Raw genomic sequence first — 114,464 nt, forward strand, 5'->3', positions numbered from 1 at the left:
AGGGCATCGCAAGCGGCGCCGCGGTACCGGGAATCCAAGTGGCTGGAAAGACCGGCACGGCGCAGCTCGGCGATACAGGCCTGAATAACTCATGGTTTACCGGGTTCGCCCCGGCGAACGACCCGCAGGTAGCCGTCACCATTGTTATGGAGAACGTTGACGTGTTAACCGGAGCAAAGCTAACCAGTCCGAACGCGAAGAAGATTTTTGAGGCGGTGTTGAATAAGTGAGACCTTCGTCAGGAATCACCCTCGGCGGCAGGTTCCAGCTGACCAGTCGCATTGCGATTGGCGGCATGGGAGAGGTCTGGAGGGCCAAGGACCAGATCCTTGGTCGGATCGTTGCCATCAAGGTGCTCAAGGAGGAATATACCGGCGACCCCGGGTTCCTCCAGCGCTTCCGAGCCGAGGCCCGCCACACCGCGTTGCTTAACCACGTCGGGATTGCCAACGTCTTCGACTATGGAGAAGAAGACGGCTCCGCCTACCTGGTAATGGAGCTGGTGCCGGGTCAGCCGTTGAGCAGCATCCTCGAGCGTGAGCAGGTCCTTTCGCCGGACCGCACACTGTCCATCATTTCCCAGACTGCCCGGGCGCTTGCGCCCGCGCACGCCCAGGGCCTGGTGCACCGCGATATCAAACCGGGCAACCTGCTGATCACGCCGGACTTCCGTGTCAAGATCACTGATTTCGGCATCGCGCGCCTCGCGGACCAAGTCCCGCTCACACAGACCGGACAGGTCATGGGTACCGCCCAGTATCTGGCGCCGGAACAGGCTACGGGACAGACGGCCACGGGTTCCTCTGACATATATTCACTCGGTGTTATTGGGTACGAGTGCCTCACCGGGCACCGTCCGTTCTCCGGTGAATCGCAGATCGCCATTGCGCTGGCCCAGGTCAACGACGCCCCGCCGCCGCTGCCTGAAAGCCTGCCCACTCCCGTTCGCGCGCTGCTGATGTCCATGCTCGCCAAGGACCCGAAGAACCGTCCTGCAGACGCCATCAAACTGGCCGAGGCGGCGGAAGCGATCCGTCGGGGCGACATCGCCGCGGCCCATGCAGCCGTGCCAGGGATGTTGTTGTTCGAATCCGCCACGGGTCCCATCACGGCACCTACCAGCATCGCTACGGCGCCTACAGGCATCGTCACCTCGCCCTACGGCCAGGAAACGCGTTCGACGTCGACGTCGGCACTTCCGGTGATCGGCGCCGCGGCGGCAGGAGCCGCAGGGGCTGCGGGCGAAGGTGGAAATGCGCTCTCCCGCGCCAATGCCCTGGCCGCCGAGCGTAGCTTGGATGAGGCCGACGAGCACGACCAGTACCTCCATGAGGAAGAGGAGTACCAGACCGAGCCGCAACGGAAAAGGCGCAGTCCGTGGACTTGGCCGCTCATCGCCCTGATTGTGCTCGTGCTCCTTGCCTTGCTCGGCGCGTTCCTGACCCAGTCCGGATTCTTCAACCCAAGTAGTCCGGCACCGGCCAGCACGAACCCTCCGTCCGTGACCTCCAGCGCGCCCCCTACCTCCGCGAGTCCGACCCCCACGGAGACTTCGGCCAGCCCGACACCCACCGCGACCACCCCGGAGGCCATCAACCTGATCCCGGAGGCGTACAAGGGCCAGCCGTATGACAGGGTGCGCTCGGACCTCAACGCGCTCGGCCTCGTCGTCAACGGTATCCAGGTCTTCGATCCATCAACGCCTGGCACTGTCATCGACATCAACCCTTCCGGCCCCGTGCCCAAGGGAGCGACGATTGACGTGAGCTACTCCAAGGGGCCGCAATTGGTTTCGGTACCGACCATCGGCAAGGGAGCGACCGAATCACAAGTGCAGGCTGTCATCGAAGGCGCAGGCCTGCGCTGGGTGACGGGAGCCCCCGTTGATGGAACAACCGGCCAGGCGCCGGGAACATTCGTCAGCTCCGATCCTGCCGCCGGACAGAAAGTGGCTGCTGGATCCGTGGTGACCTACCACTTGTCCACGGCGACGCCTACTCCCTCTGCCACGAGCAGCAAATAGGACACTATGCCGACCGGACGCTCCACACCTGCCCACAGAGAGGACAGCACTCCAATGACAACCCAGCGCGTCCTCAATGGGCGGTACGAACTCGGTGAACTACTCGGCCGTGGCGGCATGGCGGATGTCTACAAGGGCACCGACACGCTGCTCGGCCGAACCGTGGCGGTAAAGCTGCTCCGTGCCGATCTTGCCCGCGATCCACAGTTCCATGCTCGCTTTAAGCGCGAGGCGCAGGCAGTGGCGGCACTGAACCACTCCTCGATCGTGGCCATCTATGACACTGGGGAGTACACAGTGTCCGGTGGTCCGGGCGAGGACGTCCGGGTCCCTTACATCGTCATGGAATACGTGTCCGGCCGGACTCTCCGCGACCTGATCCGCGCCAAGGAACTGGACATCGATCAAGCCATCGAGTTCATCCTCGGCGTGCTTTCTGCGCTGGAGTACAGCCATAAGGCCGGGATCGTCCACCGTGACATCAAACCGGCCAACGTCATGGTGTCTGGTGATTCAAACGCCGTGAAGGTCATGGACTTCGGCATTGCCCGAGCCATGGCGGACTCTGCGGCAACCATGACCCAGACCCAGGCTGTCGTTGGTACCGCCCAATATCTCTCACCGGAGCAGGCCCGTGGCGAGACCGTGGATGCCCGCAGCGATCTGTACTCTGCGGCGTGCCTGCTGTTCGAAATGCTCACGGGCCGGCCTCCGTTCACGGGCGACAGCCCTGTCTCGGTGGCTTACCAGCACGTCCGCGAGATCCCCGAACCGGCCAGCTCGTTCAATCCGGCCGTTTCAGAGGCACTGGACAGCGTTCTTGCCAAGGGCCTGCAGAAGGACCGGGCCGACCGTTTCCAGGATGCGGCAGCCTTCCGCCGTGCCTTGCGCGCGGCCAAGAACGGCGTGGCAGTTCCCGCCGGAACACCCACGGACCCTCAGGAGCTTGTACCGTCGACGCAACTGCTTCCCGAAGGTTCCTTGGCGCGCGGCCTGACGGGAGCAGAATTCCTGGACGCCGCCCAGACGGGAGGGCCGGACGGTGGCCGGGACGCCGGCGACCAGGACACCATGCTCGCCTTCGCAGCCAGCGAATCGGACTCAGACCACGACGGCGCCATGCCGCTTGGGTTCGCCCTTGAACGCGAGCGGACCGCCCGCCAGAAGTCCCGCCGTCGTGCTTGGACGGCCGTAGTGATCATCTTTACGTTGCTGGTCCTGGCTGGTGGCGGATTCTGGCTGTACAACACAGTGAACCAGAAGCCAGCCCCACCGGCGTTGGTGTCAGTGCCGCAGGTGGCTGGCATGAGCGAAGCCATGGCACTTCAGGCGCTGTACGGCGCCAATCTCAGCCCCGAGTCACGCCGGGTTCCGCACGATACCGTCGCCAAGGGTACCGTGATCAGCACTGACCCTGCCGTGGGGTCCGAAGTGGCACCGAACTCGCATATCATCTTGAACGTTTCAGACGGACCGGTCTCCGTGAAAGTACCTGCAGGCCTCAGTGGCCTTACCGAAGCCGCCGCGCGCGACCTCCTCCGTCAAGCCGGCCTCGTGGGCGGATCCAGCACTTTGGCCAATAGTCCTACGGTGCCCGCGGGCTCTGTGATCAGCACCAAACCCGATTCCGGGGCTGTGGTGGGCACGGGCAGCACCGTCGATTTGGTGGTGTCCACAGGCAAGGTGTCCATGCCTCAACTCGTCGGCTTGAGCTCGGCGGATGCCGAGGCCCTGCTCAAAGAGAACGGCCTGGCCATGGCAGTCACCGAGCAGGAAAATTCGCAAGTGACCCCGGGCACCGTGACGAGCCAGGGCGATGCGTTCAAGTCCCTTGTGGAGCAGGGCAAGACCGTCAGCGTGATCGTTGCGAAAGCTCCGGCTCCGTCACCTAGCCCCAGCCCGACGCCTAGCCCGAGCCCAAGCGATACCCGGGGCGGCCATGGGGGAAACTCAGGCGGTTAGCGCTGGTAGCAGCTAGCGCTGGATCAGGGGACTCAGGGTGGCTGCACGGGCGGCTGCTCCGGACATCCCCAGTGATTCAAGCCAATTGCCGAGCATGAGGTAACCACCTTCGGTCAGTACCGATTCAGGGTGGAACTGCACTCCGCACAGCGGCGCCGTGCGGTGCTGCAGGCCCATGACTACCCCGCTGGCGGTTTCAGCGGTGATTTCCAGGACGTCGGGGATACTCTCGCGGACAGCTGCCAAAGAGTGGTAGCGCGTGGCCGTCACCGGCGACGGCAGACCGGCGAAAACGCTCTTGCCGTCGTGTTGCACGGGTGAGGTCTTGCCATGCATCAGCTCGGGCGCATGGGTGACCGTGCCACCATAGGCCTCCGCCAACGCCTGATGGCCAAGGCAGACGCCGAACATCGGTTTGTTGTGGTCTCCGCACCACTTGATCAACTCGATGCACACGCCCGCTTCGGCAGGGGTGCCGGGACCGGGGGAGATCAATACCCCGTCTCGGGCGTCCGCCAGTTCGATCGCCTCGGCGAGGGTGACGTCGTCGTTCCGGACCACTGTGGTTTCCGCACCGAGTTCCTGCAAGTAGCCGACGAGGGTGTAAACGAAGCTGTCGTAGTTGTCCACGACGAGGATTTTCTTGGTGCTCATGGCTGCTGTGCTGAACCAATCGTTGAGTCGGTGAGGGTGGTGAACTGTGAAAACCAGGGGAAGAGGAACTCGACCATCAGGACAAGCGCGCATGCCGCGAGGGCTGCTGATGTCAGGATACGCACCCACAGGGGTCCCGGGAGGTGACGGAAGATCCATCCGTACATGGGTTATCCCTTTCCGCGCGTATCGGCGACTTGTTTGGCAATGTCCTGCGGCGGCCCGGCAGATGCTGGCTGCCAGCTTTCCAGCAAGGAGTAGGCGATGATGCGTTCTTGCGCACCGAATCGCGGATTGCAGCTGGTCATGGTCAAGTAGCCTTCGGTGGGTGTTGCTCCGGGCTGGGTGGGGACCGGAAGAAGGACGTCCGTCCGTGAAGGCAGCACGATCTGGTTGTTGCGGAAAACGTATGTGTAGTAGCCGTCGTTGGTCTGCACGTAGATTTTGTCGCCTGGAACCAAGAGGTGGATGTTATCCAACACCGCGCCATGGGTCTGGCGGTGTCCCGCGACGGCGAAATTGCCCGGGGCCCCAGGCATGCTCGTGGAGCCGTAGTGGCCGAGACCCAGCGTGTCCAGGACGTCGGAGCTGGTTCCCTCGATGATGGGCCGCGAGTAATCCGGTCCGAACCGGGGAATGTACATGATGCCGATCATGCTGCCATGCCCAGGAGCCTGGGCAACCACGGGCTTCCCGTAGTCCGGTGCTCCGGCAGTGGGGGCGGCGGGCGTGAGGGGTCCCGCGAAATCCTTGGCAAAGCCGTGGACGGCTTGGCTTTGTTTCGCATCGGCTTCGATATTGGTCCACCACAGCTCCCACGCTACAAAGAGCAAGAGGACAACACCTGCGGTGACGAGGAGCTCGCCGATGACTTGGACGACCTTGCGCACCATGTCAGCCCTGCTTGGGCGTCCCTTGCGTCGAGCCGAGCGGGACTTGTGTCTCCCGGGGCGGGGACCCTCCGCACCGATTTCCGCGTCGTCGTCGGACATGGCAGCGGCTTGTTCCGTCTGCTCCTGCGGCAATGGGTCTCCTCTTGACAGGCGCGGAGGCTCGGCGACGAACAGTCTCCGAAATCCGGCTAGACTTGATTGCTAGTACGAACCCGGAATTGCCGCGTGCGCGTTGACCGCTGGAATCTTCCTTCCTGCAGGATATCAAGCCGGCGTGGCCTTTCATTCAGCCGGCCAAGGAGGATCCGTGCCCGAGTCCAAGTCCCGCAAGAGGTCCACCCGCCCCACCGAGGCGGCCACCGCACAGCAATACAAGCCGAACCCCGTCTGGTACAAGCCCGTCATGTTCGGACTGATGATCATCGGCTTGCTCTGGATCATCACTTTCTACATCACCAGCGGCCAGCTTCCCGTGCAAGCATGGGCGTCCTGGAATATCGTTGCAGGCTTCGGCATTGCGATCGTGGGCTTCCTCATGACCACGCGTTGGCGCTCCTGAGCGGCCACCTCACATTTCCGCCGCCTGATCCGTCTACTAAGCATGACCACCAGGCACACCACCATTGATTCCCCGTTGGGCCAATTGACGCTGACTGCCCAGGACGGGGTGCTCACGGGCATCTTTTTCGAGGGGCATTGGCATATGCCGTCTTCGGAATTCTTCGGTGCTCCAGCACCTTCGAAGGACCCCTTGTTCCAGCGAGCCGCCGCTGAAATCGGCGAATACCTGGCTGGCGAGCGAACAGTGTTCGAGGTCCCTTTCAAGGCCTCCGGGAATCCGTTCCAGCAGCAGGTCTGGGCAAAGCTCGAACAAATTCCCTACGGGGAAACCGTCAGCTACGGGGAATTGGCTACCGAACTAGGTGATCGCAAGCTGTCCCAGGCCGTTGGTTCGGCGGTTGGCCGCAATCCGCTCAGCATGGTCATCCCGTGCCACCGGGTCGTGGGGCACGACGGGAGGCTCACCGGATACGCTGGCGGCCTTGATAACAAGCGGTTCCTGCTTGAACTCGAAGAACCGGCGGCGGCGAAGGAAAGCAAGCTCTTCTAATGGTGCCCAAGAAGCCGTTCGAGCTGATCGTCCGGGAGCACGGACCCACGGTCTTGCGTGTGTGCCGCGTGGTTCTGGGCGTCGACGACGCGGAAGACGGCTGGTCCGAAACTTTCCTCTCCGCCCTGAAGGCCTACCCGGAACTTCCGGCGGACGCCAACGTCCAGGCCTGGCTCGTGACCATCGCGCACCGCAGATCCATCGACATTGTCCGGGCCAGGAACCGCCGGCCGGTTCCGGTGGATGAGCTGCCTGTGCGGCCGTCCGCGCTCGGCATCCCGGGCGACGGTCACGGAGAGGTGCTCGACGCCGTCGGCCAGCTTCCGCCGAAGCAGCGCCAGGCCGTGGCCTACCACTACCTCGCCGGGCTCCCTTACACGGATGTCGCCGAGCTTCTTGGCGGCACTCCCGACGCCGCCCGTCGGGCGGGTGCCGACGGAGTCAAGGCGCTACGCAGTATTCTCGCCGCCGGCTTCGTGAGCTCCCCAGGCTACGTGAAAGAAGAGACCCCATGACCATCCACCACGAGGAACCGGACGTCTCCGAGTTCTTCGCACGCGTCGATTCCGTCGACCAAGCCGTCCTTCGGCGGCTCCATGACCGCCTCGCAGCCGAAGCCACGGAACGGCACACCCTCGATATTGCCTACCGCACCTTGGATTCCCCGATTGGCAAACTCCTGCTGGCTGCCACCGAACGCGGTCTGGTGCGCGTGGCCTTTGACGTGGAAGACCACGACGCCGTATTGCAGCTGCTCGCAGAAAAGCTCAGTCCACGGATCCTCTTCTCCCCGGCTCGCCTGGATTCCGCAGCCCGCGAGCTGAATGAATACTTCGCCGGGTCTAGGCACAGTTTTGACCTGCCCTTGGATTTCAGTCTTTCGCGCGGATTCCGCCTCAGCGTCCTGGAGCATTTGCCGCGGATCGCCTACGGCCACACGGAAAGTTACGCCCAGGTGGCCTTGGCGGCCGGAAGCCCCCGGGCCGTTCGCGCGGTCGGCAGTGCTTGCGCCACCAACCCGCTTCCGGTAATCGTTCCATGCCACCGCGTGGTGAAATCCGATGGATCTTTTGGCAATTATCTTGGCGGCACGGCGGCCAAGCGCACCTTGCTCGCCCTGGAGGCGGCGTGAGTTCAGGGGGGACGGAGCCGCTGTTTCCGCTCGAGTTGCCGGATGCGTCCGACGCCGGCCCTCGGGAGATCGCGCCCGGTGCCGTACACGTTCCGGGCTGGCTGAGCCTTGAGCAGCAACGGTGGATCGCGGCCCGGTTCGGCGAGTGGACCCATGGCCCCGTCCCCTTGCGTGCCGCGGTTCTTCCCGGCGGTCACCCGATGTCCGTCCGGACGGTTTGCCTGGGCTGGCACTGGCAGCCCTACAGGTATACACGCGAGGCCTTCGACGTCAACGGGCAGCGAGTTCTCGACTTTCCCGACTGGATGGTTCGTTTGGGTCGCAAAGCCCTGTTCGAGGCATACGGTGACGCTGTCGAAGCTGCGGACTTCGCGCCGGACACCGCGCTGGTGAATTTCTACGACGGCGCCGCCAAGATGGGGATGCACCAGGACAAGGACGAAAAGTCCCGGGCTCCTGTGGTCTCACTCAGTATTGGGGACAGTTGCATCTTCCGCTTCGGGAACACGCAGACGCGCACCAAGCCGTATACCGACGTCGAGCTGTCCTCCGGTGACCTCTTCGTGTTCGGCGCGGCGTCCCGTTTTGCTTACCACGGCATCACCAAAGTGCTCCCCGGAACGTCCCCCCAAGGATGCGGACTGCCCAGCGGGCGGATCAATATCACGATGCGCGTCACTGGAATGTCGTAGGCCCGGGGCACAATGTCAAAAGCAGCTTTTGCCCGACTTCCTGTGGAGGAATGATCATGACCCCGCCTGAGAACGGCACCATCATCGGCGATGACGGCCTTGCGCGGCCACCTTGGGCCTCCGTTGACCCGCTCTTGCGCGAGTACTACGACCACGAGTGGGGCATGCCTGTCCGGGACGAGCAAGGCTTGTATGAACGCATCAGCCTCGAAGGATTCCAGGCGGGCCTGTCCTGGGCCACCATCCTGCGTAAGCGCGAGGCTTTCCGCTCCGCCTTCCTGGACTTCCGGCCTGATAGTGTCGCGACCTTCACCGAGGCGGACGTCGAGCGGCTGATGCAGGATCCGGGGATCGTCCGCAACCGTCTTAAGATCCGGGCCGCCGTGACGAATGCCAAGGCCACCATCGCCCTGCGCAGCGAAGGTGGATTGGTGGACTTCGTTTGGTCGTTCCAACCGGAGTCGACGCCGGAACCGCGGACCTTTGCCGACGTCGCCACTCAATCGGTAGAGTCCGTTGCTTTGTCCAAGGCCCTCCGCAAGAAGGGCTTCGCTTTCGTGGGGCCCACCACCATGTATGCGCTGATGGAGGCCATCGGCATGATCGATACCCATCTCGTAGACAGCCACCGTCGCGGGAGCTCCGGGGTGTGGCTTTGATACGCTTTCTCTTTCCATAGAAGTGCACAACTTTATCCACAGCTGTGGACAATTCATGTGGACATCCACGCACCTGTGGAGAAAATCCCTGACATTCAGCTCGCTACGGGGACGCCTGCCTTGGACCTGTTGTTTTACCCAGTGTGAACAAGGTTGTGGATAGTCGTTCCAGGTTCAAGAGTTCACCGAGAAAGCATTGAGAACCAGCTTCCCGGTTGAAAAGTGTGGAATAATCTGCGTATGAATGCAGATAATAGTGCTTGCTCCTTGGGAGTCGACAGCCATTACGTTGAGTTGGCCGTCGAAGTGTTCGCGATGCTGGCCGACGCTACGCGGGTGCGGATCATCTTGGCGCTTCGCGACGGCGAAATGGCCGTCGGCGCGCTGGCGGACCTGGTGGGGAAGTCCCCGGCGGCCGTATCCCAGCACCTTGCCAAAATGCGCTTGGCGAGGATGGTTTCCACGCGCCAAGACGGAACCAAGGTCATGTACCGATTGGAGAATCAGCACGCCCGCCAGTTGGTCGCGGATGCCATTTTCCAAGCAGAACACGCCCTGGGCGGCACCCCTACACACCACCACGCAGAAGAAGCAAGGGCATGAGCAGTCATCAACACCTTGATCATCATGGGGAGCACGTGCACGAGCATGACCATGACCATGACCATGACCATGACCATGACCATGACCATGACCATGACCATGACCATGACCATGACGGACACTCCCACGAACACCACAAGGGTCTCAAGGGGTGGCTGTATGAGCTGTTTGTCCCACACACCCACGACGCCGCCGATTCCATCGACGATGCCCTTGAGTCCTCTACCCAAGGCATTCGGGCACTGAAGATCAGCCTGTTTATCCTCCTCGGCACCACCGTGCTGCAGTTTCTTGTGGTCCTCATCAGCGGCTCCGTCGCGTTGCTTGCCGACACCATCCATAATTTCTCCGACGCTCTCACGGCCGTGCCCTTGTGGATCGCATTCATCCTGGGACGTCGTGCAGCAACCCGCCGGTACAACTATGGGTATGGGCGTGCGGAGGATCTTGCCGGCCTGTTCATCGTCGGCGTGGTTGCGCTTTCCGCCGTAGTCGCGGCGTGGCAATCCATCGATCGATTGTTCCACCCGCAGCCCCTGCACAACCTGTGGTGGGTTCTCGCGGCCGGTCTCATAGGCTTCGCGGGCAATGAAATTGTGGCTGTCTACCGCATCAGGGTCGGGCGGCAGATCGGATCTGCCGCCTTGGTCGCCGACGGCGTGCATGCCCGCATTGACGGATTCACGTCCCTCGCCGTGGTGCTTGGCGCCGGCGGCGTGCTGCTCGGCTTTCCCTTGGCGGACCCGATCGTCGGCCTGTTGATTTCGGGGGCCATCATTGTCCTGCTCTGGGGTACGGTACGCAGCATTGGACGACGCCTGATGGACGGGATAGAACCCGAACTGCTCGACAGCGCCCAGGCCGCCCTGGAAAGGACGCCCGGCGTACTCTCCGTGCCGAAGCTGCAACTTCGCTGGGTTGGCCATCGTCTTCAGGGCGCCACCACCATCGTCCTCACCGACGCAGCCTTGTCAGCGGTGGAAGAAATTGTCGACAACGCCAGACACCAGCTTGAGTATGCACTCCCCAAGCTCGACGACATGGTGATACAGCCCGTGACAAGGCCGGACAACTGATGGACGCGATCCTGCCCCCAAGCAGCGCCCAGCTGCTGGGACTATGATTGCCCACTGAGCAGGGACACACCGAATCCACGAAAGAAGATGCCCATGAGCCAGCAAGCGATTTCGGCGAAACCTCGTCGGAACGTGGAGATGGTGCTGTTGGTGCTGGCGCTTGGCGTCGGAATCGGTGCCCTTGCAATGACCAGCGTGGACAAGAAACAAGCCCTTGACGCTGGATTCTGGCTTCAAGCGGTAACCTTGACGGCACTGGCCGGGATCTTCCACGTTGTCCTGCGGTTCAAGGCCCGCTATGCGGATCCGGTGATCCTGCCGATCGTGGTGGCTTTGAACGGCCTCGGCATCGCCATGATTCGTCGCCTGGATGCGTCAAACGGTACCTCTGCCGGGACAAATCAACTGACATGGACCATCATCTCGGTCCTGGTTGCGGCCGCCGTGCTGTGGCTGTTGAAGGACCATCGGCTATTGCGCCGATACACCTTCATTGCTCTCGCGGTCAGCGCCGCCCTTCTCATCCTTCCCCTGGTCCCGGGAATTTCCGCCGGCGACATCAACGGCGCGAATGTCTGGATACGCCTCGGTTCGCTGCAATTCCAGCCCGGGGAAATCGTAAAGATTACGCTTGCCGTCTTCTTCGCGGGCTACCTGTCGTCCAACCGGGACCTGATCCTGTTGGCCGGCAGGAAATTCGGTCGCTTGCAGTTCCCCAGGATCAAAGACACGGGGCCCATGATCACCGCTTGGGTCGCCAGTGTAGGGGTTCTGGTCTTCCAGCACGATCTCGGCATGTCGATATTGCTCTTCGGCCTGTTCATCGTGATGATCTACGTTGCCACGAGCCGAGCCAGCTGGCTTGTCCTGGGCGTGGTGCTCATGCTTGCTGGCGGATACGCCGCAGCAAATATTTTTTCCCATGTGGGCCTGCGCATCGACGCCTGGCTAAACGCATTCGATCCGCAAGTATTCACCCGCTTCCCGGGAGGTAGCGCCCAGATCGTCCAGGGCCTCTTCGGAATGGCCGACGGCGGCCTGATCGGAAAGGGCCTCGGGCTCGGAAGCCCCGACCTTGTACCGTTCGCCAACAGCGACATGATCATCGCTTCACTGGGTGAAGAACTCGGCCTGATCGGGCTGTTCGCTATTGTCCTTCTCTACTTGCTCCTCTTCACCCGCGGATTCCGTGCCGCTTTGGGCATCAGGGATGCGTTCGGGAAGCTCCTTGCCTGTGGGCTGGCCTTTAGCATGGCCCTTCAGTGCTTCATCATCATCGGCGGCGTCACCCGCCTCATTCCCCTCACCGGGCTGACGACCCCGTTCCTCTCAGCGGGCGGATCCTCCCTCCTTGCCAACTGGATCATCGTCGCACTCCTCTTGCGGATCAGTGACGCGGCCCGCAGGCCCCAAACAATTGCGTCCCAGAACGAACACGTTCCGGTCTGAACTCCCTCTACGCCCGGGCCGCTGAGCCCCGTTCCTGGAGTTCCGCAGCAGCCGGCGGCAGGATTGCCCCTCTGGTCCAAGGCTCAGGCCTGCCGCCGAAGCTGCTTATTTGTTCTTGAGGCTGTCCCTTTTACCTCTGCCTGTGTTGTCGGGGACGGGGAGAAGCTGTGGGGCCGGATTCAGTCCCCACAGCTTCTCTTGGCGACTTAGCGCCCAGTGATGCAAGGATGCCTATTGGCATCTGCGGTCACCCTATTTGGCGTATTCAGACGCGTTTCCATTGTTGGTTCGTTCCGCGATTACACGTCCAGACCTCTACCGACGTGCCGTTGGCCGTGTTCTGGTTTGCGACATCGAGGCAGAGACCGGATGACTTGGACACGATGGTTCCGTCCGAATTCACCGTCCATTGTTGGTTCGTTCCGCCGGTGCAATCCCAAATGCCCACGCTTGATCCGGGACTGGTCGCATTGTTGAGGAGATCAAGGCATTTGGAGTCGCCGAAGATGCGAAGTTCTCCGGCTGCCGTCACGTTCCACTTCTGGTTCGCGCCGCCGTTGCAGTCCCAAATATCTTCCAGAGTTCCGTTGGTTGTGGAACTGTTCGGCACGTCGAGGCAGCGCCCGGAACCGACGCCGACCAGTGCCCCGACAGGGGCTGCTTCCTGGAAGGTCATGGCTTGGTTCTGCGGTGTCGTGGTATCCGCTGAATTTCCGGTGATATTGGCCCAATTGCGGTACGGGCTCGTCTGGGCGGTGGTTGCTGTGAGGCTGATGACCAGCCCGCTGTACCTGTTAATGATCCGGTAGCTGCCGGTTGGTGAAGTCGAACCGCTGGTCGACGGGGTGCTGAGGTCCGCTTGAATGAACCACTGCTGGCCTACGGTCGGCCCGGTGCCGGACAGGGGAGCGAGAGCTGGCTTTGCCGCCCAGGCCCGGCTTGTCGTGACGGAGGAATCAACGCCGAGTGCAAGACCGGAAACATTGTTGGTGATGCGGTACGAACCGTCGTTGTTGCTAGTGAATTTCCACCCTTCAAACCCTGCGCCAGCCGGAGCACTGACCACCGCAGTTGCATTGGCCCCGGATTGGGTGAGGAGCTGCCCCGACCCTGATTTGATGTAATAGGCCTTGCTCGGATCCACGACCGGCGCTGCCGGGTTGTTCGAATCGATCGTCACGTCCACGTGCTCCGAACTCGACACAGCTCCGGAAGTGTTGGAGCAGTAGAAGTAGCAGTAGGACCGGAAGGTCTTTCCGAGGATATTTCCGGTGGTCGCGGTGGCGGAGTCACCCATGAACCGGTACCAGGACTGCTGGGTGTAGTTGGGTGTGGAGCCGATGTCGGTCCACTGCTGGGTCGCTAGATCGTCCGTGGCATAGAAATGCAGGGGCCTCGATACACCATCTCCGAGGTCGGTCTGGGGGGTTCCGATGTACTTGCCCAGATAAGCATTGTAGGAGACGTTCATGACGAACAGGTCCGAACCGTTCTTGGGGAGTTGCCCGGCGGCGGCCTGCTGGCTGATAGTCCCGGTGTTCAGGGGATTGTAGTCCTGGCTCGCCGGAACATAGCCGTTGGGGTAAGCGGTGGAAACCGAGTGAAGATTGCTCTCGCTACCGCCTATGCCGGGGGTCTGCCACTGACCGTTGTAGTACTTCTGCCACGATCCCTTGGCCATTTTCTGGGAGATTGGCGCCCGGGCGACATGTTCCCCGAACCCGTCAGGGCCCCAGCTGCCCCCTTGGTTTATGACTCGTGAGCCATAGTAGACGTAGAAATACCCGGAAGCGTTGTCTACAACCAGGCGCTGGTCGCCATCGCCGTAGTAGTAGTTCTGGTTCGGGAACGCTGTCGTGTCTCCACGCGTCGTACTGTACGGGGAGGTGATCGCATGGTCCTTGATCGACCACGTCTTTCCTTGATCCGTCGACACCGCGTAGTCAATCGCGTCGAAATGAATTCCGTCACCCATGGGTTGGGGCGTGAACTCGTTGTGCACCAAGCCGTACCAGTCCCCGGTGTCCGGGTCGACCCACGTGCTTGAAAGATCGCAATAGTTTCGCTGTGAATAGCTGCTGCCCGCCGGGGCATAGCTTGCTTGGACACCGGTGGGGCTGTTGTTGCATCGCCATGTCGTGTCCTTGTTGCTGTCCAACGAGTTGGCTGGATTCACCGAGTCACTGATCGAAGAACGCGTAGCGTTGTCAAAATTCGTTCCTGTGTAAAAATCCCAGTGCCTCTGGGCAGTGGCAGCGTAATCAGATATCGACTGCTGGAAGTAGAACGTACCGTCCTTGTCGATGAACGGGTTGGCCGGAGTGTCAGTAGGGTGTCCATCCTGGGTGACCGAGCCACTCGACACCGTGTAGGTCGTTGCAGTCGTCGTAGCCGAAGCGCCTGCGGGGGTTGTCGCCAGAGCCAGGCAGGCTGTTGCAATCACCACCGCTGAAGCGTACAAACTTCGTTGTCTTACCATTCCAATTTCCTAACTCGTTTCGGGGAAATATCCCAGTGGTGACCCAGGAATTACCCTTGATTTGCAGCCCGTTTACAGCGCGTCCCGTATACCCCCGGATACAGGCAAACCGGCTGGCAATCCCGCACAGGTTCGAAATGTTATCGATAACCTGAGATTGCTAAACCCAACTTTGAGCCCTGTTGTCCCTTCCGGTCAAGACTTCGACGAGATTCACGTATAGTGCCCGCGAAATCGCCGGGCCGCCACGGGCACGGCGGTGGCGATGAGGGATGGGCCTGTCGTTGGGAACGCCTAGGGATATCAGACTCGATCAAGCTCGAGACCAAACGCTAAGTCAGGCGTTGCCACTCTGCTAAGAAAATTGTCGACCTGGGCGAGAATCTATCCCACGGTAGTTACACACTTAACAACAGGCACGTACCCACAAGTTATCCACAGTTGGGGAAAAGCTGTGGCTACAAAGTGGAAAACTCCCGAAACGGCGGGCTCCGGGACGGTGCAAGGGCGGCCGAACTACAACGGTGTGAGTTATTAACATTGTTGATAACCTTGTTGATATTCTGGTCTCGCCGCACGCGGCTGTGAGGTTGTCCACACATCTCCCAAAATGGCGCTTCTTATCCACATAACCACAGGCGGATCGGCGGCAGTTATCCACAGTTGTGGACACCCATCCACAGGAGAACCAACAATCCCCGCCATCTCGCCATCTGCAACCCATCCACGACGGAACTACATGCTTGTAAGTTACGCACATTGTGGATAAATCCTGTGGAAAACCTTCACCGGGGCCTTCATGGCCCTCGCCGATCCTGGTGATCGCAGATGCTTGCGCGACTGGCGTTGGGCGACGCTACTGTCAACGAAATCGCTCAGGCATTCACGGTGCCCCAAAACCATTCCAAGTACTTCCAGGTCAAATGATTGGGTCCGCGTCCCTTGGAAATGCGTCTAGAGTCCTACGACGCATGAACCGCCGCAGCGCCCGCTACACAGCCTGAGACGCGGCACAAGCCAGCGGCACAAGCCAGCCGCATGGACAAGGGCATCACGGAGTCAATGGATCGTTTGGAGGCACTCCGGGGATAAATGCGCCTGGAGTAAAACGCGGTGGGAAGCGTTTAGCCTGCCGTGACCCGGAAGATGGTAGCCAGTACCAGAATCGCGGCCACAAGAGCCATGCCGCCAGCCTGCAGCAATGCTCGGCGCGGTCCGCGCGGAGCAAAGGCAATCACGACGGCACACAAGCCACCCGTAATCAGGCCACCAAGGTGGGCCTGCCAAGCGATTCCAGGCACAACGAAGCCGATGACGCCGTTGATGGCAATAAGGATCCACAGTTGCCGGGTGTCTCCGCCGCGCCGGCTCTGGACCACCAGCAATGCGCCAAAGAGACCGAAGATCGCACCGGAAGCACCTTCCACACCGGTGGGAGGCAGGATAGGCGTCAGCAGCAGGAAACCAACGGAGCCGCCGATGGCTGACAACAGATAAACAGCCAGGAAGCGGATACGTCCTAGCACGGGCTCAAGCACCTGGCCGAAGATCCAGAGCATGTACATGTTGAGCCCGATGTGCAGGACAAAACCTTGGGAGTGGACAAAAGCGGACGTCAGCATCCGCCAAGGTTCGAATGCCCCAAACTGCGGGGTGGCGTAAACGGATGCGAAGGCGAGTTGATTCTCCACGACATCGCCGGGGATCAGCCACTGCAGGATGTACACCAGGACGCACAATCCGATAAGCACGTACGTCGCCAGCGGACGGCCAGTCGCAATGGCGCCGCCATAAGCGGAACGCATGGCCGGCGTCGAACGCTTCATTTCATTGACGCAATCAATGCACTGGAACCCGACGGCGGCTGCCCGCTGGCATTCGGGGCATGCAGGACGCCCGCAACGCTGGCACCGCACATAGGAGGGCCTGTCCGGGTGCCTGGGGCACACCGGAATGCCTGCGGACGGCTCTGCCGCCGGGATTCCATAACTCATATGCTGCTTAGACTCCGGGGATCAGAGCTGGACAATGTCAATGCTGTTGATGACCACGTCTTCGACAGGGCGGTCGCCCATACCGGTGCGGACAGCCTCGATGGCGTCGACGACCTTCTTGGACTCTTCGTCGGCAACCTCACCGAAGATGGAGTGCTTGCCGTAGAGCCAGTCAGTGTTGACCGTGGTGATGAAGAACTGGGAACCGTTGGTGCCCTTGCCCATCTGGACGCCGGCGTTCGCCATGGCCAGCTTGTAGGGTGCGTTGAAGTTCAGTTCCGGATGGATCTCGTCGTCGAACTTGTAGCCCGGACCGCCGATGCCGCGGCCGAGGGGATCGCCGCCCTGGATCATGAAGTCTTTGATGATGCGGTGGAAAATGGTGCCGTCGTACAACGGGGTACCGGTCTTGTCTTCGCCGGTCTCCGGGTGCGTCCAGGACTTTTCGCCGGTGGCCAGGCCAACGAAGTTGGCGACCGTCTTGGGCGCATGGTTGCCGAAGAGGTCAATCACGATATCGCCGAGGCTCGTGTGGAAAGTTGCTTTTGCGGTTGCGATGGTCATAGCGCCATTCTTTCATGCAGGGTCAACGCCGAGCCCGCCAGGAAGGCTGTTCCGCGCTCGGTGAAATCTTCCATCAATCCGCCGGATGAATAGCCGGTGCCGGTCAAGCGACGTAGGCTAACAACAAACGAGCATGTTATCGGGAGGTAGTTGTGAAGAAATCAGACCGGATTGCCCGCGAACTTGAACACACCGTCGTCAACGGTGTGGAGAATGCCAAGGACTGGGCGACGCCGCGAGTCGAAGCAGCCGTGAACTGGGCGGTTCCCCGTATCCAGCACGGTATCGACACCGCTTCACCGAAGCTCCAGGAAGGCCTGAAGTCGGCTGCGCACAACCTCGCTGACGGCGTTGCCACCGTCACGCCGCGGCTCCAGGAAGGCTTGGCGAACCTCGCGCCAAAGATCCACGACGCCGTTGAGGACGCCTCGCCCAGGATCCAGGATGCCCTTAACAAGGCCACGCCAGCGCTCGGCCACGCCAGGGACAAGGTTGTTGAGGAATATCTTCCCAAGCTCTCCGAGCAACTCGGACAAGCCTCGGGAGTTGTCCATCAGGCGCTTGAGAACGCACCCGCGCAGGTGGATGCCGTCGCCCAGAAGCTGGTGGACTCGGGAGTGGTGCACAACCTGCAGGAGCAGGCACAGGCCACCGCGGCACAGCTGAAGGCCGCGGCCGGGGAAGCAACGAAAACAGTCTCGAAGGAACTCGCCAAGAGTAAAAAGCCCAAGAAGCGCGGGCTTCTGATCTTCACGGTTGTGACAGCAGCCGTCGCAGCCGGAGTCGCTGCGTGGAGGGCCAGCCGCCCGGTGGAGGACCCATGGAAGACCCCGGTCCCGGTGACTCACTCTTCGTCTCCGGCAGCCGCGGCGGCCGACAAAGTCGGCGACGCAGCAGTCAAGGCCAACGAAGCCGCCGCCAAGGTCGCGGACACGGTTGACGGCGTGGCTGTCAAGGTAGCTGACACCGCCGAGGCCGCAGCCGAAAAAGCCGCACACGTCGTCGAGGAAGCCAAGGAGGCCGCCGCTAAGGTCGCGACCGATGCCAAGACCGCGGTAAAGAACATCGCCGCAAGCCTCCACAAGGACGAGACCGGCAAGCACGAGGCCGGCAAGGACGAGGCCGCCACGGACGAGGGCGCCACGGACGATGCCGGCAAGCACGAGGCTTCATAAGTCGCGTTCGCTCCGCATTGAAGGGATTCCGGTTCGCCGGGGTCCCTTCAATTGTTTGGCCATTTGTCACCGGAGCCTTCCTCGAGAAACACCGCCCTGATGTTAGATTGATGGGGATGCAAGCCGATAGATCTTTCGTAGATGCAGTCACTAACGCAGCCGTCGTACCCGTGAAGCCGAGCGTTTCTATCGTCATCCCGGCTTACAACGAGGAAGGCGTCATCCGGCAATGCCTGATCGCTGCCGTTTACCAGTCCGTACCTGCCGACGAGATCATCGTCGTGGACAACATGTCCAAGGACCGCACTGCGGAAATCGTCCGGCAAATGCAGCAGGAATACCCGGAGAGCCCCATCATCCTGCTAAGCCAGGACAAGACCCAGGGACTCATTCCCACCCGCAACTTCGGCCTCAATAGCGCGACATCGGATGTCCTGGGCAGAATCGACGCCGATTCCGTCCTGGAACCCGACTGGGTCGAGCAGGTCCAGAAGTCCTTCGCCGATCCCTCCGTGCAAGCGGCCACGGGTCCTGTGGTCTACTACGACATGCCCATGCGTCGGTTCGGGCTCAAAGCCGACGACAAGATGCGCCAACTCATGCTTCGGCTTGCGAAGCACCAGTACCACTTTCTTTTTGGTTCGAACATGGCGCTTCGCCGTTCAGCGTGGGAAACCATCCGTGACGAGACCTGCCTGGATGAGAAGGACGAAATGCACGAGGACATCGATCTGTCCCTGCACCTGGCAGACCACGATCTCAGGGTGCAGTACTGGCCGCAGATGGTCTCCGGGATGTCGGCCCGCAGGCTCGAGGATTCGCCGCGAGACTATCGCTACTACGTGACCCGCTTCGACCGAACCTACAAAGCCCACAACGTGAAGAAAATGGCACTGAAGGCTCCCATGGTGGTGTTCTTCTCGGTCTATTTCCCGGCCAAGCTGCTCCGCGCCATACACGCAGCCAACGCACCCCAGGGCCGCCGCGGCGGCCTATAGCATCGTCGGCCGCCGTACGACCTCACCCGGCGATAGCCATCAGCTCAGTCTGTCCCGAGTTCGGCGATCTGGCCGTCGCCTCGAACCGCTTCTCCCTTGCCGCGCCGTTGACCGGCAACGACGACGGCCAGCCCGCCCAGGATCAAGGCGAGCCCCGCGTATGTCCCCGCAGGCAGCTTCTCATGCAGGAAAATCGCCGCGAGAAGTGCTGCCCCCGGGATCTCCAGCAGGATGATCATCGAGACCAACAGCGGGCTCATGGTGGCCAGGAGATGGTTGAAGGCCGTGTGGCCCACAAGTTGTGCGCATACGGTGATGGCCACTATCCCCACCCAGCCGCCGGCGTCGAACCCTACAAGGGGCTGACCGCCCGCGAAGGCAAGGATAGCTACAATGGCCGCACAGATCCCGTAGCAAAGCGTTGTGTACGTTCCAGTGCGCATGCTCTGGCGGGCCTTCCCCCCGGCCAAGGTGTACAGGCCGGCCAACGCGCCGCCGGCGAGGGCCAGGACGTCACCGAGGAAAGCTTTTGGAGAAGATCCCATATCGAAGCCCGTGATGGCCGCAACCCCGCCCAACGCGATGCCAAGTCCCACCAGGACCGGCCAACGGTGCCGAGTCCCCCGAAAGAGCTGGAAGACGGCGATCCACGCCGACTGCAGGCAGACCAAGGCTGTAGCGGCAGCAACTGACGTCAACTGAAGCGCCGTGATGAAACACGCGAAGTGGAAGGCCAGCGCCACTGCCGCGACGGAGGACCACATGAATTCGCTGCGGGTGATCTTACGGAACTGGCGGGGTTCGCGGATCAGGACCGGCGAAGCCATGACGACGGCGGCGATGGCGTTGCGCCAGAAGGCGATGGCCAGCGCCGTGACGGAGGTGGCGCCGAGTGTTCCTGCGATGAGAGGTCCGGATGATGCGACGCCGAGCACGCCCAAAGCAGCAACAATGAAGTTCACATTTCAACCTTAGTGCGACGGTTAAAGCGAAGAGTCCCGGTCATTTCTGACCGGGACTCTTTCTTATGGTGGAGGCACGGGGACTCGAACCCCGAACCCCCTGCTTGCAAAGCAGGTGCGCTACCAATTGCGCCATGCCCCCATAAGAAGCAACCCGTCCATACTACCCCAAGTCCTTTGATGGTATTACCATCTCCAGGCTGGGCGCTGGGCTAGTCAACCGTGTCGGTTGCCTTGCTCCACACTGCTTTCCGGGCTTCGGATTCCTGCGCTTTTTTGTAGAGAACGACGCCTGCGATCGCCGCTGCAACTATGAGCAACTTCTTCACATGCACCCCGTTCCGGTCCAGTTTCCTGAACCCTTTGCGAAACCTGCGCAGGTTCCGTGGGCGTACCAGGACTTGAACCTGGGACCTCTTCGTTATCAGCGAAGCGCTCTAACCGCCTGAGCTATACGCCCCGATACCTCTTCGGGCCGAGACATGACTTTACAGCACATCCCGGCCCGATCTCAAATCGAGGTATTTTCACCACTGTTTTCCAGTGGTTTCCCCCTATTTCAGGCCACTTAGGCTAGTCGTCGGTGAGGGTCACGCCAATGCCGCCAACGAGTGTTGCTGAAATGTTATAGAGCACAGCACTCAACATCGAGAGGGCAGTCAGCAAGACAACATTCACCACGGCAATGATGGTGGCAAAGGAAGCGACCTGTCCCAGGGAAGCGACCTTCTTCAGTTCAAAACCACCGCTTTCCGAACCTGCCAGGGTGCCCAAGAGGCTGTCCACTTGGTTGAAAATCCCGGTAAGGTCCAGAACAGTCCAAAGAACGATCGCGGCAATCACCGTGACGATGCCCAATGCGACGGACAGCAGGAACGCCATCTTCAGCACCGACCAGGGATCAACCTTGCTGACCAACAGGCGGGCACGGCGAACCTTTGCCTTCGGCGCCGGCTTCACAAGCCCTGGAGTCCCGGGAGCGGGTCGCTGGCCTTGAACGGGTCGCTGACCAGGCGCGGCGGGGCGCTGCCCTGCCGGTCGCTGCGCCCCCACTGGACGCTGCCCGGGAACGGCTGGACGCTGTCCCGGGACCCTTTCTGCGCCGGTTCCCGCTGCACCCGAGGTGGATGCTGCGGGCCGCTGCTGGGGACGGGCCGGTGCGTCTACCCGCGGAGTAGCCGACGGTTGCCGGAATCCTCCAGGGACACCCGTACTCGGCTTGGGATATGAGTCCGAATTGCTCACTCGTTACCTCCGGTGTTGTCTTCGTTCAGCTCGACGCCGGACCCACTACCGGATCCTGCGGCCGACCCCGATTCGGCCGTCACGGTCACCTCATTGGCGCCGCCGTTTGCAGCCAACGTTACGTCATCGGCTGCCTCGGACGGGCCTCCGACGGGATTTTCGCCACTATTGAAGCTTGCGGGCTCGTCAGTGCCATCGCCCGGTTCGTCGTCGGATTCTTCGCCATCAAGGCCGCGTTCGCTGTTACGGGCCACCTCGATGATGCGGTCATTCTTGTCCGGCTTCGCGAAGATGACACCCATGGTGTCGCGGCCCTTGGCTGGAACGCCAGCGACGGCGGAACGGACAATCTTTCCACCCTCCATGACTACCAGGACTTCGTCTTCTTCATTGACGATGAGCGCACCGACGAGGTGCCCGCGTTCCTCCTGGTACTTACCGACCTTGATCCCAAGGCCACCGCGGCCCTGGAGCCGGTATTCCTCGACGGCGGTGCGCTTGGCGTAGCCGCCTTCGGTCACTACGAACACGAATGAGCCATCTTGCACTACGTCGGCCGCGAGGAGTTCGTCGTCTTCGCGGAACTTCATGCCGGTTACACCCGAAGTGGCGCGCCCCATGGGTCGCAGTGCTTCGTCGGTGGCAGTGAAACGGATCGACTGGCCCTTCCGGGAAACCAAGAGGAGATCGTCCGTTTCGGACACAAGCTGCGCCGAGACAAGCTCATCCTCATCCCGTAGGTTGATGGCAATCACGCCGGCAGTGCGGTTAGTGTCGTAGTCTTCCAGGCGCGTCTTCTTCACGAGCCCGTTCTTGGTGGCGAGCACCAGATACGGCGCCTGTTCGTAGTCGCGCAAGTCCAGGACCTGGGCGATGTGCTCGTCCGGCTGGAAGGCCAACAGGTTTGCCACGTGCTGTCCCTTGGCGTCGCGGCCGGCCTCGGCAAGCTCGTACGCCTTGGCCCGGTACACGCGGCCCAGGTTGGTGAAGAAAAGCAACCAGTGGTGCGTGGTGGTGACGAAGAAGTGCTCCACGACGTCGTCGCCGCGAAGCTGGGCACCCTTGACTCCCTTGCCGCCACGCTGCTGCGAACGATAGTTGTCGCTGCGGGTGCGCTTGACGTATCCGCCGCGAGTGATGGTGACCACCACTTCTTCCTCGGGGATGAGGTCTTCCATCGACATGTCGCCGTCGAAGCCCATGAGGATGTGGGTCCGACGGTCGTCGCCGTGCTTAGCCACGATCTCAGCCAGTTCCTGGCTGATGATGTCGCGCTGGCGCTGCTCGGACGCCAGGATCGAGTTGAACTCCGTGATCATGGCTTCAAGCTCGGAGTGCCTGTCCTGGATCTTCTGCCTTTCCAACGCCGCCAGCCGGCGGAGCTGCATGTCGAGGATGGCGCGCGCCTGGAGCTCGTCGATCTCCAGCAGCCCCATCAGGCCATCGCGGGCAGCCTCGGTGGTGTTGGACGCTCGGATGAGTGCAATAACCTCATCCAGCATGTCCAGCGCCTTGAGAAGTGCGCGCAGGATGTGCGCCTCTTCCTCGGCTTTGCGAAGCCGGTAGCGGGTCCGACGGACAATGACGCTCACCTGGTGGGCCACCCAGTGCCGGATGAAGGCATCCAGGCTCAGCGTACGGGGTACGCCATCGACGATCGCCAGCATGTTGGCACCGAAATTGTCCTGCAGCTGAGTGTGTTTGTAGAGGTTGTTCAGCACCACCTTGGCCACGGCGTCGCGCTTGAGCACGATCACCAACCGCTGTCCGGTGCGGCCGGACGTCTCGTCGCGGAGATCCGCGATCCCCTGGATCTTGCCGTCCTTGACCAGTTCGGCGATCTTGATGGCCAGGTTGTCCGGATTTGCCTGATACGGAAGTTCGGTGACCACCAGGCATGTACGGCCTTGCAGTTCCTCCACGTTCACCACGGCACGCATGGTGATAGAGCCGCGGCCCGTCCGGTATGCGTCCTCGATGCCCTTGTGGCCGAGGATGGTGGCACCGGTCGGGAAGTCCGGACCCTTGATGCGCACGAGCAATGCCTCAAGCAGCTCTTCACGGGTGGCCGTTGGATTGGCCAGATACCACTGCACACCATCGGCGACTTCGCGGAGGTTGTGCGGCGGGATGTTGGTGGCCATGCCGACGGCTATGCCGGAGGAACCGTTGACCAGCAGATTGGGGAAACGCGCCGGCAGGATGGTGGGTTCCTGGTTCTTGCCGTCGTAGTTGTCCTGGAAGTCGACGGTTTCCTCGTCGATGTCGCGGACCATTTCCATGGCCAGCTGGGCCATCTTGGTTTCGGTGTATCGCGGAGCCGCGGCGCCGTCGTTGCCAGGGGAACCGAAGTTACCCTGGCCCAGCGCCAGCGGATAGCGCATGGTCCAGTCCTGGATGAGGCGGACCAGGGCATCGTAGATCGCGGTGTCACCGTGCGGGTGGTACTGACCCATGACTTCGCCCACCACGCGGGCGCATTTGTTGAACGAGCGGTCCGGGCGGTAGCCGCCGTCGAACATCGCGTAGAGCACTCGGCGGTGGACGGGCTTCAGGCCGTCTCGGACGTCCGGAAGCGCACGGCCAACGATAACGGCCATGGCATAGTCCAGGTAGGACCGCTGCATTTCCGTCTGTAGATCCACCTGGTCTACGCGATCGGTCAGCACATCGCCCTCAAGTACGGGTTCCGGAATGCCGGCCGACTCGGCGGGGACCTCGGGTGTTTCTTCACTCATAGTTTATGATTTCCGTTTCAGGTATATGTCAGTACTGGAATATTCCTAGGGGTTTTGAAGTCTCTAGATATCCAGGAACCTGACGTCCTTGGCGTTCTGCTGAATGAAGTTCCGGCGCGATTCCACGTCCTCACCCATCAGCACGGAGAAGGTCTGGTCTGCCGCCAGGGCATCGTCCATGGTGACTTGCAAGAGCGTACGGTGGTCCGGGTCCATGGTGGTGTCCCAGAGTTCGGTGTAGTCCATTTCGCCGAGGCCCTTGTAGCGCTGGATGCCGTTGTCCTTCGGGATTCGGCGGCCGGCGGCTTGGCCGGAGACCAGCTTGGCGTCGCGTTCACGGTCGCTGTAGACGTAGTCGTGAGGGGCGTTTGACCACTTGATGCGGTACAGCGGAGGCTGGGCGAGGTAGACGTAACCGTTCTCGATCAGCGGACGCATGTAGCGGAACAGCAACGTCATCAGCAGCGTGGTGATGTGCTGGCCGTCCACGTCGGCATCGGCCATCAGGACGATCTTGTGATACCGCAGCTTGGAGATGTCGAAGTCCTCGCCGATGCCAGTGCCGAAGGCCGTGATCATGGACTGGACTTCGTTGTTGCCGAGGGCCTTGTCCAGGCGTGCGCGTTCCACGTTGAGGATCTTGCCGCGCAACGGCAGGATGGCCTGTGTTTCGGGGTTGCGTCCGCGCTTGGCCGATCCTCCGGCGGAGTCACCCTCCACGAGGTAGACCTCGCAGCGCGCGGGGTCCTTTGAGGAGCAGTCGGAAAGTTTGCCCGGCATGCCGAAGGATTCCAGGGGGCTCTTGCGACGCGCGTTGTCGCGTGCCTTGCGGGCGGCCATCCGGGCTTGGGCCGCCTGGACAGCCTTGCGGATGACATCGCGGGCGGGGCCGGGGTTTCGTTCCAACCAGTCGCCAAGTTGGTCGGTGACCACGCGCTGAACGAAGCCTTTGACCTCGGAGTTGCCCAGTTTGGTCTTGGTCTGGCCTTCGAACTGGGGCTCGGACAACTTCACAGAGATGACAGCGGTGAGGCCCTCCCGGATGTCATCACCGGTGAGGTTGTCCTCCTTTTCCTTGATGATGGTCTTCTCGCGCGCGTAGCGGTTGATGAGCGACGTCATCGCGGCACGGAAACCTTCTTCGTGGGTGCCGCCCTCGTGCGTGTTGATCGTGTTGGCGTAAGTGTGGACGCTCTCGGAATAGGCCGTGGTCCACTGCATCGCAACCTCGACGGCGATGTGCCGCTCAGTATCTTCGGTTTCGAAGGCGATGACGTCCTCGTGGACGATGTCCACCTTCTTGCTCGAGTTCAGGTGCTTCACGTAATCGAGCAAACCGTCGTTGTATTGGTAAACGACGGTGCGGTGCTCAGCCGCCACTTCGCCTTCGGTGGCAACTGCATCAAGATCCAGGTCATCGTCGCCTGTCCCGGCGACAGGGCGTTCGTCCGTGAGGGTGATGCGCAGGCCTTTGTTGAGGAAGGCCATCTGCTGGAAGCGTGCGCGGAGGGTCTCGAAATCGAAATCGGTGCTCTCGAAGATGGTGCCGTCCGGGTAGAACGTCTGGGACGTTCCGGTCTGGTCCGTTGCTTCGCCCTGGACCAGCCCACCCTGTGGCTTGCCGCCGTCGGCGAAACTCATCCGCCAAACGTAGCCCTGGCGGCGCACCTCGGTGTCCACCCTGCGCGATAGTGCGTTGACAACGGAAATGCCGACGCCGTGGAGGCCACCGGACACGGCATACCCGCTGCCGCCGAACTTGCCGCCCGCGTGCAGGATGGTCATGACAACTTCGACGGTCGGCTTCTTCTCCGTGGGGTGCATATCCACCGGGATGCCACGGCCATCGTCAACGACCTTGACGCCGCCGTCGGCCTGGAGAGTGACCTCAATGTGGGTGCAGTACCCTGCCAGGGCCTCGTCCACCGAGTTGTCCACCACTTCATATACCAAGTGGTGGAGGCCGCGCGGCCCTGTGGATCCGATGTACATACCGGGGCGTTTGCGCACCGCTTCGAGACCCTCAAGGACAGTAATGTCACTCGCGCCGTACTCCCTAGACCCCGAGGGCGTGTCAGGCTTATGGGCGTTCTCCTTCGCGGGATCTACTGCCAAGGTCTCTGCATTGTCGTTAGCCACAGGCGCTTTCGACTCCTCCGTGTTCGATGGTCGCCGGCCGACACCGCACCAAAGAAGCACGTCCGTCAGGACACACCACAGGGATACGGCAGCCGCCAACAGGGACGTCACTGCTAACGCCGGCTACCTCGCGATTGGCGGATCCGCTTTCACATTGCTGTTTAGCGGAGCCAATCACCGTTCGCCGGCGCCCAGTTGTCTATGCCGATTCTATCGTGACTGGGCGCAGTTCCTTGCAAAACCCGGCCCATATGGTCAGGAAAGTAGCTCTGGGAGGCCGCTGGCTGCAGCTTCAAGCCGCCAAAACGGCACCCTCTAGGGAGCTATACGGTCCGGGGAGGTTTCTCGCCCCTGTGCGCCGTTCAAGCAAATGCGCTGCCACGGGTGCAGGGAAGTTACCCGTAGGTATCCCGAGGGCCCCGCCCGTTGACGCTTCGGCCGCCCTTGCGCCAGCTCGGTGCGGTGGGCGCAAGCACTTGAATGGACGTCACCACTCCGTCTCCGAGTTCCCTTCGGAACATGTCCAAGAGGCTGGTGCTCAAGAGCCGGAGCTGTGTTGCCCACGCGGTGGAATCGCAGCGGACATGAAGCGTGGTGTCGGTGAAGCTCTCCGGAGTGCAATGCGCGGAAATTTCAGGTCCCACCAAAGCATCCCATTCCGCCATCACGGAGCCGACAGCCACGGGAGAGGTCCAACCACGTTCGGCCACGAGCCTCCCCACCACTTTTCCCAAGCCAAGGGGATCCCTGCCGCTACCGTGGAATTGGCTGAATCCGCGGGTATCGCGGACGCCCTTGCGTTTAGGAGCGACGCCCGTCCGCGGAGCAGCCCGGCGGATTTCACCCCGCGCAGCGGCCGCTTCCCGCATCCGGTTCAGGGCCGATTGGGCAGCGTCGATCTCGTCAGGGTCCCTGCCCGGCTGGCGTCCGCCGGCGCTATCCTTCTCCATCAATGCCTCCGGGCACAACCTTCACACGCCGCCCGGCCAGTTCTTCGGGAATGTCGGCGTCGACGGCGGCTGTCACCAGCACCTGTTCGGCACCGGCCACTATTGCAGCCAGTTTACGCCTGCGCTGAACGTCCAATTCGGCGAACACATCGTCGAGAATAAGGATCGGGGCAGAACCGCCCGTACGGGTGTCGTCCAACATCACGTAGTACGAGGCGAGCCGCAAGGAAAGGCACATGGACCACGTTTCCCCGTGCGAGGCATAGCCCTTGGCCGGAGCTTGGCCCAAGATCAATTCGAGTTCATCGCGGTGGGGCCCAACCAGCGAAATCCCGCGCTCCAGCTCTTTGCGGCGCGAAGCGGCAAAAGCCTGGACGTAACGCTCAGTGAGCTGTTCCACGGAAAGCAAGCGGAGATCCTCAACCCCGTCCGAAGCTTCGTCAGCGCGTTCGGCGGGACCGCCGTCGTCGTCCAATACCCCCTGGATAGTGGAGCGGTAGATCGCGCCGGCCTCCTTGGTGCCATCCGTCAACTGCGCGTAAGCGCTCTTGAGGTGGGGGCGGAGCCGCTCGACGAGTTCCAGCCGTGCATGGAGAAGTTCCGCACCGGCCCGGGCCATGTGCTGGTCCCACACATCGAGGGTTGCCTCATGGCCTGAGGTGAATTTCCCGGTGCGGGCCGATTTCAGGAGGGCATTGCGCTGCTTGAGGACGCGGTCGTAGTCGCTGCGGGTTGCCGCGTGCACAGGCATGAGGCTGACCAGGAGTTCGTCGAGGAAGCGTCGACGGTTGGACGGATCGCCTTTGACCAGGGCAAGGTCCTCGGGAGCGAAAAGTACCGTCTGGCATATGCCGAGGATGTCGCGGGCGCGCACGGGGTTCCCGCGGTTGATCCGCCCGCGGTTGGCGCGGCCGGCATTGATTTCGAGTTCGACTACCGTTGTTTGTTCCCCGCGGATGAGCTTCGCCCGGATCAAAGCCCGCTCCGTGCCGAAGCGCAGGAGCGGCGCATCCGTACTGACCCGGTGCGAGCTCAGGGTAGCCAGGTATCCGATGGCTTCCATGAGGTTCGTCTTGCCGATGCCGTTGGACCCCACCAAGACCGTGACGCCGGGGCCGAGTTTGAGCTCGACCTGAGCGTAACTGCGGAAGTCAGTGAGGGAAAGGTGTTCGAGGTACACGCGTACTGCTGGTCGGCCAGGCCTATTTGGCCGGACGGGTCGCGTGTCCGCCGAACTGGTTGCGCAGCGCGGACACCATCTTCATGGCAGGCGAGCTGTCCTCGCGGGAGGAGAAGCGGGCGAACAGCGCTGCCGTGATGGCCGGAGCGGGAACCGCGTTGGCGATGGCTTCTTCAACGGTCCAGCGGCCTTCGCCGGAATCCTCGACGTAGTCACCGATCGAGGCCAGGCCCGGGTCTTCGTCCAAGGCTTTGACCATGAGGTCCAGGAGCCAGGAACGCACCACCGTGCCTTTTTGCCAAGCACGGAAGGTACCGGGAAGATCCTTGATGATGTCCTTGGCCGCGAGCAGTTCGTAACCTTCGGCATAGGCCTGCATCAGACCGTATTCGATGCCGTTGTGCACCATTTTGGCGTAGTGGCCTGCGCCCACGCCGCCTACGTGGACGAAGCTGTCTGCACGCTCTCCTTCGGGACGAAGGGCGTCGAATACGGGCAATGCGAGCTCAATGTCCTCGTCCGAGCCACCCGCCATGAGTCCATAGCCGTTCTGCAGGCCCCAGACACCTCCGGAAACACCGCAGTCGGCAAACCGGACGTCCTTGGAGGCCAGGAAAGCACCGTGTTTCTGGTCCTCGGTGAATCGCGAGTTGCCGCCGTCGATCACCATGTCTCCGGCAGAGAGCTTCTCACCGAGTTCGCCGATCACGGCATCCGTGATATCGCCCGCAGGAACCATGACCCAGACTAAGCGCGGAGTCGGAAGCGCAGCAATGAGTTCATCGATGGATCCGACGTCGGCGACCTCCGGATTGCGGTCGAAGCCGGTGACTTCGATTCCGCCGTTCCGCATGCGCTCGCGCATGTTGAAACCCATCTTTCCAAGACCGATCAGTCCGATGTGCACGGGGTGAACTCTTTTCTGCGCTGGTGGTTTGGTATTAACCCAACTGGCTCGCATTTGTTGACGTTCTGGAGGCCCAAAACGACAACTATTGCGGGCTAGTTGGGGAGGCGGACAGGCATCACGAGATAACGATAGTCGCCCTTGTCGTCCCCGTCGGCGTCAGCCTGAGCAGTGATCATGGCTGGCTTGGGGGCTGTGGTGAAGGAGAAGCGCACGAACTTGGTTTCGATGACGCTCAAGCCTTCCACCAGGTAGTGCGGGTTGAAAGCTACTGTGATGTCTTCGCCGCTGAGCTGGGCTTCCAGTTCCTCGGATGCCTGGGCATCCTCGCCGGTGCCGGCGTCAAGGCTCAACTGACCCTGTGTAAAGGCCAAGCGGACAGGGGTGTTTCGTTCGGCGACCAACGACACGCGGCGAACTGCTTCAACAAGCTCTTGTGTCTGGACTGTCGCATGGATCGGCGTCGACTCGGGGAACAAAGACCGAATCTTGGGGTAGTCGCCGTCGACGAGGAGGGAGGTGGTGGTGCGCCCGCCGCTTTCGAAGCCAATCAAGCGGCTCTCGTCATTAGCGAGGGCGAGATGGATGTCGCCGCTGCCGCCGAGGGTCTTGGCAACCTCGTTGAGGGTCTTGGATTTCACCAAGGCACTCGTGGAAATCCCTGGAGTGACCGGCTTCCATGGCACTTCCCGCATGGCGAGGCGGTAACGGTCCGTGGCGAGGAGGGTGATCATGTCATCCTCGATTTCCATGCGGACACCGGTCAGGATCGGAAGGGTGTCATCCTTGCTCGCCGCGATGATGACCTGCGAGACCGCCTGGGCAAAGGCGTCGCCGGGCAAGGTGCCACTGATCGGGGGCAGCGCGGGAAGCGGTGGGTATTCGGATTCCGGCATCGTGGCGAGATGGAAGCTGCTTCGACGGCACGTGAGGGTGACCTTGCTGCCATCGGTTTCGATTTCCACCGGCGCCGAGGGAAGGCTGCGGCAAATATCGGCCAGGAGGCGGCCGGAAACCAGGATGGTTCCCTCGGTGGTGATGTCGGCTGGAATCTCAAGTCGCGCTGAGGTTTCGTAGTCAAAGCTCGAGAGACTCACGGTTCCGGCTTCCGCCTTGAGCAAGAGTCCGGAAAGGATCGGGACGGGCGGCCGCGGAGACAACGACCGGGCTGTCCACGTGACGGCTTCTGCCAGGACGTCCCGCTCGACTCTGAACTTCACGGAAGGGTGCCGCCTTTCATTGCTGCTGCCAGTGTGCCACCCGGAGCCCCTCAGGAGCCCCGAAAACCATCGTCCGGAACCGGATAGCTGCATGGTCCGCGGGGGGCGAACTACAAAGCAGCGCCAAGGATGGACGCGATGGAGACAGCTTAGCCGGAACTTAGGGCATTAACCCATCCCCGGCTTGCTGGCCTGTGGTTCGGAGCAGCCTCGGGCTGCGTCGGTGGGTGGGCGGAAGGAGATTGTTATTTGAGGGAATTCATTTTTTTGGGATTAGTAGTGTTAATAACCCCTGTGGAAACTGTGGATAACCGTCTTTGGACCCGCAGTTCCGCGGTTAAGGCCTGTTCACGATATGTGGGTGGACAGGGTTTTAAACAGGGTGTGGACGTGGATAACCCCCAGGGCCGTTTTTGACGATCCACAGATGCCTTAAGGGTTTTAAGCCCATTAACCGCGCTTGTCCCCTTAAGTATCCACAGGCTTATCCACATGTGCCTGTTAATAAGGTATGTAGTAGCGGCTTAGGAATCGCGTTGCTGCTGCTTGATGCGGTTGGTCAGCTCTGTCACCTGGTTGTAGATCACACGGCGCTCTGCCATTAGCTCGCGGATTTTGCGGTCTGCGTGGATCACCGTGGTGTGGTCGCGGCCGCCAAGTTCCTGACCGATCTTCGGCAAGGACATGTCCGTGAGCTCACGGCACAGGTACATAGCGATCTGGCGCGCGGTCACCAAGGTGCGCGTGCGCGACTTGCTGCAGAGCTCCTCCATGCTGAGCTTGAAGTACTCGGCCGTTTGCTTGAGGATTTGATCGGCCGTGATCTCCTGTGCGCCGTCGTCGGTGATCAAGTCCTTCAGGACCATTTCGGCTAGGGCCACATCGACAGCCTGGCGGTTGAGGCTGGCGAACGCCGTGACGCGGATCAGGGCGCCTTCGAGCTCACGGATGTTGCTGGAGATCTTGGACGCGATGTATTCCAGCGCGTCGTCTGGGGCGGACAAACCCTCGCTCTGGGCCTTCTTGCGGAGGATCGCGATGCGGGTTTCGAGTTCCGGCGGCTGGATATCGGTCAGCAGACCCCACTCGAAACGGGACTTCATGCGGTCCTCGAACCCGGCCAGCTGCTTGGGCGGAAGGTCCGAGGTGATGACCACCTGCTTGTTGTTGTTGTGTAGGGCATTGAACGTGTGGAAGAACTCTTCGAGCGTCCGGTCCTTGCCCGCCAGGAATTGGATGTCGTCAATCAGCAGCACATCGACGTTGCGGTATGTGGTCTTGAAGCTGGCACCTTCGTCATCGCGAATGGAGTTGATGAAGTCGTTGGTGAACTCCTCGGAATTCACGTAGCGCACCCGGATGCCGCTGTAGAGCCGACGGGCATAGTGTCCGATCGCGTGCAAAAGGTGCGTCTTGCCGAGTCCGGAATCACCGTAGATAAACAGCGGGTTGTAGGCCTTGGCCGGTGCTTCCGCGACCGCGACGGCGGCTGCGTGGGCAAAGCGGTTGGAAGAACCGATCACGAAGGTGTCAAAGACATACTTCGGGTTCAGCCGGCCGAATTCGTGTGAAGTACTCGGCGGAGTGGGTTGCGGCTTTAGTTCCACGGCAAGATCGTTTACGGAAGAGAGCTCGACGGCGGGGGCCGGCTCTTCGTGGATGGGCACCAGATCCGTGTCGACGTCGATCGCGCACCGGATGTCGTCGGAAAAGACGCTGCGGAGCGCGTCGTCGAGGGCGTCCTTGACTTGCGTCTGGAGAACCTCTCGGGTCAGTTCGTTGGGTACGGCTACCAAAAGGGTGGAGCCGATCAGGCCTTGAGCCTGCGCCAAAATAACGAACCCACGTTGCCGGGGTGTGACGCGATCGTCTTGTTCCAGCAGGCTCAGCACCCGCCGCCAGGAACTTCCGACCGTGTTGGCGTGGTTGGCTTCGTCTACCGTCATCAATTGGTTCCCTCGGGTGCTTGCTTGCCTGGATTGCGGCAGCCGAAGGTCCGTGGCCGATCATTGGGCGTGGATTCCGAACCGTATCCACAGGGTTATGCACAGTCCGTGGATAATCGGCTACTGAGACACTCTAGGGGATGAAAACTCCAGAAGATAGCTGGGAACATGCTTGTGGATAATTACACGGTTGTGGTTCTGAAAGGGGTCTGTGAGCCACTTCATCCACAGGCAGCCTGGTGTACTTAGCCACAGCTGGGGATAGTGGGCACTAGGGCTCCCGGTTTGACCTGGCAGGTCTTTTTGCCCTAACGTTGTGAAGTCCTATGTGTCCGCTTTTTGACCACCCGCACTTCCGGTAAATCCGGCGTTCGGCGGCGGCGGATACACAAATAAACTTAGCGTCGGCCAGTTCTTCCCCTATTGATCGGGTGGGCGCACCTTTGATCCACTGGAGTAACTAACGTGAGCAAGCGGACTTTTCAGCCGAATAACCGCCGTCGGGCCAAGAAGCATGGCTTCCGCCTTCGTATGCGCACCCGTGCCGGCCGCGCCATCTTGGCCGCCCGTCGTGGGAAGGGTCGCGTCGAACTGTCGGCCTAAATTATTGACTCGTCGGTCAGTCTCTCAAGCGAGCCAATAGGTGCTAGCCACCCGTAACCGTCTACGGACTTCAACCGACTTTTCAACAACTGTACGTTCCGGCGTCCGCAATGGACGCCGGAACTTAGTGTTATATACGGCACCTCTTGGTGTCGGAGAGCCGAGCCGTATCGGCTTCATAGTTTCCAAAGCTGTCGGGAACGCTGTGACCAGGAACCTCGTTAAGAGGAGACTGAGAGAAGCAGGCGCTTTGTCTTTGAAGAAGCACGGCACGGGCCTTGCTGTTGTTGTCCGGGCGCTGCCCGCGGCAGCGACGGCAAGCTGGGACCAGCTGCTGACGGATTACAACGCCGCCTTGGCGGCAACCACGAAACGGCTTGGCGGATCCTCGCCGCGAGTTGTTTCGCCCACCCAGGGCACCACAACGGAAGGGACAACGCGTGCATGAGCTGAGCTCCGCCGTCGTCCGCTTCTTGAGAGTTGCTCCGAGAATCCTTGGAACATTTCTGTGGGAGCTGCCCCGCAACGTCCTCATCATCCTCCTGAAGACGTATCGCACGATCATCTCTCCCTTATACGGCCAGGTGTGCCGGTTCTTCCCATCCTGCTCGGCCTATGCCTTAGAAGCGGTGACGGTACACGGTGCCGTCAAAGGAAGTTGGCTCGCTGGGCGGCGTCTTGTGCGTTGCCACCCCTGGAACGCCGGCGGCGTGGACCACGTCCCCGCCGGACATCGTCACTGGCCCGAAGGCCAGACGCCCACAATTGTTGTACTGAACAACCCGGACCAGTTCCTGGCTGTGCGGTCTGATGAAGACGGTCGCCGCACAGCGGCCTGAGGAAATAGGGAAAACGTATGGACATCTTTGGAACAATTCTGGCTCCGTTCAAGTGGCTAGTGTCCGCGATCATGTTGGGGTTCCACGACGGCCTGAGCTTCATCGGCCTGCCACCTGAGAACGGCTGGACCTGGACGCTGTCCATCATCGGCTTGGTGTTGGTGATCCGAGCCGCACTGATCCCTGTTTTCGTCAAACAGATCAAGGCGCAGCGAGGAATGCAGCTGCTGCAGCCCGATCTGAAGAAGATGCAGGCGAAGTACAAGGGCAAGACTGACCAGCTCTCGCGCCAAGCCATGGCCCAGGAGCAGATGGCGCTGTACAAGAAGCACGGCACTAACCCGTTCTCGGCTTGTTTGCCCATGTTGATCCAGATGCCGTTCTTCTTCGCGCTGTTCCAAGTGCTTTCCGGTATCACCCAAGCCCGCCAGGCCGGCCAGGGTATTGGAGCCCTGAGCCATGAGCAGGTGGTGCAGTTCGACGAATCCAGCATCTTTGGCGCCCCCCTTTCGGCGTCTCTGCTTCACGGCGGACCTGCTGGTACCGACCAGACGGTCGTGTGGATCCTGTCGATCGTGATGATCCTCGCCATGACCGCTTCGCAGTTCATTACGCAAAAGCAGATCATGGCCAAGAACATGTCTGAAGAAGCCATGGCCAGCCCGTTCATGCGCCAGCAGAAAATGATGCTTTACGTCCTGCCGCTCGTCTTCGGCATAGGTGGCATCAATTTCCCCATCGGCGTGCTCATCTACTGGACCACCACCAACCTGTGGACCATGGGGCAGCAGTTCTTTGTCATCCGCCGCATGCCAACGCCGGGATCCCCCGCAGCGAAGGCACTTGCTGAGCGTCGCGCCGCCAAGGGCCTGCCTTCTCTGCCCCTCGTGGGAGCCAAGAAGGACGCAGACGTTGCTGCCGAAGTGGCCGCCGTCGAGCTCAAGGCACAACAGCGCATCCAGCCACAACGTAAGAACAGGAAGAAGAAGTAATGTCTGTTGAAAGCACCGAAGAGGAAACGGCCGCTGGCGTCACCGAGGAACTGGCAGCGACCACGGCAGCAACCCCCGATGATGGCGAGTCTGCCGGGAAGGGCGTTTCCCTGAGCCGCCTTGAGGAAGAGGGCGACGTCGCCGCAGATTACCTTGAGGAGCTCTTGGACATTGCCGACATCGACGGCGATATCGATATCGAGATCCGCAACGGCCGTACCTACATCTCCATCGCGGCCGAAGAGGACTCCGAGGGTCTTGAAAGCCTGGTAGGCCAAGACGGCGAAGTGCTTGAAGCCCTCCAAGAACTCGCTCGCCTGTCCGTGCTGTCCGCCACGGAGAGCCGCTCGCGCCTTGTGCTCGACATCAACGGGTACCGCAAGGAGCGGGCAGGCGATCTGCAGCAGATTGCCGAGGACGCCGTTGCGAAGGTCAAGGAGACTGGCGCCGCAGTGGCTCTGGAGCCGATGAGTGCCTACGAACGCAAGATTGTGCACGACGCCGTTGCGGACCTGGGCTTTGTCTCCGAGTCTGAGGGCGAAGGCGCAGGCCGCCACATTGTGGTTTCGGTCGACTAACGGATCATGGTTGAAATTACGGCCGCCGAACTGCAGGCGGCAGAGAAGATTTTTGGTGACCGCCTTGGGCTCGCCCAGCGGTATGTAGAACATTTGGCGACGTCAGGGACCGAGCGCGGGTTGATTGGCCCGCGTGAGGTTCCCCGCCTCTGGAGCCGGCACGTTCTCAATTGTGCAGTCATCGAATCGGCTATCGCCCACGGAAGCCACGTTGCGGACGTCGGGTCCGGCGCGGGGCTTCCCGGTCTGTGCTTGGCAATTGCACGTCCCGACCTTGAACTCACTCTGATCGAACCCCTCGAACGCCGTGTTATCTGGCTCCAGGAAGTAGTGGATGATCTCGGCCTGGACAACGTCACTGTCATGCGCACCCGTGCGGAACTCGCAGTGGGGATGGTCGACGCCGATGTTGTCACGGCGAGGGCTGTCTCTGCTTTGTCCAAGCTTGCTGGCCTGACCATTCCCTTGCTTAACGGCAAGGGTGAGGTGGTCGCCATCAAGGGCCGCAGTGCTGCCGAGGAGATTGAGCAAGCAGCAAAAGTCGTCCGCAAACTCGGCGGCGTGGAAACGTCCGTTGTGGTTTGTGGGCAGGAGCTTTTGGAGGAACCCACCACAGTGGTGAGGATCGTCGTCAATAAACAGCGTAAGATCGCTTAGCTTCGGCGCTGTGTCCCGCGTGTCCGTAACTGAGCGGTTAAGCTAGAGAACGGCAGCTAGAGCCGAATGAGAGTGAGAGTGTGACTGTGGGCAGTAGCGAAACCTCCACGCAGCGGATCCCGCCATTTATTTCCTTGGGGTCTGCGCGGGCTATGGCTGCGCCCTCGGCGTCATTCGAGTCTGCATTGATGCGCACTAAATCGGTTTCAAACGCGGGTGTTTCACGTGAAACCTTGATTGTCGAAAATGACAACGTCATGGACTCCATCGACGACTCCAGCCCGATTGCACGACAGCTCGCGAACGAGACCCGACGCCGGGAACGCTTGGTGGGACGCGATCTTCCCAAACCTGAGAAGACCCGTATCTTCACGGTGTCCAATCAAAAGGGTGGGGTAGGAAAGACAACCACAACGGTCAACATCGCGGCTGCCTTGGCCTCCGCCGGTCTCAATGTCCTGGTCATCGACATAGATCCCCAGGGCAACGCGTCCACCGCCTTGGGGATTGAGCACCACGCCGACGTCGACAGCATCTACGATGTGTTGATCAACGACCTTCCCCTGCGCGACGTTGTGGCTCCCTGCCCGGACATTCCTAACCTCATATGCGCTCCGGCCACGATTCACTTGGCCGGAGCTGAAATCGAGTTGGTTTCCCTTGTTGCGCGCGAGCAGCGTCTTCGCCGTGCCATTGATGTGTATGCGAAGGAACGGGCGAAGAACGGTGAAGGCCGCTTGGACTTCATCTTCATCGACTGCCCGCCCAGCCTGGGCCTGCTGACCGTCAACGCCTTCTGCGCGGCAAGCGAGGTACTCATCCCGATTCAGTGTGAGTATTACGCCTTGGAAGGTCTCAGCCAGCTCCTCAAGAACATTGAAATGATCCAGAAGCACCTCAACGCCGATTTGGTTGTTTCTACCATCTTGCTGACGATGTACGACGGACGCACCAACTTGGCCGCGCAGGTAGCTTCCGAAGTTCGCCAGCATTTCCCCGATCAGGTTCTCGGCGCAGTGGTCCCACGTTCGGTCCGCATCTCAGAAGCACCGAGCTACCAACAGACTGTGATGACTTACGATCCTTCATCCAGCGGCGCGTTGTCCTACATGGAAGCCGCCGCGGAAATCGCCGAACGCTAGACTTTCTGAATCACTGCAACATCCTTGGCGGGCTCCATTCTTGCCATTCCACCGGAGGGACATACTAATGAGCGAAAAGCGACGAGGCCTGGGTAGGGGTCTTGGGGCTCTCATTCCCAGCTCCGCTTCGGCCGGTGCATCGGGCAATGGCGTTCCGGCATCCCGCCCTGTGGACCTCTTCTTCCCCGAAGCCCGCAAGGCGGCGGACACGGTCGATACCCCGGAAGTTTTTGAAACCGAGGTAGCCAAGAGTTCACCGTCGCGAGGCTCCTCTTCAAAGAGCCCGACGCCGGCAAAGTCTCCCGCGGCGAAGTCGCGTTCCGCTAAGGCCGCCGCCTCGGAGGTTTCACATGAAGTGAAGGCCGCTTCCGCTAAAGATGCTGTCTCTGACACTCCTCGCGTGGAGGCGTCCGAGGTTGAACTAGTCGAAGTTCCAGGCGCGCGTTTCGCGGAGATCCCCGTCGGAGACATCCATCCAAACCGCAAGCAGCCTCGTAGTGTCTTCGATGAGGACGACATGGCGGAGCTCGTTCACTCCGTCAAAGAAATTGGCGTCCTCCAGCCAATTGTTGTACGTACTTCAACCGAAAAGGGTGGAGAACCGTATGAATTGGTCATGGGTGAGCGTCGATGGAGGGCAGTTCAGGCCGCTGGTCTCGAAACCATCCCGGCGATTGTCCGCGATACGAATGATGATGACCTCCTTCGCGACGCTTTGTTGGAGAACCTTCACCGCAGTCAGCTGAACCCCTTGGAAGAGGCAGCCGCCTACCAGCAGTTGTTGGAAGACTTCGGCACAACCCACGAGCAGCTGGCTGACCGGATTGGACGCTCGCGGCCGCAGGTCTCCAACACGCTTCGTCTCCTCAAGCTTCCGCCCTTGGTCCAGCGGCGCGTTGCGGCAAGTGTTCTTTCGGCCGGCCACGCGCGTGCGTTGCTTGCTCTGCCGGACTCGGCCGCAATGGAGCGACTCGCGCAGAAAATCGTCGCCGAGGGTATGTCTGTACGTGCTACCGAGGAAGCAGTTGCGCTGTACCAGGATCCTACGGTGCCGCCGAAAAACAGCATCCCCCGCCCCAATGCGCGCCACGAACGCTTAGACTACCTTGCTTCATCCCTTTCGGATCGTCTTGACACCAACGTGAAGATTACCTTGGGGGCTCGAAAGGGTCGCGTGAGCATTGAGTTTGCAAGTGTTGAGGATCTGAATCGGATCATGGATGTAATATCGCCCGGTGCCGAAGGGTAGCTGCTTGATTTCTAAAAATGGGGTCTGCTTCTAAGGAAGCAGACCCCATTTCTTTTTTAGCGCTGCGAGAAAGCAAGGCGAGGCCTTTTTGGCGCTGCCTTCTGCGACCGTAGCTTTCACGTGTTCTGATTGGAAGACCCATTCGCGGCCTTCAGGAACGCCTCATCAGGTCACCAGAGTTTGCGGGAGTGCTGCCTCCGGGCCTGGTCGAAGGTAGGCGGCCTCACGTGCAGAGAGTTTCCTGTTTCACTCGAAACGGGAATCTATCTGGATGACCCGCAGATTGTTTGTGTGCTCCATTCGTTCCACTTGCCGCCGGCCGAGGGCGTTAGCTCTTCGATGGTCGGTATCGCGTTGCTTTGCTTGGTTTGCCACGCCGTCTCAGCCTCGACGGGCCACGACTGGCATCTTGCTTGTCCCAGAACTAGCTTTGTCATTACCGGAGTTGTCGAAACCTAACACGGCTTTTGCGGCGAGATTCGAGATGAAGGACTATCGGTGCCGCGTTGATACGCATGTGCGGACGCAGTGAGGCCAGTTCCTGGAGACCGGCCAGTGTTCCGCGGTGGCAACTTCCGGTGAAGGTTTGAGGAGGTATCGCCTAGTGCTGTGCCGCGTTTCACGTGAAACACTTCGGTCTTCTCTCTGGATGACGCGGCGCGCGACTGTTCCCCGTCGGACTCGCTTTGGAGACTTCGCCGTTCTGGCTCAGTGGGGACTTTCCGGGCCAATTGTGAAGGCATGCGCGCATCCCGAATTTTCGACGAATCCGACCCAACTGCGCACCTCATCTGCTGGTAGCCAAGTGAGCATCCTTAGCAGTCCACGCCCAATTGAAGCCATTGGCTCCCCGACGTTTCACGTGAAACGAGGCGACTCAAGAAGATTGAAGCAGTGAAAGGACAAGACATCTCCGACCCGCACCCCGGTGCGGACCGAACGGTGCATCATCGCCCTCAGGTTCACCCGGCGCTGCGGTCCTCACCGGATTGCGTTCCATTTACGGATGAACCGGTCTACGGTGGAAAGGGTTCTTCGGCGTTTCAACATGCCGCTGCTGGCACGCCTGGACAAGATCACGGACCTGCCTGTCCGCAAACCGCGTCCTGCACGCTACGAGCACGACCATCCCGGGGACCTCGTTCACGTGGACGTCAAGAAACTGGGCCGGATCCCCGATGGCGGAGGCCACCGCGTGCAGGGCCGCACGGCGGGGAACCGGAACAACAAGAAGCAAGGTCGCGGCTATGCCTACCTCCACCATGCCGTGGATGACCACTCCCGGTACGCGTACTCGGAAATCCCAACCGATGAAAAGCAACACACCGCAGCTGCGTTCTGGGTCCGCGCGAACGCCGCCTTCCAGGCCGAGGGAATCACCGTGCTGCGGGTTCTGACGGATAACGGTTCCTGCTACCGCTCCAAGGTCTTCAACGACGCGCTCGGGCCGGGGATCAAGCACAAATACACCCGCCCCTACCGGCCTCAGACCAACGGCAAAGTCGAACGGTTCAACCGCACCCCCGCCTTCGAATGGGCCGACGCCCGCGCCTACAGTTCGGACGAAGCCCGAGCAGCCGCCCACCAGGAATGGCTCACCACTACAAGCACCATCGACCCCACAACGGCGTTAAAGGCCACTCACCCATCGAGCGCGTTCACAACCTCCGTGAGAGTTACAACTAGCGCGCCCGAAATTGTTGGCGCTGGATATCCTGGCTTGTGGAGCGCAATGGCGCGGTCATAGTTCCCGTGCGCTGGATACCGGTCTCGGCGCTCCGTTGTAGGAGACCATGTCCGCTATCGCTCAGTGTTGAGCTCGGTAGTTGTTTCATGCTTCCGCGTGCTCCTCGTGGAGTGCTGTTGCTGTGCAGTGCTGGCTAGTGGTCCCCGGCTGGAGACTCAGCGGACAAGCTAATGTGGGGGGGTACCTCGGGCACGTGGATCTGACTATTCTCGCCGTTCTCGCCTTTAGGGCGAGGATGTATTATTCAGCGATCACCCGCCAGATCCCTGTACAAGCTGATAGGAGTGCTCCAAGAGGGCCAGTCGATGCTCCGCTGCGATGGTGCGCCGTTCCATTGTGCGCCCTGTTAGGCCGTTCGGTGTGTCCTTGCTGGCGGTACATCATGTGTCAGTGAAGATCGGGAGTAGTGGTGCACATGCCCTGGCTCCGTAGATTCTTGCTCGATCTTCGTCCGGCGAATGCGAGTGTCTAGGCTGCCCCGGCAGGCTAGTGAGAGTCACGCGTGCATGCTCGGGGAGCGCTCTCCGTCGTGGGTATTGCGTGACGCTCGCGATCTGGCGTGTTCAGAAGGTAGTCGGTCGACACAGCGTGCGGATTCCAGCCGTGGTCGCCGATATGGCCCGGCCATCCGGTTGGGCCGTTGCATGTCGTCGACTCGTCTCGTGTCACTTGGCTGCCCGGTCTGGACGTCAGAGCTGCGCAATCCTTGTGTTTTTGATTGCGAAGGCTGGATTCCCTTCGCTCTGGGAAGCAAGCGATTATTCCGTCGCACGCTTGTTTTGAAGCTTGGCGGGAAAGCTCGTGGCTGGTGAAGACCGTGATTGTGTGTGGGAGCCCATAACTGCAGGAACCATAGATCTTCGGTGTCTCCGGCCTTTGTGGTAGTTGGGAGACGCGTACGAATACCCAGCTTTGGGACCCGTAGGCGAACCACAGAGTCTGATCACGTACCTGTCTCCCTAGTCTCCGGGAGCATCATCGCCAACTCCTGGAGCGAGCTGCTCAGCCGAGCTGCGTACAAGGCGACGGATGGCTGCAACAGCTATCGACGACGGCGCTTCACATCGTTGCGGAGCGACTGTTATGAGGCTGTCCTAAAGCTGTTGAAAAGTCCCTGGAGGCCAGTGGATATCGCTGTGGATATCTTTGTTGATAAGTAGTGGGGACTGGCAGTCTGTGGATCCCGAGTTACGACGCTTCCCATCGCCGTGGACCGGTAGGATGGACGCCGCAATTCACTGGCGTGATTGTTTCACGTGAAACGGTCCCTAGTTGTCGAAAGTCTTCTGATTCTCTCGAATTTGTGTCGAATACGGGTAGTCTTTCTCTGTTTCAGGGCAGTTCTGACGTTGCACTAACAACCTTCACTCTCTGAACGAGGGTCACCTCATTTGCCCGTGTACGAACTCCTGCAGCCCGGGCTGAAGGGGTGGCACTGCTTTGAACATGGGTCGGTGGATATCGCTGTGGATAACTCTGTGTATAACTTTCGGGTGAACGGTGGATATCTATTCAGGCCTGGCCTGGAGGAGGCACTCGGTACGCCCTTGCGGTGCATCCATAGGCTCTGATTCTTGCCAATTCCTTAAGGTCGGCTGATGTTACGGGATACGCCAAGGTGAACCTCCGCTCCAGAGGTTCGACATGTTTCACGTGAAACAGTGGCTCCCCGGAGAACGCAGATAGTGAAGTGTCCATGTGCATACGGGATGCATCAAGGCTCACGGTGCTTCATGTCTGGAACACATCCTCACGAGCCGGATGCATAGGAGGCATGATCAACAGGGACTTGGGACCAGTCTGATGATCTTCCGAGCAGCTTGTTTGGCATTGCTTGGTGCTCTCTTCGGCTAGGCAATTTAGCCTAAGGAAGGGTTCTGTCAGATGCGTCTGTCGAGTCCGAATCGCCGAGAGATGAGCCACGCTGAGCAATTTCGGTGTCTGCATTTGGTACAGCTGCCGCCCCCGGATGACAAAGTCCCAAGCAGAGTGAAGGCGTACGGTCGCGCTCCAAGTCCCGAAGGCCCTCCCCCGCCGTCATCCAAGGACGCAGCTGAGCGTTCAAGCATCTGTATCGGCCCTACCTTCTTGAGGCGAGCTGGTCTGTGGTGGTTCGGTCAAGGCCTGTTCAGCACCGGCCGGCACGTTTGGATGCGGTGTAGTGCCCAGCAGAATACCGCATGACCCAGCAGCCCAGGGCACCGCCGAGCCCAGCACTGTCCAAGCCATGACGTGGATCATTGTGCCCATCGCAAGTGGGGAGTTTAGATCGTAAAGAAACTAGGCGCTGTATCGACTTCCCAGTAAACGAGGGATGGGTGGTGGGGTGTCTGCGAATTCCGCCAACACCGACTGTCACCCATATGTGGGACGCAGATCGACGGGAAGCCCTCCGACAAGGGACTTAGTACCGGCCGAGAGTTGCACAGATATTATGAGCTCGCACGACGCCGTCGACTGGGTGAGTCTCTTGGCTCAAGCGCCAGGAACGCTATGCGAAGCAGATGTGGTTCCTACAAAATGGAACGGGTCACGCGCCTTTCCAAGATCGTGAGTACCACTCCCGGGTCCTGGTTCGGGAGTGGTGGCGTGGGGATTCTCCATGACCCCGGGACCGCTTCCACTAGAGCGCGCATGGAAGGTCCGTCCGGCTCAGTACCGGGCGCGGGGAGTCTCAGGTACTGAATCACCATCCTGCCCACTTCCTGGTCTTCCTTGGATGAGGGAGTCATCTTTCGTAATATCAGCCCTACAATCCCAACCAACAACAACAACAAGGAGGTTTCGCCTTCCGAGTTAGAAATGACGGCGATGCCGTCAAGTCTCTCCGATGGTAGGCGGCTTCAAGTCGTTGGCGAATGCCTGAGCAGTTGGGCGGCCTCCGCAGGCAGCGAGCCTTCCCACCCTGGATCTGTTTCGGCAAATTGAAAGAATCCCTAGTTTTGAGAAATGTAACCTTATAGCTTTCCAATTGTTGAATATCCGTCTAGCGTCTTTATGACGCAGCCGGCGTGATCGTTATGTGCACGGTTCGCCTTGTAGAGTCGGCACGCGGTCTCGGATGGAGCTATGGGAGAGACTGGGACGTCCCGCCTTGGTGCATGTTCGCTGGGTTCGAAACGGATGGCTGAGCGATGGTTAGCGCTGCAGGATAGAATCGGCCTGTACCGTTTCACGTGAAACATTGCCGTAGATCCTAAGAAGGCATTTGCCCAAGTTTGTCGACGATAGGGCCTGGCTATTGAATATTCGCGGAGACGTGACGCGCTTGACGCCGTTAAGTGTGGAACGCGTCCAGGCGGTCCGCAAATATAGAGGCCCAAAGATGCGCTCCACCGACCCATCATAAATCGGGGATGTTTCACGTGAAACAGTCCGTTTCCGAAGGGGCAGACACTAGACGACTTAGAACACTGGGATGACTTCTCCCCCGAAATGCCCGCCACCATGTTTCACGTGAAACGGTCCTCTGCCCATTTTGAGCCACCGACGATTGAGCGAACTAAAGCGAGAGAAGCGCCAGACTTTGGGTAACTGGCTTTAGTATGCACGTGTCCGGCTTCGTCCAAGGCCATAACAAAAATGGTGCAGGTCTTCGAACTGAAATCAGGTTCAGAGACAAACTGCGGGCCCTCTTTGTAATCGACAAGAGCCTCTGGGCATGAAAAAGCCGGTGATTGTCGCTCAAAAGCGAAAACCACCGGCTGAGCCACAAGCGAAAGAACGCCTGAGATTCCTAGTGCAATGCCTTAGGACAGGACGGACTCAAATTCCTTTTCGAAGAACTGCTTCGGCTTGGCACCGATAACCGTGCTCTTCACTTCTCCCCCGCTGAAGAGGTAAACGGCCGGGATGGAGGTGATTCCGTATTCCGCGGCGATAGCGGGGTTGTCGTCGACATTCAGTTTGACGACGTCAACCTTGTCACCGTACTCAACCGAGATTTCGTCCAGGATCGGACCCAACTTACGGCACGGACCGCACCATTCTGCCCAGAAATCCACGATGACAGGCTTCTTAGCGGCCAGCACGTCGGTGCTGAAACTAGCGTCGGTAACGTCTTTAGCGTTGCTCATAATTCTTTCCCTTCGAATGGATGGCTGTTGTGCCGATTAGGCGTGCAGGTCTGCAAGATAGTGCTCGACGTCCAAGGCGGCGACACAACCCGAGCCGGCCGCTGTGATGGCCTGGCGGTAGGTCGGGTCAACGACGTCGCCCGCGGCGAAGACGCCCTTGATGCTCGTCTTCGAGCTGCGGCCCTCGACGGCGATGGTGCCTTCAGGCGCCAGCTCCAGTTTGCCCTTCACCAGCTCTGTCCGCGGATCGTTGCCAATGGCCACGAAGACGCCAGTGACAGCGAGCTCGGACTCGGTACCGTCGACAAGGTTCTTCAGCTTCAGGCCAGTGACCTTTTCGCCTCCGATGACGTCCTCGACGGCGGAATTCCACACGAAGTTGATCTTTTCGTGGGCCTGTGCACGGTCACCCATGATTTTGGAAGCCTTGAGAACATCGCGGCGGTGCACCACGGTGACGGACTTGGCGAACTTGGTGAGAAAGATTGCTTCCTCCATGGCCGAGTCGCCGCCACCGATCACGGCGATGTCCTGGTCCTTGAAAAAGAAACCGTCACAGGTTGCACACCAGCTCACTCCGTGACCAGAAAGGCGCTTTTCGTTCGCAAGGCCGAGTTCTCGGTAGGCAGAGCCGGTCGACAGGATGATTGCCCGTGCCTTGAAGGTCTCCCCTGTGCCGATAGTCACCGACTTGATGTCGCCGTCGAGATCCAGTTCGGTGACATCCTCAAACTGGATCTCTGTCCCGAAGCGTGCCGCTTGCTTTTCGAAGCTCTCCATGAGATCGGGTCCCATGACGCCTTCGGGGAAGCCCGGGTAGTTTTCGACGTCCGTTGTGTTCATCAGTTCCCCACCGGCAGTCACGGAACCGGCGATGAGCAGCGGGTTCATGTTGGCGCGCGCGGTGTAGACGGCAGCCGTGTAACCCGCAGGCCCGGAGCCTACGATGATGACATCACGCACTTGTGATGCGGTGTTTTCTGCGTTGCTCACTGTTGGGTGAACCTCTTCCTTAGTCGATGCACCGGATTATCGCGGCCGGCCACATGGCACAACCCCATCGCGGCGTCTAATATTCCGGCGTTTCCGGGGACCCTAATATCCACCAACATCAGGGTACCGTCTGCCGGCATGGAGCCGGGAAGGGCCCGGACACCATCGCCCACCGGACGCTGAGCTACTGGACAGGGCCTACTGGACCTTGATCTCCGCAAGGCGTAGGCCGTAACCGTAGCGTGTCTTGGGCGCCGTGAGCTTCGGCAGCGACTTGATGGAGATGATCACGTACTGGGCGGTCACAGGGGTGCTGAGAGGCATGGCGAGTTCAGGCGAGGTGAAACTGTTGGTGCCTACCAGCTTGGCGCCGTCCATGGCCGGACGATCGTTGGTGTACACGCTGATGTTTCCGCCGGAAGCCCCCAATTGACTCAAGATGACGGACTTGACTTGGGCTGGAGCCTGCAGCTTGACGAGCAAAGAAACTCCGTCCGGCGCAAGGCCACCCCAGTCCGCAGTGGCAAACTCCATATCTGACCAGTAGCTTGCGGCATTGCCGTCATATGCCTTGACCAAGTCTTTGTCGTAGGTCGCGGCGAAGTCGAAATCGCCAATACGGGTGACTCCATCAATGACCGGCGGCGCGGCGACCACAGGGGCTGTGGAACTGCTGCTTGGCTGTCCGTTTCCTGTTTGAGGCGCTGCGGCGGACTGCTTGGCCGCGGGAGCGCCGCCCGGGATGAGGTTGCCGAGGTTAGTGACGGCAAGGATCAATCCGACGATCAGGACCGCTGCTAGAACGCCGCCTACAAGCCATCGGAAGGATCGCGGCTCACGCACGGGCTCATCGTCGTAGTATTCGTCCTCTTCGAGAGGCTCGGCCTGCTCGCGGGCCGTCGCCGGGAAGCTCGACGCGCCTCGCGTGTACCCGCTCGCTGCGGCAGCGGCCGCACCGCGGGAGGCGGCGTCGTCCTTGATGTAACCGTAGTCGTCATCTGCCCAGAGAGAGACTTTGGCGTCCTGGGCGGGGGTCGCGGAGGTCGGCGCTGGAGCATTGGAGGCGGGAACCACCCGCATTGTGGGCTCCTGCTGGATTTGCTGGGGGGCCGTCTGGCTTGGCTCGGCGGACCTGACAGCCTCCGAGGCCGACGATGCAGCCGACGTTCGCTGGCCGTCGTCGGAGCTTGACTTTCCGGCACCCTTCACGGCGGCCGCGGCTGCTGCCGCCCCTGCGCCGGCAGCAGCCGCGGCGATGCGGGAACCGATAATCCCGGGAGCCGACGTCGGCCGGTCGGCTGGCCTCGGGGGAACCACCGGGCGGCGCGGGTCTTGGGCAGGAGCAGCAGTTTCCCGCGGTTCGCCGGCAGGGTTGGGTTCGACCTCGTCGTAGCTGATGTACTCGGCGTCGTGCTCGTCGTCGTCGTAGAGTCCGTCGTAGGTCTCTGGCTCGTGGGACCGCGCCTGGCCGAAAATCTCGCTGCCAAGCGTGTCCGTAAAGAACGGCTCGACGTACGGCGGGTTGGTTGCCACCACAAGGTCCAGCAGATCAGGAGCGCTGCTGTGGTTGGTGATGAGGTACGTGGTGCTGTCGCTGACGCCTAGATCCAGGATCTGGACGTGCCCGGGCCGTTCGCCGGTGGCTACCTCGCGGGCGCTCTTGGCAACTTGCTCAGCGTTCCCCGGGCCGGCTACCAGGATACTGACAGGCCTGTTGAGGACCTGGTCCACGCCGTCGAGCACCAGATCTTGGTCGTGCGAAGTCAACACGGTGGCTGTGACTTTGTAGCGGCCGCCAAGCACTGATCCGACATCGATCGGGTGGGACACGGGTTCCTCCTAGACTGTCCGGAAGCTGCGGGTCCTGAATACGTGATCCGGCCAGCCGGGTGACCCGTGGTCTGCAACTACCTGTATTAGTTTCTGATCCTAGCGGATTGGGCCGTTCGGGCCCCCGGATTGCGCTGAAACGTCACCTTTTACGGCGAGATCCACCGCGGAAATAGGGGTTGTTTCCCAGCGTCCCCTGGTAGGTGCGGCGGCCAGGCAGCGGGATGCCAGGGCGGCCTACGCCTCCCTGGGCGGTGCCGGGGAGGTCCTCATCCGGCAGGTAGGACTTCTCGACGTCGGACCAGGCATCCACCTTGTCCTTTCCTTCTTGACCGCCAGCTGGGTCGTCCCACGTTCGGTCTTTCGGCGGGATGGTTTCCAAGGCGGGACCGGCCCGGAACGACGCGGCGTCGAACTCGCCCGAGATGCGCGGAATGAGACCGGTATCGTCGGATACCGTGGCGCGGACCGCCGTCGGGGGCTGCTTCCCGCGTGTGGACGGGACCGGAGTCGAAGCGGGGCCGCTAACGCCCAGCCGGCCGAGCAGCGGCCGGAGCAAATCGCGCAGCTCGCTGACGTGGAAGACTCGCAGCAGCAGCAAGTACGCGAGCAGCATGACGGGCCCGACGACGACAACCGTCACCAGGGCGGCGGGCCTGCTGCTCCAGGCGAAGCCGTCGGCTTGGTAGCTGCCCAGGAGCCACAAAGCCAAAGCGCCGGCGATTGCTGAGCCGAGCGCCGCGTAGCCCATGCGGATGTAGGAGTTCGCAATGCGGGGCCCGTCCACATGGCCAAGGAGCCGTCGCAGGAACCAGACACTGATGACCACGGAGAGGATGTTGCCGAGCGTGTACAACACGGCAATCGCGAAGATGATCTGGCCCACCGGCAGGAACTGGATGATGAATGCGCCAACGACGTTGAGCACGGCCAGCATGAGCTGGATGTAGAACGGGGTACGGGCGTCCTCATTGGCGTAGAAAACGCGGGACATCATGAAGTTGGCGCTCATGAACGGGGTGCTCAGCGCGAGGATCGTCAGGGTCTGGGCGAGCATGACCCCGTCCTGGGGCTTCCCGCCGGAGAAGAACATGCCCAGCGGACCAGCGAGGGCAAAGAGGGCCAAAGCCCCGAAAACGGTCGCGACGGCCATAGTCCGCAGTCCGTGCGAAAGGGCTTCGCGCAGTTCGGCTTTGTTGCCGGCCTGGGAGGCGTGGGCCATGCGGTTGAACAGCACGGTGGCGAGCGACAACGCAATGATCGAGTGCGGTAGCAGATAGAGCTGGCTGGCGACTTCCAGGACCGCGTTGCCGGGAAGGGTGGCGGCGGCCGGATCTTGCGCGTGCTCAAGTCGAAGGCGCTCAGAGCCGGGAATCGTGGCGATCCTCATGACGTACAGGAAAGCAAGTTGCCCGACGGCGGCGGTCAAGAGCGTCCAGACGCTCAGTTTCGCTGCCTGGCCCAGTCCCACTCCCCGCCAGCCGAAGCGGGGCCGGAGCCCGAGCCGCAGGCGGATCACCGGAACGAGGAGTATGGCGGTTTGCGCGAGCACGCCGACGGTGGAGAAGCCCGCGATCAGGAAGGTCTGGAAAGGCCCCCAATTGTCCAAGGTGTGTGGGTTGGTGTTGTTGGCACCGAGGATCCAGATGAACATGCCCAGTCCGGCGATGGCCACCACGTTGTTCAGGATCGGCGCCCACATCGCGGGACCAAAGGCGCCGTTGGCGTTGAGGACCTGGGTCAGCAATGCATACAAACCGTAGAAGAAGATCTGCGGCAGGCAATAGAACGCGAAGGCTACGGCCAGCGATTTCTGCTGGGGAGAGTAGCCCTGGGTAGTGAGGTCGATAACCATCGGCGCGGCCAGCGTGACCAGCGCCGTCAGGCTCAAGAGAACCAGCACGGCCAGGGTCAGGAGCCGGCTGATGTAATCCGCGCCGCGGTCCGGACCCTTGCTGGCTTTGATGATCTGCGGGACCAGCACGGCGTTGAAAACGCCACCGGCCACCAGAAGGAAAATCAGGTTCGGCAGGTTGTTGGCATTGATGAATGTGTCGTTGACCGTCGATCCCAGGCCCAGTGCGGCACCAAGCATCCAGGTTTTGGCGAAGCCGAGGAACCGCGAAACGAGCGTCCCGGCTGCCATGACGGCGCTGGAACGGGTTTCACCGGACTGGGTTGACTGGGTTGTTTTGGCGGCAGACATTGTCATTATCGTCCCATGAGCCGGGCTGCCTGTTGCGTCAAGACTTTATCAAAGGCCGTATTAAAGGTGTTCGGGCAGTACATCCCGGGCAAGATCGGCGATCCGCCGCTCATTGGGGAAGGACAGTCTGCGGGCCAGTTCCTGCAGGGGAACCCAAGCGGCGTCGATGGCCTCTTGGTCGGGATCGTTCTCGATGGTCAGATCTCCGCCCGTGGCCCGCAGCAGGAAATGGTGCACGGTTTTGTGGACGCGATGCCCGCTCACGGTAAACCAATAGTCGATGCTGCCCAGCGGAGCCAGGACACTGCCTTCGATTCCGGTCTCTTCTGCGATCTCGCGGACGGCAGCTTCCTCGTTGTTTTCCTTGCCCTCGGGATGCCCCTTCGGCAGGCACCACTCAAGGCGGCCACCCCTGTTAAGGCGGGCGATGATCGCAACCCTCAGTTCGCCGTCGGAGGTGTCTACGACGACGCCGCCAGCAGAGACCTCCTCTACCGTGGGAAGGGAGGCCTGGGCCGGGTGCGGAGCGGGCGCGACGTGGGCACCAATTGCCGACGGCAATGGTGCGTTCGTCCTCCTGCCAGGAGCACTCGGGATCGGGTTGGCCATGAAGTCCACTCTAACGACTCTTGCCCGTTGGTGATGACCGGGACATGGACGCCCGGTGACGTGCGGATGGCGTTCGGCCGTGATCCCGGTGTTGTCGCCACGCGATCACGCTGCATCCTCCTGTCATGAGGAGGAGCCGGTGTGATGGGCCGGTGAAATCTGACAAGCTTAAGGAACTATGGCGCAAGTATTGGACAGTTCTTCAGTCAATTTCCAGATGGATCCAGTGGTCCTGGACCTCGGTCGGCGGTTTGTGGACGCTGGATTCGAACTGTCGCTGGTGGGCGGTCCGGTCCGGGACCTCTTCTTGGGCCGGGTTTCGCCGGACCTGGATTTCACCACCAACGCCACCCCCGCGCAAACCCTTTCCATCATCAAGAGGTGGGCAGACAATTTCTGGGAGATTGGCAGGGCCTTTGGAACGATCGGGATGAAGAAGTCCGGCTTCCAGATTGAAATCACCACCTACCGCGCCGAAGCCTACGACGCCGAATCCCGCAAGCCGGTGGTTGCCTTCGGTTCGTCGTTGCTGGATGACCTGCTCCGCCGCGACTTCACCATCAACGCCATGGCACTGCGGCTGCCCTCCCTGGAGCTCGTGGATCCGTTCGGCGGCGTACGGGATCTCCACGCCTCGGTGCTGGCTACCCCGGGGGCTCCCGAAGCGTCATTCTCCGATGACCCCCTGAGGATGATGCGCGCCGCCCGCTTCGCGGCGCAGCTTGGTGTTTCCGTGCACGACGACGTCCGCGTTGCCATGTCCGGGATGGCCGAACGGATCAAGATCATTTCCGCCGAACGCGTGCGCGAAGAGCTCGTCAAGCTCATCAACGGTGCTCATCCGCGGGCGGGTATCGACCTCCTCGTGGACACCGGGTTGGCCGAATTCGTCCTGCCCGAGGTTTCTGCTCTGCGCTTGGAATCCGATGAACACCACCGCCACAAGGACGTCTACCAACACTCCCTTCAGGTCCTGGAGCAGGCTGCCTCGCTCGAGACCGGTCCAGACGGTCCGGTGCCGGGTCCGGACTTTGTGTTGCGTTTCGCCGCCCTGATGCACGACGTCGGGAAGCCGGCGACGCGCCGCTTCGAGCCGGGCGGCGCGGTGAGCTTCCGCCACCACGACATGGTTGGTTCCAAGCTGACGGCAAGACGCATGAAGGCCTTGCGCTTCGACAACGACACCATCAAGGCAGTGGCGCGGCTTGTGGAGCTACACATGCGCTTCTACGGATACGGAGACGCGGGCTGGACCGATTCCGCCGTGCGTCGCTACGTGGCAGACGCCGGTCCCTTGCTGGAACGTCTGCACCGTCTCACGCGGTCCGACGTCACAACCCGCAACCAGCGCAAGGCAGAACGGCTCTCCTTTGCCTACGATGACCTTGAGCAAAGGATTGAGGTCCTGGCCGAGCAAGAATCGCTCAATGCCATCCGGCCTGACTTGGATGGAGCGCAGATCATGGCTTTGCTGGGACTCAAACCCGGACCCGTGGTTGGCCGCGCCTACAAATACTTACTGGAAGAACGCATGGAAAACGGCCCCATGTCTCAAGCGGACGCCGAATCCAGGCTTCTGGCGTGGTGGGCAGCGCAACCCGAGTCCGCCGTCGAACTTTCATCGGAACCAGCCGTCGATGCCCACGCTGGCACCGCCGAACCAGAGGAGTCCTAAGTGAACCTTGTAGCCAGACCCTCCCGGCCACAGCTCTGGATCATGCGTCACGGTGAGACCGAATGGTCTAAGAGCGGCCAATACACCGGTTTGACGGATCTTCCTCTGACGGTCGAGGGCGAACAGCAGTCCGTGGAAGCTCGCAAGATCTTGGAAGGCATCGACTTCGACATGGTGCTGACATCGCCCCTGCGCCGAGCCCGGCGTACCGCGGAGTTGGCGGGTTTCCCCGACGCCATTCATGAGCCGCTGGCTGTGGAATGGAATTATGGAGACTACGAAGGCATCAGCTCGGACCTCATCCGCAAGGACAACCCCGACTACCTCATCTGGACCGACGGCGTCCCCAACGGCGAGACGCTCGACTCCGTGGCAGCACGTGCGGACAAGATCATTGCCCGTGTCCTGGAGTCCGGAATGGACAACGTCCTGATTGTGGCCCACGGCCATTTCTCCCGGATCCTCACCGCCCGCTGGCTTGAATTGGACGCCGTGGAAGGACGCCACTTTCTCCTGGGAACAGCCAAGGTCTGCACCTTGGGATGGGATAAGCGGACACCTGTCATTCTTCGCTGGGGACTGTAAGAAGAATTAGTTTGTAAATTGTTTGTAATTGGCTGGTCAACACTGCGATTCATGGTGTAACTTTATTTTTATCCCATAGCGAATCGCCGGGATTAACCGGGATTAGGGCGTGCGCTACCCAGTCAATCAGCTGTGGTGGCGCCGAAGCGAAAAAGGAGGTTGGGAAAATGATTACTTTGACTAGCGGATGGAAGATGACCGTTGCTGGCACCCCGGCCTTCGCTGCTCGACGCCGTTTTGCGGCCTAAGCTCCCCTGATGCACTTCCGCGCCTGAATGCTGGGGCCGTTCACGGTTTAGTCAAACGCGAACTGGCCTTTCATTGAAAGGTGACACGCCATTGACGTGGTGTGCAGTTTCCTCACAGTTCGGAACCAGCTTCTTGTTGGGGACGCCTGCACCTTGGAGAACATCTGCAGGACCTTCGCATTTCGATGCGGTCATTCCGCTTATTCCACCCACCATTGCCCGCTATTCGCGCGCCTATTTCCATCCGGGTTTTCTTTGAATTCAGGGGATCTAATTGTTGTGCCCGAATTCCGGCAATTCTTTCAAACAACTGGAGGAGGTGAACCATTGGCCAAGCGCCTCAAGGACCTGATGGTCTTCAACGGCAAACCCGACGTCAAAGACAGGACTCTCTTCAACGGACAGCTGCTAGACCAGCGCAGGGAAGACGTCTACGTCGTCCTGCACCAAATGGGCATCATCCGCTGACTTCACTTCAGGAAGGACTGATGACACGCCTCGGATCGTTGGCCGCGGGAGCCCACGCGGCTATGCGTGGGCTCCCGCCCTTAAACCATCGGGTTAAGACCGGGACGCATCCGGTGGCCCTGAAGGTAAGCTCGATCCCATGCAGGAGACGAAGCCGCACAGCCAACAAAAGCGTGCGCGCTTTGTGGTTCCCAGCCGTAGTGATTCCTTACTGGGAAACTTTACCGAACTGATCGGAGGGCCCCTGGGGCGGCGTTCTTCCCCGGGCACCATCTCCCCCGGATTCTTCACCGTTGAACGCGTCCTGATCATCCTCACGATCGTCGCCGCGCTCCTGTCGATCCTGATCAAGGGCTATTGCCGCGTCAATGGTTGGCACTCCCCCCAGCAGTTCTACGCCACCTGCTATTCGGATCTTCCCGAACTTTTCAGCACCCGAGGTCTTGCCGATGGCGTGTTTCCGTTCTTTGACCAGAAGAGCCTCTTCGAATATCCCGTGATCACTGGCCTCATAGCCGGTGCAACGGCATGGCTGGTTCCAGGCCACGGCGCCAATCAGGAGCGGATCCTGGGCTACTTCGATGTGAATGCCACCTTGATAGCGGCTATGTGGGTCGTGACAGTTGTGGCTACCGCGCGCATCAACCAACGCCGACCCTGGGACGCAGCCATGGTGGCCTTGGCGCCAGGGATCCTGCTAGCAGGGGTCATCAATTGGGACATCTGGGCCGTGGCCATGCTCGCGGTAGGGATGTACTTCTTCGCGAAGGAACGTCCCATCCTTGCCGGTCTTTTCATCGGACTGGGGACGGCAACCAAGCTCTACCCGGTGCTCGTCCTGGGCGCAGTGCTTCTACTAGCGGTGCGCACCGGCCGCATGCGGGTCTTCTTCGTGACAAGCTCTTCGGCAGCCGTAGCTTGGCTGATCGTGAATGTCCCTGTCGCCGCCGTGAACCCAGCCGGTTGGCGGTACTTTTTCGACTTCACCCGGGATCGTCCCGCTGGATATGGTTCGTTGTGGTTCGCCTATAACCTCGTTGCCGACCGCCTACACCTGTCACAACTTGGTCCGGAAACCATCAATGCCTTGGCACTGAATATGTTCCTGCTGGCGTGCATCCTGATTGCCGCCCTGTCGTTGGCCGCCCCCCGGCGGCCCCGCCTAGCCCAATTGACGTTCCTGATCGTGGCCGCGTTCATCCTTAGCAACAAGGTCTATTCGCCGCAGTACGTGCTGTGGTTGGTACCGCTGCTCGCTTTGGCCAGGCCCCGTTGGCGCGATTTCCTCCTCTGGCAGGCTGCCGAGGCGTTGCATTGGACGGCCACCTGGATGTACCTGGGCCAGTTGAGTAGCGGTGGTCCGGCACAGAACAACATTGACATGCCCTACTACGTCATGGCCGTCATGCTGCATATAGCCGCAACAGCATATTTGATGTTGCGGGTCGCTTGGGACATCTGGGAACCGCAACTGGATCCCCTCCGGGTGCAGGGTGTAGATGATCCGCACGGTGGCGTGTTCAACGGTGCCAAGGATTGGTTCCGGGTGGACTTGATGAGCCCGTCGGCATCCGTGCTGCCCTGGCGACGCGTTGCTCCGTCGCCTGTTGCTTCCGAACCTGCCGAAGATGCAGTGCCGCCCATGCAGGACTCAGCGCCGCCCGCGAACCGCTCTGTACCATCTGCGCACGGCGAGGCAGGACGCGATGGCTGAGGTCGCCGTCGTCGGCTCCGGACCGAACGGCCTGGCCGCAGCGGTAGTCATGGCGCGCGCGGGCCTGGATGTCCGAGTGTACGAAGCTGCAGAGACTATAGGGGGCGGTACCCGTACGTCCGAACTGTTGGAACCGGGGCATGTCTACGACGTCTGTTCCGCCGTCCACCCGATGGCTCTGGCTTCGCGGTTCTTCCGGGAATTTGAACTCGAGCGGCGCGTGGAGCTGCGTTTGCCGGAGGTCCAGTACGGAACTCCGCTTGACGGCGGCAAGGCAGCCCTCGCGTACCGCTCGCTGGAGCGGACCGCCGCGGAGCTCGGGACCGACGGAGCTGCGTTTGCCAGCCTGATGGGACCCCTAGTGGAGCACCTCGCCGGGGTGTTGGACGTAACGCAAAACCAGCTACTGCGGATACCCGGCCAACCATTGGCTGCGCTACGGCTGGGCTTGGCAACGCTGGAGCAGGGCTCGCCGTGGTGGAACCGGCGCTTCACGGGGGATGCCGCTCCGGCACTCCTGAGCGGCGTCGCGGCGCATGCGGTGGCTCCCCTGCCTTCGCTCGCGGCGGCAGGAGCGGGACTCTTGCTGGGCGCGCTGGCCCATGTGGGCGGGTGGCCCATTCCGGTTGGTGGCTCTGCGGTGATAGCGGATGCCATGGCCCGGGATATCGAGACCCATGGCGGGGTCATCGAGACTGGCGTGCGCATCGATTCCTTGGAAGAGCTGCATCCAGCGAAGGCCATTCTGCTCGACATCGCTCCCCCTGCACTGCTGGGTATGGCTGGACCAGCGCTCCCGACGCGCTACAGGCGGTCGCTGGAAACATTCCGATTCGGGAATGCAGCGTGCAAGGTGGACTTCATCCTCTCGGGGCCCGTGCCTTGGACGGCCCCAGGGTTGGCGGTGGCCGGCACGGTGCATGTGGGTGGCACACGTGCTGCCATGGCTGAGGCCGAGAACCTTGTAGCCGCGGGACGGCATCCCGTGAAGCCATACGTCCTCCTGGCCCAGCCTTCCATAGTGGATCCCGGGCGGGCGCCTGCCGGGCGGCACATTCTCTGGTCCTATTGCCATGTGCCCAAGGGATCAACCATTGACATGGCTGAGGCGATCATGTCCAGGATCGAGGAGTTTGCCCCGGGTTTCCGGGATGTGGTGCTCGGCTGGAAGACAACGACGGCGGCCGACCTTGCCAATTACGACGAGAACTATGTGGGCGGCGACTTTGGCGCAGGACTGCTTGACCTGCGCGGTCTGGTCCGGCGTCCCGTGCTTTCTCGTGTGCCTTGGCGGACTCCGTTGCCTGGCGTGTACCTCTGCTCCTCGTCCACGCCGCCTGGACCTGGCGTGACGGGAATGCCCGGCTACCATGCGGCCAAATATGCCTTGAAGGACATATTTGGCCTGCCGGTACCCGGGCTGGGCTTGGGCGCATAGTCACCCACCCCCGGACGCTCGCTCATGTATGCGGTCGTTCCCGCGGACGCACGCTCAGCTATGTGCCCAAGGGACGGAACCCTCCTGCAGTTAGATGATCTGAAGGAGCGTTCCGCTGGAGAATGGGACACCTGAAGGAGCGTCCGGAAACAGGGCACTGGAAGTTGGACTGAGAAATTCAGTTCCGACTTCCGGGGACGAGCTCAGCCGGTGACGGAGGGTCTCGTTTTCTAGTCCCGCCCCGGCAGCGCCGGGGCGGGTTCTCGGACCTCGCTGCGCTCGGGCAGGACACGCTCTTTTCCATATGAACCAGTCGGGGAGGCGCTGAAGGAAGGATCACCGATTCTAAGGCTGGCACGCACATCGCGCAGGCATGCTTTTCTGCTGGGGTGAAATCCGTGGATCCTTTGACCTTAGGCAGGCGGACGCCCCCGTGACTGTCTTTGATGCACAGGATACGGGCCGGGCGTTGTGCTCCGGGGCCATTCCGTCCACTCTCGGCCTCGGATTGACTGGACTTCAACGATCACGATTCCGGTTCTCGTGCCGGCGAGTCAGGGAGCGCGCATGACTGCACAGCTTTTCACAGCCGAGACCTTTGTCCATTTCCCATTGGAAGATGGTAGCGATCTGCCGTCCTGGGCTAAGGCGATGGGAACGCCGAATATTCGTATTGCCGTTCTTGCCGGAGACGGTGAGAGCGCTGGCACTATGGCTGCCTGGTCCTGCGACAAAGACGGATTCACTTACGAGAACCTTCCCTCGGGTGAGTCCGCTTTCCTGCTTGAGGGCGCAGCACAATTGACGGAGGGTAACGGAACGGTGACCGTGGTCTCGGCCGGACAGGGCTACAGTCTTCCGGCTGGCTGGTCAGGCACTTTTGAGGCGCTGAAGCCGGTCCGCAAGATTTTTTTCCTTCTGTCGGCGTGACAAATCGCTCGTAAGAATGGTCCCCAAACCCGGGAGACCGCACCGGGGCCTGCGTCCCTTGACTAGTTCTTGCCGACGACGCGCATGAGCATTTTTTCCACATCGCTGGCAAAGAACATCTCGTCTTCCATGACGGACTGGAGCAGTATTCCTTCAAGGGTGAAGCCCAGCAGTCTGGCCGTCTCCTCATCGGTGTATGGGCGAATGACGGCGTCCATTCGCCACTGGGCTATTTCAGGTCGCAGGGCAGGACGATGCAACGTGCTTAGGTAGAGACCGTATTCGAGTACTAGTTGGGGGTGCTGGCGGACGGTGACCTCCTCCACGAGGGCCGCGACCCCGCCTGCCAACCCGCGCTGGGCTACCAGGGGTTCGAGCAGGTCCCGGAAAGACTTCTCATTGCGTTCGCGGATGGCCCGGACGGTAGATACGAGCAGATCGTCCTTATCTGTGAAGTAGTACGTGGTCGACCCCAGAGGAACCTTCGCCGTGTCGGCCACGGCCCGGAATGTGAGAGCGTCGACGCCATGTTCGGCAACAACCCGCGCCGCAGCTTCAATGATGCGCTGCTTACGGGCTGGATCGTTGGGCCGCCTGCGGCCATTGATTTGAGTATTGCTCACAAGCCAACTGTACATAGGGACATCACCCACCTCACGATCAAGAGCCATCATCATCATCGACGTACGTATGTACATACTTTTTTCGATGGCATTGAATCCATCATCCAGGCGCGGATTTGCCACAAACATCGCAGAATAACGGCCAAAACTAGGGCATTCAAGCGGTTTCTTCGGGAAACCTCTTGCGCGAATCTCTGTGATCCGCCTACCATCTAGTTTATGTACAACGGTACGCAAACTCTTGAAGAAGACACTTCCGTCGACCCGATGGAATTCCGCCACACCCTGGGCAGCTTCGCCAGTGGTGTAGTCATCGTCACGGCAGTCTCCGAGGACGGTGAGGTCCGCGGCATGACTGCCAACGGCTTTGTTTCGGTTTCGCTGGATCCGCCTCTTGTGCTGGTCTCTATCGGGGAGCGGGCAAAGATGCATGGGCACCTGATGAACCAGTCGCGCTACGGCGTCAGCATCCTCGCTGAAGACCAGCTCGATATCGCGCAGCACTTTGCCGGCAAGCCCTCCGAAACCGTCCCGAGCTTCGTGTGGAAGGACGGGCTGGCCCTGATCGGTCACGCCGTTGGTCATCTCTCCTGCACGGTCGTTGACCGCCATCTAGCCGGAGACCACACGCTCTTCATCGGCCGCGTGGACCAGCTCAGCCACGCCGGGGGCCACCCCCTTACCTTCCATGCCGGCAAGTTCGGCGTCCTCGAGAAAGGAAACAACTCATGACCACGGCCAGCGAGACTGAAATCCAAACCACGGCAGCCGAGGCCGCCACCCCGGAGGTTGAGGCCGCGCCGGTGGTGGGACGCATGCAGACCGGGGACGAGTTCCTGGAAAGCCTGCGCGATGACCGCGAGGTCTGGATCTACGGCGAACGCGTCCAAGACGTGACAGCCCATCCTGCCTTCCGTAATTCGGCACGCTCCCTCGCCGAGCTTTACGACTCGCTGCACGACCCCGTAACCCAGGCCCGGACCACCGCCCCCACCGACACCGGCAGTGGCGGCCTGACCCACCCGTTCTTCAAGGTGGCGCACAGCCGAGATGACCTGCGCGCCAGCCGCGAGGCCATCAAGACGTGGCAGGAACTGGTGTTCGGCTGGATGGGCCGGACACCGGACTACAAGGCCTCTCTGATCACGGGTCTCGGCGCGAACCCTGACTTCTTTGGCGAGTACGCCGCTAATGCCCGCCACTGGTACAAGGAGAACCAGGAGCGTGTGCTGCACATCGGTCACGCCATCGTCCACCCCCCGGTGGACCGCAGCCGTGCCGCCGAGGACGTCAAGGACGTCTACGTTCACGTGGAACGTGAAACGGACAATGGCGTCATCATCAGCGGCGCCAAAGTCGTCGCAACTGGTTCACCGACGTCCCAATACATCTACGTCTCCCACAACGGCGCCCCGTTGACCGATAAGGCATTTGCGATTACGTTCCTGGCTCCGACCAGCGGCAAGGGAATCAAGATGTTCTCCCGTGCCTCTTACGAAGAGACCGCAGCCCGGGCGTCCAGCCCGTTTGACTACCCGCTGTCCTCGCGGCTGGACGAGAACGATGCGGTCCTGATCTTTGACCAGGCCCTCATCCCGTGGGAAAACATCCTCATCTACGACACGAAAAAGCTGACCGAGTTCGACGCAACCGCTGGCTGGCCCAACCGTGCCGTCTTCCAAGCATCCACCCGCTTCAGCGTCAAGTTGGACTTCTTTGTGGGTGCCTTGAGCAAGGCGCTGGAAATCACGGGCGCCGGGCAGTTCCGCGGAGTTCAGGCCGCGCTTGGCGAAGTCATCGGCTACCGCCACGCAGTGAATGCCATGCGGGACGGCATGATCGAGAACGCCACACCCGGCTGGGGCGGATCCTTGGATCCCAACATGGGCTACGGGTGGGCGTACGCCTCCATGGCTTCGAGCATGAACCGACGGATCCGAGAGATCATCGAAACCGTGGTGGCCTCCGGGCTGATCTATATCAACTCGAATGCCGTGGACTTCCAGACGCCGGAAATGCGCCCCTACCTGGACCGATTCCTGCGCGGATCCAACGGCAAGACGGCACTGGACAGGTCCAAGACGATGAAGCTGCTGTGGGACTCCATCGGTTCGGAGTTCGGCGCCCGGCACGAGCTCTACGAGCACAACTACTTCGGCCAACCGGAGCTCTGCCACCTGGCCATGCTTGAGGGCTCCAAGGTTGATGACACCATGGACCACGCCCGCTCCCTGGTTGAGAACTGCATGGATCAATATGACCTGAACGGTTGGACCAAGAACAAGCTCATCAACCCGGACGATGTGAATTTCATCCGCAGGCGTTGAACCGGCAGCAGGCTGAGCTGAGTCTGTCTCTCTGACGCTCCACATATTAGCGACGGCGGTGCCCGCATCAGGCGGGCGCCGCCGTCATTTTTCCCGCGGTGGCCGCTGGCCGGATCGCCGCGCTAGAAAGGTACCGCAGCCATGGCGACTGACCCCACCAGCCAGGAGGACCTGGAGGAGATCCGCAACAACCCGTCCGGCCCAAGCCTTCCTATACCGCCGTCGTCGTCCCTGGTGGTGGTGCTGGCCGCGGTCTCGGCCGTGCCGCAGCTGGCCATCGACATGTACCTTCCCGGCTTTCCTGACCTGTCGCGGGACCTGCAGGCGGATCCGTTCGCCGTGCAACTGACCTTGACGGCTTTCATGGCGGGCCTTGCCGCGGGACAGCTCGTCATCGGTCCCGTTTCGGACCAGTTTGGCCGCCGAAGGTTGTTGTTGTGGGGTTCGGCACTCTGCGCCGTGGCTACTGTTCTGTGCGCCATTGCGCCTACCATCGAAGCCCTGATCCTCTTCCGCCTACTGCAAGGGCTCACCGGGGCGGCCGGTGTAGTGCTGGCACGTGCCGTCATCGCCGACCGGGCAAGCGGCAGCCGCGCGGCCAGCCTGTTCTCGCTCATGATTGCAATCCAGGGAGCGGCCCCGGTTGTGGCGCCGCTGGCGGGCGGAGTCGTGGTGCAGTTCCTCGGCTGGCGTGGGGTGTTCTGGGCCCTTGCCGTCATCAGCGTGGCACTGTGGCTGCTGGCAACCTTCTTCATCGCAGAGAGCCTGCCGGTGGGACGACGACGCGCCGGCGGACTGTCCGAATTGCGCAGAATGACAGCTGCCGTCCTGCGCAACCGGAGCTATCTGCACTACTGCCTGGCCGTGGGTTTCGGACTCGGATCGATGTTCTGCTACATCGCCGCTTCGCCTTTCATTCTGCAGGAAACGTACGGCATGGATGCCGGCTGGTTTTCCGTGGTGTTCGCCGCAAACGCGGCCGGCATCGCGTTGTTCAGTGCACTCAGCGCCGGGCTAGTCCGGCGGTTCTCTCCCGTGGCCGTCATGCGCTTGGGCCTGAGCCTGATGGCGGCCGGAACCACCGGATACTTCATCCTCACCCTGACGGAATCCGCCAACCTATGGAGCACCTTGGTGCTGTTCTTCGTGATCGTGGGGAGCCTGGGCCTGGTGCTGGGCAACGCCACGGCACTCGCCGTGGCCCAGGCACGCGAAGCTGCCGGTACTGCCGTTGCCGTCATCGGCGCCGCAGAGTTTCTGATCGGCGCGGCGGCCGCTCCGCTCGTGGGGCTGGGTGGTGAAAACCTCCAGCCGGCGCTCGGGGCGGGGATGCTCACGATGACCCTCATCGCCGCGATCGCAGGGTGGACCAGCGGACGCCGGTGTGCTCCGCAGCAGGAGATGCACTGAGCGCAGACCCTCCACCTCCTCCGTCCCGCCCGCCAGGCTCACCGAACCAGCTGACGACGCAAGCGCCCGGATTCCTTGGCTTTCCAAGGAATCCGGGCGCTTGACGGGTGGCCTTGAGCGCCTACCCTGCGATGTAGAGGAGTTTCTTGTTCACGAACTCGTCCATGCCCAGCGGCCCGAGTTCGCGGCCGACGCCGGAACGCTTGACACCGCCGAACGGCAGTTCGGCGGATGATCCGCCCGGCTGGTTGATGGAGACCATGCCCGCGTCGAGCCGATCGGCAATTCTCTGCGCGCGGTCGATATCGGCGCTGAACACAGCCGCGCCGAGGCCGTACTCGGAGTCATTGGCAAGGGCGCCCGCTTCCTCGTCGCCGTCGACCCGGTAGACGACCGCGACGGGGCCGAAGAGCTCTTCGCTGTAGGCTCTCATCCCCGGGGTGACGCCGGTGAGGATTGTTGGGGCCACCAGGGAGCCGGCCTCGTCGAGGTAGCTGCCGCCGGTGTGAAGGGTTGCACCCTTGTCCACGGCATCTTGAATCTGTGCGAGCAGTTGCGCCGCCGCTGCCGGCGACGCCAGAGGTGCGAAGTTCGTGCCGGCATCCGCAGGGTTGCCCGGGCACAGCGCGGCGGCCTGTGCGGTGAGCTCCGCAACGAAGCCGTCGTAGATATCCCCGGTGACGATCATGCGCTTCGGGGAATTGCAGGCCTGGCCAGAGTTGGACATCCGGGCTCGGAACGCGATCCTGGCCGTGGCAGCAATATCGGCCGAGTCCAGGACGATCAGGGGGTCCGAACCGCCAAGTTCAAGGACCACCTTCTTGAGATTCCGGCCGGCGATCTCCGCCACCGCGGCGCCGGCACGTTCCGAGCCGGTCAGGGATACTCCTTGGACCCGGGGGTCGGCGATGATGTCCGCGACCTGCCCGTTCGTTGCAAAGACGTTGACGTAGGCTCCGGGCGGCAGGCCGGCGTCGTCGAAGATCCGCTGCATCGCCAGGGCGGAGCGAGGGCAGTTCGGGGCGTGCTTGAGGATGATGGTGTTGCCGAGGACCAGGTTGGGCGCGGCGAAGCGGGCCACCTGGTAGTAGGGGTAGTTCCACGGCATGATGCCCAGCAGTGCGCCGACCGGGCGCTTCTGGATGACTGCTCGGCCGCCGCCGATGGCCTTGATTGGTTGGTCGGCGGCCAGTGCTGGACCTTCCGTGGCGTAGTAGTCGAAGATTTCCGTGACCAGTCCGAGTTCCCCCCTCGCCTCCTGGGGAAGCTTGCCCATTTCTTCCGTGATGATGGCTGCCAGCTCCTCGGCACGTTCGGCGAACAGCTCTCCCACACGGGAGACGAGACGTGCACGCTCCAGGATCGGAACCTCCCGCCATGCCAGATAGGCGCCGTGGGCCGAAGCCAGCGCAGCTGTGACGTCGGCGTCTGAGGCCGTGGGGAACTCCTCAACGACGATTCCGGTCGCCGGGTTCTGGACCCGGTACAATGCGGTGCGCGTGTGTTGAATGCTGATGGTTTCGGTCACGACGATCGTTTCCTGTCTTTCGCGCTCAATGATTAGTGGGCCCCGTCTCGCGGCGGATGCGCGGAACGGGGCCCGGTGGGTGGTGTATCAGTACGGACTATTTTTGTGGGGACACTGCATCCGCCGGGGGCAGGGTGCAGGACTGGCTGGCCGTCCCGGCGCGGCGGGCGACGCGCTGGGCGTGCAGGGCGTCAGCCTCCTCGGCCGTGTCACCTGCGGCAAGGTGCTCGTAGGTGTGCGAGCGGTTTTTCTTGAGCCAGAAGCCGAAGGCCACACCGAACGCAGCAACCACGGGGACGATCCAGGGGAGTGCGAGCATCTCGGGGCTATCCGTGCCGGTGATGTAGCTGAAGGAAATCAGTTCGATGTAGAGCGCTGCCGCGAGAAGAACGGTGGCGATGATGGGTGCGAGCGAGGTCTTCCACCAGTGTCGCTCCGAGCGCGGCTGGCGGAGGAAGTAGGCGATGACGGCACCCGATGCCATTGCCTGCAGCGCAGTAGCTCCGATGGCGGCGAGGCCGAAGCCGACGGGGGCAATCTGCGTGTACGGGTCAACCCCTACGGTGGCCAGCCCCAGCACCACAGCCACAGTAAGGCCCGTCAGGGCGAGAATGGCTGTGCCGGGGGAACCATGGCGGTTCTTCCGGCCCAGGAACGGCGGAAGCAGGTCTTCCTTGGCCAGGCTGTTGAAATACCGGGAGGTGAAGTTGGTGACGGCCAGGGCGCAGGCGACCTGGGCGAAGATGGCCAGAACGGAGAGGATCCACACACCGGCAGCGCCGAGGTAGTGACCCGTGGTGGTGAAGATAAACCCTGCCATGTCCGCGCTGACGGCCGCCTGCTGGCCCTCTACGCCGGTCACGGACGTCAGTGCCCAGGCGACCAGTGCGAACGACGCGGTGAGGACAACCAGGGCACCGTAGAGGGCGCGGGGGACCGTCCGCTCGGGGTTCTTGGCTTCGGGTGCGTACATTGCACCGGCCTCGAATCCCGCATAGCACAGGATGGCGAAGACGAAGGCGACGGTCCACTGGCCGATGTTGAAGACCGAGGGGGATACGGCCTCGATCGGAAAGGCGCCGAGCCCCTTGTCTGCCGCGATCGCGACCACGAGGGCAAGCAGGACCAGCAGTTCAAGGGTGACGACGACGAAGGTGACCATGGCGCTGAGATCGATGCGCCTGTAGGCAAGGACGGTCACTAGGATCAGCTGGACCATGAAGCACAGCTGCCACGGGACGTCCACGCCGAACGTGGCCTGGATGATCTGCTGTGTGACGAAGGCCTGAACAGAGTACAGGGCGATCATGCTGAAGGCGTATGCGACCACCGCCACCATCGCCGCGCCGACGCCGGCGGGACGGCCGAGACCGCGGGCAATGTAGCTGTAGAAGGCGCCGGGACGGCTGATCCGGCGGACCATCTGCACGTAGCCGACGCTGAACAGCCCGATCAATGCGCCGGCGGCAACGAACATCAACGTGGTGGACGGTCCGCCGAAGGCCAGACCGAGCGGCATCGTGCCGACGATGACGGACAGGGGCGTGAGTGCCGCGATAATCAGGACGATGATCTTGGGCGTCGTCAGGGTCCGGGGGTACGCCGGCGGCTGGGCGGCTACGCCCGGGGTGCTGGGAACAGAAGACATCTGGTCCTCCTAAAACTCGGGGAATCGAACGGGGCAGGGGAACGCACGTCGGTGTGAGATCCACCACTAGCGGTTACTCTAATAAACATTAAGACTCGTAAAGTATCCGATGTCAATAGATTCTTTTTCTGCCGTTCGCCCGGCGAAAGCATGCATTCATCGTGACGAAAATAGGCAAATCGTGCCACTTTTTGGGCGCGCCGAAGGTCCTGCGCATGCGTGATCCATGCCGGGTCAGCGGCGCGATCATCTGGGCTTGATCGGCCGTTTCGGGATCTGAGATCGCGGCAGAATCAGGGGCGGCTGAAGGTCCGCCTGTAGCGCAGAGGCGGCAGGGAGTCGAAGGCGGCCCATCCAGGTGCGGCCGCTAGTACGTCGGGGATCCGGTTGACGGCCTGGCCGGTGACCTGATCGTGTCCCGGGGTGTATCGGGAAGACAGTTTGAATCCTGGTTTTCCGATTACCTGCCAGGAGTCGCCCGGTTCCAGGGCGCTGATGCTGCCGATCATGGTGAACTCCAGCAGCGGCTCTCCGGGGCCCTCGTCGCGTCTGACCGTGTCCCGGACGCCTACGATCTGGCCAGGCGGGACTTCCCGTCGGAGCGCAGCCGAGTAGATGGGCTCGGTCCCTATCACGGGCTCGGAGTGGACGCTGACCGTACCGCGGGGGAGCCCAAGGTGGGCGGCCACGGCGTCGACCGCGGCTATGCCAAAGCTCGGCGGACGTGCCTGCCCGTCGTCGACGGGCAGCTCCGACGGGTCGCAGCCTATGCCCATCTCAAGGAGCAGTTCCCGGGAGAGTCCTTCGGGGTTGAAGTCCGTCCTCCAGCGGACTTCGTCGACACGGTGCGAGGCTCCCATGAGCAGGCCGCCGATTCCTGCCCAGAAGATGTCCTGGTGACCTCCGCCATAGATTGTCACCCCGTGCTGCCGGGCCAGCGCATCCAGCCGGGCGGCTGTTTCAGGGGCTGTGCCCCAGGGGTGGAATGCCTCTTCGGCGATGGTCACGACATTGAGCCCGTGCCGGACGCACGTGGCTATGTGTTCGGCGTGGGAGTCCAGATAGCTGTCCACGGCAATGACTGCAACGTCGGCGCCGAGTCCGGCCAGCAGCTTGTCCGCGTCGGACGATATAAGGACGCCGAGGTCCCGGCCGACGCCGGCAACGCGGCCGAGGTCACGGCCCACCTTTTCAGGACTACGGGCTACGGCGCCGACGATGCTGACCCCCCGCTCCAGCAGCAGGCGCGTCATGTCCTGCCCCATTACGCCAACTCCGAAGACAACGGCGGTGATGGGTTTCATCTGATTTCTCCTAATGGCTTGGGCTCAACGCAGTACCTGGACGTCCGAAGTGGACTGCCAGGTACTGCCGGTCCCGGCGAAGATGCAGCTCGAACGCCCGCATGGGTTCAGTTCGCGGCCAGCCGTGCGGGAGTGCGCGACGTCCGGTATTTTGCCGATTCCGTGACCAGGGATGCGACGATCCTCAGGCCCTCTGGATCAAGCCTCTCTTCGGGGTGCCACTGCACCCCGACGGCGTACTGCTCCCCTGGCGCTTCGACGGCTTCCACGACGCCATCGGATGCGTACGCACTGACCACTAGTCCTGCCCCGAGATTGTCGATCGACTGGTGGTGGTGGGATGCAATGTCGAAACTGTGCGACTCCAGGATTCCGGCCAGCCTGCCGCCGGGCACTAGGGAGACGGCGTGCGAGGTGAATTCGCCGACGACGTCCCGGTGCGGGGTCATGTCCAGCCTGTCTCCCAGGTGCTGTTCGAGGGTGCCGCCGAAAGCTACGTTCATGATCTGCATGCCGCGGCAGGCCCCGAGCATCGGCATGCCGCGGGCATGTGCGCCGCGGGCCAGTGCGATTTCGAGTTCGTCGCGTACCCGAAGCGGGGTGTCGTTGAGCGGGTGGCTTGCGTGTCCGTACAGATCGGGATCAAGGTCCCGGCCTCCGGCCAGGAAGATACCGTCTGCCAAGTCCAGGAGCCGGTCTGTGCTGTCCAGCAGTGACTGGACGGGCGGGAGCATGATCGGCAGGCCGCCGGCCCGTTCGATGGCGTCAATGTAAGTGTGGGGAAGTGCATCGTTCTCGATGTCGCTCCACGCTCCCGAGGTGACGGATTTACGGTCTGTCACGACCAGGATGATGGGAGACTCCGTGCTCATGCCGGCTCCAGCGGAGAGTGGTCGTGCCAGCACGTGACGCCCCAGGTGGTCGCCAGCCACACAGCATTGCTGCCGGCGTCGGCGCCGTGCCAATGGTCCTCGTTCTCCGGGGTCTGCACCAGCGTACCGGGCTGCAGGTTCACGTGTTCGCCCGCGCTGCTCCCCACGCGACCGGTGCCGCTCACCAGATACAGCAGTTGGCCCCCGGGGTGGGAATGCCAGTTTGTGACTGCGCCGTCGTTGAAATGGACGCGGGCAATGTCCGGTTCTGAGCCCTGGGCTGCTTCGAGCATCATCTCGAGCTGGACTGGGCCGGTGAACTTGCCGCCGTAGACATAGTCCTTGTTGCCGCTTGCGATAAGTTTCACGGGTCAGACCTCGTCGCGGACGCGGTTGCTGATGGTGCCGACGCCACTGACCGTGATCTCTACGACGTCACCCTCGCGCAGGTAGCGCGGCGGTTTGCGCTCGTCACCGACACCGCCGGGGGTGCCCGTGGCGATCACATCGCCCGGCTCCAGGGTCACGCCCTTGGTCAGGTATTCGATCAGGGTGGGCACGTCGAAGATCAGGTCACGAGTGTTGCCCTTCTGCATTGTTTCGCCGCTAATGACTGTCTGCACGTCGAGTGCATCCTTGTCCACGGAGTCCACACTGGCGACGACGGGCCCGAGAGGGGTGAAGGTGTCAAAGCTCTTGCCCAGGGTGAACTGTCTCATCGGGGTCTCCAGTTGCGCGCGGCGCCCGGAGACGTCGTTGAGGACCGTGAAACCGCCGACATAAGACCAGGCATCCTCCTTGGTCACACGGTAGCCCCGGCGGGAAATCACAATGCCGACTTCGCCCTCGTAATCGGGACGTGTCTCTTCGCGAGGGATGACGATGTCGTCGTTCGGGCCGGTGATCGACGAGGACCATTTCGCAAACACCATCGGGACGTCCGGGTGGGCGAGGTTGGTCTCCTCGACATGGGACCGATAGTTCAGGCCGACGGCGAGGACCTTTCCCGGATTGACCGGCGCAAGGATCTTCACGTCGGACTTCGCATATGCGGTGCCTGCAGCGGTCCGGATGTTCTGCCATGCGGCGTCGGAGCCATCAAATCCGACTGCGGGGGCAGCCCCGGCGTCGATGATCGTGTCGTCTTCGAGGCGGCCGAGGCGAACTTCGCCGGCGGGTGTTTCGAAACGGATTGCCTGTGTCACGGTGACCTCCAAGAGGGATCGGTGGGAATGAATTCTGGTTATTATGCGAGTATACAAGTAATTGTATAAAGTACAACAGCCTGCTGTGGCCGTGTGCGGACCATTGGAAGGGCCGGAATCGCTGTTCTCTTAAGACTTACGGACGGTTCCCGCCGTGGAAGGATGGAACCCATGAGTGATCATATTGACGCCTTGGCTGCCAACGTCCGCCGGTTGCGGGAGACGCACGGGCTCTCGCTTTCGCAGTTGGGGGAGCGGTCGGGAATCGCCAAGGCCACCTTGTTCAAGGTTGAACGCGGCCGGACGAATCCGACCCTGGATACTCTTATTGCCATTGCGGACACCTTTGATGTGACCGTCCCGGATCTCATCGCAGTACCGGCCCGTGCGCTGGTTGATGTTGTACGGGCCGGCGAGGGTGAGGATATTTCCGACGATGCCTCCACCGGATTCGTCCTGCGCAGCCAGGTCATCGGCGCCGGTACCATGGAAATCCACGTGCAGGTCTTCCAGAAGAACAAGTCCGAGACGTCGGCCTCCCACGGAGCGGGGGCCAGGGAGCATGTGTTCGTCAAATCCGGTACCATCCGCGTTGGTCCAGTCGGAGAGGAAGTCGAGATCTCCGAAGGGGATTACGCCACTTATCCGGCCGACCGGACGCACCGGTGGCAGGCCGTTGACGCGGACGCGTGCGTCTGGATAGTCCATACCTTCCCGCGGGCGGCGGCGTTCAACGACGCGTGACCGCCGCGCGGGCCGGCGTCAGGAGTGGCGGCGATACAGATTCCACTCCCAGTCGGTCACGGCAGCCGCGAATCCTTGGACTTCCCGGCGCTTGAGTGCGGCGTAAATGCCCACGAATTCCTCGCCGAAGCCGTCCCTGAACACTTCATTTTTCTCCAGTGCGGCCACGGATTCCTCCAGTGAACGCGGTAGTGGAACTCCTGCGGCGTCGGGGGTGAGGCCTCTGCGGATGCCGTCCCCGGCCGCGTGCAACATGGCTGCCATCAGCAGGTGGGGGGAGGCGCTGGCATCCCCGGCCCGAAGTTCCAGCCGGGTTGCCCTGCCACGTTCGGCAGGAATCCGGATGAAGGTGAACCGGTTGTCTTCGTCCCAGTTGCTGGTCCGCGGGCTAAGGCCCGCGCCGGACAGGCGCTTGTAGGAGTTCACTGTTGGGGCGGCAAACGCCATGATGGCTGCAGCATGCGCCTGGATGCCCGCTATGGCCCACAGCGCCTCGGGGCTCAAGCCTCCCTCAGGAGTGGCGAAGACGTTCTCGCCTCCCTTCCATAGGGACAGATGCACGTGAAGGCTGCTGCCCTCTTCTTCTGTCACCGGCTTGGCCATGAAGTTTGCCTCCATGCCCTCGAGGATGGCCAGTTCCTTGATGCCCGATTTCAGCAGGAAGGCCGAATCCGCTGCGCCTAGAACCTCGTCATGCATGAGGTTGATTTCGAACTGGCCGGGTGAGAACTCCCTGTTCACTACGGTGACGCCGATGTCCATGCCGATGAGCTGCCGATGGATCCGGCCCACGGCACCGTCCGGATCCGTGATTCGGTCCATGGTGTATGAGACGCCGTTCGTGGCGTAGGGGACGCTACTGCCGTTCGCATCGTTCCTGAACAGATAGAACTCAGGCTCCCCTGCCGCCACCGCATCCAGGCCCAGGGTGGTCCCAAGAATCTCGTTGGCACGGGTCAGCTGGCTGCGCGGACACAGTTCGGAAGGACGGCCGTGCTCGCTCAGTCGGGACAGCACCCAAAGGGAGTCTGGCTCCCATGGCGGCACGAAGGCCGTCTGCAGATCCAGATGTGCGTGCAGATCCGGATGGGTGGCCAGGGACGGGAATTCCTTGTCGTCCACCGGGACGCCCATCAGGTCCTCGGCGTTCGCCATCTTTGAGTAGGCCACCCCGCCCTCCAGGTGTAGGAGGGATTTCACCGGGTACTGCTTTCCGCGCTGACGTCCGAACAGGTCGGAATGAATGACGCGGATGACTTGGATTCCGCGGGCCAAAAGCTGGTTGAGGAAGTCGGCGTCGAAAGCGGGGCGCAGGGCTTCTTGGTCGATAGCAGGGCTTGTCATCGTGCCCTCCTTTGCTGGTTGTCGGGTATTGCCTGAAGAACGATATGGTGATTATAGTAGTATAGCTGTTCAGCAAAAGAAACACCGGTATGGAAGAATCCCGCGGATGCGGCCCTGCCGCCTCTGAGCTAATAAGGAGCAAAAAGATGATCAAGCTTTATGACATTGACCATGTCGTCATGGGCGTCAAGGACCTCGACGAGTCTGTCGAATCCTGGCAGAACGAGTTCGGCCTGACCGAGGTCAGCCGTGAAGGCAGCCAGTCCTTCCTCGTATGTAACTACGAAAAGCCCTCGCTGATCCTGCAGAAAACTCCCGAGGCCGGCATCCTCCACGCCGCCTACCAATTGGCGCCGGAGCTGACGCTGGATGATGCGGAAAAGCACCTGAAGGAGAAGCGGGTCCAGTTCACCCGGTCCGAGACCGCGGTCTCCTTCGAGGACCTCGAGGGCAACGGCATCCAGTTCGTGAACTACCGGCCCAAGGAAGGCCAGGACAAGTTCCCCCGCGAGTGGCGCCAGGCCACGCAAAGCCACCGCATCGGGGCGCCGCGCAAACTAGGTCATGTGAACTACCTGACCGCGGACATCAACCGACAAGTGGACTTCTACCTCAACGTGGTGGGAATGAAACTGGCAGATAAGCTCGGCGCAGACGCCGGCGCATTCCTGCACGTCGGTGCGGACCACCATGTCATGGCCTTCGTCAACACCGGCCAGGCGCATTTCCACCACATCGCCTTCGACATGGAGGACTGGGGCCAGATCCGCCAGTCATTCGACCACCTCGCGCAGTACGGCCGGGTCATGCCCTGGGGTCCCGTCCGTCACGGCATCGGGGGCAACCTCGCAGGCTACGTGCGGCTGCCGGAGGCAGACTGCTTCATCGAGCTGTACTCCGATATGGAGCAGCTGGATGCAACCCATGAACCCCGCGAGTACCCCGATGACCGGCATTCCTCCAATGTGTGGGGCATGCTTCCGCCGCGTTCGTATTTCCGGTTTGATGCAGAATCCATCAAGGCTGAGCGGGAAAGCCTTCAGTCGATCTGGGAGAAGGAGCCGGCACTGCTCGGGGACTAATCTGTGCGGCGGGACCAGCCCTTGGCGGAGGTCCCGCCACAGCTGTGCGGACGGGAATCCACTGCCCGGTTTCGCGAAGGCCGGGGAGGCAGGTATGGGGCATACTCAGAGTGTGAAACTAACGAAGTCCGGATGCCGCCTGGCTGCCGTCGAGCTCATCTCCGAAGACGTCAAGTCGAGCTCGGACTTTTATGCCTGGCTGTTGGGGGCTCCCGCGGAGGGCGGCCCGGAGGCCTGGGACGCCGGCCAGCGCCTGACTGAGAAGGGGATCGCCTCGGTGCGGCGCCCCGAAACCGAAGGCCCGGGTGCAGGATGGGTTCCCGTTTTCCATGTGGAAAACGCCGCGGAGGCGCAGTTCAGGGCTGAGGCTGCCGGGGGAGGCGCCCGTGACCATTCCTCCATCGCCGGCGGCGCGAGGAACTACTTCATCGACGCTGCTGGTGTGTGGACGGCGATAACCGACACCGAGCTTTCCGAAGAAGAACTGTCTTTGGTCGGCCAGACCAACGTCGACTACGGGTCGATGGACACAGCTTCTGCCGCGGATTTCTACTCCAATGTGCTGCATCTGGAACAATTCGAAATTGTCGATGACCCTTATGACTTCAGAATCATCCACGACGACCGGCACATCGTCGCCGGCATCGTGAAATTTGGCGGTACGTTCGCGGAAGCCAGCCGGCCGGCCTGGCTCGTCTACTTCGACGTCGACGACGTGGACCAGACCCTCGCTCGGGCCGTCGAAGCAGGTGCGCGCATTGTGGTGCCGGCCAATAACAGCAACATGAACCGCTACGCGGTGCTGCGTGACCCCTATGGACAGGTCTTCGGCCTCAGCCGATACTCCGTCGGCGGCGTGGACAACGTCCGGGCCAGGACAGCAACTGGAACTGTGATGCTGACCGATCTGGTCGACATTGGTGTCTAGGCCGCTCCCGTCAGTCTCCGGGAACCTCCTCCAAGGCCTTCAGCACCAGCCATAGATTGCTGATCTGTCTAGTGGCGGTGATCTCATGGCCCAACAACTCTTTGATCTGGCGCAGTCGGTAGCGCAGCGTATTCCGGTGGATGAAGAGCTCCTCTGCCGTGCTGGCAAACGACCGGTCTGCCGTCAGGAAGATCCGAAGAGTGCGCACCAGCTCCGAGCCGTGGCTCGTGTCGTAGTCCAGAAGCGGCTTGAGGGTCGAGGCTGCGATATCACGCACCGGCACCTGCGTGTTTGTCAGGATCAGCAGATGGCCAAGATCGACAGCGCCGGGATGCTGCAGGCCCGGCCCCGCTTCGGCGGCCGCGAGTGCCTCGAAGTACCCCGCGCGTATGCCTGCCGCCCCCACATGGGTCGAGCTGACGCCAACTGATGCCATGGAGCCTATCTCGGACATATGGTGCAGCAGGGACTTGGCGATGTGATCGACCATGGGGTCGCTTGGCACAAGCATGAAGATGCGCCCCTCGACCACGACCCGGACAAAAGGCTCGCTCTGATTGCTCAACAGCGTATGAATGTTCCAGGGGACGGATAACAGGCGTTCGCGCCGGGTTTGCGACTGCCCCAGCAGGACCCGGTACTGCTGCCGCGGGTCAAAGCCGATGCCGCGCAGCCGGCTGTTGCCCTCGCCTTCGGAGACCCGGCCATGGATCAGGTCATCGATGAAGTGCTGGGTGAGTTCGCGTTTTCCTTCCTGGCGTGCCCGGAGCCGGCCGATCTCCAGCGTCACCAGATCAACACCCGCATCAACAAGCCGCTGCGGGTCGTTGCCGGTGTTGGCGGCCAGGATGGCGACCGGTTCGTTGTCGACATAGACGCGGCTGGCGGCAACACCCACCGGCAGGGAAGAGGGCTTGCTGGCCTCCAGGACTTGGGCATAGTCCCATAGGGTCCTGGCTGGTGCCGCGGCGAGGGTATTGCCGTTGAGGTCAAACAACGCGGTGTCGGCACCCAACGCGCGGTGAAGCCCGGCGATGACCCCCTGGAGGCCGCCGCTTCGCGCTGCCCGGATGAGGGACCGCAGGCTCTCCCCGGGGTCGCCGCTCAAGGCTGGAACGGTCGCCCTACCGGTGGAACTGTCCATGGTTCGGTCTCTCCCGAAGCTAATGAGGTGGAGTGGGGCAATGCGGGCATTCGCGAGCCTCTGGTGGCAAGATCCTGTTCAACAGGCACTACAGACAGACCTTGCCATGTTAGTTGATTGTGACCGATGCACTAACACGGCGTCAATTGTTGGCTCGCCGGGACATGGCTGCGCCTCGGCCTGGAGCCCAGAATGAAGACACGCACTACACCGTCTTGTATCTAGGGAGACTCAATATGTCACGAGCATTCGTGCAGACGAAACAGTCGGAAACCGAAGCCACGCCTTCAATTGCAACACCGGGCTCAGCCGAGCCCGGCCTGGCCGGACCGTTCAGTATCCAGGTGCCAACGGAGAAGGACCCGCGTGTAAGGTTCGAGCTTGAACGGCTCCTTAGCCGCGCCCGGGAAATCCGCCCGCGCCTGCGCGCGGCGCAGGCGCAGACCGAGACCGACGGCAAATACGGCACCGACATCCATGAATTCTTCCTGGAGCACGGCTTCTACCGCATGCTTCAGCCGCAACTGTTCGGGGGACTGGAGCTCGGGGTTTCGGCCTTCTATCAGGTGATTGCCGAAGTTGGCCGGGGCTGCCCTTCGACAGCTTGGTGCTTGTCATTGTCCGTGGGTCACTCCCTCACGCTGGGATCGTACTTCGACGAGCGCGCCCAGCGCGAGATCTTCGGCGAGAACGGCTACATGATCTGCCCGGCCAGCGGCAACGGTCGGGACATGTCCGTTGAACGCGTAGACGGCGGCTGGCACGTCAGCGGTTTCTGGCGGTACTGCTCCGGAGCGCCCTACTCCACGCACTTCATGGCAACGACCTACATCCCGGGCGAGCGTGCCGGGGATCCGGAGCGCCGCGTCTGGATGATCCTCCGGCGAAGCGACTACGAAGTCCTTGACGACTGGGGCCGCGTCATCGGCATGCGGGGATCCGGCTCCAACAGCATCACAGCGACGAAGGCATTCGTCCCCGACTACTGTGTCTCCGAGGAGAAATGGACCGCCTCGATGTCGGGTCCGACCCCCGGCTCCCGGTTGCACGACAACCCCGTCTACGCCGGGACGTTCTTCGGCTTCGCCGAAGGCGAGGTTGCCAGCACATCCGTAGGCCTGGGCTACGCGGCGATTGACGAGTTTGAAAAAATCATCATGAAGACCCGCCACCCGTGGATCAAAGACGGTTCCATCCGGGGAGACTACGAGGAATGGCAGCGCGTGCTCGGCATGGCAATCTCCTACGTCGACGGCGCCCAGTCCATTCTGGTGAACAGTTCGCGCCTGTTTGAAGAGTACGCCGCCCGATCCGTCGAAGGCATCGAGCCGTTCGACGAGTCCCGTTCCCTGCGGCTCAACGGCGTCTACTTCGTCGTCGAGGAACTCGTCTACAAAGCTGTCGAATTGATGTTGCGGAATGCGGGCTCCCAGAACACCGCCGACGGGGCGCCGCTGCAACGCTACTTCCGGGACATTCTCACCACGCGAACGCGGACCGACCAGTTTGAGATGTTCTCCGTCAACACAGCCACAGCCCATCTGAAGGCCTGAGAACCTCACCCTTCCCCGCGATCGTCAAGACGCCAGGTTCACGCCAGCCGGCCGTCTTCCGGATCTGACTTACCGATGAAAGGCACCACCATGACTCCAGCAGCGCTGCAGAAAACCTATGTCCCCGGCTCCTCTGTATGGCAGGAACTTACTGCCACCAGCAGCAAAGGCCTGGCCACGTTCTACCGGAATGTGCTCGGTTGGGAACTTTCGCTCGACGGAAGCACTGGCGTGTTTACTCAGGCCGGCGAACCTGTCGCCAGTCTCAGCGTCGACCCCCTGGCGGGGCCCGCCGGGACCGGGTGGCAGGTCTATCTCGGTGCGGACGATGTCCCGGCTGCACTCCTCCGGGCCGAGGCCGCGGGAGCGACCGTTATCAAAGAGGCGCACCAACTCCCGGTATCCGATGAAGCGGCCGTCCTTCTGCGCGATCCCGAGGGCACCATCTTCGGTATCGTCTCCGTGGAGGCCGCACGGGCATCACTGCCTTCGCTGATGAACGGCCATTTGGCCCTGGTGGATGTCATGACCCACGATCTGACCGCCGCCACGGCGTTCCAAGCGGCCTTGTTCCCGGAAAACACTCTTGTCCACGTAGAGGAAGGACTGAGTATTTACAGGGACGCGGACGGCAGGCCGCTCCGAGGAATCAACGTCATCCAGGAGGAACTCCACCCCGTCCTGCCCCCACACTGGCTGGCCTGGTTCGTCGTTGCCGACCAAGCCGCTGCCGCTGAGTCCGCCCAAGCCTCAGGCGGCAGCGTCAACGTCGCTGACCAACCCATCGCCTTCGGCCGTTGGTCTGTGGTTGTAGACCCTTCAGGGGCTGCATTCAAGGCATTGGAGCTCGACCGAGCCATCTAGATCGCGCCGGGTAGACCCGCCGACCCGTAATTTCTTTGCCCCATGCGAACCCGCCCGGTACCACTGGTGCCGGGCGAGGCCATTTAAGTCGTCGCAGTCCGCGGTTCAGTCATAATTGTCCCCCGTGCACAATGGGGGCGGTCTTTCCTGTCACAAAACACATCGTTCAGCACCATAGTGCTCGTCACACTGGATACAGATGCACCGCGGAAAGGCGCATGAACCGAACTCACTACAGCAAGCTAAGAGGAGACAGACCATGACTGCCACCATGATTGATCGTCCGACCGCTGTCATCCAGGACGTCTGTGCAGCCAACGCCAAGCAGGCCTTCGGACACTTTCCCAGCGGAGTTGTCGCCGTCGGTGCGATGCTTGACGGGTCGCCCGCAGGCTTCGCGGCGTCCTCATTCACCACAGTTTCCTGGGAACCGGCCCTCGTGTCGATTTGCGTCCAGCGCAATAGCAAGACCTGGGCTGCGCTGAGCGGACAAGACCGTATAGGTATTTCTGTGCTGTCCGAACGCCAGGGCGAACTCGCGTTCCAGCTCTCCTCCCGTAACCGCGACCGCTTTGCCGGCCTTGATTGGGAGCCAAGCGACCAAGGCGCGCTGTTTATCGGTGGTGCGGTGGCGTGGATGGACTGTTCTGTCTATCAGGAAATCCCCGCGGGGGACCACTCGATCGTCATCTTCAAAGTCCACGGACTGGGTACGGCCGAGGAGAGTCCCCTGGTCTACCACCGCCAGACCGTCCGCAAGATGGTCACGGCCTAAGTCCAGGCATAGATCCAAGCCGCATCTGCATGGCCGAACAGGCCTGCAGGCAGAAACTCAGAGTGGAGTAAACCCTTGGAAAGCTACGACGCCCTCCTGGCTTCAATCACCCCGACCACCGGAGAAACCCGGACCATCCTCGATCCCGCCACGGGCACCGCCGTCGGCGAGGCCCCAGTCCACACCGTTGCGGACCTCGAGGCCGCGATCGCTGCCGCCGCTGCCGCCCAGCCCGCGTGGGCTGCGCTGGGCCACGACGCCCGGTCCGCCGCGCTCATGAGGGCCGCCGACGCCGTCGAACGCTCCGCCGAAGAACTCGCCCGGCTGCTCTCCCGCGAGCAGGGCAAGCCGCTGAACGGCCCCAACGCCCGTTTCGAAGTCGGTGCCTGCGCCGCGTGGCTGCGCGCCGCCGCCGCCACGCCGCTGGAGGCGGAAACCGTGGTGGACGACGGCGAAACCCGCGCCGAACTGCACTACCGGCCCATCGGCGTCGTGGGCGCGATCGGTCCCTGGAACTGGCCCATGATGATCACCGTCTGGCAGATCGCCCCCGCCCTGCGCATGGGCAACGCCGTGGTGGTCAAACCCTCCGAATACACCCCGCTGTCCGTCCTCGCACTGGCCGCGATCATCAACGAGGAACTTCCTGAAGGCCTGCTCACGGTGGTCTCCGGCGGGCGCGAGGTCGGCGCCCGCCTGGCCGAACACCCCTCCATCGGCAAGGTCATGTTCACCGGCTCCACCGCCACCGGCAAAGCGATCATCCGCTCCTCGGCGGACACGGTCAAACGCCTCACCCTCGAGCTCGGCGGCAACGACGCCGGCATCGTCCTGCCCGACGCCGACCCGAAAGCGATCGCCGAAGGCCTCTTCTGGGGCGCGTTCATCAACACCGGCCAGACCTGCGCGGCACTCAAGCGCCTCTACGTCCACGACTCGCTCTATGAAGCCGTGTGCACCGAACTCACCAAGGTTGCCGCGGCAATGCCCATGGGCAACGGACTGGATGAGGCCAACGTGCTCGGCCCGCTGCAGAACCGGCAACAGTTCGACATCGTCACAAGGCTTGTGGACGCAGCCCGCGAATCCGGCGCCACAATCCTGCTCGGCGGAAACCCCGAGACCGGCCAACCCGGCAACTTCTACCCCACCACCCTCGTGGCCGACATCGACAACAACAACCCCCTCGTAGCCGAGGAACAGTTCGGCCCCGCCCTGCCCATCATCCGCTACAACACAATCGATGACGCGATCGCCAAAGCGAACGCGCTCGACGTCGGACTCGGCGCCTCCGTCTGGTCCTCCAACCTCGACGAGGCCCGGAACGTCGCCGCCCGCCTGCAAGCCGGAACCGTGTGGATCAACAAGCACGGCGCAGTGGACCCCCGCATCCCGTTCGGCGGCGCGAAGCAATCCGGCTACGGCCTCGAATTCGGCGTCGAAGGCCTCAAAGCCCTCGGCGTGCCGCAGATCATCAACGGCTAGCTACGACTTCTGAACCGGGTGTTCGAGGACCGGAAGCTCTACCTCTCACCGGTCATGGACCTCTTCGACCGGCAGATCATCTCCTATTCGATCGGGTCCTCTCCGAACCTGGAGCTGACCAACGCTTTCTTACTTAGCCAGTCCAACTTCCGGGGACCAGTTCATCAGGTGAAGGAGCGTTCCGAAACAGGGTGCCGGATGTGAGCGGGCGTTGGGTTAGTTTGCTGCGGTGAAACGGGCGCGGCGGTGGGCCGGAGTTTCGATTTCATCCAGCATGGCGACGGCGTAGTCCTGAGTGGAAATGCTGTTGCCCGCGGGGGAATCCTGGGCGGTAGAGTAGTTCCCCGTGCGCTCACCGGGTTGGATGATGGGTGCCGGCGCCAGGACGGTCCAGTCCAGGGTCTCGGGAGCTTCCTTGACGGCGGCGAAGGCTGCGGCCGCGGTGGTGGCTTCGGCCTTGTAGGCCTCCGGAAAATCAGGTGAATCGAGGAGGCGAACGCCGTCGATCTCCAGGGTGCCTGCGCCGCCGACGATCATCAGGCGCGTACCTTCCGCGTTGCTGTAAGCGGTATCCATCGCTGCAAGCCATTCTCCGTGGTCTCCCCCGGTGCGGCTCGGCCCGGTGGCGAGAATAACGGCGTCGTGCTCATTGGCGATCTCCGCGAAGCTCTGACCATCACCGAGATCGGCGGCGAGGGCCTTCGCTCCAGCAACCTCTGAGCCCCTGCGGGAGATGGCCGTAACCTCGTGGCCGCGGGTGAGGGATTCGTTAACGATCTGGCTTCCGACCATGCCTGTTGCGCCGTAAACTGCGATTTTCATGACTCTCCTTGGGTTGCTATCCTTGCAATAGAAACACAGTATCTATTTGATATCGATAGCCTCAAAGGAACTTAGTTACCCTATGGAAACCAATGCACTGCCGGCAAACGTTTTGGACCCTGATTGCCCGTCCCGCGTGATCTTCCAACGCATCGGCGATAAATGGGCTTCGCTGGTGGTCCAAGTTCTCGCAGATGGCCCGGTCCGCTTTTCCGAGCTCCGCAAGATGGTCCACGTGGTGACGCCGAAAGTGCTGACTCAAACCCTTCGTTCCCTTGAGCGCGACGGGCTGATCAGACGAACTGTGTATGCGCAGGTGCCGCCTCGCGTCGACTATGAGTTGACTGCGCTGGGAGCATCATTGTTGGGACCCCTGAAGCAATTACGCCAATGGGCGGAAGACCATGTGCCCAGCATTCTCGAGGCCCGCGACGTCTACGACGATGCCCAGGATGAGGCTGTCCTAAGAGGCTGACCCGGGCTCGCTCTACCCAACTGACTAGCAATAGGTGTCGCTATAACGGCTCAAAACGACATCTAATGCGAGCTAGTTGGGCGGGCCGACGGGTGTCCGCAAGCCGAGGTGCCCGTCGCGCATGGTTGCAACAGAATCTGTGAACGGCAGGAAATCTGTGTCGTGCGTGACCATGACCGTTGCCGTCGCGAACTCGTCCGTGACCTGACGCAGGAGACGCACGATCGACTCACTGCGCTCGTGATCCAATGCCGCTGTCGGCTCGTCCACGAGTAAGACCCGGGGCCGACCCATGAGCGCGCGTGCAATGTTCACGCGCTGCCGCTGGCCTCCCGAGAGCTGGTGCGGTCGCTTGCTGAGTGAAGCACCAAGTCCGACGACGTCGAGTAGTTCCGAAGCGCGCTTGCGTGCCGGTGCGGACGGCTTTCCCCGGAGATGATCGCCGATGATCAGCTGCTCGACGGCCGTCAGTGAAGGCAAGAGATTGGGCTGCTGGAAGATGATGCCGACCTTTTCCCGACGCAGGGCGGTGAGTTCGGTGTCGTTTAGTCCTGTTGTATCTTCGCCGTCGATGATGACGAGTCCGGAACTTGGCCGGACCAGTGTGGCCGCCACCGCCAGAAGCGAAGATTTTCCCGAGCCGGACGGGCCCACGAGGGAGAAGAATTCACCGGCGTCCACCCGGAGATGCACGGAGTCCAGGGCCTTGAGCGTGGACTCTCCGTCCGGGTATTCCAAGGTGACGTTGACTAGGTTGAGTACAGGATTCATGAATATGCCTTTCGCAGAATATTTGAGCTGAAAACAGCCGGATCTAGTTGCCGCCGAGTGCGATGAGCGGATCCACCTTGGTGATGCTTCGTACTGCCACCGCCGCACCGCCTAGCCCCAGGAGCACAATCCCGGCAATGGGCAGGAGCGTTGTCAGCGGAGTCACGAGGAACGGGGCCGCTTGTGCGGCGAAGACGCCACCCAGCACGCCAAGCCCACCGCCAAGTCCAGCCCCGGCCAGCAAGACAATTCCTGCTTGGACCAGCGCGTCACGAACCACGTAGCCGGACGAGGCACCCATGGCCTTGAGCACGGCGATGTCACGTGTGCGCTGGACAGTCCAGACGGTGAGGAAGGCCACGATGACGAGCGCCGAGATGCCATAGAGGAAGGCCTGCATGAGCATCAAGGACCCGTTTTCACTCTTGTACGAGCCGAGAGCCTGGAAGGAGCCGCTGGGGGTTGCGCTGACCGTGCCGGCCGCCGCATTGGCGGCATTGATGTCCACGGAGGCACCGGCGTCGTACGACACCGCGAGGACCGTCCCGATCGATTCCGCGGCAGGAATATGTGCGAGCTTCTGCCACGTAGCCCGTGAGGTCCAAACAACTCCGGTGTGCGAATACCACTCATCGTGGGTGATCGCGGAGACCGTCATGCCGGTACCACCCACGGTCACCCGGCTGCCGACAATCAACGAGAGTTCCTTTGCCAAGGACTCCCCGACCACCACCTCGCCTTCCTTGACCGCCACAGGCGAGATGCCGCCGTCGGACCCGAAGACCGCGACGTTGGCAGTGCCAGCAGCATTGTTGGCCGAATCGAGGGACTGAAGCCTCGTCTGGGTGATACCGACGGCCTCGGCAGCGGAAACACCGGGGCGGTTTCGCCAAGCGTCGAGCTGCTTGCCCGAGATTTCCGATTCCGTAAATGACGCCCTGGCCTCGCCCCCGGCGGGGGCGCCGAAGACGATTTGTTGCGCCGGGAGGGCTGCGATCGCCGACGTCGACTGATTGCCCAGGCCTGCAGTGAGTCCCGAGAGCATAACGAGGAGGAGCGTGATCAGGGCGACGACGCTTCCCATCAGGGCGAAACGGCCCTTGGCAAAGCGGATGTCGCGCACGGCGAGAAACATGGAATTCCTTTGGTTGGGAGGCGACCTTCTGGTCTTGTTTCAACTCTCCGGGCAGAAGACGCATGGGACATCAGGAGGTGGATTGACCTGTCGGATCGCCTTGGCTGACTCGAGGATCATCCGTTTGGTTGATTCAGCCCGAATGGCGCGGAATCCGGGCAGAAGTGTCGGGGTGCGGGGATACGCTGGAGGGCATGCAGGGAGACGATTTGCAGCAAGCCACCGCGCAAGCCGCGCTGCCCCAGCTGCTAGGTGACACGGCGCAGCCGAGCGGTTCTGTTGTGATCTTGCGTGTCCTGCGGGTCAGTCTGCACGTCGGTTTTGCGGTGCTTTTGCTGGTGGCCCTCGTAAGGCTCGCGACCGCCGGCCTTTCTCCCATGGCCACTGGGACGGGACTGGTTCTTGCCGTGCTTCTGGCTGCCGTCTATCTCGCGGGGACAGTTCTTGAGAAGAGGCATGCGGGGAACCCTGAGCGCTTCAACCCGCAACCTTACCCGCGCTGGTGGCTTGCCGCCGTGAGTTTCCTGTGGGTGCTCCTCATGCTCATCAGTCCGGACTTTGCGTGGATAGCTTTCCCGTTGTTCTTCGTGCAACTGCATATCTTGCCGCGGCGCCTCGCCTTGGCCGCCATAGCTGCCAGCACCGCACTCCTGATCGCGGCCATGTGGTTCCACAACCGTGGTGTCGGGGCGGATGCCTTGCAACTTCCCATGGTCCTCGGGCCTGTTTTCGGGGCCGCCTTCGCTGTTGTCACCGGCCTGGCATATCGGGCGCTCTACATCGAGGCAGAGAATCAGCGCCTTGCCGCTGAGGAATTGCGCCGCACCCGAGCCGAGCTGGCACTCAGCCAGCACGACGCCGGTGTGCTGGCTGAGCGGGAAAGGCTCGCCCGCGAAATCCACGACACCCTGGCGCAGGGATTCTCGAGCATCGTCCTGATGGGCCGTTCGGCGGAGAAAGCCCTCGACGCAGGAGACAGCGTCACGGCCCATGATCGCCTCAAAACCGTCCGCGAGACCGCAGAGAGCAACCTGGCGGAGGCCCGGAACTTTGTCCGTGGACTGGGATCCCCCGAGCTGGCGGAAGCCGGGCTGGCCGACACCCTGCGACGCCTCTGCACGAAAACCGAGGCCGAAGCAGCCGCGCGCGGGGCCACGCTGCGGTGTCGCTTCGAGCTCCAGGGCACTCCAATGCCGCTGCCGAACCCCTACCAGACCACCTTGTTGCGCGCAGCTCAGTCTTCCCTTGCGAACGTGTGGGCGCATGCCCACGCGAGCACCGCCGTCGTCACCCTGTCCTTCCTGGACACCGAGGTGACCATGGATGTGTTCGACGACGGCGTAGGCTTCGATCCCACCGCCGCGGCCGCCGCGGCAACACGGGGTGACGGGACCGGCGTCGGGCTCAAAAGCCTGCGTGAGCGGCTTGCGGCCCTTAATGGAACGCTCGACGTCGAGTCGGCTCGCGGGGAGGGGACCGTCGTGGCAGTCCGGCTGCCGCTGGGTACTGGCAACCTGGGCCTGGAGGCGTCCCCATGACCAACAACATCAGGGTCTTGTTGGTTGATGATCATCCCGTGGTCCGCGCGGGGCTCCGGGCAATGCTTGCCGACTTCGAGGGAGTCCGAGTGGTGGCGGAAGCGTCCGACGGCGATGCTGCCTTGGCAGAGCTGTCAAAGCTCCATGCCCTCGGCGAGCCCGTGGACGTGGTTCTCATGGATTTGCAAATGGGCTCGGGGATGGACGGCGTCACTGCCACCGGCAAGATCAAGGCAGGTGTTGCCGGGACTCCCCCACCGCCGGTCCTGATCCTGACCACGTACGACAACGACGCCGACATACTCGCCGCGGTGGAGGCCGGTGCGAGCGGATACATGCTCAAGGATGCGCCGCCCGAGCAGATCCGGCAGGCCGTGGTGAGTGCAGCGGCCGGCCGGACAGCACTCGCGCCTGAGGTTGCCGCGCGGCTCATGGGCCGTATCCGCAATCCGGTGCCCGCGCTGAGTACGCGGGAAGTCCAACTTGTAGAGCTTCTTGCCACCGGGATGAGCAACCGCGCGATGGCGAGGCAACTCTTCATTTCCGAGGCCACCGTGAAGACGCACTTGGTACACATCTACGCCAAGCTGGGCGTGGACAACCGGACGGCGGCCATCGCGGTGGCGACGCAGCGCAGGATCATCCGGAACCAATAGCCCGTTTAGACCCAACTAACTCGCAGTTGTTGACGTTATGGGCGCTCTAAGCGACAACAATTGCGAGTTAGTTGGGCAAGGGGCACCCAGGTGGTCCATCACAAAAGCGCAACGTACCGCGCCATGAATCAAGAGCGCCAAGCATAGAAGGCATAATGGCGCAAATGGGGAAAACGAAGAATCTTGTCCTGGGGTTTGCCGCCCTGATGATTGCTGGCTCGCTGTCCGCTTGCGACGACGGTCGTTCCGGGGCGGAGGGCGCGGCCAGTCAACTCGCCTCGTCCTTGGCGGCGCTCGACGTCGGATCACTCTCTCTTGACGGCAAAGATGCCGCGTCCGCAAATGAGCAGCTCAAGGCGGTGTTCGCGGTCCTCGACCCCGCCAAGCCTTCCGTTGAAAGCGGGGAAGTAAAGCTCGACGGCGACAAAGCCTCGGTCCCGCTCAACTACACGTGGAAAGTCGGAACCACGGAGTGGAAGTACACCTCCCAGGCGACGCTCAAGAAGTCGGGTGACAAATGGGCCGTCCAGTGGACTCCGGCACTCTTGGAGCCGGATCTGAAGGACGGGGAGGTTCTCGACAAGACCGTCACTACGCCGGCCAGGGCTGATGTCCTGGGCGCCGGGGATGCCAAATTGGTCAGCTACCGTCCGGTGGTTCAGGTGGGCATCGACAAGACCACGATCGGATCGGCGGATCCTGCGGCTTCGGCGGCGAAGCTCGCGCAACTGGTCGGCGTGGACGAAGCCGTGTACGTGAAGCAGGTCCAGGCGGCCGGCCCGCAGGCCTTCGTCAGTGCCATCACCCTGCGGCAGGAGGGCCGGTCGATCACAGACGAGCAAATTTCGTCCATCCCCGGCGCCCGCGGCATTCCAGATTTCCTGCCTTTGGCGCCGACGCGAACCTTCGCTCGCGCACTATTGGGCACCGCAGCCGAGGCAAGCGCCGAGCAGATCCAAAAGGCCGGAGGTGCCCTCAAACAGGGAGACACAGTCGGAACCGGTGGTCTGCAGGAACAATACGATGCCCAACTCCGCGGCCAGGATGGGGTTTCCATCAAGACGCGGCCGCAAGGCATGACGGATGAGCAGATCAAGGCCGCGAAGCCCGATCCCCGTAGAGTGCTTTTCGCCGTTAATGCGAAGCCCGGCGATCCGCTCAAAACCACACTGGATCCTCGCCTGCAGCAACTTGCCGAGGATACTTTGACGGGCGTTGGTCCCGCTTCGGCTATTGTGGCGCTCCGACCCTCCACCGGCGCGGTTCTGGCTGCGGCTTCCGGCCCCGGAAGCAACGGCTACAACACGGCAATGCTCGGGCAATATGCCCCAGGATCCACGTTCAAGATCGTCGATTCCCTAGCGATGATCCGCAATGGAATGACGCCGGATTCGACGGTTGAATGCACGCCGACAATTTCGGTGGATGGCCGGACATTCAAGAACGCCGAGGGCTATCCGGTGACTTCCTTGGGCTCTATCGCCCTGCGGGATGCTTTTGCGCATTCGTGCAACACGGCATTCATCAGCGCACGGGACAAGGTCAGCCAAGCCCAGCTCGAATCCGCGGCAACTTCCCTGGGGCTCGCGGTCCAAGCACCGAAGCTGGGGGCCGATGCCTTCCTGGGCTCAGTCCCCGGAAACGCGGACGGCACGGAGCACGCAGCCTCCATGATTGGCCAAGGCAAAGTGCTGCTCTCCCCGCTTGCTGCTGCGGTCATGGCAGCTTCCGTGGGCCACGGCGCGCCGGTGTCGCCACAACTCGTCCTGAACCCCGGCTCAGTCTCACCCTCCACAGGTGCCACTCCCTCGCCGTCGGGCTCGCCGTCGTCGTCCCCGACCGCGTCGGCAGCCCCCGCGCCTGCCGCTTCCGACAAGCCAGTCACCCCTGCGGAGGCGGCCGCGCTGGGCGACATGATGCGTGCCGTGGTGACTTCCGGTCATGCTGGTTTCCTCGCGTCGGTGCCGGGCGCGCCGGTGGGTGCGAAGACCGGGACGGCCGAGTTCGGAAACGACAACCCGCCCAAGACACATGCTTGGATCGTTGCAGTGCACGGCGATCTGGCAGTGGCAGTGTTCGTGGAAGACGGCGGTCTCGGGGCGACCACGAGCGGCCCGTTGCTCAAGTCGTTCCTGACCGCCGCCGGCTAAGCTACACATCTCAGACGCATGCATATGTGCAGGAGGATCCGTCATTTCGGCTCGATACGTGAGCGAGCGTCGGCCCTAGACACACCCACAACGCCGGGTGCACACTTAATTCAACGCTTGTTGAATTAGCTGCATGAATTAGCTGCATGAATTAGTTGCACCCTCTGGGAGTGGCCATGGACCAGCTTGAAAGCACCACGTGCGTCATCGCGGGCGGAGGGCCGGCCGGGGTGATGCTCGGACTCTTGCTGGCGCGGGCTGGCGTCGACGTCACCGTCCTCGAAAAGCACGCCGACTTCCTGCGCGATTTCCGTGGCGACACCGTCCATGCCTCTACCATCCGGCTCCTGGATGAGCTCGGGCTGGGCGAGGGATTCCGGGCACTCCCCCAAAGCAAGCTCGGCAATTTCAAACTCCCCACGGACCGCGGAGAGGTGACGCTCACAGACTTCGACCGCCTCAAGCCACCCTACGATTACGTGGCCATGGTTCCGCAGTGGGACCTCCTGAACTTCCTGGTGGACGCCGCGCAGCAAGAGCCGCATTTCACGCTCAGGATGAACACTGAAGCCACGAATTTGGTGTACGACGACGGCGCGAAGGTCGCCGGGGTGGCGTACCGCACCCGGGACGCGGCGTCGGGAGAGGAAACCGGCTCGGGCGAGCTGCGCGCAACGTTAACGGTGGCCTGTGATGGCCGCAGCTCGGTACTCCGGAAGAAGGCAGGCCTAGTCCCCCACGAATTCCCGGTGCCGTTCGACACCTGGTGGTTCAGGCTCTCCCGGCGTGCAGACGAACAGGGACAGTTGGCCTCCATCATGCCCCGCTTCTCCGGGACAGATGTGCTCCTCAGCCTGACCCGCAAGGACTTCTACCAGATTGCCTACCTTGCGGAAAAAGGCAAGGACGCCCAGTTGCGTGCTGAAGGGGTCGAGAGCTTCCGCGGACGTGTGGCCCGCATCCGCCCGGATCTGGCGGACCGCGTGGACGAAATCAGATCCATGGACGATCTCCATTTGCTCGATGTGAAGCTCAACCGGATCAAGCCATGGCACAAACCAGGTCTCCTCCTCATCGGAGACGCCGCCCACGCCATGTCTCCCGCTGGCGGTGTCGGCATCAATCTGGCCATCCAGGACGCCGTCGCCGCGGCGCAGCGCCTCGCCCTCCCATTGCTTCGAGGCACCTTGTGCGAGGCCGATCTCGCCTCAGTGCAGAAGCGCCGCTGGTTTCCCACCGTGGTGATCCAGAACGTGCAACTCATTCTTCAGAAAGCGGTCTTCGGCCCCGCAGTGAGAGGCCAGATGACCGGACCGCCGAGTCCGTTGGTCTTTGTCGCCCGCCACATTCCCTGGTTCGGAAAACTTCCGGCACTCATGATCGCCTTCGGTCCCCGGCCGGAGCACGCCCCGGATTTTGCGCGCCGAAAGGCTCCCGCAAACCGGAAACCGCTGTGAACAGGGGTCGCCGCCCGGGACAAGTGAGCAGCCGCGACGCGGTTCTCCGGGCGGCACGCGAACAATTCAGCCGCAAAGGATACGACGCTGCAACGCTCCGGGCCATCGCGTCCGAGGCTGGGGTTGATCCGTCCATGATCAATCACCATTTCGGCACCAAAGAGCAACTATTCATGGCCGCGCTTGAGTTGCCTGTGGATCCCACGGACCACGTGGCCGCAGTCCTTGACGGACCTCCGGACGGCGTGGGGGAACGGCTGGTGAACCGCTTCTTGACCGTCTGGGACTCGCCCGCGGGAGCGGCCGGCGTCGCGGTTCTCAGGACCGCGATGCAACACGAGGGGAGCGCTGCCCTGGTCCGCGAGTTCGTCCTCAACCGGGCCATCAACCCGCTCCTGACCGGGCTTGGCATCCCCGCCCGAGAGGCCCCGTGGCGTGGAAACCTCGTTGCATCGCAGCTTTCCGGGCTGATCCTGACCCGCTACCTCATCAAACTGGAGCCCATCGCCTCGGCCCCGCACGCCGTCGTCGTCCGAGCATTGGCGCCAACAATCCAGCGCTACCTCATCGGGGCGCTAGCTGGTGGCCTGCCGGGCTGGATGGGGGACGACTGAAGAGTCCCCCGCTGTCCGTGGGAAGATTGGGCAGTGGCCCACATTGATGTTTCCGGTATTGACTACTTCCTCTCCGATGGCACCCAGCTGCTCAACGGCGTGACCTTCAAGGTCCCGGACGGCAGCAAGACTGCTCTGATCGGGCCCAACGGAACGGGCAAGACCACCCTGTTCAAGATCATCGCGGGGGACCTTACGCCTGACGAGGGAGTGGTGGGCCGTTCCGGGACCATGGGCATCATGCGCCAGTTCGTCGGCCAGGTCCGCGATGAATCCACCGTGCGCGATCTTCTCGTCTCCGCTGCGCCGCCGGCACTTGCCGCGGCCGCCAAGGCGGTCGAAGACGCCGAACTCGCCATGATGGAGCACGACGACGAGCCCACCCAAATGCGGTACGCCCAAGCGATCGTGGACTGGGGAGACGCTGGCGGTTACGACGTCGAAACCGTCTGGGATGAGGTCTGCATGGCGGCGCTGGGGCTCCCCTTTGACCGCGCGCAGCACCGCCCGGCGTCGAGCCTTTCGGGGGGCGAGCAAAAGCGCTTGGTGCTTGAGGCACTGTTCTCCGGACCGGACCAGCTGCTTCTCCTCGACGAACCGGACAACTACCTTGACGTCCCGGGGAAGCGTTGGCTCGAGAATAAACTGAACGAATCCAAGAAGACGGTTTTCTTCATCAGCCACGACCGCGAGCTACTCAACAACGCGGCGGGACGCATCGTGACGCTTGAACCCGGCATCAACGGTGCGGGCGCCTGGGTACACGGCGGCGGTTTCGGCACGTATGTGGATGCACGTATTGACCGCAACGCGCGCTTTGAGGAGCTGCGCAAGCGCTGGGACGAGGAGCACCTGAAGCTCAAGGAACTCGTCATTATGTACAAGACCAAGGCTGCATTCCGCTCGGACATGGCCAACAAGTACCAGGCGGCGCAGACGCGGCTCGCCAAGTTCCTGGAGGCCGGGCCGCCTGAGGCGTTGCCGTTGGAGCAGAACGTGCACATGCGCCTCAAGGGAGGCAGGACGGCCAAACGCGCTGTGGTGGCTGAAAAGCTTGAACTTACGGGCCTGATGAAGCCGTTCTCCACCGAGATCTGGTTTGGCGACCGCGTGGGGGTGTTGGGTTCCAATGGCTCCGGAAAGAGTCACTTCCTGCGGTTGCTCGCCGCCGGCGGTTCCGACCCGGAGCGCGAGCACTTGCCTGTTTCTGACGTTGAGATTGCCGAAGTCTCGCACGAGGGCACCGTCAAGCTGGGTGCCAGGATCCGTCCGGGATTCTTCGCGCAGACGCATTCCCGTCCGGACCTGCTCGGCCGGACGCTCTTGGACATTCTGCACCGCGGCGACGAGCACCGCTCGGGGCTGGGCCGCGAAGCTGCTTCCGGGGCGCTCGACTCTTACGGGCTGGTGGGCTCGGCCGAGCAGAAGTACGAGTCCCTCTCCGGCGGGCAGCAAGCGCGCTTCCAGATCTTGCTTCTCCAGCTGTCCGGCGCCACGCTCTTGCTCCTGGACGAGCCCACGGACAACCTGGACTTGCATTCAGGCGAAGCACTTGAACGCGCCATCGATGCTTTCGAAGGCACTGTCCTGGCCGTGACGCACGACCGCTGGTTCGCGAAATCCTTCGACCGTTTCCTCGTCTTCGGGTCCGACGGGAAGGTCTACGAATCGGCTGAACCCGTCTGGGACGAGGCTCGCGTGGAGCGCGCGCGCTAGCTCCCAACCGCCTCCCCGGGACGCTCGCTCACCTTTGGCCCGTTTTTTCGGAACGCTCCTCCACTTTTGAAGTGGTCCCCGGAAGTTGGACTGAGAAATTCAGTTCCGACTTCCCGGGGAGCAGTTCATTTGGTGCAGGAGCGTTCGGGGTTTTGGCCCCATAGGTGAGCGAGCGTCGGGTGGGGCAGGGCGACCTCATCCCGGGGGGACGAGCGGGAACGTCTGATCGATCTCTTCTGTCACACGATCAAACAAGATGATTAAATGATCACTTCAAGTTAGCATTTGAGCATGAAGACTTCTGACCGCCATCGGCTCATTGGCGAGTTGCTGCGCAAGCGCGAAGAAATCACCGTTGACGAACTCGTTGCCGAATGCGGGGCCTCGGGGGCCACTATCCGGCGGGACCTGGAAATCCTCGCGTCGCACGGGGTTCTTCGTCGGATCCATGGCGGTGCCCGGAGCCTCGTGGAACGCGGCGACAACCCCGGTTATGGGCAGCGCGAACTGGAGGAGCAGGACGCGAAGGGAAGAATCGCCGTCGGCGTCGAACGGCTCCTCCGCGACCGTGACCACGTGTGGCTGGACAGCGGCTCCACGGCAACGGAGATTGCCCGCCGGCTCGCGCAACGTGAGCTGACCATCATGCCGATGTCCCTCCGTGCCGTGGAGTTCCTGGCAACGGATCATCCCTCTGGCCGGCGTCCGGGTCTTTTGTTGCCCGGGGGCAGCTTGGTTCCGGGCGAGCAGTCCTTCCGCGGACCGATGGCCGAGGCCAACATCCGCTCGCTGCGCTTCGACGCGGCCATCATGACGCCGTGTGCCATCAGCCTCAAGGACGGCCTGTTGGCGCACGACATCGAGGACGCCGCGATCAAGCGTGCAGGCCTCGAGTCGGCGGCACGGGTGATCATCGCCTGCACAGGAAATAAGTGGAATGCCCAGGCCATGGCCTTGGTTGCAGCCATGGACGCAGTAGATGTCATCGTGACGGACCGGAAACCGACACCCGAAGAACGCACCCAACTGGAGAATCTCTCCGTGGAAGTTGTCATCGTATGAGCACCAGCACCGCCACCAACGTGAAGGCCGCGGCGATCGCCACCTTCTTGGTCTTCGGCATGAACGGGCTGGTGTTTGCCAGCTGGGCAGCCCGCATACCCGCTGTGACCCAGACTTTGCACCTCACTTCCGGACAGATGGGCACCCTGCTGCTGTGCACCGCCGTCGGGTCCCTTGTGGCCCTGCCGTCCGCGGGATGGGTCATCGGCAGGATCGGTACGGCCAATGCCGTCCGCGCCGCCGGGCTGCTGGCCGCCTGCGCGGGTGCGGCTATCGCTTTCTCCCTGATGGCCGGCTCCGTGGCCGCCACCGCTGTGGCGCTGTTTTTCTTTGGGGTGGGGGTCGGCCTGTGGGATGTGTCGCAGAATATCGAGGGGGCCGACGTCGAACATCGCCTCGGGCGAACCGTCATGCCGCAGTTCCATGCCGCCTTCAGTGGAGGCGCTTTTGTGGGTGCACTGATCGGCGCGTGGCTATCCCAGATCGGCGTCGGACTGCCGGAGCACTTGCTGGTCATCGCCGGCGTCGTGGTGCTTCTGACGCTGACGGCGCCGCACTACTTCATGCCTCACGAAGCCGCTCTTGTGACGTCCGACGGCGGTGTGCCCACCGTCAAGGGTCCCTCGGCGTGGCGGGACTCCCGCACGCTGCTGATCGGCGCGGTGGTGCTCGGGGCGACCCTCACGGAAGGCGCAGGCAACGACTGGATCGCGAAGGCCACGGTGGATGGCCTGGATGCCACGGAATCAACGGGCGCCCTCTTGTTTGCCCTCTTCGTGGCCGCGATGACCCTGATGCGTTTCTTTGGCGGCCGGGCGATCGACAGATTTGGGCGTGTAGCCGTGCTGCGGGTCAGCATGGCCACCGCAGCAGCGGGCCTGGCGCTCTTCGTCTTCGCGGGCAGCCTCATCCTTGCCGCGGTGGGCGCGGCGCTCTGGGGTATCGGCGCTGCCTTGGCCTTCCCGATGGGCATGTCCGCTGCTGCCGATGATCCCAAGCACGCAGCCGCACGCGTCTCTGTGGTGTCGACCATTGGCTATGTGGCGTTTCTCGCCGGGCCGCCGCTCTTGGGATACCTGGGCGACCATACCGGAATCCACATGGCCCTGCTTGCGATCGGGGTTCCGATCCTGATTGCCCTGTGGCTGGCCGGCGCGGCGAAACCTTTGGTGAAAAGCAACTAGCTCGCAGTTGTTGTCGTTTTGAAGCGTTATAACGACAACAACTGCGAGTTAGTTGGGTGGTTACGGAGCGGACGTGGCGGGTGCCGAGGGGATAGCGCTCGGCGATGCTCCGTTGGTGGGAGCGCCGCTCTGCCGGTTCCGGCCCTGACCACCCTGGCCATTGAAGTTCTGGAACTGGCCGCGGCCCGGACGGGTCTGGCCCGCGTCCATTGCCTTAGTGACGCCGACGCCGGCAAAGAACCCGACGGCAACCAGCAACACTGCAAGGAGGATCTGCGTCAGGCGACCCATCTGGAAGCGCTTCTTGGGCACGAACGGCTCCGGGGTCTGGGGTTGGCCCCAACCCTGCGCGGTTGGCACCTCCGTGGCTTGCAGAACCGCCGTTGGCTGTCCGGCGTAGGGCTGCTGGGCGTAGGGCTGGTGGGGTTCCGGCTGGTTCATCGGACCGGGCTCCGGCGGTGAATAGGACATTTGTGGATCTCCTGTTTGGGTGTTTCTTCGTTTACTTGCTGGGGAGTAGAACTATGGGTGGGCTATTCGTAGCGCAGAGCGTCGATCGGACGTAGTTTCGCCGCCTTGTTGGCCGGGTAGATGCCGAAGACCAGGCCGATCGCCGCCGAAACCAGGAATGACAGCCACACGGTCCACCACTGGACTTCGGGCTGGGTTCCCAACAAGGGGAAGGCGCTGCCGATGTATCCCGCGGCGATGCCCAACACCCCGCCGATCAGCGAAATAATGAGCGATTCGATCAGGAACTGGCTCACGATGCTGCCCCGCGATGCTCCGATCGCCTTGCGGATGCCGATTTCGCGGGTACGCTCGGTCACCGTGACGAGCATGATGTTCATGACGCCGATTCCGCCCACCAGGAGCGAAATACCGGCCACTGCGCCCAAGAGGATCGTCAGTGTTGCCGTCGTCGTGGTGGCCGTGGTGAGGATCTGTGCTTGGTTCCGAACCTGGTAGTCACGGTTGGCGGAGGTGACGTTGTGCCTGGCATCGAGGATCATTTGGACCTCGTTCTGTGCCTGGTTCATCACGTCCGCTGACTTGGCCTGGACGGTGATGGACGCGAGGGAAGGCGAGTACCCGGTGAACTTGTCCTGTGCGGCGCTGTAGGGGATCACAACAATGTCATCCGGATCGTTGAGGCCCGAGGAGCCCTTCTGGGCCAGGACGCCGGAAACCACGAAGTTCTGGCCGTTGAGGGCAATTGTCTGTCCCACTGCCGAGGTCACTGAGCTGCCGACAAGATCCTGCGCCACGGTATTGCCGATCACGGCAACCGCGGTGCCGCTGGTAGCGTCGCCGTCGCTGAAGTATGAGCCCGCCGCCAAGGTGTCGTTCGAGATGGCAAAGTACGACGGCGTGGTCCCCACGAATGTTGCGACCGCGTGGGTTGCGTCCTGGTAAGTACCCGTGACGTTCTGGGCAGTGACTACCGGCGCCGTCGCGGCGACATCGGGGGCCATAACGGGGTCAGTCAGTGCGGCCATGTCCTGGAGTGTCAGGTTGGTGCCGCGGGACCGTGGTCCGGTGACAGTTTGCCCGCCACCTGCAGCGCGTCCACCCGCCGTCGTCTGGCGGCTGACGGTGAGCACGTTGGTTCCGAGTTTCCCGATTTGGGCCTTGATGGCGTTGGAGGTTCCGGCACCCACGGCCAGGAGGATGATGACGGATGCGATGCCGATCAGGATGCCCAGCGTAGTGAGTATTGAGCGCATCTTGTTCGCCATGACCCCGGTCAGGGCAAAGCGTACGGATTCGGCGATCATCATGCTGGTACCGCCGTCGCAACCGGATGCGCGTGAACGCCCCGGATCCTGTGGTCCTCAATGATGTGTCCGTCCTGGAACCGCACTACGCGGTTGGCCCGCTCTGCGACGTCCGCTTCGTGGGTGATCATCACGATGGTGCGTCCGTTGGCGTGCAGCGACTCGAAGAGGTCCAGGATTTCGTGGGAGGACTTGGAATCCAGGGCTCCGGTTGGTTCGTCAGCCAGGAGCAGCACCGGGTTGGTTACCAGAGCACGGGCGATGGCAACTCGCTGCTGCTGGCCACCGGAAAGCTGTGAAGGCTTGTGGTCGGCCCGTTCGGCCAAACCCACTGAATCGAGGACTTCCAAGGCCCGCTCACGCCGTTCCTTGCGGTGCACTTTCGCGTATGCAAGGGGCATGGAGACGTTGTCCACTGCCCGGGTGCGTGGAATCAGGTTGAAGTTCTGGAAGACGAAGCCGATTTTCCGGTTGCGGATCTGCGCGAGTTGGAATTCGTCCAAGGTCCCGGTATCGATGCCGTCCAGATGGTAGGTGCCCTCGGTGGCGCCGTCGAGGCAACCGATGATGTTCATCATGGTGGACTTTCCGGAGCCCGAGGCACCGATGATGGCCACGAAGTCGCCGCGAGCAATGGAGATACTGACGGAATCCAGTGCCCGTACCTCGGCCTCGCCTTTGCCGTAGATCTTGCTCACGGACTCCAGTTGGATGACAGCGTCGTTCACGGCTGCTTACCCACCATTTCCGCGGGTGCCGCCGGTGCCGCCTGTAACTCCGGCGCCTCCGGTTCCGCCTGTGCCACCAAATCCACCCGTCCCGCCGAGGCCTCCCGTGCCGGTCCGTCCGGTGGTGCCGGTGGTGTCCAAAGTGGAGGAGATGGCCGGGAGTTCGATCTGATCGCCCGCGCTGAGTCCAGTGAGCACTTGGGTGCGGCCATTGTCCGTGATCCCGGTGGTGACGGTCACCGGAGTGGCGGTCCCGTTCTTCATAACGTTGACGGTCTGCTTAGTTCCGGTGGTGGTGATGGCCAGCGAAGGCACCGTCAAGGCGTTCTTGGCAGTTGCCGTCGTCACGGAGATGGTTGCGCTCTGGCCGAGACGGAGAGCAGCCGGGGGGTTATTGATGGAGATAGTCACCGGGTAGCTGACCACGTTGTTAGTGGTGGTGGCATTCTGGGCGATCGCCGTGATGGTACCGGTGACGGGGGCTGCGGAGGGGTCTGTCTTGAGTGCCGGGAAGCTGAAGGTGGCTGAGTCGCCGGTCTTCATGGCGGCGATGTCCGATTCGGCGAAGTTGGCGATGACCTGCAGGTGCGCGGTGTCGCTGATCGTGATCAGTCCGGAGGACGAGGTGCTGGCGGCGCTCGTGGAGGCGCTGCCTGAAGATCCGGAACCTGAGGAGCCGGAGGCGGAAGACCCGGAGCCGGATGAGCCGGAGCTGCTGCCGGCGTTGCCTCCAACGACGGCGTTCACGGCGGTGACCGTGCCTGAAACCGGGGCGGCGAGGGAGCATGACGCCAGGTTCTTGGTTGCAGTGTCAACGGCAATCTGGGCGGACGTGGTGTTGGATGTGGCGCCGCCGCTTTGCGCGGAGCTGAGGGCCGTCGCAGCCGAAGCGAGCTGCTCTTTGTCCTTGAGGGCCGAGCTGGCCTGCTGGTTGACTGCCTGGGTCAGCGCCTGGTTGTCCTTTGCCAGCTGGGCCTGGGCCGCGTTGAGGGCAGTCTGGGCCTGTTGGCTGGCGGGCTGGGCGCTGGCAGCGGTCTGCGCAGACGCGACGGTGGCATTGTCATTGTTCACGGCAGTTTGCGCCGCGGCTACGGCACTTGCCTGCTGGCTGGCGTCTAGGTTCGCCGTCTGCTGGGCGTTGGCTAGATTCTGGTTCGCCGAAGCTACCTGGTTGCTGGCGGAAGCCTGCTGTTGGTTCGCCTGGGCCGCTGCCGAATCCAATTGGGCCTGGGCAACAGCGAGGGCGTTCTGGGCGTTCGTTGGATCAATGGTGACCAGAACCTGCCCTGCCGTGACTTGTTGGCCCGTCACTGCGGAGACCGTGGCGATCGGACCAGTGCAGTTCTGCGCGTTGATGACGGTGGTGCTTGCCGGGGAGACGTTGCCGCTCGCGGTGGACACGGCGGTAAGGTCCGCCGCGCTGACCGCGACGGTGCGGGCGGTGGTGTCGGAGGCGGTTTGCGGCAGGCCGTTCAGCACGAGGAAGGCACCCGCGGCAATGCCGACGACGGCCACCCCGATGCCGCTGTTGATGAGTTGAGGCTTTGAGAGCATGCCCGAAGACTATGGTCGCTCTCTTGGAGCAGGCCGAGTGCTAGCTGATGGTTTACCCTATGTGACGCCCTGATTTGTGTTGACTGGGTGTTGTCTAGGGGTTATCTATACGCGTTGCCCTGCATGTCGCTTGCGACTTGCGACGCTCAACTTCCAAGAAACAGCGCGGTGCGCATCAGTATTCTCTTGGATGCATATGTTCTGGAATCCCAGCCAAAGCAGGAGTACGACGCCGGACGCCAGGCACGCGCCACCCACCACATCCGTGGCCCAATGGGCTGCCAGATACGTCCGGCTTACCATCATCGCCAGCATACTTCCGATAGCAAGAAGCCAAGCCCAGGCGCGTCCGATAAGGAGGGCGACGACCAGCACAAATGCTGCGGTAGCAGATACATGCCCTGAGGGGTATGAATAAGTATCCGTGGCCACATTCGCGTTGGCGGGACGCGGCCTCTCGATGATCCACTTGAGCAGATGCGTCAGCAGCATCACGGTCAGTCCGGCCACAGCAGAGAACGCCACCGAACGGAGGGTGTGCAGGGTCACCGCAAAACCGTTCCATGCATCGTCCAGGGCTTGGAAAGGCGGGGTCCTGTTTCCTGCCAGCAGCACGCCAAGAATCACCGCGATCGCGAGCAAAGTGGCCGCGATGACCGTTGTGCGGCCCGGGGCAAGCCTGCGGGGAAGAAGGATCCTTGCCATCCCCACATCCTAGCCAGCGCGCCGATATTCTGGTGGGATGCGAAGAATCCTGCGACGGGGTCAGGGTCGGGTGATACAACTCGACAGGGCAGTGGTGCGTGCTGTTTCGCGCTGGCCGGAAGGCAAGCACGACGACGTTCTGAGGAACCTCTCCGGGGCCGCGACCAAGGGCAAACTCTGGTTTGCCGCAGCCGGTGTCCTGGCGGCCTTCCCCGGAAAGCCCCGTAACGCAGCGATCCACGGACTCCTTGCTCTGGGGCTCGCGTCGGCCGTCACCAACCTTGGTTTCAAGGCGCTGCTGCCGCGGACCAGGCCTTTGCCTGAACACCTTCCGGTCTTCCGCTTTGTCAATCCCCAGCCCGCCAGTTCGTCCATGCCCTCCGGGCATTCGGCGTCGGCCGTCGCTTTCACCCTCGGTGTTGCATTGGTATATCCCCCGCTTGGGGCCGCGCTTGCCCCCATAGCGGCCGGTGTGGCGTATTCCCGCATCCACACAGGTGCCCACTGGCCCTCCGACGTGGTGCTCGGCTCAGCGATCGGCGCCGGGGCAGCTCTTTTGACGCGAAAATGGTGGCCGTCCCGGCTCCCGGCTCCGGCCACGGACCGTTCACCGGCCGACGCGCCTGCAGTCGGCGAAGGCGAAGGATTGAGTATTGCCGTTAACGCCCTCGGTGGTTCCTACTCGCCAGACACCGAGACGGAACTCCGGGAAATATTTCCCAAGGCGTATATTCGTTTGATTACCGAAGGCCACGACATAGTTGAGGAAATCCAGGCCGCAGCAGGGAGGCCTGGGACGCAGTCCTTGGGCGTGTGGGGCGGAGACGGAACCGTCGGCGCTGCCGCGGCGGCCGCCGTCGAGCATTCCCTGCCTTTGTTGGTGCTGCCGGGCGGCACTCTCAACCATTTCGCCCGTGACGTGGATGCCCGCTCTCTCGAAGGGGCGCTCAAAGCCGCCAAAACGGGAGCCGCAGCATGGACGGACCTGGGTCATGTGAGCGCGGGACGTGGCATTGACGGTGAGGATGAGATCTCTGAGCTCATGATGCTGAATACGGCCAGCATTGGCCTGTATCCCAACTTGGTGCGGCGACGCGAACGGCTGGAACCCGCACTGGGGAAACCCCTCGCGGGACTCGTCGCAGGCCTGCGCACCTTCGGCGCGGCAACCCCCACCACGCTGCTGATCAACGGGGTGCGCCACAAGCTGTGGATCCTCTATGTGGGCCGCGGCCGCTACTATCCGCGGGATTTGGCCCCTTTGACACGGCCCGTACTCGACGACGGTGTGCTGGATATCCGCATGGTCACAGCCGACGAGCCTTTTGCGCGGCTACGGCTCCTGTGGGCGGTCCTCACGGGAACCGTTGGTACATCCAAGGTGACCCACCTCATCGAGGCCGGGGAGATCAGCATCGAGGCGTTCGGAGAACCTCTGGTGCTAGCGGTCGACGGCGAGCCGTTGCCTGGCGTGCGCACCGCAAAGTTCACGGTGAAACGCCGGGCGCTGCGGGTGTATTCGCCGCTTTCCTAGTGTCGAAAAGACCTGCCCGCGGCCGGCATCATCCATAGGGACTACCCTGACCAGCCCCTGAATCATCCCTGAGACCGGCGAATTCCGACATGCAGGTGGTTAGCGTTGTACCGACAGTCGACACTAAGCTGCAGTAAGCGGAGGGAACGCTTCCATGATTGAAGCAAAAGGCTTGAGGAAGGTCTACGGCACAAAGACGGCCGTGGACGGAATCAGCTTCACCGTAAGGCCCGGGAAAGTCACGGGCTTCCTTGGACCGAACGGCGCCGGCAAGTCCACCACCATGCGCATGATCATGGGGCTCGACCGTCCGACGTCGGGCGACGTGACCGTCAACGGTCGACACTACTCGGAGCACAAGGCGCCGTTGCACCAAGTAGGCGCGTTGCTCGATGCCAAGGCCGTACACACGAGCCGCAGCGCATACAACCACCTGCGCGCCATGGCTGCGACACACGGGATTCCGAACTCGCGCGTTGAGGAAGTCATCGATATGACGGGCCTCACCGCAGTTGCCAAGAAAAAGGCCGGCGGGTTCTCCCTCGGCATGGGCCAACGGCTAGGCATTGCCAACGCGCTCCTGGGCGATCCTCAGACGCTCATCCTCGACGAACCGGTGAACGGACTTGATCCCGAGGGCGTCCAGTGGGTCAGGAACCTCGCACGCTACCTTGCGAGCCAGGGCAAAACGATCTTCATTTCCAGCCACCTCATGTCCGAGATGGCCCAGACCGCCGATAACCTGATTGTGATCGGGCGCGGCAAGATCATCGCCGACACTACGGTGGATGCGCTCATTGAGAGCCAGTCCCGCAAGCGCACCTTGGTTCGCACCTCGGAGACTACGCGCTTGTCCGAGTTGCTGGCCCGCGACGGCGTCCGGGTCGAGCAGAACGAGCGCGAGACCTTGGAAGTGTACGGGGTTGAGCCGCTTCGAATCGCCGAGCTTGCGCTTGACAACCGGGTGCTGGTCTACGAGCTCACCCCGCTCACGTCCTCGCTGGAAGAAGCCTACTTCAAGCTGACCAAGGACGAGGTGGAATACCACTCGCACATGACCGGTGGACCGGCAGGGCCAGGCGCGCCGCTGGGCGTAAACCCCGCCGGCGTTGGCGCCGGCACCGCTGCAACCATGGAAGGGATCCAGTCATGAGCACCACAACCATCAGCAAGAAACATGCGATCCCGTCAGCCGGGACCGGTGGCGTCAATTTCCTCCGGGTTCTGAACTCCGAATCCATCAAGTTCCGGACCCTCATGAGCACCAAGCTTCTGTTGGTCTTGACTTTCGTCGCTATTGTCGGCGTCGGCGTGCTGTCCGCCCTCGTCCGTTGGAACTACATCAACCAGATGGTCGAGGTTGGCCGGCAGGGCCATAAGGAATCGGCGCAGCAAGCCGTTGAGTCCTTCCCGCCAGGCGCGGGATTCAACCTCTACAACCTGCCGAACGCCGGACTGAACATCGGCATCCTCATCATGGGATCGCTGGCCGTGCTCTTCATTGCCTCTGAGTTCGCCACGGGCATGATCCGCTCAACCATCAACGCGGCGCCGGGCCGGCTCTCCACCTTCGGGGCCAAGGCCGTGGTCTTGATTGTCGTCTCCTACATACTTTCGATCGTGGCAGGCGTCGTAACCTTCCTGTTGGCGTCACCTATGTTCGCCAACTTCGGCCTTGACCTCGGCTGGAGCACTGACGGCGTCCTTTACAGCGTCTTCACCGGCGGCCTGTACGTCTCCGGGGTTGCGGTCATCGGGCTCTCGCTCGGGACATTGCTGAAGAACCCCGCCGGTGGCATTACCGTGCTTGTGGGCATCATGTTCGTCCTCCCGTTCGCCGGCCAGTTCCTGGCCTTCGCGCCGGGCGATTTTTGGAAGTACGTCCCGCAGTACCTGCCCAGTGAGGCTGGAGGCCGGTTCTTGTCGATCGGCCATGTGGACGGCACCCTGGATCCGGGGGCCGGCGGGCTCGTGTTCCTTGGTTACGTCATTTTGTTCATGGTTCCCGCCCTCATTGCGCTCAAGAAGCGCGACGTGTGATTCGTAACCGTCTGATCCTCGACCAAGGAACAGCCACTCCGGGCAGGGCCACTAGGCTCAAGCCATGAGTGAAGAGTTGCCAGCACAGGACGCATCGGCCCGCGTGGCCGATGCGTCCTTTGCTGAAATCACCCTGCGTCGGCGGGGCAGGGTCCGCCGCTACCTCTTTGAGCACCCACGGCTCATGGACTCGGTGGTGGTGCTTTGCTATTCGCTGCTGGCACTGCCCTCGTTCATCGCCTCGATCACGGACGGCAAGTGGTTCGCCGCTTTGCTGCTCGTTGCCATTGCCGCCATCTTGTTCCTGCGCCGCCGGAATCCGCTCAGCGTCACCGCGGCCGCGGCGGTCCTCGAAGTGGCGGTGACGGTGCTGAATCCCTGGGGTTCGAACGTCTCCGCGGGACTGTGGTTTGCGCTCTACGCGGTGGCCGTGGCGAGAACCCGGAGATTCTCTTTGACGGTGTTCGGGGCGGCTAGCCTGCCGTTGACGCTGGTGTATCTGTTCATGTGGACCAGCCCGGTCACACCGTCCAACGGAGAGGCGATTCCGGAGGACTTCCATCTCATCAGCAACATCACCGCTGCGGTCAGCATCTTGTTGTCCAATCTGATTGCCACCGGCATCGGTATTTCGGTGCGGCAGCGGCGTGAGCATGAGAGCGAAATCAGGGCCTGGGCGGCGCGCACGGCGCGGTTGGGTTCGGTCACCGAACGCAACCGGATCGCCCGGGAGATGCACGACGTCGTGGCCCACTCCCTGACGGTCATGATCAGCCTCTCGGACGGCGCCGCCGTCGTGGTCAAGAGGGACCCGGAGCGTGCAGGTGAGGTGCTCGGCGAACTCTCGCGCACCGGCCGGACGGCGTTGGCTGATATGCGCCGTGTCCTTGGCGTGCTGCGGGAAGATTCGGGCGGTCCGGCGCCACTGGCGCCCCTGGTCACGGGCCACAACTTGAGCAACCTGCTCGACGGATTCCGGACGGCGGGGCTGCCCCTGCACTACTCCCATACCGGACCGGCCCTGCCCGAAGACCCGGCCCTCCAGCTCACCGCTTACCGGATCGTGCAGGAATCGCTCACCAATGTGCTCAGGTATGGACGCTCCTTGGCCCAAGTGGATGTTCGGATCGTCCGGGACGGTGACATGGTCACCATAGACGTGCTCGACGACGGCCGGGGCTCCCGGGATCCGGAAACCGAAGAGGCGGCGTTGGGAACGGGCCAGGGCATCGCGGGGATGCGTGAACGGGCGGGAATTTATGCTGGCTCCGTGGATGCCGGACCCGGTATGCACGGCGGATGGCGGGTCCATGCGGAGCTGAATTGGAATGGCGATAAGGGGAAAACATGACTGACAGTGCTCCCACCAGGGTCCTTCTGGTGGACGACCAGCCCCTGCTGCGCATGGGATTTCGGCTCATCCTGGAAGGCGAAGAAGACCTCGAGGTGGTGGGCGAAGCCTCGGACGGCGCCGAAGCTGTGCGGAAGGTCGAGGAACTGGAACCGGACGTGGTGCTCATGGACGTCCGGATGCCTGCCATGGATGGAATCGAAGCCACACGGCGGATCACGGCCTCGGCGTCCAGCGCCAGGATCATCATCCTTACCACCTTTGACCTCGATGAATATGCGTTCTCGGGACTGCAGGCGGGGGCGTCCGCCTTCCTACTCAAGGATGTTGCGCCTGCCGAACTGGTCCAGGGTGTCCGGCTCGTAGCCAGTGGCGACGCTGTGGTGGCGCCGAGGGTCACCCAGCGGCTCCTGGAGACATACGTCCGAGGAGGGCGCGTGCCCGGCCAGGCCACAGCCCAGCCGCGCGACCCGCTGCTCGAAGAACTGACGCCGCGCGAAACCGAGATGCTGGAGGCTATCGCCGGAGGGCTGTCCAACGCGGAAATCGCCCACAAGTTCTTCCTGGCCGAGGCCACGGTCAAGACCCATGTCCGGCGGATCCTCACCAAGCTGCACCTTCGCGACCGCGTCCAAGTGGTTGTCTACGCCTACGAAACAGGGCTCGTGATCCCGAGCAATCCGGACTACTAGGACTCGTGACGCGGATACTGCCTCGCGACGCGCAAACGGATCAGCGACGCCCGTATCCGGGCGTCGCCAGGAAATTTCCGTGTCGCGGGTCCGAGGCAGCGTCGTCCGTGGCGAGGCTAAACTCGGAGCCATGCCTTCGAACTCCGCTGCAGAACACATCCAGGACCTTGGCGCATATGTGAGCGCATCGCCGTCGAGCTTCCACGCCGTCCACGAGGCCGCGCGCCGACTCGATGCGGCCGGGTTCACGGCCCTTGATGAACTTCAGCCATGGGAGGGCGGGGCCGGCAGTTTCTACGTCATCCGGGATGGTGCCCTCATCGCCTGGGTGGCGCCGGACGGCGCAACTCCCACTACGGCGTTCAATATCCTCGGCGCCCACACGGATTCTCCATCCTTCAAGCTCAAGCCCAAGCCGACAACAGGCAAGTTCGGCTGGCTCCAAGCTGGCGTCGAAGTCTACGGTGGGCCCCTCTTGAACTCGTGGCTGGACCGCGAACTCAGGCTGGCGGGGCGGCTCGTGATGCTTGACGGCACCCAGCACCTCACGGCAACCGGGCGGCTCCTGCGCTTTCCGCAGTTGGCCATCCACCTGGACCGGGCCGTCAACGATGGACTCACGCTCGACAAGCAGCAACACATGAATCCTATATGGGGACTCGGCGATCCCGGATCCGCGGACGTCTTGGCAATCCTGGCGGACTCCGTGGCCGGACCTTCGGTGGATCCCGCCGAGATCGGCGGCTATGACATCGTCGTCGCGGACGCCCAGGCACCGGAGGTCTTCGGAGCCGAGGGAGAGCTCTTCGCTTCGGGACGCCTCGACAACCTCTCGTCCACCCATGCCGGACTCGCCGCACTCATCGCGCATGCAGCCGCGGGTGTTCCGTCGGACGGCCCCATAGCGGTCCTGGCGGCCTTCGACCACGAAGAAATCGGCTCCGCCTCCCGCTCCGGCGCCTGCGGACCCATCCTCGAAGACATCCTGACCCGGATCTCCGACCGGCTCGGCGCCACGGTGAGTGAACGGCGGCAGGCGTTGTCGGCGTCGTTCTGTGTTTCCGCGGATGCCGGCCACGCCGTCCACCCCAACTATCCCGACCGCCACGATCCCGCCAACCGGCCCATCCTCAACGGGGGACCGCTCCTCAAGATCAACGCCAACCAGCGCTACGCCACGGACGCCATCGGGGCGGCATTCTGGGCCCGGCTCTGCGGCGAGGCGGGCGTGCCCTACCAGGAGTTCGTCTCCAACAACGACGTCCCATGCGGCTCCACTATCGGCCCACTGACGGCGACCCGCCTGGGGATCCGAACGGTCGACGTCGGCGTGCCCCTTTTGTCGATGCACTCGGCACGCGAGCTGTGCGGCGTTGAAGATCCGCGTCACCTGGCCACGGTGGCGGAGTTGTTCTTCCGCACCGCGATCTAGCCCCTCAGGGGTCCGGGCTCAGGACGCGAGGCTCACCACGAGGTTAATGGTGGTGGCCAGGATCCCGACGCCGAAAACATAGGCGAGCAGGCTGTGCCGCAAAGCTGCGGATCGCATCGCCCTCGTGGTGATCGCGGTGTCGGAGACTTGGTAGGTCATCCCGAGGCTGAACGCCATGTAGGCGAAATCTGTATACTGCGGCGGTTCTTTTTGGTTGAATTCGATGCCCCGGGGCGGATCGGACGTGTAGTAAACCTCCGCGTAGCGCAAGGTGAAGAGGGTGTGCACAAGAAGCCATGACGACACCGCACCGACCAGGGCCAGCAGGGCGAGCATGAATTTGTCGAGGCCATGCGCGTCCTTGGCGCCGAGCATTACCAGCACGAAGGCTGCGAGGGAGCCGACGGCGGCACACAGGATGAGGAGGTCCGCCGTGGACCGCCGTGGATCTTCTTCCGTGGCATGGCTTGCCGTTTGGGCGGCTTTCATGGGTGTGATGACTGTCCACACGAAGACGTTGTAGACAACCGCAGCTACGGCCCAGCCCGCCGCGGGCGCGTAGATCCATTGGCCCCATATTCCGGTTGCTACTGCGGCGGCGATGCCGGTAACGACCATCAGCAAGAATCGCAATCGGGAACGCTTGGCGCGGGTCGAATTCGGACCGTGGTTCTTTACGGCGGCATTCATAGTCAGATCATGCCACGCGTGCCGGTAGGAAGGCCTTCAATTTCCCGCCCGCGGCGCAAACATGATCACCGCGACCCCCAGGAGGCAGATCATGGCTCCGATGATGTCCCAACGGTCCGGTCGGAAGCCGTCAAGGAGCATCCCCCAGGCCAGGGATCCGGCGATGAATACGCCGCCGTAAGCCGCAAGGACGCGCCCGAAATGCGCATCCGGTTGGAACGACGCGACGAAACCGTAGATGCCCAGGGCCACGATCCCAAGACCCGCCCACCACCAAGGCTTGGCCTCCTTGACGGATTGCCACACGAGCCAGGCTCCGCCGATCTCGGCAATGGCCGCAAGGACAAAGAGAGAGGTGGATTTGAGGATGGTCATGGGATCAGTCTGCCTGAGCCTGGCGCAGTACGGGCTGTAAGGCGAGTTATCCACAGGCTTCGATCGTATGACTGGTTGTGGATGCGCCGGGCCAATTACGCTCCTCGAGTACGTCGTACTCCGAGAGAAAATTTGGGGAAATGTCTCAGGTACCTTCTACTTCCACGTCCGGCATGCCCGAAACATCGGGCATGCCGGAACCGCCCAACCAGGCGCCGCTGCAGGTGCCTCGGTGGCTTGATTCGGTCCAACTCAAGGGTTTGTGGGTCGGGGCTGTCGTAGCTGTCGGGTCGTATTTGGCAGGCTTCCTGGTGGCCATGGCCATGGTCATGATTTCCGTCATCGGTGCTTCGACATCCAACGGCGGTCACTTGGTGCCCACCGGCACGCCAGGATTTTCCGGTGTGGAAACCGGCAATGTATGGTCAGTGCTCGGTCAGCTCACGGCACAGCTACTCGCTATGGCGCATCTCGGGAAATTGTCGACCTTACTTGAAGGCGCGGTGCCCTTCCTAGGCACGATTCAGGGCGGCGCTTCAGTGTACGCCGTTCCTCTGGGCCTGCTTGCGATCAGCAGTCTCAGTGTTTACACCGGCAGTCGCGTCGCTGAACACAGAGTCCCATCTGGATCCAGGGCGCAACTCGTTGCCCAGTCCCTGGTGACCGGCGCGGTCTATTCCGCAGCAGTAAACGTCGTGGCGGCTGCAGCTGCCATCAGCTTTCCCGCAAGCAATGGCTTCAGCACATCGCCGGTCACTGCGGCCGGCTTCTGGCCCACCGTTTTCTCGATGCTCTTAGGGTTTGCCGTGTCGGCGGCGGCCAGGAGCCGGACGGCAGCCGCAGAGGTTCCGCCGGTGGTCCCTGCGCCCTTGTCAAGAGCCCTCAATCTGCCCCTCATCGCGGCGTCCAGCCACTTGCTGCTGTTTACCTGCATAGCCGCTCCGGTGGTCTGGGTTTTCGCCGGAGTAAGCAACGGGTGGGCCGGATTGCTCACAGTCCCGCTATGGATCGGGAATGCGACTGGTCTGCTCTTCGTCATGGCCCACCTCGGCGGATTGCGTGTGCTGGCTGACGCCAGCTACATCGGAGGCGCGGCTTCGGGGAACACGGACCGGATCTTCTACGGGTTCGACGGCGGTGTGGGTGGGGGTGCCGATCTCGCCTTGACGTTGGGTGCCTTCCTGCTTGCCCTCATCTGCACCCTGCTAACGGGTCTGCTTGTCTTGCTCCGCAGGGGATATGCGGACAGTGCAAAGATCGGCACCTGGGTACCCGTTCCGGCGGCGTATTTGACATTAGGGCTCGTACTTCTGCCGTTGCTGAACCTGTCGGCAACCTTCAAGCTGGGCACCTTGGTTCGGGCTGATTACGGTCTTGGGCTGGTCTGGTGGGCCCCCGTTGTCTTCCTGCTCTGGGGTTTTCTGGTTGAAGCCACAGCCCGTTACCTGGCGCCTTACCTGTTGCCATTTGTCCCGGTCCGGCTCCAGAACCTGGTCCGGACCGGCGTACCTCCGATTCCGGCGTCGGTGGTAGCGGACTCTTTGGAGCGACAGCCAACAGCGGACCAGCAAACTACCGATCTTCCGGTCGGCGATGTCTCGCCAGCAAACGCGGCTCGTGGTTCCGCGTACAACGGTCCACCGCTCGCGAAGCGGCTCTCGCCGGCCGGGCGAAGAAAGGCACTGCTCATCGCGGTGTCCTCAGGCGTGGTTGCTGTCCTGGCGATCGGCAGCCTTGGGGCTGTCACAGTGATCAAGGCAGGCAACGGTCCAGACAAGGTGGTTCGAGACTATATCCAAGCCCTTGTGGACGGTGACGCAGAAAGGGCGGTGCGCATCTCTGACCCCGGTGTGCCCAACGAGCAGCGTGTTCTCTTGAGTAACACTGTCTACGGCGCGGCCACTAAGAGGATAGATGGATACGCCATCCTTTCAAGCCAGGTGACAGGCAAGCAAGCCACCGTCTGGGTTGAGGTCAGGCAGGACGGGCGCCGTTCGGAAATCCCATTCGTGCTTGACATGGAGCATCCGGACATTCTGGATGACCACTGGAAGTTGCAGTCGAGGGGTTTCAACACCGTCCGTCTTTCAGCCGACGCTGCCGTCAGTGCGTTCTCCGTCAATGGCGTCGGCACTGTGGCCGCCCCACGGGGCGGATATGGTTCGGCGATCGAGCTACCGGCATTTCCCGGGGAATACACGATCGGCCTTCCGGCGAAGGAAAAGTACCTTGCAGCCAAGGAGAAGCGGATCCTCGTAGGGATGGTCACCAGCGTCCGGACCACAGAAGACACCAGCTTGGAGGTGACCGGCAGCAACGAACTTGCTGCGGAAGTCGACCGCCAGGTGGGAGCCGCATTATCCAAGTGCGCTGCATCAAAGGAACTGAGCCCCGAAGGTTGCCCGTTCTACACGTTCGGGTTCGGCGAAACGCGAAACGTGAAATGGGCCGTTCCGGTGAGCCCTAAGATCTCCGTCCGCCCTTCTTACAACGGCACGTGGCGGATCAGCACCGCGACCGCCGGCACGGCTGAGGTAAGTTACGAGCGGAACACATCGTTCAACCCGAGTACCCCTGACTGGAAGCAGGAGAATGACTCCGTTGCCGTGCGGGTTTACGGCACCGCGACGGTGAACTCGGACTCGGTCTCGGTTGAACTCTCGAAGTACTAGGGTGGCGCATGCAGGTGGCGGCTGACCTGGTTATCCACATACGTGATGTCGACCATTCCACCCTCCGACACGCCGAATAGGCTTGGACATGTGAAATGGACTAAGATATTGAAGTCTGTGCTGCGCCCTGCTTCCGCTTCTGGGAGCGGTGGTCAGCGCTGTTCATCGCAAATGAACCTCCTGTTACGGAAATGCCGTAACCGCTTAGCCCAAAGGAGGTGGGTTCACATATGCGTCCTTACGAATTGATGGTAATCATCGACCCCGAGGTCGAAGAGCGTACCGTAGAGCCGTCGCTTCAGAAGTTCCTCAATGTCATCACCACCGATGGTGGAACCATCGAAAAGGTTGACATCTGGGGCCGCCGTCGCCTCGCTTACGACATCAAGAAGAAGTCCGAAGGTATCTACGCCGTGGTGAACTTCACCGCCAAGCCGGAAACCGCCAAGGAACTTGACCGCCAGCTGAGTCTCAACGAGACCATCATGCGCACCAAGATCACCCGCCCCGAAGAGCAGAAGGTCGTTGCTGAGTAATTTCAGCTCCCGGCTTTCATTCTTTACCCCGCAGGAACGAACAAGGAGGCAGTAGATGGCAGGCGAAACCACTATTACGGTCATCGGTAATCTCACCAATGACCCCGAACTGCGGTTCACACCGTCAGGTTCGGCGGTAGCGAACTTCACCATCGCTTCTACTCCCCGGACCTTCGATCGCCAGTCCAATGAGTGGAAGGACGGGGAAACCCTGTTCCTCCGCGCATCGGTATGGCGCGAAGCGGCTGAGAACGTCGCCGAATCCCTCACCAAGGGCATGCGCGTGATCGTTTCCGGCCGCCTGAAGAGCCGTTCCTACGAAACCAAGGAAGGCGAGAAGCGCACCGTTATCGAGCTCGAAGTCGATGAAATCGGCCCGAGCCTGCGTTACGCCAACGCCAAGGTCAACCGCACCCAGCGCTCAGGCGGTCAGGGTGGACAGGGCGGCTTCGGCGGCGGCAACAACAGCGGTGGCTTCGGAGGTGGCGGCGCTGGTGCAAACCAGGGCGGCAACTCCGGCGGAACGTGGGGCGGCGGCCAATCCGCACCGCAGGAAGACCCCTGGGCTACCCCGGGTGTCAGCAATGCGGGTGGATGGGGCAACGGCCCGGATTCCGAACCTCCCTTCTAAACCAAACATTAAAGTTCGACGCCGGAACCCGCCGGAACTGCCGCAAGGCACCTGGTTGGCAACCGCCGTCGAACACCACCATCCCGTGGATCCATTCCACGGGCTCCATAGAAAAGGAGCTCCACGATGGCTAAGGCTGAACTCCGTAAGCCCAAACCAAAGTCCAACCCCTTGAAGGCTGCTGACATCACTGTCATCGACTACAAGGACGTAGCATTGCTGCGCAAGTTCATCTCCGACCGCGGAAAGATCCGCGCTCGTCGCGTCACTGGCGTCACGGTGCAGGAACAGCGCAAAATCGCCCAGGCAATCAAGAACGCCCGCGAAGTTGCTCTGCTGCCTTACTCCGGCGCTGGCCGCGGCTAAGGAAGGGATTAACTAACATGGCAAAGCTCATTCTGACCCACGAAGTAACCGGTCTCGGTGCTGCTGGCGACGTTGTCGAGGTCAAGGATGGTTACGCACGTAACTTCCTGCTGCCCCGCGGCTTCGCTCTGACCTGGACCAAGGGTGGCGAGAAGCAGGTTGAGTCCATCAAGGCTGCCCGCGCCGCTCGTGCCCACGCTTCGGTTGAAGCTGCACAGGCCCAGGCTTCTGCGCTTTCTTCCAAGAAGGTCAAGCTCGTAGTGAAGGCCGGCGAGTCCGGTCGTCTCTTCGGCACGGTCAAGCCGGCCGACGTCGCTGCTGCAGTTGAGGCCGCTGGCCTTGGCTCCATCGACAAGCGCAACGTTGAATTGCCGAACCACATCAAGTCTGTTGGTTCGTACCAGGCCAACGTCCGCCTGCACGAGGACGTTTCTGCTGTCATCGACCTCGAGGTCGTTGCAAGCAAGTAATGCAGTAAGCTCTGACGAGTTCGAAGGACCCCCGTCTCCGGTTTCCGGAGGCGGGGGTCCTTTGTTTGTGGCGTTCCGGGGAGCGCGAGCTGGCAGTAGATGCCCTCTGCGGGCCTGAAAAGGGGCATTAGCTGCCAGTTCGCGCTAGGGGCGGGGGTTGTTGTGGTTCCGCCACGACGTGGCTGTAGCCCGCGCGCACCATGTCTGCCAGGACGGAAACGTCAACGTCTTCGAGCTTGTTCACGTAGAGGCAGGCAGCGCCCGTCTTGTGCTTGCCGAGCTTGGGCAGCAGATATTCGGCGTCGGGCCCTGAGCGCAGCCCATACAGCGCCAGGTTGGCCTTCCGCGGCGAGAAGCCCACAGCGGGGGAATCGCCCTCGCGGCCGCTCCCGTACTTGTAGTGGTGCCTTCCAAAACCAACGATGCTTGGACCCCACATAACTGCCTCCTGACCGGTGATGCCGCGCATGAGGTCTAACAAGGCGAAACCATCGGCGCGCCGCACGGGATGTTCCACAGCAGCCAGGAAGTCTTCGACGGAACGGTCAGTGGGCATGGTCTTGTTCTCTGACATCCCTGTAGTCTCGCAGAGCCTGCGCACCGGGCCCTTCTCGCAAGTGGATGTCTTCACCGACGTGCCCTCCCTCGGCAACCCACTTGCGTCGTCGTCGACGCCGAAACTAAAGCTCGACGTCGAACGACTCGCCTTCGTTGCACCGGCGCAGGTACCGTGCTGGCCGGGCGGGAATTCGGTGATGTGCATCCAGGGAACGGTGCGGCTATAGCGGGGGAATAAAGGGCACAGGCGCGCAGTTTGGAAGTATAGATGCAAACGCATGTACTCTGGTTTGAAGCCTTCGAACCGTCGAGCAAGAGGAGATTGCCATGGAGACCCGCCGCATAACCGTTCTTTCCGCCGGACTGGGCGTCCCGTCGTCGAGCCGTCTGCTTGCAGACCAACTCGCCGCCGCGGCCAAGCGCCAGCTGGGCGACGCCGGATTCGAGGTGCGGGTGGACATCATCGAACTCCGGGACTTGGCCGTGGATATCGCCAACAACTTCGTCACCGGCTATGCTGCGCCGCGCCTCGCCGAGGTGATCGCCGGCATCGAAGATTCCGATGGAATCATTGCCGTGACGCCGGTCTTCAGTGCTTCCTACAGCGGGCTGTTCAAGTCCTTCATTGACGTCCTGGACCCGAAGTCCCTGGACGGCAAGGCAGTTCTCCTTGGCGCTACGGGAGGCACTGACCGGCACCAAATGGTGCTCGACTACGCCATGCGTCCGCTCTTCACCTACCTGCGGACGCGGATGACCCAGACGTCCGTCTTCGCCGGACCGCAGGATTGGGGAAACACCGACGACGGCGAGTCGCCGCTTTCGGTCCGAGTGGACCGGGCCGCCGGCGAGCTCGCCCGGCTTTTGAGCGGGGAGCAGCCGCACCGCAAGGCGGAGCCGATGGAGTCCTTGCCTTTTGAGCAGCTCCTCGCCGGGATCACGGCGGGACGCTAGGCGGGCCGGGGCTCACCGCAACAGGGATCAGTCGTCCAGCAGCTCGATGAACTCGCGGGCCTGCTTCATGCTGATGTCGGAATGCTTTGTCAGGGCCAAGGCCGCGGCTTCGACGTCGCCGCTCTTGGCCAAGGTGCGGATCCTCCCGTAGATCTCGTCGTTGAGCATGTTGCTGCTCACCTCGCGCGTGACGTCGCCCTTGCTGGCAATGGCTCGGTATCGATAGGGGAAACGTTCCGGCTCGTCGTCGTCGGGAATGAGGCCCTGCGGGGCGGCCTCAGGCTTACGAAAGGGCTGTGGATGCGATGCAAGGGCGCCGACGGCGTCCCGGGAGGCGCGCAGGCCCTCTCCGGTGGCGCTGAGGTACAGCTTGATGGCCGCCATGGCCTGACCCTGGGCGATGAGGGAATATAGCTGCCGGTGTTGATCCTCGCTGAGCTTCGCAGCAGCCTCGCGGGCCAACTCGGCTGGGTCTACGGCCGCTTTGTCCGTGGCATCAGTTCCGCGAAGTTCCGCGGAGCGGCGGGAGAGTATGCGGCTGACCAACAGCACGCCGACGACGACGGCCGCCAGGATCAAGACCGGAACGAGTAGGGATGACATGCGCTAAAGCCGATCTATATAGTTCTTGGCGGTCAACAAATCCGAGTGGGTTTCGTGGCGGAGAAGCTTGATGGCCTGGATCTTCTGCCCGCTGCGGACCATGCCTTGCAATTGCAGCGCGAACTGTGGATTCAATTGTCCGTTGGGCAGGATGGAACTGTTGTAGCCTGCCTGGCCGACCCCTGAGCCGGTCCCAAGCTGCGCCTGGAGAGTGGCCCGGGACTGGCTGTCCTGCTGGGACTGTTGCTGTGCATTCTGGCTTGGCCTCGTGGACGCATCGATGCGGGCCCGAGCCGCTGTTGCCGCTTGCACTTGGGCGGCCTGGTGGGCTGCCGAGCGGGCGGCAAGCTCCCGTTGGTAGCGTTCCGCATCGGACAACCCTGTGTTGCGCGGCTTGAACGCCGCCGTCAGGCCCCAAATCAAGGCCACGAGGATGACAACCGGCATTGCAACCAGCAGCGCATCCCCCACAGTGAAACCCATACTTAGAGCTTATGTCAGAACGCAGTTATCCACAGTACATTCCTGTTTCGGCATAGCTTCTGAGAGTCGACTGTCAAATTTTGAAGACGATTGTGTGGAGCATCACATTGTTGGCATATTTATGCCACTCCGGGTCTTTGTGCGGGCCCGAGGGTGGGGATTGCTTGAATTCGCCTGTGGATGAGTGGTGAACGAAAATAGTTTTGATCCACATGGCGTAAAGAACGTTTGCCCAGCTCAGAAGCTTATTTCCAGGAAAAGAATTTCTCTTTCCACAGGGTCATGCACAGGCTGTGCACAAGTAGGGATACGTATTCCACACTTTATCCACAAGCTCGGCTTGGTGCCTCGCAAAAGCAGGGCTAACGTGGCTGAGTACCTGCTTTAGGTACTTGGAAAACCCCTGTTTCTCGTGTGCGGTGCCTTGGTGCCGCCCGTTAGCAGCATGCTCGCGGACCCGTCTGTGGATAAGTTGTGGAAATCTCGGGGAAATCCCAAATTGTCGGTGCCCTACGGAACAGTTTGGACCAGCCGGCTTACACCGGGCGGCCAGACCAATCCATACCGGGGCGTTGGCCTACCGCACCGCCGGGAACAGTTATCTGCCGCGGTACACAATGGAGGACGGCTTGTCAGTTACGCACTTGGATTCGATCGAGGGCGGCCGGACATCGGACGCCAGCCGCAAACCTCCTCAGGACATCCCCGCCGAGCAGTCGGTTCTTGGCGGCATGATGCTCTCCAAGGACGCCATCGCCGATGTCGTTGAAATCGTCCGCGGCCACGACTTCTACCGTCCAGCCCACGAGACCATCTACGAGTCCATCATCGACCTCTACGGCCGTGGTGAACCCGCCGATGCCGTCACGGTGTCCGATGAGCTGACAAAGCGCGGCGAGATCAACAGGATCGGCGGCCCCGCGTATCTGCATGAGCTCATCCAGACCGTGCCCACAGCGGCGAACGCTGGCTACTACGCCGAGATCGTCGCTGAACGCGCCGTCCTGCGCCGCCTCGTCAACGCTGGCACCAAGATCGTCCAGATGGGCTACGGCCAGGATGGAGAGGTAGAAGACCTGGTCAACCAGGCCCAGGCCGAGATCTACGCCGTGGCCGAACGCCGAACCGCGGAAGACTACGTGGCGCTCAAAGACGTCATGGAATCCACCGTTGACGAGATCGAGGCATCCGGCCACCGGGGGGAAGGCATGACAGGTGTCCCCACCGGGTTCTACGAACTCGACGAGCTCACCCACGGCCTGCACCCGGGCCAGATGATCGTCATCGCCGCACGCCCCGCCGTCGGTAAATCCACGTTCGCGCTCGACTTCGCTCGCTCTGCTGCGATCAAGCACAACCTTGCCACCGTGATGTTCTCCCTGGAAATGGGCCGGAACGAAATCGCGATGCGTCTATTGTCCGCGGAGGCCACCATCGGCCTTCAGGACCTCCGCAAGGGCACGATCAAGGATGAGCAGTGGTCCAAGATTGCGACCACAATGGGCCGAATGAACGATGCCCCGCTGTTCATCGACGACAGCCCCAACATGTCCCTGATGGAGATCAGGGCAAAGTGCCGTCGCCTCAAGCAGCAGCACGACCTCAAACTGGTGATCCTCGACTACCTCCAGCTCATGAGCTCCGGCAAGAAGGTGGAGTCCCGCCAGCAGGAAGTCTCCGAATTTTCGCGTGCCCTCAAACTTCTCGCCAAGGAACTCCAAGTCCCTGTCATCGCTCTCTCCCAGCTGAACCGTGGTTCGGAACAGCGGCAGGACAAGCGGCCCATGGTCTCGGACCTTCGAGAATCAGGATCCATCGAGCAGGATGCCGACATGGTCATCCTGCTTCACCGCGAAGACGTCTACGACAAGGAATCTCCCCGTGCCGGCGAAGCCGACATCCTCATCGCCAAGCACCGTAACGGCCCCACTAAGGACATCGTGGTTGCCTTTCAGGGCCACTACTCCCGGTTCGCGAACATGGCGGGCGAGACCGGCGGCGGGTTCTAAATAGCTCTCGGCTCGAAGGTGAGGACCCTTCGCCCGGCTCGGGCTTGTCCGGTCCGTGCACTACAGTGCATTGATCGTGATGCTCTTGTGGATCGCTGACCAGGTTGATTTGAGTGTGTCGAGGGTCGGGCAAATTGCTTCGACCTCGATGGTCACCGCCGGCTTGCTGAACGTCCGGATAGCCGTGAAGTCGTAGGTGTTCCCTGACTGAAAGCTGACAGACAGCATGGCCACATCGCGGATTCCGGAAGCACCGTAGCTTAGGGTGGTGTCCTTGGCGCTTGCGACGAGGTCCTTCTCTCCCGGGGCGAGGATGGAGAGAACCTTCAGGGTCGATTCCCTATCGTCCCCGGCGACCAGCTCGGAGGGCTGATTGCGCATCTGGGTCGTCCTGACTTTGCATTGAGTGTTCTGCGAGGTGAATGTCGTTACCCCATCTGGCGCGACAGTGCTGTTGTCGGTCTGCCATCCGGACGTCGGATCCCCGAGGGAGGTGCCGATGTCGGGAGTGTGTCCACCGTTTTCGTCCCCCAGAATCCTGTTTCCGTTGTCCCAAG

General features: G+C 62.0%; 110 protein-coding genes and 2 tRNA genes (2 of these 112 cut by a window edge). 64 read left to right on the forward strand and 48 right to left on the reverse strand.

Features of this window, described 5'->3' with window-relative positions:
- The 3 genes in view from ABD884_RS22965 to pknB are tightly spaced (at most 54 nt apart) and all read left to right on the forward strand, a layout consistent with a single transcriptional unit that may run on beyond the window.
- A protein-coding gene (locus tag ABD884_RS22965) for a peptidoglycan D,D-transpeptidase FtsI family protein (RefSeq protein WP_345052517.1) crosses the window boundary here: on the forward strand, positions 1–230 show its end. Its footprint begins 1,228 nt before the window's first position; 230 of the gene's 1,458 nt are visible here — the last part of the coding sequence; its start codon lies beyond the left edge, outside the window; it ends in the stop codon at positions 228–230.
- Positions 227–2,023, forward strand: coding sequence for a protein kinase domain-containing protein (locus ABD884_RS22970; RefSeq protein ID WP_345052522.1), 1,797 nt, complete (start codon positions 227–229; stop codon positions 2,021–2,023). The genes ABD884_RS22965 and ABD884_RS22970 overlap by 4 nt, the downstream gene beginning before the upstream one ends.
- 54 nt (positions 2,024–2,077) lie before the next feature.
- Positions 2,078–3,985, forward strand: coding sequence for a Stk1 family PASTA domain-containing Ser/Thr kinase (pknB, locus tag ABD884_RS22975; RefSeq protein ID WP_345052526.1), 1,908 nt, complete (start codon positions 2,078–2,080; stop codon positions 3,983–3,985).
- A 12-nt stretch (positions 3,986–3,997) separates the two neighbouring features.
- Here the strand turns inward: pknB and ABD884_RS22980 are convergent, their stop codons facing one another.
- From ABD884_RS22980 to ABD884_RS22990, 3 genes are read right to left on the reverse strand one after another with little or no spacing between them, the layout of a single operon-like run.
- Positions 3,998–4,639, reverse strand: a complete 642-nt coding sequence (locus ABD884_RS22980; RefSeq protein ID WP_028267935.1) for an aminodeoxychorismate/anthranilate synthase component II — start codon at positions 4,637–4,639, stop codon at positions 3,998–4,000.
- On the reverse strand, positions 4,636–4,806 hold the full coding sequence (locus ABD884_RS22985; RefSeq protein ID WP_345052532.1) for a hypothetical protein: 171 nt from the start codon (positions 4,804–4,806) through the stop codon (positions 4,636–4,638). Before ABD884_RS22985 ends, ABD884_RS22980 begins: the two co-directional genes overlap by 4 nt.
- Before the next feature lie 3 nt (positions 4,807–4,809).
- Positions 4,810–5,532 carry a class E sortase gene (locus ABD884_RS22990; RefSeq protein WP_345055239.1) on the reverse strand — a complete coding sequence of 241 codons (723 nt, stop codon included), beginning with the start codon at positions 5,530–5,532 and terminating at the stop codon, positions 4,810–4,812.
- Between the two features lie 307 nt (positions 5,533–5,839).
- On the opposite strand from ABD884_RS22990, the gene ABD884_RS22995 reads away from it, so the two are divergent.
- The 9 genes from ABD884_RS22995 to ABD884_RS23035 all read left to right on the forward strand — a co-directional run bounded on the left by ABD884_RS22995 (position 5,840) and on the right by ABD884_RS23035 (position 12,254).
- Positions 5,840–6,091 (forward strand): cell division protein CrgA, encoded by a 252-nt coding sequence (locus ABD884_RS22995; RefSeq protein WP_028267932.1) that lies wholly within the window; start codon positions 5,840–5,842, stop codon positions 6,089–6,091.
- A gap of 42 nt (positions 6,092–6,133) precedes the next feature.
- Positions 6,134–6,643, forward strand: coding sequence for a methylated-DNA--[protein]-cysteine S-methyltransferase (locus ABD884_RS23000; RefSeq protein ID WP_345052540.1), 510 nt, complete (start codon positions 6,134–6,136; stop codon positions 6,641–6,643).
- A complete protein-coding gene (locus ABD884_RS23005; RefSeq protein WP_345052544.1) occupies positions 6,643–7,158 on the forward strand; it encodes an RNA polymerase sigma factor in 516 nt (171 codons plus the stop codon). The genes ABD884_RS23000 and ABD884_RS23005 overlap by 1 nt, the downstream gene beginning before the upstream one ends.
- The gene (locus tag ABD884_RS23010; protein WP_345052548.1) at positions 7,155–7,775 is read left to right on the forward strand and encodes a methylated-DNA--[protein]-cysteine S-methyltransferase; all 621 of its coding nucleotides are present in this window, start codon (positions 7,155–7,157) and stop codon (positions 7,773–7,775) included. Before ABD884_RS23005 ends, ABD884_RS23010 begins: the two co-directional genes overlap by 4 nt.
- A gap of 20 nt (positions 7,776–7,795) precedes the next feature.
- Entirely contained in the window at positions 7,796–8,467 is a 672-nt protein-coding gene (locus ABD884_RS23015) for an alpha-ketoglutarate-dependent dioxygenase AlkB family protein (RefSeq protein WP_345055243.1), read from the forward strand.
- A 56-nt stretch (positions 8,468–8,523) separates the two neighbouring features.
- Positions 8,524–9,126 carry a DNA-3-methyladenine glycosylase I gene (locus ABD884_RS23020; RefSeq protein ID WP_028267927.1) on the forward strand — a complete coding sequence of 201 codons (603 nt, stop codon included), beginning with the start codon at positions 8,524–8,526 and terminating at the stop codon, positions 9,124–9,126.
- Between the two features lie 240 nt (positions 9,127–9,366).
- Positions 9,367–9,729 carry an ArsR/SmtB family transcription factor gene (locus tag ABD884_RS23025; RefSeq protein ID WP_345052553.1) on the forward strand — a complete coding sequence of 121 codons (363 nt, stop codon included), beginning with the start codon at positions 9,367–9,369 and terminating at the stop codon, positions 9,727–9,729.
- Entirely contained in the window at positions 9,726–10,805 is a 1,080-nt protein-coding gene (locus ABD884_RS23030) for a cation diffusion facilitator family transporter (protein WP_345052556.1), read from the forward strand. Before ABD884_RS23025 ends, ABD884_RS23030 begins: the two co-directional genes overlap by 4 nt.
- 93 nt (positions 10,806–10,898) lie before the next feature.
- A complete protein-coding gene (locus tag ABD884_RS23035; RefSeq protein WP_345052560.1) occupies positions 10,899–12,254 on the forward strand; it encodes an FtsW/RodA/SpoVE family cell cycle protein in 1,356 nt (451 codons plus the stop codon).
- A gap of 265 nt (positions 12,255–12,519) precedes the next feature.
- Here the strand turns inward: ABD884_RS23035 and ABD884_RS23040 are convergent, their stop codons facing one another.
- From ABD884_RS23040 to ABD884_RS23050, 3 genes are all read right to left on the reverse strand, one after another.
- Positions 12,520–14,733, reverse strand: coding sequence for an RICIN domain-containing protein (locus ABD884_RS23040; RefSeq protein ID WP_345052563.1), 2,214 nt, complete (start codon positions 14,731–14,733; stop codon positions 12,520–12,522).
- Between the two features lie 1,124 nt (positions 14,734–15,857).
- Positions 15,858–16,727, reverse strand: coding sequence for a rhomboid family intramembrane serine protease (locus ABD884_RS23045; RefSeq protein WP_345052566.1), 870 nt, complete (start codon positions 16,725–16,727; stop codon positions 15,858–15,860).
- Between the two features lie 21 nt (positions 16,728–16,748).
- A complete protein-coding gene (locus ABD884_RS23050; RefSeq protein ID WP_345052570.1) occupies positions 16,749–17,291 on the reverse strand; it encodes a peptidylprolyl isomerase in 543 nt (180 codons plus the stop codon).
- Between the two features lie 152 nt (positions 17,292–17,443).
- Between ABD884_RS23050 and ABD884_RS23055 the strand changes: the two genes are divergently transcribed.
- Together ABD884_RS23055 and ABD884_RS23060 are read left to right on the forward strand one after the other, a co-directional pair.
- A complete protein-coding gene (locus ABD884_RS23055; protein WP_345052573.1) occupies positions 17,444–18,466 on the forward strand; it encodes a hypothetical protein in 1,023 nt (340 codons plus the stop codon).
- A gap of 116 nt (positions 18,467–18,582) precedes the next feature.
- Positions 18,583–19,464 carry a glycosyltransferase family 2 protein gene (locus ABD884_RS23060; RefSeq protein ID WP_345052577.1) on the forward strand — a complete coding sequence of 294 codons (882 nt, stop codon included), beginning with the start codon at positions 18,583–18,585 and terminating at the stop codon, positions 19,462–19,464.
- A 44-nt stretch (positions 19,465–19,508) separates the two neighbouring features.
- Here ABD884_RS23060 and ABD884_RS23065 read toward each other — a convergent pair whose 3' ends face one another.
- The 12 genes from ABD884_RS23065 to dnaA form a co-directional block, all read right to left on the reverse strand.
- Complete coding sequence (locus tag ABD884_RS23065; RefSeq protein WP_345052580.1) at positions 19,509–20,426, reverse strand: DMT family transporter; 918 nt, start codon at positions 20,424–20,426, stop codon at positions 19,509–19,511.
- A 66-nt stretch (positions 20,427–20,492) separates the two neighbouring features.
- A tRNA-Ala gene (locus ABD884_RS23070) sits at positions 20,493–20,568 on the reverse strand.
- Between the two features lie 70 nt (positions 20,569–20,638).
- Positions 20,639–20,755: a DLW-39 family protein gene (locus ABD884_RS23075; RefSeq protein ID WP_345052586.1), complete on the reverse strand. Its 117-nt coding sequence runs from the start codon at positions 20,753–20,755 to the stop codon at positions 20,639–20,641.
- A 57-nt stretch (positions 20,756–20,812) separates the two neighbouring features.
- Positions 20,813–20,886, reverse strand: a tRNA-Ile gene (locus tag ABD884_RS23080).
- Between the two features lie 113 nt (positions 20,887–20,999).
- Positions 21,000–21,671 (reverse strand): DUF3566 domain-containing protein, encoded by a 672-nt coding sequence (locus tag ABD884_RS23085; protein ID WP_028267920.1) that lies wholly within the window; start codon positions 21,669–21,671, stop codon positions 21,000–21,002.
- A complete protein-coding gene (gene gyrA / locus ABD884_RS23090; protein ID WP_345052593.1) occupies positions 21,668–24,409 on the reverse strand; it encodes a DNA gyrase subunit A in 2,742 nt (913 codons plus the stop codon). Before gyrA ends, ABD884_RS23085 begins: the two co-directional genes overlap by 4 nt.
- A 63-nt stretch (positions 24,410–24,472) precedes the next feature.
- Positions 24,473–26,548: a DNA topoisomerase (ATP-hydrolyzing) subunit B gene (gene gyrB, locus ABD884_RS23095; protein ID WP_028267918.1), complete on the reverse strand. Its 2,076-nt coding sequence runs from the start codon at positions 26,546–26,548 to the stop codon at positions 24,473–24,475.
- A gap of 395 nt (positions 26,549–26,943) precedes the next feature.
- Positions 26,944–27,498 (reverse strand): DciA family protein, encoded by a 555-nt coding sequence (locus ABD884_RS23100; RefSeq protein WP_345052600.1) that lies wholly within the window; start codon positions 27,496–27,498, stop codon positions 26,944–26,946.
- Entirely contained in the window at positions 27,485–28,678 is a 1,194-nt protein-coding gene (gene recF, locus ABD884_RS23105; RefSeq protein ID WP_345052603.1) for a DNA replication/repair protein RecF, read from the reverse strand. The genes ABD884_RS23100 and recF overlap by 14 nt, the downstream gene beginning before the upstream one ends.
- Before the next feature lie 22 nt (positions 28,679–28,700).
- Entirely contained in the window at positions 28,701–29,639 is a 939-nt protein-coding gene (gene gnd, locus ABD884_RS23110) for a phosphogluconate dehydrogenase (NAD(+)-dependent, decarboxylating) (RefSeq protein WP_345052608.1), read from the reverse strand.
- A 41-nt stretch (positions 29,640–29,680) separates the two neighbouring features.
- The gene (gene dnaN, locus ABD884_RS23115) at positions 29,681–30,805 is read right to left on the reverse strand and encodes a DNA polymerase III subunit beta (RefSeq protein WP_345052611.1); all 1,125 of its coding nucleotides are present in this window, start codon (positions 30,803–30,805) and stop codon (positions 29,681–29,683) included.
- Positions 30,806–31,329: 524 nt separating this feature from the next.
- Positions 31,330–32,751, reverse strand: a complete 1,422-nt coding sequence (dnaA, locus tag ABD884_RS23120) for a chromosomal replication initiator protein DnaA (RefSeq protein ID WP_028267913.1) — start codon at positions 32,749–32,751, stop codon at positions 31,330–31,332.
- A 465-nt stretch (positions 32,752–33,216) separates the two neighbouring features.
- Between dnaA and rpmH the strand changes: the two genes are divergently transcribed.
- The 10 genes from rpmH (at position 33,217) to ABD884_RS23170 (ending at position 40,558) form a co-directional block, all read left to right on the forward strand.
- Positions 33,217–33,354 carry a 50S ribosomal protein L34 gene (gene rpmH / locus ABD884_RS23125; protein WP_011776797.1) on the forward strand — a complete coding sequence of 46 codons (138 nt, stop codon included), beginning with the start codon at positions 33,217–33,219 and terminating at the stop codon, positions 33,352–33,354.
- Between the two features lie 40 nt (positions 33,355–33,394).
- The gene (gene rnpA / locus ABD884_RS23130; RefSeq protein WP_028267912.1) at positions 33,395–33,802 is read left to right on the forward strand and encodes a ribonuclease P protein component; all 408 of its coding nucleotides are present in this window, start codon (positions 33,395–33,397) and stop codon (positions 33,800–33,802) included.
- Positions 33,795–34,193 (forward strand): membrane protein insertion efficiency factor YidD, encoded by a 399-nt coding sequence (gene yidD, locus ABD884_RS23135; protein ID WP_376953762.1) that lies wholly within the window; start codon positions 33,795–33,797, stop codon positions 34,191–34,193. Before rnpA ends, yidD begins: the two co-directional genes overlap by 8 nt.
- Positions 34,194–34,210: 17 nt before the next feature.
- Positions 34,211–35,185 (forward strand): membrane protein insertase YidC, encoded by a 975-nt coding sequence (yidC, locus tag ABD884_RS23140; RefSeq protein WP_028267910.1) that lies wholly within the window; start codon positions 34,211–34,213, stop codon positions 35,183–35,185.
- Positions 35,185–35,763 carry a Jag family protein gene (locus tag ABD884_RS23145; protein WP_345052627.1) on the forward strand — a complete coding sequence of 193 codons (579 nt, stop codon included), beginning with the start codon at positions 35,185–35,187 and terminating at the stop codon, positions 35,761–35,763. The genes yidC and ABD884_RS23145 overlap by 1 nt, the downstream gene beginning before the upstream one ends.
- 6 nt (positions 35,764–35,769) lie before the next feature.
- Positions 35,770–36,420, forward strand: a complete 651-nt coding sequence (gene rsmG / locus ABD884_RS23150) for a 16S rRNA (guanine(527)-N(7))-methyltransferase RsmG (protein ID WP_028267908.1) — start codon at positions 35,770–35,772, stop codon at positions 36,418–36,420.
- An 86-nt stretch (positions 36,421–36,506) separates the two neighbouring features.
- Positions 36,507–37,562, forward strand: a complete 1,056-nt coding sequence (locus ABD884_RS23155; RefSeq protein ID WP_345055250.1) for a ParA family protein — start codon at positions 36,507–36,509, stop codon at positions 37,560–37,562.
- A 67-nt stretch (positions 37,563–37,629) separates the two neighbouring features.
- Positions 37,630–38,811, forward strand: coding sequence for a ParB/RepB/Spo0J family partition protein (locus tag ABD884_RS23160; RefSeq protein ID WP_345052640.1), 1,182 nt, complete (start codon positions 37,630–37,632; stop codon positions 38,809–38,811).
- Positions 38,812–39,102: 291 nt separating this feature from the next.
- Positions 39,103–39,270, forward strand: coding sequence for a hypothetical protein (locus ABD884_RS23165; protein WP_345052643.1), 168 nt, complete (start codon positions 39,103–39,105; stop codon positions 39,268–39,270).
- A gap of 469 nt (positions 39,271–39,739) precedes the next feature.
- Positions 39,740–40,558, forward strand: coding sequence for an IS481 family transposase (locus tag ABD884_RS23170; RefSeq protein ID WP_376953766.1), 819 nt, complete (start codon positions 39,740–39,742; stop codon positions 40,556–40,558).
- 2,513 nt (positions 40,559–43,071) lie between these two features.
- On the opposite strand, the gene ABD884_RS23175 is transcribed toward ABD884_RS23170, so the two are convergent.
- The 6 genes from ABD884_RS23175 to ABD884_RS23200 all read right to left on the reverse strand — a co-directional run bounded on the left by ABD884_RS23175 (position 43,072) and on the right by ABD884_RS23200 (position 50,272).
- Entirely contained in the window at positions 43,072–43,290 is a 219-nt protein-coding gene (locus ABD884_RS23175; RefSeq protein WP_345052646.1) for a hypothetical protein, read from the reverse strand.
- A 1,017-nt stretch (positions 43,291–44,307) separates the two neighbouring features.
- Positions 44,308–44,634, reverse strand: a complete 327-nt coding sequence (gene trxA / locus ABD884_RS23180; protein WP_028267905.1) for a thioredoxin — start codon at positions 44,632–44,634, stop codon at positions 44,308–44,310.
- Between the two features lie 36 nt (positions 44,635–44,670).
- Positions 44,671–45,627: a thioredoxin-disulfide reductase gene (trxB, locus tag ABD884_RS23185; RefSeq protein WP_345052651.1), complete on the reverse strand. Its 957-nt coding sequence runs from the start codon at positions 45,625–45,627 to the stop codon at positions 44,671–44,673.
- 198 nt (positions 45,628–45,825) lie between these two features.
- Complete coding sequence (locus ABD884_RS23190) at positions 45,826–47,457, reverse strand: ABC transporter substrate-binding protein (RefSeq protein WP_345052654.1); 1,632 nt, start codon at positions 47,455–47,457, stop codon at positions 45,826–45,828.
- Between the two features lie 142 nt (positions 47,458–47,599).
- Positions 47,600–49,663 carry a murein biosynthesis integral membrane protein MurJ gene (gene murJ / locus ABD884_RS23195; RefSeq protein WP_345055253.1) on the reverse strand — a complete coding sequence of 688 codons (2,064 nt, stop codon included), beginning with the start codon at positions 49,661–49,663 and terminating at the stop codon, positions 47,600–47,602.
- Between the two features lie 60 nt (positions 49,664–49,723).
- A complete protein-coding gene (locus ABD884_RS23200; protein ID WP_425548303.1) occupies positions 49,724–50,272 on the reverse strand; it encodes an NUDIX hydrolase in 549 nt (182 codons plus the stop codon).
- A 178-nt stretch (positions 50,273–50,450) separates the two neighbouring features.
- Here ABD884_RS23200 and ABD884_RS23205 point away from each other — a divergent pair, with 178 nt between their 5' ends.
- Together ABD884_RS23205 and ABD884_RS23210 are read left to right on the forward strand one after the other, a co-directional pair.
- Entirely contained in the window at positions 50,451–51,947 is a 1,497-nt protein-coding gene (locus ABD884_RS23205) for a CCA tRNA nucleotidyltransferase (RefSeq protein WP_345052659.1), read from the forward strand.
- A gap of 42 nt (positions 51,948–51,989) precedes the next feature.
- On the forward strand, positions 51,990–52,532 hold the full coding sequence (locus ABD884_RS23210) for a histidine phosphatase family protein (RefSeq protein WP_051423469.1): 543 nt from the start codon (positions 51,990–51,992) through the stop codon (positions 52,530–52,532).
- A 299-nt stretch (positions 52,533–52,831) separates the two neighbouring features.
- Here ABD884_RS23210 and ABD884_RS23215 read toward each other — a convergent pair whose 3' ends face one another.
- Positions 52,832–52,975, reverse strand: coding sequence for a hypothetical protein (locus tag ABD884_RS23215; protein WP_345052662.1), 144 nt, complete (start codon positions 52,973–52,975; stop codon positions 52,832–52,834).
- Between the two features lie 60 nt (positions 52,976–53,035).
- Between ABD884_RS23215 and ABD884_RS23220 the strand changes: the two genes are divergently transcribed.
- The 4 genes from ABD884_RS23220 (at position 53,036) to ABD884_RS23235 (ending at position 57,330) form a co-directional block, all read left to right on the forward strand.
- On the forward strand, positions 53,036–53,248 hold the full coding sequence (locus tag ABD884_RS23220) for a hypothetical protein (protein ID WP_345052666.1): 213 nt from the start codon (positions 53,036–53,038) through the stop codon (positions 53,246–53,248).
- Between the two features lie 139 nt (positions 53,249–53,387).
- The gene (locus tag ABD884_RS23225; RefSeq protein ID WP_345052669.1) at positions 53,388–54,962 is read left to right on the forward strand and encodes a glycosyltransferase family 87 protein; all 1,575 of its coding nucleotides are present in this window, start codon (positions 53,388–53,390) and stop codon (positions 54,960–54,962) included.
- On the forward strand, positions 54,955–56,400 hold the full coding sequence (locus ABD884_RS23230; protein ID WP_345052672.1) for a phytoene desaturase family protein: 1,446 nt from the start codon (positions 54,955–54,957) through the stop codon (positions 56,398–56,400). Before ABD884_RS23225 ends, ABD884_RS23230 begins: the two co-directional genes overlap by 8 nt.
- Positions 56,401–56,967: 567 nt before the next feature.
- Positions 56,968–57,330, forward strand: a complete 363-nt coding sequence (locus ABD884_RS23235) for a cupin domain-containing protein (protein ID WP_345052675.1) — start codon at positions 56,968–56,970, stop codon at positions 57,328–57,330.
- A 62-nt stretch (positions 57,331–57,392) separates the two neighbouring features.
- Here ABD884_RS23235 and ABD884_RS23240 read toward each other — a convergent pair whose 3' ends face one another.
- The gene (locus ABD884_RS23240; RefSeq protein WP_345052678.1) at positions 57,393–57,953 is read right to left on the reverse strand and encodes a TetR/AcrR family transcriptional regulator; all 561 of its coding nucleotides are present in this window, start codon (positions 57,951–57,953) and stop codon (positions 57,393–57,395) included.
- A gap of 219 nt (positions 57,954–58,172) precedes the next feature.
- Between ABD884_RS23240 and ABD884_RS23245 the strand changes: the two genes are divergently transcribed.
- The 3 genes from ABD884_RS23245 to ABD884_RS23255 all read left to right on the forward strand — a co-directional run bounded on the left by ABD884_RS23245 (position 58,173) and on the right by ABD884_RS23255 (position 61,690).
- The gene (locus ABD884_RS23245) at positions 58,173–58,685 is read left to right on the forward strand and encodes a flavin reductase family protein (RefSeq protein WP_345052681.1); all 513 of its coding nucleotides are present in this window, start codon (positions 58,173–58,175) and stop codon (positions 58,683–58,685) included.
- The gene (locus ABD884_RS23250) at positions 58,682–60,280 is read left to right on the forward strand and encodes a 4-hydroxyphenylacetate 3-hydroxylase N-terminal domain-containing protein (protein WP_345052684.1); all 1,599 of its coding nucleotides are present in this window, start codon (positions 58,682–58,684) and stop codon (positions 60,278–60,280) included. The genes ABD884_RS23245 and ABD884_RS23250 overlap by 4 nt, the downstream gene beginning before the upstream one ends.
- Positions 60,281–60,421: 141 nt before the next feature.
- Entirely contained in the window at positions 60,422–61,690 is a 1,269-nt protein-coding gene (locus ABD884_RS23255) for a multidrug effflux MFS transporter (protein ID WP_345052687.1), read from the forward strand.
- 121 nt (positions 61,691–61,811) lie between these two features.
- Here the strand turns inward: ABD884_RS23255 and ABD884_RS23260 are convergent, their stop codons facing one another.
- From ABD884_RS23260 to ABD884_RS23285, 6 genes are all read right to left on the reverse strand, one after another.
- The gene (locus ABD884_RS23260; protein WP_345052690.1) at positions 61,812–63,218 is read right to left on the reverse strand and encodes an NAD-dependent succinate-semialdehyde dehydrogenase; all 1,407 of its coding nucleotides are present in this window, start codon (positions 63,216–63,218) and stop codon (positions 61,812–61,814) included.
- Between the two features lie 97 nt (positions 63,219–63,315).
- Positions 63,316–64,866, reverse strand: a complete 1,551-nt coding sequence (locus tag ABD884_RS23265; RefSeq protein WP_345052694.1) for an APC family permease — start codon at positions 64,864–64,866, stop codon at positions 63,316–63,318.
- A gap of 293 nt (positions 64,867–65,159) precedes the next feature.
- On the reverse strand, positions 65,160–66,170 hold the full coding sequence (locus ABD884_RS23270; RefSeq protein WP_345052696.1) for a Gfo/Idh/MocA family oxidoreductase: 1,011 nt from the start codon (positions 66,168–66,170) through the stop codon (positions 65,160–65,162).
- A 107-nt stretch (positions 66,171–66,277) separates the two neighbouring features.
- Positions 66,278–67,042: a gamma-glutamyl-gamma-aminobutyrate hydrolase family protein gene (locus tag ABD884_RS23275; protein WP_345052699.1), complete on the reverse strand. Its 765-nt coding sequence runs from the start codon at positions 67,040–67,042 to the stop codon at positions 66,278–66,280.
- A complete protein-coding gene (locus tag ABD884_RS23280) occupies positions 67,039–67,410 on the reverse strand; it encodes a cupin domain-containing protein (RefSeq protein WP_345052702.1) in 372 nt (123 codons plus the stop codon). The genes ABD884_RS23275 and ABD884_RS23280 overlap by 4 nt, the downstream gene beginning before the upstream one ends.
- Positions 67,411–67,413: 3 nt before the next feature.
- Positions 67,414–68,247, reverse strand: coding sequence for a fumarylacetoacetate hydrolase family protein (locus tag ABD884_RS23285; protein WP_345052706.1), 834 nt, complete (start codon positions 68,245–68,247; stop codon positions 67,414–67,416).
- A 171-nt stretch (positions 68,248–68,418) separates the two neighbouring features.
- On the opposite strand from ABD884_RS23285, the gene ABD884_RS23290 reads away from it, so the two are divergent.
- The gene (locus tag ABD884_RS23290; RefSeq protein ID WP_345052717.1) at positions 68,419–68,991 is read left to right on the forward strand and encodes a helix-turn-helix domain-containing protein; all 573 of its coding nucleotides are present in this window, start codon (positions 68,419–68,421) and stop codon (positions 68,989–68,991) included.
- Between the two features lie 18 nt (positions 68,992–69,009).
- Here ABD884_RS23290 and ABD884_RS23295 read toward each other — a convergent pair whose 3' ends face one another.
- On the reverse strand, positions 69,010–70,335 hold the full coding sequence (locus ABD884_RS23295; protein ID WP_345052721.1) for a glutamine synthetase family protein: 1,326 nt from the start codon (positions 70,333–70,335) through the stop codon (positions 69,010–69,012).
- Between the two features lie 146 nt (positions 70,336–70,481).
- On the opposite strand from ABD884_RS23295, the gene ABD884_RS23300 reads away from it, so the two are divergent.
- Together ABD884_RS23300 and ABD884_RS23305 are read left to right on the forward strand one after the other, a co-directional pair.
- Complete coding sequence (locus ABD884_RS23300) at positions 70,482–71,417, forward strand: VOC family protein (protein WP_345052724.1); 936 nt, start codon at positions 70,482–70,484, stop codon at positions 71,415–71,417.
- Positions 71,418–71,529: 112 nt separating this feature from the next.
- On the forward strand, positions 71,530–72,345 hold the full coding sequence (locus ABD884_RS23305) for a VOC family protein (RefSeq protein ID WP_345052727.1): 816 nt from the start codon (positions 71,530–71,532) through the stop codon (positions 72,343–72,345).
- 10 nt (positions 72,346–72,355) lie between these two features.
- Here the strand turns inward: ABD884_RS23305 and ABD884_RS23310 are convergent, their stop codons facing one another.
- On the reverse strand, positions 72,356–73,489 hold the full coding sequence (locus tag ABD884_RS23310; RefSeq protein ID WP_345052730.1) for a PucR family transcriptional regulator: 1,134 nt from the start codon (positions 73,487–73,489) through the stop codon (positions 72,356–72,358).
- 236 nt (positions 73,490–73,725) lie between these two features.
- Between ABD884_RS23310 and ABD884_RS23315 the strand changes: the two genes are divergently transcribed.
- From ABD884_RS23315 to ABD884_RS23335, 5 genes are all read left to right on the forward strand, one after another.
- On the forward strand, positions 73,726–75,042 hold the full coding sequence (locus ABD884_RS23315; protein ID WP_345052735.1) for an acyl-CoA dehydrogenase family protein: 1,317 nt from the start codon (positions 73,726–73,728) through the stop codon (positions 75,040–75,042).
- A gap of 90 nt (positions 75,043–75,132) precedes the next feature.
- Positions 75,133–75,906 carry a VOC family protein gene (locus ABD884_RS23320; RefSeq protein ID WP_345052738.1) on the forward strand — a complete coding sequence of 258 codons (774 nt, stop codon included), beginning with the start codon at positions 75,133–75,135 and terminating at the stop codon, positions 75,904–75,906.
- 259 nt (positions 75,907–76,165) lie between these two features.
- Positions 76,166–76,681 (forward strand): flavin reductase family protein, encoded by a 516-nt coding sequence (locus ABD884_RS23325; RefSeq protein WP_345052742.1) that lies wholly within the window; start codon positions 76,166–76,168, stop codon positions 76,679–76,681.
- Positions 76,682–76,756: 75 nt separating this feature from the next.
- A complete protein-coding gene (locus ABD884_RS23330; RefSeq protein ID WP_345052744.1) occupies positions 76,757–78,166 on the forward strand; it encodes an aldehyde dehydrogenase family protein in 1,410 nt (469 codons plus the stop codon).
- Between the two features lie 18 nt (positions 78,167–78,184).
- Complete coding sequence (locus tag ABD884_RS23335; RefSeq protein WP_345055354.1) at positions 78,185–78,370, forward strand: hypothetical protein; 186 nt, start codon at positions 78,185–78,187, stop codon at positions 78,368–78,370.
- A 12-nt stretch (positions 78,371–78,382) separates the two neighbouring features.
- On the opposite strand, the gene ABD884_RS23340 is transcribed toward ABD884_RS23335, so the two are convergent.
- The gene (locus tag ABD884_RS23340) at positions 78,383–78,988 is read right to left on the reverse strand and encodes an NAD(P)-dependent oxidoreductase (protein WP_345052747.1); all 606 of its coding nucleotides are present in this window, start codon (positions 78,986–78,988) and stop codon (positions 78,383–78,385) included.
- 82 nt (positions 78,989–79,070) lie between these two features.
- Between ABD884_RS23340 and ABD884_RS23345 the strand changes: the two genes are divergently transcribed.
- Complete coding sequence (locus tag ABD884_RS23345) at positions 79,071–79,463, forward strand: winged helix-turn-helix transcriptional regulator (protein ID WP_345052750.1); 393 nt, start codon at positions 79,071–79,073, stop codon at positions 79,461–79,463.
- 72 nt (positions 79,464–79,535) lie between these two features.
- On the opposite strand, the gene ABD884_RS23350 is transcribed toward ABD884_RS23345, so the two are convergent.
- Positions 79,536–80,234: an ABC transporter ATP-binding protein gene (locus ABD884_RS23350; protein WP_345052754.1), complete on the reverse strand. Its 699-nt coding sequence runs from the start codon at positions 80,232–80,234 to the stop codon at positions 79,536–79,538.
- Between the two features lie 43 nt (positions 80,235–80,277).
- A complete protein-coding gene (locus ABD884_RS23355; RefSeq protein WP_345052757.1) occupies positions 80,278–81,369 on the reverse strand; it encodes an ABC transporter permease in 1,092 nt (363 codons plus the stop codon).
- A 194-nt stretch (positions 81,370–81,563) separates the two neighbouring features.
- Here ABD884_RS23355 and ABD884_RS23360 point away from each other — a divergent pair, with 194 nt between their 5' ends.
- The 8 genes from ABD884_RS23360 (at position 81,564) to ABD884_RS23395 (ending at position 91,746) form a co-directional block, all read left to right on the forward strand.
- Positions 81,564–82,907 carry a sensor histidine kinase gene (locus tag ABD884_RS23360; RefSeq protein ID WP_345052760.1) on the forward strand — a complete coding sequence of 448 codons (1,344 nt, stop codon included), beginning with the start codon at positions 81,564–81,566 and terminating at the stop codon, positions 82,905–82,907.
- Entirely contained in the window at positions 82,904–83,563 is a 660-nt protein-coding gene (locus tag ABD884_RS23365) for a response regulator (RefSeq protein ID WP_345052764.1), read from the forward strand. The genes ABD884_RS23360 and ABD884_RS23365 overlap by 4 nt, the downstream gene beginning before the upstream one ends.
- Positions 83,564–83,727: 164 nt before the next feature.
- Complete coding sequence (locus tag ABD884_RS23370; protein ID WP_345052773.1) at positions 83,728–85,713, forward strand: penicillin-binding transpeptidase domain-containing protein; 1,986 nt, start codon at positions 83,728–83,730, stop codon at positions 85,711–85,713.
- Positions 85,714–85,889: 176 nt separating this feature from the next.
- The gene (locus ABD884_RS23375) at positions 85,890–87,170 is read left to right on the forward strand and encodes an FAD-dependent oxidoreductase (RefSeq protein ID WP_345052777.1); all 1,281 of its coding nucleotides are present in this window, start codon (positions 85,890–85,892) and stop codon (positions 87,168–87,170) included.
- A gap of 23 nt (positions 87,171–87,193) precedes the next feature.
- Complete coding sequence (locus tag ABD884_RS23380; RefSeq protein WP_345052782.1) at positions 87,194–87,784, forward strand: TetR/AcrR family transcriptional regulator; 591 nt, start codon at positions 87,194–87,196, stop codon at positions 87,782–87,784.
- A gap of 33 nt (positions 87,785–87,817) precedes the next feature.
- Positions 87,818–89,500, forward strand: coding sequence for an ABC-F family ATP-binding cassette domain-containing protein (locus ABD884_RS23385; RefSeq protein ID WP_345052786.1), 1,683 nt, complete (start codon positions 87,818–87,820; stop codon positions 89,498–89,500).
- A 291-nt stretch (positions 89,501–89,791) separates the two neighbouring features.
- Entirely contained in the window at positions 89,792–90,562 is a 771-nt protein-coding gene (locus tag ABD884_RS23390; RefSeq protein ID WP_345052793.1) for a DeoR/GlpR family DNA-binding transcription regulator, read from the forward strand.
- Complete coding sequence (locus tag ABD884_RS23395) at positions 90,559–91,746, forward strand: MFS transporter (RefSeq protein WP_345052802.1); 1,188 nt, start codon at positions 90,559–90,561, stop codon at positions 91,744–91,746. Before ABD884_RS23390 ends, ABD884_RS23395 begins: the two co-directional genes overlap by 4 nt.
- Before the next feature lie 60 nt (positions 91,747–91,806).
- Here ABD884_RS23395 and ABD884_RS23400 read toward each other — a convergent pair whose 3' ends face one another.
- The 5 genes from ABD884_RS23400 to ABD884_RS23420 all read right to left on the reverse strand — a co-directional run bounded on the left by ABD884_RS23400 (position 91,807) and on the right by ABD884_RS23420 (position 96,511).
- Positions 91,807–92,217, reverse strand: a complete 411-nt coding sequence (locus tag ABD884_RS23400) for a hypothetical protein (RefSeq protein WP_345052809.1) — start codon at positions 92,215–92,217, stop codon at positions 91,807–91,809.
- Between the two features lie 62 nt (positions 92,218–92,279).
- A complete protein-coding gene (locus tag ABD884_RS23405; RefSeq protein WP_345052816.1) occupies positions 92,280–93,527 on the reverse strand; it encodes an ABC transporter permease in 1,248 nt (415 codons plus the stop codon).
- On the reverse strand, positions 93,524–94,252 hold the full coding sequence (locus ABD884_RS23410) for an ABC transporter ATP-binding protein (protein ID WP_345052821.1): 729 nt from the start codon (positions 94,250–94,252) through the stop codon (positions 93,524–93,526). The genes ABD884_RS23405 and ABD884_RS23410 overlap by 4 nt, the downstream gene beginning before the upstream one ends.
- A 6-nt stretch (positions 94,253–94,258) precedes the next feature.
- On the reverse strand, positions 94,259–95,806 hold the full coding sequence (locus tag ABD884_RS23415; RefSeq protein WP_345052824.1) for an efflux RND transporter periplasmic adaptor subunit: 1,548 nt from the start codon (positions 95,804–95,806) through the stop codon (positions 94,259–94,261).
- Between the two features lie 105 nt (positions 95,807–95,911).
- Complete coding sequence (locus tag ABD884_RS23420; protein WP_345052829.1) at positions 95,912–96,511, reverse strand: phosphatase PAP2 family protein; 600 nt, start codon at positions 96,509–96,511, stop codon at positions 95,912–95,914.
- A 37-nt stretch (positions 96,512–96,548) separates the two neighbouring features.
- Here ABD884_RS23420 and ABD884_RS23425 point away from each other — a divergent pair, with 37 nt between their 5' ends.
- The 6 genes from ABD884_RS23425 to ABD884_RS23450 all read left to right on the forward strand — a co-directional run bounded on the left by ABD884_RS23425 (position 96,549) and on the right by ABD884_RS23450 (position 103,560).
- Positions 96,549–98,045 (forward strand): bifunctional phosphatase PAP2/diacylglycerol kinase family protein, encoded by a 1,497-nt coding sequence (locus tag ABD884_RS23425; RefSeq protein ID WP_345052834.1) that lies wholly within the window; start codon positions 96,549–96,551, stop codon positions 98,043–98,045.
- Between the two features lie 154 nt (positions 98,046–98,199).
- Positions 98,200–99,198 carry an ABC transporter ATP-binding protein gene (locus ABD884_RS23430; protein WP_345052840.1) on the forward strand — a complete coding sequence of 333 codons (999 nt, stop codon included), beginning with the start codon at positions 98,200–98,202 and terminating at the stop codon, positions 99,196–99,198.
- Complete coding sequence (locus ABD884_RS23435; RefSeq protein ID WP_345052844.1) at positions 99,195–100,085, forward strand: ABC transporter permease; 891 nt, start codon at positions 99,195–99,197, stop codon at positions 100,083–100,085. The genes ABD884_RS23430 and ABD884_RS23435 overlap by 4 nt, the downstream gene beginning before the upstream one ends.
- Before the next feature lie 64 nt (positions 100,086–100,149).
- Positions 100,150–101,436, forward strand: coding sequence for a sensor histidine kinase (locus ABD884_RS23440; protein ID WP_345052847.1), 1,287 nt, complete (start codon positions 100,150–100,152; stop codon positions 101,434–101,436).
- Positions 101,433–102,128: a response regulator gene (locus ABD884_RS23445; RefSeq protein ID WP_345052852.1), complete on the forward strand. Its 696-nt coding sequence runs from the start codon at positions 101,433–101,435 to the stop codon at positions 102,126–102,128. Before ABD884_RS23440 ends, ABD884_RS23445 begins: the two co-directional genes overlap by 4 nt.
- A 130-nt stretch (positions 102,129–102,258) precedes the next feature.
- The gene (locus ABD884_RS23450; protein ID WP_345052859.1) at positions 102,259–103,560 is read left to right on the forward strand and encodes a M18 family aminopeptidase; all 1,302 of its coding nucleotides are present in this window, start codon (positions 102,259–102,261) and stop codon (positions 103,558–103,560) included.
- Positions 103,561–103,578: 18 nt separating this feature from the next.
- On the opposite strand, the gene ABD884_RS23455 is transcribed toward ABD884_RS23450, so the two are convergent.
- Together ABD884_RS23455 and ABD884_RS23460 are read right to left on the reverse strand one after the other, a co-directional pair.
- Positions 103,579–104,250 carry a DUF1345 domain-containing protein gene (locus ABD884_RS23455; protein WP_345052866.1) on the reverse strand — a complete coding sequence of 224 codons (672 nt, stop codon included), beginning with the start codon at positions 104,248–104,250 and terminating at the stop codon, positions 103,579–103,581.
- A 36-nt stretch (positions 104,251–104,286) separates the two neighbouring features.
- Positions 104,287–104,625, reverse strand: coding sequence for a YnfA family protein (locus ABD884_RS23460; RefSeq protein ID WP_028267878.1), 339 nt, complete (start codon positions 104,623–104,625; stop codon positions 104,287–104,289).
- A gap of 173 nt (positions 104,626–104,798) precedes the next feature.
- On the opposite strand from ABD884_RS23460, the gene ABD884_RS23465 reads away from it, so the two are divergent.
- From ABD884_RS23465 to rplI, 5 genes are all read left to right on the forward strand, one after another.
- On the forward strand, positions 104,799–107,297 hold the full coding sequence (locus ABD884_RS23465) for a hypothetical protein (RefSeq protein WP_345052874.1): 2,499 nt from the start codon (positions 104,799–104,801) through the stop codon (positions 107,295–107,297).
- Positions 107,298–107,527: 230 nt separating this feature from the next.
- Entirely contained in the window at positions 107,528–107,833 is a 306-nt protein-coding gene (gene rpsF / locus ABD884_RS23470; protein ID WP_028267876.1) for a 30S ribosomal protein S6, read from the forward strand.
- A gap of 55 nt (positions 107,834–107,888) precedes the next feature.
- Entirely contained in the window at positions 107,889–108,464 is a 576-nt protein-coding gene (locus ABD884_RS23475) for a single-stranded DNA-binding protein (protein WP_078107100.1), read from the forward strand.
- Positions 108,465–108,590: 126 nt separating this feature from the next.
- Positions 108,591–108,830 carry a 30S ribosomal protein S18 gene (gene rpsR / locus ABD884_RS23480; RefSeq protein ID WP_003800144.1) on the forward strand — a complete coding sequence of 80 codons (240 nt, stop codon included), beginning with the start codon at positions 108,591–108,593 and terminating at the stop codon, positions 108,828–108,830.
- 17 nt (positions 108,831–108,847) lie between these two features.
- Positions 108,848–109,300 carry a 50S ribosomal protein L9 gene (rplI, locus tag ABD884_RS23485; protein WP_028267874.1) on the forward strand — a complete coding sequence of 151 codons (453 nt, stop codon included), beginning with the start codon at positions 108,848–108,850 and terminating at the stop codon, positions 109,298–109,300.
- A gap of 127 nt (positions 109,301–109,427) precedes the next feature.
- Here the strand turns inward: rplI and ABD884_RS23490 are convergent, their stop codons facing one another.
- Positions 109,428–109,874 (reverse strand): DUF1801 domain-containing protein, encoded by a 447-nt coding sequence (locus tag ABD884_RS23490; RefSeq protein ID WP_345052893.1) that lies wholly within the window; start codon positions 109,872–109,874, stop codon positions 109,428–109,430.
- On the opposite strand from ABD884_RS23490, the gene ABD884_RS23495 reads away from it, so the two are divergent.
- Together ABD884_RS23495 and ABD884_RS23500 are read left to right on the forward strand one after the other, a co-directional pair.
- Positions 109,855–110,085, forward strand: coding sequence for a hypothetical protein (locus ABD884_RS23495; RefSeq protein WP_345052896.1), 231 nt, complete (start codon positions 109,855–109,857; stop codon positions 110,083–110,085). The genes ABD884_RS23490 and ABD884_RS23495 overlap by 20 nt on opposite strands.
- A gap of 100 nt (positions 110,086–110,185) precedes the next feature.
- Positions 110,186–110,812 carry an FMN reductase gene (locus ABD884_RS23500; protein WP_345052903.1) on the forward strand — a complete coding sequence of 209 codons (627 nt, stop codon included), beginning with the start codon at positions 110,186–110,188 and terminating at the stop codon, positions 110,810–110,812.
- 27 nt (positions 110,813–110,839) lie between these two features.
- Here the strand turns inward: ABD884_RS23500 and ABD884_RS23505 are convergent, their stop codons facing one another.
- Both ABD884_RS23505 and ABD884_RS23510 read right to left on the reverse strand, forming a co-directional pair.
- Entirely contained in the window at positions 110,840–111,415 is a 576-nt protein-coding gene (locus ABD884_RS23505) for a hypothetical protein (protein WP_345052907.1), read from the reverse strand.
- A gap of 3 nt (positions 111,416–111,418) precedes the next feature.
- Complete coding sequence (locus ABD884_RS23510) at positions 111,419–111,898, reverse strand: hypothetical protein (RefSeq protein ID WP_345052914.1); 480 nt, start codon at positions 111,896–111,898, stop codon at positions 111,419–111,421.
- A gap of 629 nt (positions 111,899–112,527) precedes the next feature.
- Here ABD884_RS23510 and dnaB point away from each other — a divergent pair.
- Positions 112,528–113,907, forward strand: coding sequence for a replicative DNA helicase (gene dnaB / locus ABD884_RS23515; protein ID WP_345052920.1), 1,380 nt, complete (start codon positions 112,528–112,530; stop codon positions 113,905–113,907).
- Between the two features lie 60 nt (positions 113,908–113,967).
- Here the strand turns inward: dnaB and ABD884_RS23520 are convergent, their stop codons facing one another.
- On the reverse strand, positions 113,968–114,464 hold the 3' portion of the coding sequence (locus tag ABD884_RS23520) for a hypothetical protein (RefSeq protein ID WP_345052923.1). Its footprint extends 157 nt past the window's final position; 497 of the gene's 654 nt are visible here — the last part of the coding sequence; its start codon lies beyond the right edge, outside the window — the gene reads right to left on this strand; its stop codon occupies positions 113,968–113,970.

The organism is Arthrobacter methylotrophus, assembly GCF_039539965.1.
Classification (GTDB): domain Bacteria; phylum Actinomycetota; class Actinomycetes; order Actinomycetales; family Micrococcaceae; genus Arthrobacter; species Arthrobacter methylotrophus.

Coding starts and splice junctions, on each gene's coding strand:
- ABD884_RS23010 (WP_345052548.1), top strand. CDS start 7,155: ATGACCATCCACCACGAGGAACCGGACGTCTCCGAGTTCTTCGCACGC.
- ABD884_RS23210 (WP_051423469.1), top strand. CDS start 51,990: ATGCGTCACGGTGAGACCGAATGGTCTAAGAGCGGCCAATACACCGGT.
- ABD884_RS23005 (WP_345052544.1), top strand. CDS start 6,643: ATGGTGCCCAAGAAGCCGTTCGAGCTGATCGTCCGGGAGCACGGACCC.
- ABD884_RS23315 (WP_345052735.1), top strand. CDS start 73,726: ATGTCACGAGCATTCGTGCAGACGAAACAGTCGGAAACCGAAGCCACG.
- ABD884_RS23025 (WP_345052553.1), top strand. CDS start 9,367: ATGAATGCAGATAATAGTGCTTGCTCCTTGGGAGTCGACAGCCATTAC.
- ABD884_RS23450 (WP_345052859.1), top strand. CDS start 102,259: ATGCCTTCGAACTCCGCTGCAGAACACATCCAGGACCTTGGCGCATAT.
- ABD884_RS23200 (WP_425548303.1), bottom strand. CDS start 50,272: ATGGCCAACCCGATCCCGAGTGCTCCTGGCAGGAGGACGAACGCACCA.
- murJ (WP_345055253.1), bottom strand. CDS start 49,663: ATGTCTGCCGCCAAAACAACCCAGTCAACCCAGTCCGGTGAAACCCGT.
- ABD884_RS23475 (WP_078107100.1), top strand. CDS start 107,889: ATGGCAGGCGAAACCACTATTACGGTCATCGGTAATCTCACCAATGAC.
- ABD884_RS23045 (WP_345052566.1), bottom strand. CDS start 16,727: ATGAGTTATGGAATCCCGGCGGCAGAGCCGTCCGCAGGCATTCCGGTG.
- ABD884_RS23360 (WP_345052760.1), top strand. CDS start 81,564: ATGCAGGGAGACGATTTGCAGCAAGCCACCGCGCAAGCCGCGCTGCCC.
- ABD884_RS23395 (WP_345052802.1), top strand. CDS start 90,559: ATGAGCACCAGCACCGCCACCAACGTGAAGGCCGCGGCGATCGCCACC.
- ABD884_RS23225 (WP_345052669.1), top strand. CDS start 53,388: ATGCAGGAGACGAAGCCGCACAGCCAACAAAAGCGTGCGCGCTTTGTG.
- ABD884_RS23205 (WP_345052659.1), top strand. CDS start 50,451: ATGGCGCAAGTATTGGACAGTTCTTCAGTCAATTTCCAGATGGATCCA.
- ABD884_RS23215 (WP_345052662.1), bottom strand. CDS start 52,975: ATGACCGCATCGAAATGCGAAGGTCCTGCAGATGTTCTCCAAGGTGCA.
- ABD884_RS23405 (WP_345052816.1), bottom strand. CDS start 93,527: ATGATGATCGCCGAATCCGTACGCTTTGCCCTGACCGGGGTCATGGCG.
- ABD884_RS23440 (WP_345052847.1), top strand. CDS start 100,150: ATGAGTGAAGAGTTGCCAGCACAGGACGCATCGGCCCGCGTGGCCGAT.
- ABD884_RS23060 (WP_345052577.1), top strand. CDS start 18,583: ATGCAAGCCGATAGATCTTTCGTAGATGCAGTCACTAACGCAGCCGTC.
- ABD884_RS23435 (WP_345052844.1), top strand. CDS start 99,195: ATGAGCACCACAACCATCAGCAAGAAACATGCGATCCCGTCAGCCGGG.
- ABD884_RS23275 (WP_345052699.1), bottom strand. CDS start 67,042: ATGAGCACGGAGTCTCCCATCATCCTGGTCGTGACAGACCGTAAATCC.
- ABD884_RS23505 (WP_345052907.1), bottom strand. CDS start 111,415: ATGTCATCCCTACTCGTTCCGGTCTTGATCCTGGCGGCCGTCGTCGTC.
- ABD884_RS23510 (WP_345052914.1), bottom strand. CDS start 111,898: ATGGGTTTCACTGTGGGGGATGCGCTGCTGGTTGCAATGCCGGTTGTC.
- ABD884_RS23425 (WP_345052834.1), top strand. CDS start 96,549: ATGCGAAGAATCCTGCGACGGGGTCAGGGTCGGGTGATACAACTCGAC.
- yidC (WP_028267910.1), top strand. CDS start 34,211: ATGGACATCTTTGGAACAATTCTGGCTCCGTTCAAGTGGCTAGTGTCC.
- dnaA (WP_028267913.1), bottom strand. CDS start 32,751: ATGACGGTAGACGAAGCCAACCACGCCAACACGGTCGGAAGTTCCTGG.
- ABD884_RS23355 (WP_345052757.1), bottom strand. CDS start 81,369: ATGTTTCTCGCCGTGCGCGACATCCGCTTTGCCAAGGGCCGTTTCGCC.
- ABD884_RS23265 (WP_345052694.1), bottom strand. CDS start 64,866: ATGTCTTCTGTTCCCAGCACCCCGGGCGTAGCCGCCCAGCCGCCGGCG.
- ABD884_RS23465 (WP_345052874.1), top strand. CDS start 104,799: ATGCCCGAAACATCGGGCATGCCGGAACCGCCCAACCAGGCGCCGCTG.
- ABD884_RS23375 (WP_345052777.1), top strand. CDS start 85,890: ATGGACCAGCTTGAAAGCACCACGTGCGTCATCGCGGGCGGAGGGCCG.
- ABD884_RS23500 (WP_345052903.1), top strand. CDS start 110,186: ATGGAGACCCGCCGCATAACCGTTCTTTCCGCCGGACTGGGCGTCCCG.
- ABD884_RS23030 (WP_345052556.1), top strand. CDS start 9,726: ATGAGCAGTCATCAACACCTTGATCATCATGGGGAGCACGTGCACGAG.
- ABD884_RS23370 (WP_345052773.1), top strand. CDS start 83,728: ATGGGGAAAACGAAGAATCTTGTCCTGGGGTTTGCCGCCCTGATGATT.
- ABD884_RS22985 (WP_345052532.1), bottom strand. CDS start 4,806: ATGTACGGATGGATCTTCCGTCACCTCCCGGGACCCCTGTGGGTGCGT.
- ABD884_RS23420 (WP_345052829.1), bottom strand. CDS start 96,511: ATGGCAAGGATCCTTCTTCCCCGCAGGCTTGCCCCGGGCCGCACAACG.
- ABD884_RS22990 (WP_345055239.1), bottom strand. CDS start 5,532: ATGGTGCGCAAGGTCGTCCAAGTCATCGGCGAGCTCCTCGTCACCGCA.
- ABD884_RS23320 (WP_345052738.1), top strand. CDS start 75,133: ATGACTCCAGCAGCGCTGCAGAAAACCTATGTCCCCGGCTCCTCTGTA.
- rpsF (WP_028267876.1), top strand. CDS start 107,528: ATGCGTCCTTACGAATTGATGGTAATCATCGACCCCGAGGTCGAAGAG.
- ABD884_RS23000 (WP_345052540.1), top strand. CDS start 6,134: ATGACCACCAGGCACACCACCATTGATTCCCCGTTGGGCCAATTGACG.
- ABD884_RS23310 (WP_345052730.1), bottom strand. CDS start 73,489: ATGGACAGTTCCACCGGTAGGGCGACCGTTCCAGCCTTGAGCGGCGAC.
- ABD884_RS23100 (WP_345052600.1), bottom strand. CDS start 27,498: ATGGAGAAGGATAGCGCCGGCGGACGCCAGCCGGGCAGGGACCCTGAC.
- ABD884_RS23295 (WP_345052721.1), bottom strand. CDS start 70,335: ATGACAAGCCCTGCTATCGACCAAGAAGCCCTGCGCCCCGCTTTCGAC.
- ABD884_RS23400 (WP_345052809.1), bottom strand. CDS start 92,217: ATGTCCTATTCACCGCCGGAGCCCGGTCCGATGAACCAGCCGGAACCC.
- ABD884_RS23255 (WP_345052687.1), top strand. CDS start 60,422: ATGGCGACTGACCCCACCAGCCAGGAGGACCTGGAGGAGATCCGCAAC.
- ABD884_RS23350 (WP_345052754.1), bottom strand. CDS start 80,234: ATGAATCCTGTACTCAACCTAGTCAACGTCACCTTGGAATACCCGGAC.
- ABD884_RS23390 (WP_345052793.1), top strand. CDS start 89,792: ATGAAGACTTCTGACCGCCATCGGCTCATTGGCGAGTTGCTGCGCAAG.
- ABD884_RS23270 (WP_345052696.1), bottom strand. CDS start 66,170: ATGAAACCCATCACCGCCGTTGTCTTCGGAGTTGGCGTAATGGGGCAG.
- ABD884_RS23415 (WP_345052824.1), bottom strand. CDS start 95,806: ATGCTCTCAAAGCCTCAACTCATCAACAGCGGCATCGGGGTGGCCGTC.
- ABD884_RS22980 (WP_028267935.1), bottom strand. CDS start 4,639: ATGAGCACCAAGAAAATCCTCGTCGTGGACAACTACGACAGCTTCGTT.
- ABD884_RS23340 (WP_345052747.1), bottom strand. CDS start 78,988: ATGAAAATCGCAGTTTACGGCGCAACAGGCATGGTCGGAAGCCAGATC.
- gnd (WP_345052608.1), bottom strand. CDS start 29,639: ATGCGAGCCAGTTGGGTTAATACCAAACCACCAGCGCAGAAAAGAGTT.
- pknB (WP_345052526.1), top strand. CDS start 2,078: ATGACAACCCAGCGCGTCCTCAATGGGCGGTACGAACTCGGTGAACTA.
- ABD884_RS23365 (WP_345052764.1), top strand. CDS start 82,904: ATGACCAACAACATCAGGGTCTTGTTGGTTGATGATCATCCCGTGGTC.
- ABD884_RS23175 (WP_345052646.1), bottom strand. CDS start 43,290: ATGACTCCCTCATCCAAGGAAGACCAGGAAGTGGGCAGGATGGTGATT.
- ABD884_RS23040 (WP_345052563.1), bottom strand. CDS start 14,733: ATGGTAAGACAACGAAGTTTGTACGCTTCAGCGGTGGTGATTGCAACA.
- ABD884_RS23160 (WP_345052640.1), top strand. CDS start 37,630: ATGAGCGAAAAGCGACGAGGCCTGGGTAGGGGTCTTGGGGCTCTCATT.
- rplI (WP_028267874.1), top strand. CDS start 108,848: ATGGCAAAGCTCATTCTGACCCACGAAGTAACCGGTCTCGGTGCTGCT.
- ABD884_RS23455 (WP_345052866.1), bottom strand. CDS start 104,250: ATGAATGCCGCCGTAAAGAACCACGGTCCGAATTCGACCCGCGCCAAG.
- ABD884_RS23300 (WP_345052724.1), top strand. CDS start 70,482: ATGATCAAGCTTTATGACATTGACCATGTCGTCATGGGCGTCAAGGAC.
- ABD884_RS23250 (WP_345052684.1), top strand. CDS start 58,682: ATGACCACGGCCAGCGAGACTGAAATCCAAACCACGGCAGCCGAGGCC.
- ABD884_RS23430 (WP_345052840.1), top strand. CDS start 98,200: ATGATTGAAGCAAAAGGCTTGAGGAAGGTCTACGGCACAAAGACGGCC.
- ABD884_RS23325 (WP_345052742.1), top strand. CDS start 76,166: ATGACTGCCACCATGATTGATCGTCCGACCGCTGTCATCCAGGACGTC.
- ABD884_RS23245 (WP_345052681.1), top strand. CDS start 58,173: ATGTACAACGGTACGCAAACTCTTGAAGAAGACACTTCCGTCGACCCG.
- ABD884_RS23460 (WP_028267878.1), bottom strand. CDS start 104,625: ATGACCATCCTCAAATCCACCTCTCTCTTTGTCCTTGCGGCCATTGCC.
- trxA (WP_028267905.1), bottom strand. CDS start 44,634: ATGAGCAACGCTAAAGACGTTACCGACGCTAGTTTCAGCACCGACGTG.
- ABD884_RS23495 (WP_345052896.1), top strand. CDS start 109,855: ATGGTCTTGTTCTCTGACATCCCTGTAGTCTCGCAGAGCCTGCGCACC.
- ABD884_RS23345 (WP_345052750.1), top strand. CDS start 79,071: ATGGAAACCAATGCACTGCCGGCAAACGTTTTGGACCCTGATTGCCCG.
- ABD884_RS23445 (WP_345052852.1), top strand. CDS start 101,433: ATGACTGACAGTGCTCCCACCAGGGTCCTTCTGGTGGACGACCAGCCC.
- ABD884_RS23235 (WP_345052675.1), top strand. CDS start 56,968: ATGACTGCACAGCTTTTCACAGCCGAGACCTTTGTCCATTTCCCATTG.
- ABD884_RS23230 (WP_345052672.1), top strand. CDS start 54,955: ATGGCTGAGGTCGCCGTCGTCGGCTCCGGACCGAACGGCCTGGCCGCA.
- ABD884_RS23050 (WP_345052570.1), bottom strand. CDS start 17,291: ATGACCATCGCAACCGCAAAAGCAACTTTCCACACGAGCCTCGGCGAT.
- ABD884_RS23490 (WP_345052893.1), bottom strand. CDS start 109,874: ATGTCAGAGAACAAGACCATGCCCACTGACCGTTCCGTCGAAGACTTC.
- gyrA (WP_345052593.1), bottom strand. CDS start 24,409: ATGAGTGAAGAAACACCCGAGGTCCCCGCCGAGTCGGCCGGCATTCCG.
- rpsR (WP_003800144.1), top strand. CDS start 108,591: ATGGCTAAGGCTGAACTCCGTAAGCCCAAACCAAAGTCCAACCCCTTG.
- rsmG (WP_028267908.1), top strand. CDS start 35,770: ATGGTTGAAATTACGGCCGCCGAACTGCAGGCGGCAGAGAAGATTTTT.
- ABD884_RS23020 (WP_028267927.1), top strand. CDS start 8,524: ATGACCCCGCCTGAGAACGGCACCATCATCGGCGATGACGGCCTTGCG.
- ABD884_RS23145 (WP_345052627.1), top strand. CDS start 35,185: ATGTCTGTTGAAAGCACCGAAGAGGAAACGGCCGCTGGCGTCACCGAG.
- ABD884_RS23290 (WP_345052717.1), top strand. CDS start 68,419: ATGAGTGATCATATTGACGCCTTGGCTGCCAACGTCCGCCGGTTGCGG.
- ABD884_RS23035 (WP_345052560.1), top strand. CDS start 10,899: ATGAGCCAGCAAGCGATTTCGGCGAAACCTCGTCGGAACGTGGAGATG.